The organism is Stenotrophomonas nitritireducens, from assembly GCF_001700965.1.
GTDB lineage: Bacteria > Pseudomonadota > Gammaproteobacteria > Xanthomonadales > Xanthomonadaceae > Stenotrophomonas > Stenotrophomonas nitritireducens_A.
The window spans coordinates 115,344-230,686 of sequence record NZ_CP016756.1; the positions used below are offsets into that span (position 1 = coordinate 115,344).

A 115,343-nucleotide genomic window follows, 5' to 3' on the forward strand; every position below is an offset into this window, starting at 1 on the left:
GGCGACTACACCTACCGCTCGGGGCTGGCTGCGGCTGAGAAGCTGCTGTCGCACCGGCGGCCGCCAACCGCCATCATCGCCAGCAACGACGACATGGGCGCAGCAGCCATCTCGGTAGCCCATCGACGTGGCCTGGATGTTCCCCGCGACCTGTCGGTGGTCGGCTTCGATGACAGCTCGGCCGCAACCACCGTGTGGCCGGAACTCACCACCATCCACCAGCCCATCGCCTCGATGGCGAACGCCGCCATCGACATCCTGCTGCGCAGCATCCGCCGCAAGGCCGACAGCGCGCCGGTATTGATGGACCACGTGGTGCCGCATCGTCTGGTGGCGCGCGACTCGGTTGCGGCGCCGCCCAAGCGGCGTTAACGCGCGGCGCATCAGCATGCCCGCGCCACTGTTGTGCCGCCCGCGCTGATGAGCGCAACGAGGGTGACGTTAGCCGCCACTCTCGTCAGCAGGGCGGCGGTGGTCACGCGCCGCATGCGACCGTGGTCTCCGCTTCGTTCAATGCGCCCAGCGCAACGCGGGACACCGACACCGTCATTGCGCCGGCGCTGCCCAGCGACCAGGGCCGGTCCAGCTTGCCGACATCCGCCCCGGCAGCCGCCAGGCACTTCAGCGGTACGCCGACACGCGTCCACTGGCCCACCGGCAGCTTCGCCAAAGTCGGCGCGATCGCGACACGTGCCGTGCATCCCGCGCCGCAGCCGACCGACAGCCATGCATCACCACGCGGCGCCGCATCAACACGCAGCGTGGTCAACAGCATCAGGTCGCCGTTGCTCTCTCGTTGCAGGTCCAGCGCGGTGTGGGACTGCAAGGCAACGATTGCCTCGCCCTTGCCGGACCACGCAAGGCGGCGACCGTCTTCCTGTGCCAGGTGATCTACCCCGGTGATCCTGAGCAGATCGCCGTCCAGCGCTTCGGGCACCTTGGTGACGGTCACGCCCTGCCCGCTCTTGTCTTCCATCCGCAGCGCGATGCCGGAGCCGGTGTCGCCGCGGGCGAAGAACACGCCTGCCGCGCCTTCCTCCCCGGTGACACCGGACACCTCGGGCAGCGCGGCCAGGTCGCCGTTGTCGGCATAGGTCAAACCGAAACCGAATGCGAACAGCGGGTCGTAATCCTTCTGGCCCACGTTGTTGGCGTATTGCGTGGCGGTACGCGGCCAGCTGAAGCTGAGCTTGCCCTTGAAGTCATGCTGCACGCTGCCGTCAGGCTTGCGCAGCAACACATCGGCGATACCGGCGCCTTCTGAACCCGGCAACCACGCCGCCACGAACGCGTCAGCTGCGTTGATCTCGCGGTTCACCCACAACGGGCGCCCGCTCAGGAACACCGCCACCACCGGAATGCCTTCGGCCTTGATGCGCTTGATCAACGCTAGGTCGGTTTCATCTCCCGGCTTGTACGCCAGGGTCGGCAGATCACCCTGGAACTCGGCGTAAGGATTCTCACCGAACACCACCACCGCGACATCGGGCTTCTGCGTGTACTTGCCGTCGACGGCAAGCACCGCATCACCACCGGCCGCCTTGGCCTGCTGCGCGATGCCTTCGTAGATGCTGTCCGCATTCGGGAAATCCTTGCGGGTGGTGCCGGTACCCTGCCAGTTGAGCGTCCAACCGCCGGCCTGCTTGCCGACATCGTTGGCGCCGTCGCCGGCCACCAGGATGCGTTGCTTCGGCGACAGTGGCAGCACCCCGCCCTGGTTCTTCAGCAGCACCAGCGATTCGCGCACGGCCTGCCGCGCAACCGCGCGGTGTTCCGGCGCACCGATCAGCGCGAACTGGCCGCCGACCGCACGCGACGATGGCTTGCCTGCTTCAAACAGGCCTAGCCGCATTTTCACCCGCAGGATGCGGCGCACGGCGTCGTCCAGCCGCTCCTGCGGGATCGTGCCGGCCTTGGCTGCAGCCAGCGTGGTCTCGTAGAAGCCCTTCCAGCTGTCCGAAGCCATGGCCATGTCCAGGCCGGCGTTGATGGTGGCCGGGCAATCGGTGGTGGTGCAGCCCTTGACTTGGCCGTGGCCGTTCCAGTCGCCAACCACAAAGCCGCCAAAGTGCATGCGGCCCTTCAGCACATCGGTCAGGTACGGCTTGTTGCCGTGCATCTTCTCGCCGTTGACGCTGTTGAACGAGGCCATCGCGGTCTGCGCACCAGCAGCGATCGCAGGCGGATAACCGGCGGCATGGATGCGCACCAGTTCGGCCTCGCTGATCCGGGTATCGCCCTGGTCCTTGCCATCGGTGGTGCCGCCATCACCCAGGAAGTGTTTTACCGAGGCGATGACGTGGCGGCCGTCGAGGAAGTCCGGCGTCCCCACTTTTCCCTGCAGGCCTTCCACCATCGCACCGGCATAGCTGGCAACCACGTCCGGTGATTCGGAATAGCCCTCGTAGGTGCGGCCCCAGCGGTCGTCCTGCGGCACCGCCACAGTGGGCGCGAACGTCCATTCCATGCCAGTAGCGCGGGTTTCCAGCGCGGTGATTTCACCAATGCGGTGCAGCAGCTGCGGGTTGCGTGCCGCGCCCAAGCCGATGTTGTGCGGGAACAGGGTGGCCCCGACGATGTTGCTCTGCCCGTGCACAGCGTCGATGCCGAACACCACCGGGATCGCCTTGCCACCCTGTGAGGTATCCATCGACGCCTCATAGAACGCGTCGGCCAGTGCCAACCATTCCGCAGGCGAGGCATCGTAGCGACCACCGGGGTCGGAGTTGCCCCCGGCCAGGATCGAACCAAGCCGGTATTTGCGCACGTCGTCCGGGGTCAGGCTGCCAATGTCGCCCTGTACCAGCTGGCCAACCTTTTCCTCGACCGTCATGGTGGCCATCAGATCGCTGATGCGTTTTTCAAGCGCTGCATCTTCGGCCAGCGGCCACGCAACCTGTGGCCAGGGATTGGCATCAGCGGAGGCGGGGGCAGCAGCGGAGGCAGCGGGCGCGTCCTCGCCCTTGCAGGCAACCAGGGCCAGCAGCATCGCGGCGAGCAGTACGCCGGTACGGGCACGGGTGGAATCGTGGTTTGTCATGGCGCTCATCCCTCCATCTGCTCCAGTTCCTTGCCCTTGGTTTCGTGCACGTACTTGAGTACGAAGAACACCGAAATGACGGCCGCCACCAGGTAGATGCTGTAGGTCGCCGCCAACCCGGTTGCCGCCAGCAGGATCGGGAATGTCACCGTCACGGCAAAGTTAGATGTCCATTGCGCCGCACCGGCCACGGCCAGTGCCGAACCACGGATCTGGTTGGGGAACATCTCGCCCAGCATCACCCACATCACCGGGCCCCAAGACAGGTTGAAGAACACCACGTAGGCATTGGCGGCCACCAGCGCCAGCGTGCCCATGCGGCCGGGCAATTGCAGATGGCCGTCGACCAGCGAGCCGCTCGCAAATGCGATCACCACCAGCGCCAAAGAAGCCGCCATGCCGGCCGAGCCCACCCACAGCAGCGGCTTGCGGCCGATGCGGTCAATCAGCAGCACGGTGACGATGCAGGCACCGATGCTGAGCGCACCGGACAGGACGTTGATCAGCAGTGCGTCGTTCTCCGAGAAGCCGACCGCCTGCCACAACACGGCCCCGTAATAGAACACCACATTTATGCCGACCAGCTGCTGGAAGGTGGCCAGGCCGATGCCGACCCAAACGATCGGGCGGATCTTTCCGGTAGCCTTGTTCTTCAGGTCGGAGAGCTGCGGACGGTGGTGATCGGTAGAGAGCGATGCGTCGATTTCCTCCAGCTTGGCCTGCGCACCGGTGGCACCGAACAGCCGGGTAAGCACGCGCAGCGCATCTTCCTTGCGGCGCTTGACCACCAGGTAGCGCGGGCTTTCCGGGATGGTCAGCAACAGCAGCAGGAACAGCAGCGATGGCACCGCCTGCATCCAGAACATCCAGCGCCACGCGGCGTGACCGCCCCACAAGGCCTCGGTGGAGGCGCCGGCCTTGGCGGCCAGCAGGTAATTGGACAGGAACGCGGCGGTGAGCCCGCTGATGATGGCGATCTGCTGGACCGTGGCGAGCCGGCCACGGTAGCGCGCGGGTGCGACCTCGGCGATATAGGCCGGCGAAATGACGCTGGCCGCGCCGACCGCAAAACCGCCCACCACCCGCGCAACGATGAACCAGGCCGACGACGCGGCCGCGCCGGCACCAATTGCCGACAGCAGGAACATGACCGCCGAGATGATCAGCACATTGCGCCGGCCCAGATTATCGGACAGCCGGCCGGCGCTGAACGCACCCACCGCGCAGCCGAGCAGCATCGAAGCGATCTCGAAGCCCTGCATCCACTCGCCGGACTTGAACGCCTGGTGCAGGCCATCCTGTGTGCCATTGATGACCCCGCTGTCGAATCCGAACAGGAATCCGCCAATCGTCGCTACTACGCTGATCAGTACGATCAGCCGGGTGTTCTCACCCCCGGTCGTTGCCTGGTTCATTACCGTCCCCTCCCCGTGCCTGCAATGTCGTTGCGATCCTGCTGCGCTCAGCGCAGCAGGTACTGGTTGAGCAGATTCTCGTACTTTTCCTGCTTGCCGCTGATCTGCGCCGGCTCACCGGCCTTGCCGGCCAGGTTGACCAGGTCGGCCAGGCTCAGTGCACCGTTCTCGAACTCGCGCCCGGCGCCACTGTCGAAGCTGGCGTAGCGCTGCTGGCGCCACTGCTCCAGCGGCGATTCGGTCAACAGCGCGTGCGCCACTTCCAGACCGCGTGCAAAGGCATCCATACCGCCGACGTGAGCAATGAACAAGTCCTCCATGTCGGTGGACTCGCGGCGTACCTTGGCGTCGAAGTTCAAGCCGCCTTCCAGCCCGCCCTGGCGCAGCACCACCAGCATCGCGCCGACGGTGTCATACAGGTCGGTCGGGAACTGGTCGGTGTCCCAGCCGTTCTGCGCGTTGCCGCGGTTGGCGTCGATGCTGCCGAGCAGGCCGCGATCGGCCGCAACCTGCAGATCGTGTTCAAACGTATGCCCGGACAGCGTGGCGTGGTTGGCCTCGATATTGAGCTTGAAGTCCTTTTCCAGGCCGTGTTGCTTGAGGAAGCCGGCAACGGTCGCGCTGTCGAAATCGTACTGGTGCTTCATCGGCTCCATCGGCTTGGGCTCGATCAGGAAGTTGCCCTTCAGGCCGATGCTGCGGCCGTAGTCGCGGGCCATCGTCAGGAAGCGGGCGAAGTGGTCCACCTCGCGCTTCATCTGGGTATTCACCAACGAGGCATAACCTTCGCGGCCGCCCCAGAACACATAGTGCTCACCGCCCAGCTCGACCGTGGCTTCCAGCGCAGCCTTCACCTGCACCGCCGCACGCGCCACCACCGCGAAATCGGGATTGGTGGAAGCACCATTCATGTAACGCGGATGCGAGAACAGGTTGGCCGTGCCCCACAGCAGCTTCATGCCGGTGGCGTCCTGGCGCGCCTTGGCCAGGCCAACCATGTGCTTGAGGTTCTTCTCGTACTGGCCGATGTCATCGGCGTCCGGTGCCAGATCGATATCGTGGAAGCACCAGTACGGCACGCCCAGCTTGGTGAAGAACTCGAATGCCGCATCCACCTTGGCTTCGGCGGTGGCCATCGGCGAACCGGCTTCCCACGGGAAATGACGCGTGCCCGGCCCGAACGGATCGTGGCCGGCGTTGCAGAAGGTGTGCCAGTAACAGACCGCGAAGCGCAGGTGTTCCTGCATGGTCTTGCCACCGATGATCTTGTTCGCGTCATAGACCTTGAACGCGAGCGGGTTGTCCGAACCGCGGCCCTCGAACGGGATGCGGCCGATGCCGGGGAAGTATTCCTTGGCGCCGATGAAGGGCTGCGTGCTCATGCTGCGTGTTCCTGTGGTTGTGCGAGGTGTCGCGGAGAGGGACATCAGCCGCGCTGCAGCGGCGTGATGGCGTCGAGGTGTCGCAGAAAACCTGCATAGGCCGTGGCATAGGCCTGGGTGCGGGCCGGATCAGGCAGTGCCGACAGCACCGGATCAACCGCGACATGGCGGTTTGCGATCTCGGCGATGGAGGCGCTGTCACCGCGCGAAAGACCCAGCGCCCACAGCGCCTGCAGTGCGGCGCCGAAGGCGGCGCCTTCGGACTGCGTTGGCACGTCGACCGGCAGGCCGAATACATCGGCCACCAGCTGTCGCCATGCGCCGCTGTTGCTGCCGCCGCCGGTCAGCACGATGCGCTCGAACCGCATGCCGGCGCGGACAAAGGCGTCATAGCCGTATTTCAGGCTGTAGGTGGCACCTTCCATGGCCGCGCGGTAGATGTGCGCGGGGGTCATGTTGGTGGTGTCCAGTCCGGCCAGTACGCCCTTGCCGAATGGCAGGTTGGGCGTGCGCTCGCCGTTGAGGAATGGCAGCATCACCAGGCCATCGGCACCGGGCGCGGTGCTGCGCAGATGGGCATCGCCATCGCGCGTGCTGAAGCCGAATGCCGCGGCCACCTGTTCGGTTGCCACGGTGCAGTTCATTGTGCAGATCAGGGGCAGCCAACCACCGGTGGACGAGCAGAACGCGGCCCATGCACCGTCAGGGTCAACCACCGGCGTGTCCGAATAGGCGAACAGCGTGCCCGATGTGCCCAGGCTCATGGCCAGCCGGCCCTGTTGCACGCAACCAGTGCCGATCGCCGCCATCATGTTGTCGCCGCCGCCCACAGCCACCTTCACCGTTGCCGGCAGGCCCAGCGCCGTTGCGGTGGCCGGATCGATATCGAACAGCTCCTCCGGCGCGGCAATCCGCGGCAGGCAGGCTGCCAGATCGCGCTGCGGATCGGTGGCCTGCAGCAGTTCCGCAGACCAGGTGCGGGTGCGCACATCCAGCCAGCCGGTGCCCGACGCGTCGCCGTATTCGCAGAAGCGCTGGCCGGTCAGCACGAAGTTCAGGTAGTCGTGCGGCAACAGGATGGTGGCCAATTGCGCGTACGCCTCGGGCCGATGCGTTTTGGTCCACGGCAGCTTGGAGGCGGTATAACCGGTGAGCACCGGATTGCCGGCCAAGGCGATGGTGCGCGCCACGCCGCCTACTGCGTCCATGATCTGCGTGCATTCCGCCGAGGTGCTGGTGTCGCACCACAATTTTGCCGGTGCAAGCACGTCACCTGCTGCATCCACCGGCACGAAGCCATGCTGCTGCCCCGATACCGCCATCGCTCCGATGCGCGCACGCACCGATGGCTCAAGCGCGCGGAAGCATTCATGCAACGCTGCCACCCAGTCGCCGGGCAGCTGTTCGCGGCTGCCGTCGGCAGCGCTGCTCATCTCCAGCGCGGTGCTGGTACTGGCAACAATGATGCGCCCGGCAGGGTCGTAGACCACCACCTTCAGACTTTGCGTACCCGCATCAATTCCGGCAACCAGATCCATCGAAACCGTCCCCGACTTGTTTAAAGTTAGCGCTACCATTTCATTTGGTAAAAAAAGGGAGGTCTATTACCGCTCCCTTTTTCCACGTCGCCGTTGCTGCTCGCCGTGTTGTCGCACTGTAACCAGACCCAACAAAAAAAGCGTGCTGCAACGCAAAACCAAAACACCCACAACTACCCACTGTTTACTGCAAGGTTGGCAGCGTTACGCCAAGGCCACCGATTGTGGCCATACATCCGGCGCGGCCTTGCAGTACTGCTCGATGAACGCGGCCTGCGACGGCATCTGCGCAGCGGCGTGCTGCACCGGTTGCCGGATCGTGTTCAACAGCGTGCGCATGTCGGCATCACCCAAGGCGCGCGCCAACGGGTGCGGACTTCCCGGCTGGATGCCCTGCCCCATCAGCACGCTGGTCCAGGAATCCACCCGGAACAATTCACCGGGGTCCTGCCAGGCATGCGCGCGCTCACGCCAGGCGCGCAGCCGCAGCTGCAACGACTCCGGCAGCGTCATCTCGCGGCAGGCTTTCCACATCGGCTCGTCGCGCTGGGTGGCGTGGTAATGCAGGATGATGAAGTCACGCACGTGCTCCATTTCCTGGCGGCTGACATCGTTGTACAGGTCCACCAACGACGCGCTCATGCCGTCGAAGGGAAACAGCTGGATAAGCCGCACCACCGCACTGATGGTCAGGTGGATGCTGGTCGACTCCAATGGCTCGATGAAGCCGCTGGCAAGACCCAGCGCCACCACGTTCTTGTTCCATGCCTTGAGCCGGCGCCCGCTGCGGAACGGCACCAGCCACGGATCGCGCAGCGGTGGTGCGCCCACATCGCGCAGCAGCTTGGCATGCGCCTCGTCATCGGACATGTGCTTGCCGGAGAACACCAGCCCACACCCAACCCGGTGCTGCAGGGCGATATGCCAACGCCAGCCGGCTTCGTGCGCGATGGCGCGCGTATACGGCACCGGCGGCCCGACTGCTTCGGTCTGCACGGCGACAGCGCGGTCACTGGGCAGCCATTCGTTCCAGTCCTCATAACCGGTATGCAGGGTCTGCTCGGTCAACAAGCCACGGAAGCCGGTGCAATCGATGAACAGATCGCCGTCGATGACCTGCCCGTCTTCCAGCACCAAGGCTTGAACCGAGCCATCATGCACATGCTGCCTGACCTCGCGGATCTTCCCTTCCACCCGCCGCAGGCCGTGGCCCTCGGCTTTGCGGCGCAGGAATTTTGCGTAGAGCCCGGCATCGAAATGGTAGGCGTAGCTGGCCTCGGGTTGGGTCTGCAGGGAAAACTGGTCACCGCGTGAAGCGACGCTTTCCAGACAGAAGTCACCCAGGTCCGATGGCATGCCACGACGCAGGCTGTCCAGCCAGAAATGGTGGAACGGGGTTGCCCAGGTACCCTTGCCGATGGTGCCGAACGGATGGAAGAAGCGTTCGCCGGGGCGGCGCCAGTTCTCGAACGAGATGGAGAGCTTGAAGGTGCCGGCGACCGCGCGCAGGAACTCCTGTTCGTCGATCTGCAGGAAGCGGTGGAAGGTACGGATCGGCGGCACGGTCGATTCGCCCACGCCCACGGTACCGATCTGTTCGGACTCGACCAGGGTTATCTCCAGCTGATCGCGGAACTGGTGGGCCAGCGCACAGCCAGCCAACCAGCCTGCAGTGCCGCCGCCGGCGATGACGACCTTGCGGACCCGGGCACCATCGTGTGTCTTTGCAGCGTCCAAAGTGCTTGCTCCCGTCAGCGGTTGAGTTGGCCCAGCAGCATGGCGCGCATGCGCCGCGCCTGTGTTTCGTCAAACGGTGCCAGGTCGCCACGGGCAGCTTCGGGCAGGTGCTGCCCTGCCCGCTCGCCAGGACCGAACACGTAGTACTCGAACATCTTCGCCCAGGCCTGCTTCTCCCGCTCGGGCAGGTCGCGCAGGGCCCACATCGCATGCTGCAACGCCGTCAGCGGTGAGGGCAGAAAGGCCGGCGTACCGCGCCACCAGTAATTCACCAGCACGTTGAACGGTGCCAGGCTGCGCACATGGTGCCACCACAGGCCGGGAATGAAGATGGCATCGCCGGGTTCAAGCACCGCAGTGTGGGCTGCGGCCAAGGCGTGGCGGAACCGCGGGTAACGTTCGAAATCCGGGTTGTCGAAATCGACCACGCTGACCACCTGTCCACCCGGAGTGGGGGCAAGCGGGCCGGGATAGAGATTGTCGATCTGCTCGGGCGGGAAAAGGGTGAACTGGCGACGCCCTACCGCACAGCAGGCCAGGTTGTCGGGAATGTCGTAATGACAGGAAGCAGTCACCCGATTGCCGATCCAGATGCTGGCCGAGGCGTTGATGCCCTGCCCGGCCAGGCCGGCATCATTGGCCTGCGCGAAACCGGGCAGCGCCCGCTCGATCAGCAGCGAGGCGACGTAATAGGTCGGCGGCTGCGCAACATCCAGGTTCTCCGAAATTTCATCCAGCACCTGGGTCAGCACGCCGCGCCGGACCTCGAAGTTCAACTGGGTGAAGTCGGCGTTGTAGAACGGGCGCCCTGCAATTTCAGGGGCGCCGTAGGAGTACGGCACCTGTACGCCGGCATCGAAGCGGCGCAGGTAGGCAAGCGCGTGTTGGGTGGACTCCAGCCCTGCCTGGACCAAGCCCCAGTCGCGCGCGATTCCCTTGAGCACCGTCGGCTGCCCCTCGTCCAACAGCGCCTGCATTGGTAGCGCATCGGGATCGAGGCCGTCCAGCGTTCGCATCGGCATGCCATCCAGCACGGTCAGTTCCTGGCGGTCGACAGGGCGGCATCCTGCAGGCGCAGCCTCCGCTGTTTCTCGGCGATCAGGCGGCGCATGTTGTGCAGCGAAGCCAGCATCAGGTAAGCGCCTTCCAGATAGCCGGCGCGGTTGAGTTCCAGCAGGTCGGCTGCCTCCAGCATGGCCAGGCGCTCGCGATCGATGCCGTGCAGACCATTGACGCTCACCCGATGCTGCGGTTCGATCTGCACATCAAGTTTGATCGGCTGTATCAGGCCCTTCGCATCAAGCATTGCAAACATTTCTGCACCAAAGGCACTGCCGTCGTGGATGCCACGCAGCACACCTGCGATGTGGTCGAGATAAGGGGTATTGCCACCTTGCGGCAGGAACACCTGCTCGCCGGCCGCCGTGTTCACGCGCGGATGGTCGAGGTCCACATGCATCACCGCTTCCTGGGTGAGCACGCCGTCGATCTGGTGCTCCTGGAAGCCGATCAGGAACGGGCCCTTTGCGGCCGCTCCCGGCAGATATGAGGCGTTCCAGCGGCCATCCTGCAGGAACAGGTTTTCGTGTTGCTCGAAGCCCAGCAGAACCACCGATTGCCACGCCGCGGTTGCGCCCTCCCTGCGCAGGAAGATCGGATATTCGCGCTGCAGCTCGGCGAATTCACTGGGATACGCCGGCACCATGCCGACCGCATCGCCGAACTCGGCACCAAAGCCGGTGGCTACCCGCAGGTCACGGTGGGCGATGTTGTTGAGCAGTTCGTAGCGGGCCATGCGGGTATCCACTCCAATCGGGTGCCATGCGCCGGCATGTTACCGCCGGCGAACGGTCCGTGTACGGGCACCTGTTGCACGAGGGTGCCTTGAAAAAAGTACCGCTGCTCGCGCAGCGGTACCATGGCGACTTGGGGAGGCCGTCTGTCGCCAAACTCAGAACTTGTAGCGGACACCCAGCATGTAGCGCGGGCTCTGGTCAGCCAGCTTCACGATCATCTGCGAGGTGCGTGAACGCCAACGCACGTCCTCACCGGTAAGGTTGATCGCTTCCAGGCCGAACGACCAATGGTCGTCGAGGGCGTAGTTGACGCTGAGATCCCACTGCGCGTACTCCTCCACGTAATAGGGATTGCGGCTTGCGCCCTGGTTGGCCAGGATCAGGTACTGGTCACGCCAGTTCCAGGCCAGGCGCACCGACCAGCCATACTTTTCATACATCAGCATGGCGTTGGCGGTATCGCTGAGGCCGGTCAGCGAGAACTGATCGATGCTCGGGTCGCCGCCGTTGTCGTAGCCCACGTCGCCACGCACGATGGTGTAGTTGGCAAGCACGCCAAACCCGGTGTTGCCGAAGAAGTACTGGCCGCCCAGTTCCCAGCCGTGCAGCTTGGACTGGTTCTGGTTGATCGGGCGATTGACATTGAACAGGTACAGCGGGTCATTGGCCTGACCATGCAGGTCGTAGGCCGCTTCGGTGGCAAGTACCTGTGCGTCGGTGCCGTTGTAGGCGCCAAGCCCGGCCGGGTTGTTGCGCAGCAGGGCCAGCGCGGTGAACAACGAGGTATCGTTGGCCGAGCACGCCGCCGCATTGGCTGCACCCACCTGCGCGGTACAGGCCGCACTGGTGAGGAAGGCCAGCGCCGCCTGTGCATCCGGTCCGGAGGTCGGGTCGGTCAGTCCGTACAGGTTCTCCTGCACGATGGTGTTGCCGATGAAGTTGTCGACCGACTTGTTCCAGTACGTCAACGACACATAGCTGGCGTCGGCGAAATACCATTCCACGCCCAGGTCGAGATTGTCCGATTCCAACGGCTTCAGGCTTGGGTTCTGCGCGTTGCCGCTGGCCCGCGAGGAAGGATCGATCAACACCGAGCCGAATGGCTGCTGTGCGCCCGGGCCGGCATAGAGATTGCCGTACGGTGCACGTGCAATGCTCTTGCCGAATGAAGCGCGGCCCTTGATCTCGTCGGTGAAATCAATGCTGAAGTCGAGGTTGGGCAGGATATAGCTGTACTTGGCCTTCTCGCTGAAAGGCTGCTGCTCGTCAGACAGAACGACGCGGAAATCGTTGTTGGACTGCCACTCGATCGATTCCGGGATGGCGATGACCGAGGTCGATACGACATCGGTGGTTTCATAGCGCACGCCCAGGCGGGTATTGGTACGCATGCTGCCCAACTGGCCGTCCAGTTCAACCTGGAAATAGGCGGCCTTGGTCTTCTCTTCCACCCGGTTGTCGGCGGCGCGCTGCGGGTTCACACCCAGGCCAACGCCGTACTGATTAGCCGCCCATTGTGCGAGCGTGCCGGCGTTGCCACGCCACGCCGACCAGCTGTTGGCGTTGTAGTCGTCGAACAAGCCGACGATGCTGACTGGCTGCAGCAGGTCCATCAGCCCACCGGCGACATCGCGGTCGACATTGGCAACGCCCCAGTCACCCAGCGTGGAATAGGCCTCGGCGGCCTGGATGCGGTGGGTGGAGGATTTGTTGCTGTCAACGCCGAACTGGAAGCGGCCTTGGTCGAAACTCCACTCGCCGTCCACCCGTGCCTGCTTGATCTCGCTGATCTGGGTCTGCGCGTTGACACGCAGCACCTGCGAACCGATTTCACCGGATACAAACCCCGGGTTGACCACGCCATTGGTGCCGGCAGCGGCATCGGCCGTGGTTGGGTACCAGGTCTGCGTACCGACCGGCAGGCCGTTGTTGAAATTCAGCTCCTGCACCCATGAGCCGCCGCAATGCGGGCCGGTGGTGCAGTTGTTGGTGCCGGCGATGCTCATGAAGATCGAGCCACCGCCGGTGAGCGGATCATTGGGCCGGCTTTCGTTCTTCGAGTTGTGCGCATCGAAGCTCAGCTTGAACCGGTCGCTGACGTCCCATACGCCGTTGAAGCCCAGCGAGCCCAGCTTGTACTTCTGCATGCTGCGCTGCTGCTCAAGACCGAAGTCCTTGGTGCCGGCGATCTCGCGGATGTAGACCGGCGTGGCGACTGCGCCACTGGTGTCGAACTCGACATTCGTATAGTTGCTGTTCTGCAACCACATGCCCTGCTCGCCACGGTTCTCGGTGATCTCATTGGTCGAATAGGTGTAGTCCAGGGTCAGGGTCAGGCTGTCCATCGGTGCGAACTGCAGCACCGCCTGGCCATTGACGCGCTCACGCTCGAACTCGGAGAACGCATAGCGCAGATCGTTCGGCCGCCCGTACAGCTGGCCGATCGCCGGGGCGTTGACCACGGTCGGGTTGCCCGGCATGGTGCCGGTCCACGGCTGCACGTTCCAGTAGTTCTCGGTAGCCTGCACGGAGCCACCCTTGCGCTTCTGCTGGCTCGCGCTGAGACTGACGCCGAAGGTCTTTTCCGGGTTGCTGTAGCTGAAGATACCGGACAGTTCCGGGGTGATGTCGTTGTCGAACGGCTGGCTCTGGTCGGAGACCATCTTGGCGCCGGCATTGGCGACGATGCCCTCATGGTCGAACGGACGCGCGGTCAGGATGTTGATGGTGGCGCCGATGCCGCCACTGGGAACCTGTGCCTGGCTGGTCTTGTAAACCTCGATGCCATTGATGGCCTCGGCGGCCAGCTGGGCAAAGTTGAACGCGCGGGTACCACCATCGACGCCGCCGATGGCCACCTGGCCCGATGCACCGAACGCATCGGCGCCCGGCATCTGCCGGCCGTTGAGCGTGACCATGTTGAACTGCGGGCCAAAGCCACGCGCGGTGACCTGTGCGCCTTCGCCATCACGACGTTCAATCGAGATGCCGGTGATGCGCTGCAGTGATTCGGCAAGGTTGGTATCGGGGAACTTGCCGATATCCTCGGCGCTGATCGCATCGACGACACCGGCCGAGTCGCGCTTGATGTCCATCGCCTGGCTGAGGCTGTTGCGGATGCCGGTTACCTGCACCGCGTCCAGCTGCGTGGCTTTCTGCTGGGCCTGTTCCTGCTGGGCAACGGGTGCCGGCGTCGGCGCCTCCTGCCCGAACGCGGGATTGATGACCAGAACACCCCCGACGAAGGTGAACATGGCCCTGGATTTGAACTTCGTCAACTTCCGGCTCATGAACCGATCCTCGGGTCTGGAGTACTACGAAAAGTGCAAGTGCTCATGAATGTCCTCTCTCTGACATACGGTCGAATGGATGTACCACCCCCTCCCAGGGGCACGCACGGGCGAGGCCCGTCTTCCAAACCGAACATCACGGTGCGACCAGGCACACCGTGTCTGAAACTTGTTCCAAGCGTGCCGGGTAGACCGCGTAGTGCATGAGGCGATCCGGCGACCCAACTCGCAGTGGCGTGGTGGTAGCGCTACCATCGCGTCGGAGCGCAGACTAATCACCGGTGTTCTTACTTGTCACCGTGCAGCGCAGCAAAGCGCCCCCGGCCTCATGTCCAGCGGTGGCAGACGGGTGCAAGAAGGGGATTGGAACGGGCTTCCGCGCGCGGCTCCGCGCAAGTAACAGGTGTTACACCTGTCGTAGGAATTGAATCAAATGGAACCATTTGCGTGAAGAAGATCAACAAGGCGGTACGTCGGAAAGGTGGGGCCATCACGATCAATGAAGTAGCTGCACACGCGGGCGTCTCGCCAATGACCGTATCGCGTGTGGTCAACGGCCATGCAAGCGTGCGCGAGGGCAATCGGGACCGGGTCATGCGCAGCGTGCACGAGCTGGGCTACCGGCCCAACCTTGCCGCCAGTGCATTGGCGACAGCGCAACACACCTGCATTGCCTTGATCTATACCAACCCCAGCTCCAGCTACCTGCGCGAGCTGCTGGTCGGTGCACTGCGCGGATCGACGCGGGCAGCAGCGCAGTTGATGATTGCAACCTGGGACGGGCTGGACACCAAGGCGCGCCGGGCAGCCGCGCGCCAGTTGTCCAACAGCGTGGCCGGGGTGATTCTGCCGCCACCGCTGTGTGAGTCGAAGGCCATCGTCGCCGAGTTCTCCCAGGCCGGCGTTCCGGTCGTCTCCATCGCATCGGGGCATTTCAGCGACAGCATTTCCTGTGTACGCATCGACGACCACCGCGCAAGCCACGACATGGTTTCGCACCTGATCGCACGCGGCCATACCCGCATCGGCTACATCAAGGGCGACCCCAACCAGACCGCCAGCGCGCACCGCTGGCAGGGCTACCGCGATGCCCTGGCCGAGGCCGGAATCGCCTACGACGACAAGCTGGTGCAGCCAGGCTACTTCACCTATCGCTCCGGGCTGGACGCCGCCGAACGCCTGCTGACGCAGCGCAATCCACCCAGCGCGATCTTCGCGAGCAATGACGACATGGCCTCCGCGGTGGTGTCGGTAGCGCATCGACGCGGCCTGGACGTACCGCGGGACCTGTCAGTGGTGGGCTTCGATGACACCTCCGCGGCAACCATGGTGTGGCCGGAACTGACCACCATCCACCAGCCCGTGGCCGCCATGGCGGATGCGGCCATCGACATCCTGATGCGCGACATCCGGCGCACGCAGTCGTCCGCACGCGTGATCGTCAACCATGTTCTGCCGCACCAGTTGATAAGCCGCTGGTCGGTAGCCGATAGGACCGACAGCAAGACAAAACGCAAGCCGAATCCCTGACCAGCCGGCACGCGTTTCCGGCTCAAGCGTGCGAAGGACTAGGCCTGCCCTGCCCGTCGCCCATGCCGGCCCGAAGCAACCAGGCACTGCATCGATGCAGCCTGCCAGCCCTTGCCTGCATGCTTTACGCGTTGCCAGCCGCGCACCTGCCACCTGCCACCTGCCGGGGTGATATTTCAGAGTTTGACGAAGCGCTGCAGCTTGCGCGCCAGCCAGCCGCTGAATACCAATGGCGCATCCAGCGCCGACACACAGATGCAGGGAACACCGGGCGCGGTAACCGGTTGGTGCTCGACATCCTCATCCAGATCCGCCACGTCTCCCGGCGCGAACATGCCCAGCGCATCGTTGTAGGAACCACGCAGAATCTGCGTCAGTTCGCTGCGGCCATGGCTGTGCATCGGCAGGCATTTGCCAGGCGCGATCTTCAGCATGATCAGTGATGGCATCTGTTCGGCACGGATGCAGTGCATGCCCGGGCCTATCCAGCTCCAGCGCAGCTTGCGCAGCGAGCTGCCGAAATACGGATGCAGCGCGACGGGCAGGTGATCCGGGTCGGCCTCGGGGCGTTCCCTGGGCAGCTGTCTTTTGATCGTTTCCACGCCGGGGCTCGCGTCCCCCGCCAACTGCGCCAGCATCGCCTCGCGCAGCTGGGTGCGACGCTGCTCCGCAGCGGCCGGGGCCGGCTGCGTCTGCTCCATCAATACCGAGCCAATCGCTTCGGCCTCGCGCAGTTGCGCCCTGCAGTGCGGGCATTGCTCAAGATGGACACCGGCGACGATGCTCAATGGCGACGGCAGCGCGCCTGCCGCGTAGCTCATCAGGGTGGATTCGTGCAGATGGTGATGCGGATTCATCGTGCGCCCCCCACCTTGAGCTGCAGCTGCAGAAACGCGCGCCGCAGATGCGATTTGACCGTGCCCAGTGGCATACCCAGGGCCTGGGCGATCTCGGCGTGGCTCTTGGCTTCGAAGTACGACATGCGCACCAGCCTGGCCTGTACGGCTGGCAGGTCATTGATGCGCTGGCGCAGGCGCGCCTGGTCGGCGTACTGCTCGGCACTGCTGCGTTCGAGCGGATCGTCGGCGGCCGCTTCTTCCACCGCTGCCTGCACCTGCATCCAGCTGCGCTCGCGGCGCACACGGTCAATATGCAGGTTGCGGCCGATCCGGTACAGCCAGGTGCTCAACGCACCCTGGGCGGGATTGAAGTCGGCCGCACGCAGCCAGAGCCGCAGCAGGCATTCCTGCGCCAGCTCTTCGGCGATCGATTCCGGGCACCCCAGTCCGCGCAGGTAGACGCACAGACGCGGCATGAAGTGATCGTAGATGCGCATGAAGCAATCGCGGTCACGCCGCAGCGCCACACCGTCCATGTCGCTGGCCCAGTTGGTCGGCTCACTGCTGGGCAGCTGGGAACTGGACACGATGCGTGCGGTATCGAATGCGGAAGTGAAATGGGCAGCGTCAGGGTACATCAGCGTTCGCGGCAGGCGGTGAAGGTCTGTCATCCGTTACGGACGAAGGCGGCGGTTGGATGCAGCAGTGGTCTGCATCCGTCTGCCGCCGCCGCACGTACAGGAATTGCCGCCCTTCTGGAAGCAAGCATATGCGTACGCTCTGGTTGCTGTTATGGCTGCCGCCCATGGCCGCTGCCAGCCCGTTGCTGCGCAATGAAGGGATTGCCACGACCGCACAGGGAGCGGTGAGCTACCGCGAGGTGCACTGGCAGCGCAGTGATGGCGAGGGTGCCCAGCGCTGGGTGCAATACCTGTGCCCGGACGGGCGCCCGTTCGCCAGAAAGCAGATGCCCGCCAGCGCGCAGCCAGCGGTGCGCGGCTACCAGCTGCAGGACCAGCGCAGCGGCCAGACGGCACAGGTACGCATCGCCGATGGCCGGGCCTGGATCGACTGGAAGGAGGACGCCGCGGCGCCACGCCGCAGCGGTCCGGTGGCGCTGCCGGCGGATGCTGTCGTCGATGCGGGTTTCGACGCTGCCGTGCGTCAACACTGGCAGACGCTGATGCGGGGTGAGCCGCTCAGCCTTCCGTTCCTGGTTCCCAGCCGCCAGCGCTTCTATCCGGTCAAGGTCCTGCACCGGGGCGCGGTGCGTTGGCAGGGCATCGCCGCCCAGTCCATCGAGGTCAGGCTGGACGCCTGGTACGGCGGCATAGCGCCGCGCTTGTCGCTGATCTATGCGGACAGCGACCGCCGACTGCTGCAGTTCCAGGGCACCAGCAACCTGCGCGATGCACGCGGAGATTATCCCACGGTGACGGTGCGCTTCAGCGAGCCCGCCTCGCCACGCTCGCTCGAGCAATGGCAGCAGGCCTGGAGCCAGTCGCTGGTCGCCAGCTGTTCCGTTACGCGCGAGTGAAGCCGCAATTCGATCACGGCGGGCGCATCCAACGGGCGCCCTGCTACGTACAGATCAACAAGCACCTCCCAGAGACACCACCATGACCGCCGCCGCGCCCCTGCCCCGCCCCCGAGCGCGCCTGATCCGCACGCTGCAGCGCTGGTTCGATACCGGCGCCGGCGAGCCCGCAACGATCGAGGCATCCGCCGGGATCGACTGGTTGCGCGCGGTCCCGTTCGTGCTGATGCACGTCGGCTGCCTTGCGGTGATATGGGTGGGCGTATCCACCACCGCGGTGCTCGTGGCTGCCGCGCTGTATGCCGTGCGGATGTTTGCGATCACTGCCTTCTATCACCGCTATTTTTCGCACCGCACCTTCGAGGCACCACGCGCCGTGCAGTTCATCTTTGCAGTGATCGGCGCCAGCAGCGTCCAGCGCGGCCCGTTGTGGTGGGCTGCACATCACCGCCACCACCATCGCCACGCTGACCAGCCGCAGGACCCGCATTCACCGCGGCAGGGCGGTTTCTGGCGCAGCCATCTGGGCTGGTTCCTGAGCAACGGTGCCTTTGCTACCGATCTGAAGCGCGTCCCCGATCTGGCCAAGTTCGCGGAACTGCGTTGGCTGGACCGTTTCGACACCGTCATTCCGCTGTTGCTGGCCGCCGGTCTGTATGGCCTCGGCGCCGTGCTGGAGCGCGTTGCTCCCGGCCTGCATACCTCGGGAATGCAGCTGTTGGTCTGGGGGTTCTTCATTTCCACCGTGCTGCTCTTCCATGCCACGGTCACCATCAACTCCCTCGCCCACCGGTTCGGCAGCCGCCGCTTCCAGACACGCGACGACAGCCGCAACAATTTCTGGCTGGCGCTGCTGACCTTTGGCGAGGGCTGGCACAACAACCACCATTTTTTTCCCGGCACGGTCCGCCAGGGCTTCCGCTGGTGGGAGCTGGACATGACCTGGTATGGCCTGCGCGCGATGGCCGCATTGGGGCTGGTGAAAGGCCTCAAGCCCATTCCGGAATGGGTGATGGCAAAGGCGGAGCACTGACATGCGCATCGCGATCATCGGCTCGGGCATCGCAGGTCTGGCCAGCGCCTGGTGGCTGGACGGGGAGCACCAGGTAACGTTGTTCGAAGCCAATGATTATCTTGGCGGCCATACACATACCCACGACGTCGAGGTGGACGCAGTCCGCATGGCCGTGGACACCGGCTTCATCGTGTTCAACGAGCTGCACTATCCGTTGCTGACTGCCTTGTTCGATGAACTCGGTGTGGCGTCCAAACCGACCACGATGAGTTTCTCCATGCACAGTGCGCGCAGCGGCGTGGAGTACAACGCCACCTCGCTCGACGGCCTGTTCTGCCAGCGGCGCAACCTGGTCTCGCCGCGGTTCTGGGGCATGCTTGCCGATCTGCGCCGGTTCTACCGCGACGCTCCCTCGCTGTTGTCTGAGCCAGAAGGCCCTTCACTGGGCCAATACCTGCGGCGCAAGCGCTACGGCGAAGCCTTCGTCGAGGAACACCTGCTGCCGATGGCCTCGGCGCTGTGGTCCTCGCCCACTGCGACAATCATGGACTTCCCGGCGCGCTATCTGGTCCAGTTCATGGCCAACCACCAGATGCTGCAGGCAACCGGCCGCGCACCCTGGCGCGTGGTGGAAGGTGGCTCGGCACGCTATGTGGAAGCGCTGCGCCGGCGCTGGCAGGTCGAAGAACGCCTGCGTTGCGCGGTCAACAAGGTCGAGCGGCTGGCCCACGGTGTGCGCGTGCACAGCGTCGCCGGCATCGAGGATTTCGACCAGGTGATCCTCGCCTGTCACAGTGACCAGGCCCTGGCCTTGCTGGCCGATGCCGATCGCAGCGAACGCGACGTGCTCGGCGCCATCCGTTATCAGCAGAACGAGGTGGTGCTGCATACCGATGCCACGCTGCTGCCGCGCAACCGCAAGGCGTGGGCGGCCTGGAACGCACACGTGCCCGATGACCGTACCGCACCGTGCACCGTCAGCTACTGCATGAACCTGCTGCAGGGCCTGCCAGGCGACACCCCGTTGATCGTCACCCTCAACCGCAGCGCTGCCATCGACCCGGCCAAAGTGCTGCGGCGGCTGCAGTACGCGCACCCGGTGCACGATGGCTCCGCCGTCCGCGCACAGCAGCGCTGGGGCGAACTGCAGGGCCGGCGCAACACCTGGTTTGCCGGCGCCTACTGGGGCTGGGGCTTCCATGAAGACGGCATCCGCAGCGCCAGGCGCGTGGTTGATGCGCTGCGCTGCCACACCCCGCATCGCGCCGAGCAGCGCCACTCCGAGGTGCTCGCATGAGTGCCAGCGCGCTCTACTTCGGGCAGGTGATCCACCGCCGCCATCTGCCGCAGCCGCATGCCTTCCGTTATCCGGTGGCGCAGCTGCTGCTCGATCTGGATGAACTGGACGAGGTGTTCGACGGGCGCTGGCTGTGGTCAGTGAACCGCCGCAACCTGGCCGAGTTCCGCCGCAGCGACTACTTCGGCGATCCGGCGCAGCCATTGGCCGACGCCGTGCGCGATCACGCTGCCCCGCTGCTCGGCTATCGCCCGGCAGGCCCCGTGCGGCTGCTGACGCACCTGCGCTTTGGTGGGCACGTCTTCAACCCGGTCAGCTTCTACTACTGCTACCAGGCCGATGGCACCACGCTGGACTGCATCGTGGCCGACATCACCAATACGCCGTGGAAGGAACGCCATGCCTACGTACTGTCGGTCGCCACTGCCGCGCATGAAGGCAATGCGCTGCGCTGGCAGTTCGACAAATGCTTCCACGTCTCCCCCTTCATGCCGATGAACTGCCGCTACGACTGGCGTTTCAACGCGCCGGCGCAGGACCTGCGTGTGCATATGCAGGTGTGGAAGGACGGCATACGCCAGTTCGACGCCACCCAGCAGATGCAGCGCCGCCCGCTTGATGGTGGCGGCCTGGCCCGTGTGCTGGCGCTGTATCCACTGATGACGGTGCAGGTAGCTGCTGCCATCCACTGGCAGGCATTGCGCCTGTGGCTGAAGGGCAACCCTGTCTACGACCATCCGTCCCCCGCAGAGAAAACCCGATGAACGAGATGAGCCCTTCGATCACCCTGCCCCGCCCAAGCGCGCTTGATCTGTTCCTGCGCCGGCGGCTGCTTGCGCAGCTGGCGCCGCTGCGTTCGGGACAGTTGCGCGTACGCGATGCCAGCGGCGAAGTGCTGCTGGGTGAGCCCGGTGCGCTGCAGGTCACGGTCACCATTGACAACCCGGCGTTCTATCGCAAGGTCGCCGCACAGGGCAGCGTGGGCGCCGGCGAGAGTTACATCCACGGTGACTGGCACTGCGACGACCTGGTTGCGCTGGTGCGCTTGCTGGTACGCAACCGCGAGCTGCTCGACGCGATGGAACATGGGCCGGCACGTGTCGGTGGCTGGCTGCTGCGTGGCTGGAACCGCCTGCGTCGCAACAGCCGCGAAGGCAGCCGGCGCAATATCGCCGCCCATTACGATCTGGGCAATGACTTCTTCGCACTGTTCCTGTCACCGGACCTGATGTATTCCTCGGCGCTGTTCAGCAGCGACGAAGACACGTTGGAGGCTGCGTCCACCCGCAAGCTGGACCGCATCTGCCAACAGCTGAACCTGCAGCCGCGCGACCGCGTGGTGGAAATCGGCACCGGTTGGGGTGGCTTTGCCCTGCACGCCGCCAGGCACTATGGCTGCCACGTCACCACCACCACCATCTCGGCAGAACAGCACGCACTGGCAACCCAGCGTGTCGCGGCCGCCGGGCTGCAGGACCGCATCACCTTGCTGATGCAGGACTACCGTGACCTGCAGGGGCAGTTCGACAAACTCGTTTCCATCGAGATGATCGAGGCTATCGGCGCTGAATACCTGGACGTCTACATGGCCACCCTGCAGCGCCTGCTGAAGCCCACCGGCGTCGCCCTGCTGCAGGCCATCACCATCGAGGATCACCGCTATGAACAGGCGCGGTCCAGCGTGGATTACATCAAGCGCTATGTGTTCCCGGGCAGCTTCATCCCCTCCATCAATGCGATCATCGCCGCCAAGACCCGCGCCAGCGACCTGCAGCTGATTGCCCAGCAGGACTTCGGCCACTCCTATGCGCTGACCCTGCGCGCCTGGCGCCGACGTTTCCTGGCGCAACTGCCCGCAGTACAGGCGCAGGGATTCAGCGCAGGCTTCTGCCGCTCCTGGGAGTTTTACCTCGCGTACTGCGAAGGCGGCTTCCTGGAGCGCTCCATCGGCGTCTCGCACCTGCTGCTGGCGCGCCCGGGTCATCGGCCAGACCACACTGCGATGGGCCGGAGCTGACATGCGCATGTGGGCCAACCTGCTCGGCAACCAACTGGTCTGGCTATGCGCCGTGGCCGGTGCCGGGCGCGGCTGGCAATGGCCGGCACTGCTGGCGGCAGCGCTCTATGTGGGCAGCCAGCTGGCCAGTTCGGCACAACCGCGCGTGGATCTGCGGCTGTTGGCGCTGGCCTTGGTCTGCGCTTGGCTGGTGGATGGGCTGGCAGCGGCCACCGGCAGCGTGCGCTATGCCGCCGCGCCGCTGGGTTGGGCACCACCGCCTTGGATAATGGCGCTGTGGGCGTCATTCGCGATGACCATCACCGGCTCGATGGCGTTTCTGCAACGCCACACTTTACTGCCTGCGCTGTTTGGTTTGCTGCTGGCGCCACTTGCGTATCTTTCCGCCGCGCGCGGTTTCGACGCGGTGCGGTTCACGCCGCCGGCATGGCACGGCGTGCTCCTGCTCAGCCTGTGCTGGGGATTCGCCCTGCCCTTGCTCTGCGGCGCGGCGCGGCGTTGGTCACGCACTGCAACCTTTCGCCCTGCGGGTGGAGTGACGCCATGAAAGATCTGATCTGGGTGCTGGCCGCTGCCGTCGTGCTGATGGGCTTGGGTTGGCTGTGGCAACGCCGGCGCCGCAATATCGGCATTGTCGATGTGCTGTGGGCCTTGGGCTTGGCCATGGCGGCGGTGTTGCTGGCGCTGCTGGGCGACGGCGCAGCGCTGCCACGTATCGCGCTGGGTGTGCTGGCGGGGCTGTGGGGCAGCCGGCTGGCGCTGCATCTGTGGCACAGGGTGCGCAGCGAGGAGGAAGACGGGCGCTACCGCTACCTGCGCGAGCACTGGCAGGGGCACCAGGGCAAGATATTCGGCTTCTTCATGGCACAGGCGATGCTGATCCTGCTGTTCGCGCTGCCCTTCATCGCGGTGGCGGTGAATCCGAACCCGCACATCCACGCCTGGCTTGCTGCCGCGGCAGCCGTGTGGCTGCTGAGCGTTGCCGGCGAATCCCTGGCCGACAGGCAACTGGCGCGTTTCCGCGCCGATCCGGCCAACCGTGGGCGCACCTGCCGCGACGGCTTGTGGCGTTACTCGCGACATCCGAATTACTTCTTTGAATGGCTGCACTGGTTCACCTACGTGCTGCTGGCGGTGGGTTCGCCACTGTGGTGGCTGGCCTGGGCCGGCCCCGTTCTGATGTACCTGTTTCTGCGTTATCTCAGCGGCATCCCCTTCACCGAGAAGCAGGCACTGCGCAGCCGTGGCGAGGACTACCGCGCCTACCAACGCAGTACGCCAATGTTTTTCCCCTGGTTCCCGCAGCCTTCCAAGGAGCACTCGCCATGACCGACAGCGCATCGCTGCACCCCACCACGGATGCCGAGACCGGCATGGTGGCCTGGGCCGAACGTGGGCTTGTGCCCGATGCCGTACTGCGTGCAGGTATCCGCCACTTGTGCACGCTGCGTTTGCAGGAGGAAACCGAAGGTGGCGTCGAGGCGCAGTCGGAACGTTTCAGCCAGCGCATCGCCGAGCTGTCCAGCAGCCCGCTGGCATTGCATGTGGATGCGGCCAACCGCCAGCACTACGAAGTGCCCGCCGGCTTCTTCCAGGCCTGCCTCGGCAAACAGCTCAAGTACAGCAGTTGCTACTTCCCCACCGGCGAGGAGAGCCTGGACCAGGCCGAAGAGGAAATGCTGACGCTCTATGCGCAACGTGCCGGGCTGGGCGATGGCCAGCATATCCTCGAGCTGGGCTGCGGCTGGGGCTCATTGACGCTGTGGATGGCCAAGCACTACCCGAACGCGCGGATCACCGCCGTATCCAATTCCCACAGCCAACGTGAGCACATTCTTGCCCAATGCGACGTGCGTGGCCTGCACAACGTCGAGGTCCTGACCTGCGATGTGAACCAGCTGGAATTCTCCGCGGCGCATTTCGACCGCTGCGTGTCGGTGGAGATGTTCGAACACGTACGCAACTACGAGCGCCTGCTGTCGCGCATCGCGCAGTGGCTGAAGCCTGACGGTGCGTTGTTCGTGCATATCTTCGCCCACCGGACGCAGATGTACCCGTTCGAGACCGAGGGCGGCGACAACTGGATGGGCCGCCACTTCTTCACCGGCGGGCTCATGCCGTCAGCGGACACCTTGCTGCATTTCCAGCGTGACCTGCACCTGCAAAAACGCTGGCTGCTGGACGGCAGGCACTACCAGCGCACCGCCAACCTCTGGCTGGCCAACCAGGATGCGGCGCGGGTGGAAGTAATGGCGGTGCTGGAGGCCACCTACGGGCAGGCTGACGCGAAGATCTGGTGGCAACGCTGGCGGATGTTCTGGATGGCCTGCGCGGAACTGTTCGGCTATGCGGATGGCCAGGAATGGCTGGTGGCGCACTATCTTTTCCGGCCCAAATGAGGTGCAGCATGCGCAGTATTCCCCTGCTTTCACTATTGGCCGTGGCCCTGTTCGGCAGCGGTTGCAGCACCACCGAAACGCGGCCGCTGCCGCGCCCCGATTCGGTCGACGTGCCCCGCTTCATGGGCGACTGGTATGTGATCGCACACATCCCGTCACGGCCTGAACGCAAGGCCTTCGATGCGGTGGAGCGTTACGCGCTGCGCCCGAATGGGCGCATCCAGACCACCTTCACTTACCGCAATGGCAGCTTCGATGCGGCGCAGAAGACAATGCATCCGATCGGCACGGTGGAGGCGCACGGTAGTGGTGCCATCTGGGGCATGCAGTTCATCTGGCCGATCAAGGCGGAGTACGTGATCGCCTGGCTGGATGACAACTACGCGCAGACCATTGTTGCGCGCAGCAAGCGGGATTACGTCTGGTACATGGCGCGCACCCCGCAGGTCAGCGAAGCCGACTATCGAAGTGCCGTTCAGCGCATCCAGGCAATGGGCTATGACGTGAGCAAACTGCGCCGCGTACCTCAGTCCAAGCGCACCTCGAACTAGCTTGCTGGCGGGCACTTATCGCCCACCAATGGGCTACAGCGCCGCACTGCCGGGCCCGGCATTTGGCGACTGCGCGCAGCCGGGCCGCAACCGTTCATCTACGAGCGACAGTCCATAAGCCGATGTGCTCCCACGGCCCGCGCGGGTGTTCGCTTTCAAAGCCAGATGGCCGGCGCGAATCAGGGCCAAACGCCAATCGCAGGCGTGTTGCCCGCCGTGGCTTCCCGGCACCCGCTGCGCGCCCAGCCTGAACCCTCGCCGCACTTAACGGCGAAAACCGGCCTGCGCCGCCCCTGGTGGCCGCAGATTGGCGCCAACCCCCTGATATCTGGGACAATTGCCCTCGGCCACGCGCTCCCGGCCTGCTACAGCATGGACCCGCATCGAGGCGGTCACCGCTCTGCTGTCCATCCACGGCTTGCCGCCGCTCTTTCCGGATTGTCATTTGAACACCATCGCCACACCTGTTGACCCTGCCCTGCCCCTGGCAGACCGCCTGCGCGAAGCGCTGGACCTGCTGGAGGCGATCGAGGCGGATCGCAGCATGCTCGACACCTTGTCCGAGGCTGACCGCGTGCGCCTGCACCAGGTCGTAGCCAAGGTTTTCCACCCCGAGCCCAAGGCCCGCCGGCAGATGCTGAAGAAGCAGGCCCGTGAGCGCCACCAGGAAAAGGTACGCAAGGCCGAGGCGTTGCTTGACCAGACCGGCATCCGCGCCCTGCGCCGCAAGCCGGTGTTCAGCACGCCGAACTACTTTCCGCCGCATGCCGCTGGTCTGCACGACGCGCACAACGGTGAAGGTGCAGCCGTAGTTGAAGAGCCCGTGCACTCGCCCGAACTGCGCCATTGCTACGTATGCAAGCAGAAGTTCACCCAGCTGCACCATTTCTATGACCAGATGTGCCCGGCCTGCGCCGATCTGAACTACATCAAGCGCACCGAGACGGCAGATCTGCACGGCCGCGTCGCCTTGCTGACCGGTGGCCGGGTCAAGATCGGCTACCAGGCCGGCCTGAAGCTGCTGCGTGCCGGTGCCGAGCTGATCGTCACCACGCGCTTCCCGCGCGACTCTGCGGCACGCTACGCCGAAGAGCCCGACTTCGCCGTGTGGGGCCACCGGCTGCAGGTATATGGGCTGGACCTGCGCCACACGCCCAGCGTGGAAGCCTTCTGCAGCGAGCTGTTGGCCACCCGCACGCGTTTGGATTTCATCATCAACAATGCCTGCCAGACGGTGCGCCGGCCGCCGCAGTTCTACGCACACATGATGGCCGGCGAAACCGCTGCCGTGCAGACCCTGCCCGAAACCATCCGCAAGCTGATCGGCAATTACGAAGGCCTGCGCAGTGCCGATCTGCTGCCAGTGACTGCAGCCGCTGCGTTGCCATCGCCTCAGGCTGTTGGCGCCGATGGGCTGACCCGCGCCGCCGAGTTGTCGCAGGTGCCGTTGTTGGCCGATGAACTGCTGGGCCAGCGTCATCTGTTCCCCGATGGGCGCCTGGACCAGGATCTGCAGCAGGTCGATCTGCGCGACAGCAATTCCTGGCGCCTGCGCATGGCCGAGGTGCCGTCGGTGGAGCTGCTGGAGACACAGCTGGTCAATGCCATCGCCCCCTTCATTATCAATGCGCGGCTGAAGCCGCTGATGCTGGCCACGCCCGAGCGCGACAAACACATCGTCAACGTGTCGGCAATGGAGGGCCAGTTCTACCGCAACTTCAAGACCACCCGCCATCCGCATACGAACATGGCCAAGGCCGCGCTGAACATGATGACGCGCACCTCCGCCGCCGATTACCAGAACGATGGCATCCATATGAACAGCGTGGATACCGGCTGGGTGACCGACGAGGATCCGGCAGGCCTGGCCGCCCGCAAGGTGCAGGAAGAACGCTTCCATCCGCCGTTGGACATCATCGACGGCGCCGCACGCATCGTTGACCCCATCATCCATGGCTTCAACACCGGCGAGCATGTGTGGGGGCAGTTCCTGAAGGACTACGCGCCCACCGATTGGTGAGGCCGAGGCGTTGGGCTGCATGTCCAGCGCCGTCACCTGCTGCGTGCTCGAATACCGTCAACGCATTGTCCCGCCCATAACGGGCAATGCGCTGGCCGCCATTGGCGCACAGGCACCTTGGCCAATACATACGCATGCAGTCGCTTGAGGACGCGCTTTTCACTGCACGTCGGCGAGGATGGAACCTGTCGGAGCCAACGGATCAATCGCAATGAAACGTCACTGCCGCCATTACACCCCGTTGTCCACCAAGGCGGCACTGCTTTGCATCAGTCTCGGCGCGGTTGCCACCTGGGCCATCCAGGCACTGTGAATGCGGGGCGTGCCTGGTGATTGCAGGCATGGGCCGAATGGCCGCAAGAGCAGGCTGCTGCGGCGCGCATGTGCAATTGGCCTGCCATCGAGCAACAGAAGTTCGCGCCAGAAATCCCACTGGATCCGCACGGCTCCATGGCCGCGTTGCAGGGTGGCTGGGTTGCGTATGCTGCCGCCCCTGAACAACCCTCGGGAACTCCGGATTCAGCGCCGCTCTCGCAGTTCCGCTGGTTTCAATTGCTGCCCAGGCGGGTGAATCCTTCCACTTCATCCAGCCACAAAAGCTGCACGCCCTTGCCCTGAATGTCGAGTGCGAGCTGGCCATTGGTCCCTTCTTCCTCATGTGGACCACGGAACTGCTGGATCGAAGGCCGTTCGACCACGGTGCCTTGCAGTAGGCGCCCATCGGTCATCCGCAGCTCAATCACCAGTTCGGCATCCAGTGCCGATTGCAGCAGCTTGAGCTGATTGATGCGCTCCTGCGAGGTATGAACACGCGGCGCTGTGCGGGCCATGGCTAGCTCCAATGCAGTGAATACAGCCAGACCGTAACTCCAGCGGCGCTAAGCACGCATAAACGCAACCGGCGACGGGACTGCAAAGTCTTCACGTGCAGGCGCGGCATCTCGACACGCTCTTATCGCGGGCTGGCGCAGATTTGCGGTTGCCGGCGGCAGCCACGTGTTGACCCTCCTTCGGCCGCCCACTGCGAGGTATTCGACAATGACCAGAGATCGCAAGGATCCGCCAGACCCCTCCGAGGTCCGCCAGACCCCGGAGCCCAGCCGGGAACGTGAGCAACGCAAGCAACACGAAAGCCAGAATCAGGACGAGGCATTGGAAGAAACCTTCCCGGCCAGTGACCCGGTGTCGCCCTTCATTCCAGCCAAAGCGCCGAAATAGGTCACTGCTTGGCGGAGATTCAAGCGATACGACGGACCTCCGGCGGCGCCCAGCGCCCATCCAGAATCTCCGGCTTGGGCCAGTAGGCACGCAGGTAAAGCGAGAAATCGGCAGCGTCCGGGACAGGCAACCAGTTACCCTCACGCTCCTTGCCGGGCGAAGCGGACTGTAGATGGATCACCAGCGTGCCATCGCTTTCCAGTTTCAAGGTCTTGTTCTTGGTCCCCAGCGAATAGCGCCGAAGCGGATTGGGCACGAAGAAGTGGTGCGCGTCATACAGCGTCAGCGACCAGAACCCATCAACGGGCGGTGTCTGCCCGGCCGCGAACCGCACCTCATAGCGGTGTGCGCCGTTCAAGCGCTGGCCTTCGCTGTCCAGGTCCTGATACAGGTACTTGGTCTCGCGGGCGGTATTGACCAGGATGTTCGAGCGGGCGACCGCCGTGCGGGCGAAATAGTCGGTGCCGAAGGCTGCGCCATTGTCCACCGTCGACCAATGCTGGCCGCGTGGCAGGCCCCAGTTGCGGAACTGCAGCAACGGGCCGATCACCTCGGCGTCGGCGCGGCTGACCGCGTCGATGGCGGCAGCCTTCAGTGACGGGGCCTGCTGTATTGCCGCCAGCAGCGCCATTGCCTGCGCATACAGTGCCTGCTCACCTGCAAGCGGCCGTGCGTCGGCCAGCACCGGCGGCAGCTGATCGAAGAAGGTCTGTGGCACCACCCATTGGGTCTCACCGCCGGCATCGTTGCTGCCGGGCTGCGCGAAGGACGGAAGGGTTCGCCAATCATGGCGCTTCATCGTTCCGTCGAACTGCGCAAGCGGATACAGGTCGATCTGTGCGATCACCTCCTGTACCGCGCGGCGGTCGTCATCGGTGTCATCCTGGAATACGCGCGGGACCACCATGCCGGTGTCACTGCCGGCGCGAAAGACTTGGCTCACTCCCGCCGGCACGTCGCCCTGCCAGTCCGGCCCAACCAGCAGATAGAAACCCGGCTTGGTCGCATACATCGCCCCGATGCGCGCAAAGCTGTCGGTACGGATATCCACTGCCTGGTAGACCCAGAAACGGCCACCGAAGTCCGGCACCTGCACGATCACCGGTGATCTATCCAGGGCAATGACACCGGCGCCATACACCACGTCCTGATTGGGACATGCCACCCAGCGTTGCTCGGGTTGTACATAGTCGTGCAGCATCGACAACGTGTTCAACGGCGCCAGTGGCAGCACGCCGTTCATCAGCCCCGGTCTCGGCGCCTTGTCGAACACCAACCGCCGGTTGTAGATATTCACCATTGGCCATGCCCAGAAGTAGACATGTGACGCGATCATGCGCACATAGGCCTCGGTGATGCGCATTGCGCCTGCTGCGTTGCCCGCAGCGGCGGGAGGAAGAACGCCGACCTTGTTCACGCTACATCTCCAGCTGCAATAGGGGCATTGAGCAGGCACCGATTGCCCGGCTTGAAGGCGGCGTTACCGACACGGCTGACAGCCGTGGTTCCACCTGCCGATCAGCCGTTGAATCCACGCGCTGCGGTGCCAGAGTACGATCGGCACGGCGTTCAACGAAACCGAAATTCAACGCATCACCCCGCGGTAAAACTACTGCCCGGCGCCAACCAGGGCGCGGAATCGAACGCATCCCTGGCTGCGCGGCAATCTACGCCGCGCGCATCACCCGCTGGCAATCCGCGCCGGCATTCAGGGAATGACCAGGCAACTGACGGTGACCACCACCGTGCCATTGTTGGCCGGCAAACTGGGAATGATCACCCCGGTTCCAAACAAGGCCGGGCGGCTCAGCGAGACCGGGCACGACGCCGCGCCCGTGGCGCTGCAGGTAGGCGGCGTGGTCGGGCTGAGGCAATCCAGCCGGCCGTTGGGTGTATCGCTGAGGATGGCGTTGCTGACATCGGCCGGGCCAAGGTTGCTGGCAGTCAGCGTGTAACTGATGGTGTCACCGATACGCACGCTGGCGCTGGGCGTGGTTTTGACCACTGACAGATCTGTCTGCGGCGCCGGATCGGTATCGGTAGCGGTGTTGTCGTTGGGCGTGGCATCGGTGTAGTTGCTTGGCGGGGTGATGGTGGCGGTATTAGTGAGCATGGGATGGCTCTGCGGGTAAGCCAACGGCACTGCCATGGTCAAGGTATAGGTGGCCTGGGCAACAGTCCGGGTGGTCTCGTCGAACTCCAGATCCAGCTGGTCATCGATGGCACCGCTGCCACTGCTTTGCCCGCACTCGCCCGCGCCCTGGGTTATCTGGCAGGTCCAGCTGGCGGTGGTGATTCCCGGCGGCAACGCATCCTGCACACGCAGGTTCTGCACGCCGATTGGGCCGCGGTTGCTGACCACGATGCTGTAGACCACGTTTGTCCCAGGCAGGTACGTATCGCTGGGAAGATCATTGGGGCCTTGTGCCGGGGTGTTGGTCTTGGTCACGCCAACATCCACCCCCAGCGTGATTTCAGCTGACGCGCAGTGGGCGCCATCGTTGCTGCCCACCACCGGCGAGCCGGACAAGCGTGTTCCCGCACCCGTGGTCAGGTCGAACTCATAGAAGCCGCCCGGGTCATTACGCGAGCCATACAAGGCGGTAGGCGTGCCGAACAATGCACCGACGTTGCCCAGCGTGCCGTTGGCGACCGGCAGCGTGGTGACCTGGCCGGTGCTCGGATTGATCCATGCAACCGTGCCGTTCTGGTTGACCGTGTACAGCCGCCCGTTTATCCATGCCATGTCCGCACCACTGACGGTGCCGCCAATCAGGTTGATGCGGGTTGCAGTGCCGGGCAGCGTGGTCAGGTCGATCCGATAGATCGCACTGACCACGTTTTGGGTCTTGACGTACAGAAACCCATCCGTACCGATCTCGCCTGCGTTGTAGCTGTTGTTTGCCGGCGGGCTGGTCGGCGCCGGCAGGCCACTGACGGCACCAAGCACCTCGGTGGAGCCGTCCGAGTGGATGCGCACCAGACTGGTCGTGCCGATGCGTATGCCATACAGGAAGTTGTCGGCTGGGCGGTAACCAACCGCGTTATACGGCACGCTGCCGGTACCCAGTGGCACGAGGGTGAACGGTACGGAGCTGGTATCGACCCGCGACAGCGTGGTGTTGTCCTGACCGCTCGGGGCCTGGCTGATGAACATGTCCGGGCTGCATTGGGCGAAAGGACCACCCAGTGCGAGCGTCCGCGGGCCACCCAGCCCCGAACGCAGGCCGCTGGGCGAAGATTGCAGGCCCGCATTTGCGCGCGGCGTGGCGCGATCAGCGGCGGTGCGTGTGCTGGTGTTGTCGGTGGCCGTGGTTGTCGGTGCGGTCGGCGCCGGCACACCGGCGTCGGCCTGCGCGCTGTCACTGTCGCGCACGCTCAGGCGTGGCGCGGTGCTGCCTTCCACCGGTTGCAACGCAGCCTCCAGCTCAAGCAATGGATGAAGGTCCGGATAGTCGGCGGGAACGGAGATCGTCAATTGATACCTCACGCTGCTGCCTGCAGGCAGATGGGCCATCGCATCGACTGCCCCACTGCCCTGCGCGGCGGGGCAGCGTGCGCCGCCATCGCCCAGGCATGTCCATTGCGCCCGGGTGATGCCAGCGGGCAGCTTGCTTTGCAGGCGCCCGCGGAATGTTGCGGGGCCGTTGTTGGCGGCGCGCAGTTGATAGGTGATGTCGCTCCCCGGCCGGTAGTGGTCATCGGCAAGATCGGCAGCGCCAAGCGCCGGGCTGTTGCTGATGGTCAGCAGCAGGCCACCGTCGCCCGTCTCGGCCCCTGCGCTGGTCTGCGCCTTTGCCGGCGACACCAACGCCAGCAACAACAGCCACAACGCCAACAACTGGCAAAGACGCAGCAGCAAAGGTGGGCGGGCATCGCCGGGCGGAAGCTGCTGCATACGGGTCATGGTCATGGCATCTGTCCTGGAGTGCGCCGTGCCGTCAATACATGCCGGTCATGTTGAGGAACCAGCCGCGATGGTCGTAATCGAAGTTGGTCAGGTCATCGCTGAACTCGGTGAAGTTGTAGCCCACGCCCAGACGGAAGTTGCGGGTGATATCGCGGTCCAACCCCACCAGGAACCCCTGCCGCGTGCCGCCGTCCGCCACATCCAGCCAACGGTATTCGGCCAGTGCATGCCATTGGCTGCGCAGTTCGTAACGCAGCTGCGCGGCAGCGAAATTGGTGGCCGAATCGAACCATGGCCCATACCCGCGCTGCATGCGCACGTCGCCGTCGCGGCGGGCCAGCTTCACCGCGTACTCCCAGTGCTGGTCCTGCTTGTACACGCCTTCCAGTGACAGCACCTGCGTGCGTTGATCGTACTCGGCACCACCCACCTGCCCCAGCGTGGCCAGGTCGTACAGGTAGGTGTAGCGGCCGAACAGGGCCCAGCGTGTACTGTTCCACGGACGCCAGGCAAAGCCCAGGTTGCTCTCCATGAAGCGTGCGTTGGCCAGCCGATCGTAGTCGTCATCGGTGTCGGAGTAGTTGATGCGTGCAGCAATGCGCCAGCTCTCGTTGATCTTCCAGGTCAGCCGGTTGGTGGTCACCCATTGGGTGCGATTCTCCGCGCCCTTGTCCCGCCGCCATTCGAGTTTGCTCTGCCAGTCGGCGGCCGGTGAGGTATGGCCGCCACTGATGCTCACCGCACGCCGGTCGACATCGGCGCCACCGGGCTTCTGCAGATCACCGCTCTGCAGGGTGAAGCCCATGTTCCAGCCCTGCGCCGGATAGAAATCCATGCCGTAGGTATGCGCCAGCCCGGACTGCTGCGGTTCCTTGATGAACTGGCTTTCGTTGAACATGTTGCTGCGCTCGGACAACCGCCAGCGCTGGCCCAGCGTCCAGCCATTCTGGCGGTTGGGTTCGAACAGCGATTCCTGGTCGGTGATATCGGTGGAATAGGTGTAGCCGGCATACAGGGAATGTTCTGGTGTGAGCCGGTATTCGCCACTGAGCAGTGCCGAGTTGCCACGATCACCGACGCTGCCCTCGGCGGTGACCGAGGACTGATCGCCGAACAGGTATTTGCCGCCGGCGACCAGCGCATTGTTGTCTTCGTACTGGCCGCCATCATCGTCCAGTGTGGCCTGCGCCAGACCATACAGGTTCAGGCTGGTGCCGAACTGGTGCGCATACTTGATCGCGCCCAGCACGCCAGTCGCGCTGCTCAGCAGGCGCTGCTCCTCGACCCGGCGGACCTCGCCACTGAGGGTGTCGTAGTCACCGATGCGCCATTCCAGGCTGGCCTGCGCCTGAGTCAGCGCCTGCCGGCCAATCTCGGCACGGCTGTAACGTGCGTACAGGCTGAGGTCGTTGGTCAGTTGCCCGAGCAGCTCCGCGCCATACTCGGTCACCGGCCGGTTGGTGTCGTAGCGGGCGGTGGAATAGCCGGCATCGGTATCGCGCCACCATGCGCCGGCACTCCAGTCCAGCGTGGTCCAGCCCAGCTCCTTGAAATTGGCACGGGCTTCGATTGAACGCGCATCGCCCTTGCGCTGGCCGAGCAGGCGGTTGCTCTGCACGAAGCTCATGCCGCCGTTGTCGGAATAGAACACCGGCGCGCCAAACGATTCGGTATGCGCGTACTCGGCCTTGAGGTAGGTGCCCTTGCCCGCCTGCAGGGTCAGGTCGGCGCCGCTGAGGGTGTAATCCTCACCGCTGCGGTTTTCCTTGACGTAGGTGACGCCAACGCCGAGGTGATCGCCCAGCCACTGCTTGGCACGTACGCCCGCGGTGATGTTGTCATCATCGAAATCACTGGGCACCCATTCGTAATCCACCACCAGGCGCTGCTCATAGCCGTCCAGTGGGCTGTCACGCGTGAGCGTGGGCACGTTCTCGCGGGTGATCTGCGCCAGCGGGCGGGTCAGCAGCAGGCGCCCCTGCAGCTCGTTGATCTGGTAATCCACGCCGCGTACCAGTGGCACCCGTTGCTCGACGCGGCCGGTTGCCGGGTCGCGGATCTCCAGCACCACGATGTCCGAACCCGGCAGGATGTCGGTATTGCGCAGGTAGTACAGGCTGCCACCGGTGCCGGCAAACTCATTGTGGCCCGGCGCGGTCTCAGCCTGCGAGCCAAAGCCGCGCAGTTCGGTGCGCGGGTCGCCCCAGGCATTGATCGCACGCGAGCGCCAACTCACCGCGGCGCCGTAGAGCGAACGCACGTACTGTGCATATTCGGTGCCGGTCAACCCGGTGGCGTAGTTGCCCCACAGTGCCTGGTTCTTGTCCCAGTCCACGCGGACGTAGAAACGCCCCATCGTGTCGACGTCGCGGTAGGTGCTGGAGTCGTCACCGTAGGTGGGGTAGTACAGGTCAGGGTCCAGCCGCCGGAAGATGTCCTGCGGCGTGGCGCTGGTGAATCCGTCAAACAGATGGCCCAGGTCCTGTTCGGTGGTGTCGGCCTGCGCGGTAATCAGGTACTTGGCGCGCGCCTTGGCCTTCAGATAAAAGGCCAGCCGCCCATCGCTGATGATGTCGTCGCGGTAGCGCCCATCCACGCTCAACGGCGCGGTCGAACGGCCGATGTCGTTCTGCGCGATGGTGACATCGGCCAAGCCGATGCCAAAGAAGTAGCTGCCGGATACATCCACTTCCAGCTGCTGGTGTTGAGCGACGGGAGTTGCACTGCCCTGCCCCGGCCCCTGCACGGCGATATCAAAACCATGGCGGCCGACAGGCATCAGAAATTCGGCCACGAACTTGCCTTCCAGATCGACCGGATACGGCTCGCCATTGATGCTCAGGCTGCGCCCCTGCGGCAGGTTGCGGCCCTGCAGGCGCACCCGCGAGCCGTACACCGGGATGTTCTGCTGGCGCAGGCCGTTGCGCGAGAACACATCATCCACCAGTCGCTGCTGCTGCGCCTGCTCCACGCTCAACGCGCTACCCAGGGCTTTTTCCGTTGTGTCGCGCAAGGCGCGGTTGCCGCGCTCCGCTTCTTCCGGCGTCACCAGTTGCAGGCGGCTGGGCATGGTCTCATCCCAGACCCCATCAGCAGCATAGGCACGCAGCACATACACCAGGTCATCCCCGGCACGGTAGCGATAGCTGGCCGGCAGCGCGCCATCCCATTCGGCCTGGGCCACCCCGGTGGGAGCAACCGCGACCGTTGCCAGCGGCTCGATCAGATCAATGTCGGCAGCGCGGTAAAGGCGCAGCTCCATGCGCTGGATGAAGGCGGGGTAGTTGCTGCGTATCGCAAACCGTACCGGTGCGACGATGCGCTGGCCGTCGTAAGCCACGAACGACGGGGCCGACACCGCCAGCTCCGGCTGCCCGAGATTGGGATCCTCGGTTGCCCAGACCACACCACCATCGGCCAACTGCACCGAGAAGCGGCCAACCGCGGTGGCCTGCCCGGGCAGTTCCCGGGCAACGGTGACGCGCCGGTCCGGCTGCAACGCTTCTATCGAGGAACGTGGGCTGGTCCCGGTGGTCACGGGTTGGTCATAGCTGCGCGTACGCAATTGGAACAGCAGTCCCTGGTCATTGCTGCAACGGGTTTCAGCACAGTCCAGACTGGGGTCTTCGGCAGCCGCTGGGGAAGCGGCGGGATTCGGAGCCTGCGCCGCGGCAACGCCACTGACCAGCAACCCGGCCAGCGTGCAATCGAGCAATCTGCGCTTCATGGCGTTCCCTCCTGCAGCGGCGCGTCCAGCGGGGCCTTGGGGTCGGATTCGGCCTGCACCCTGACCTTGGCGCGCAGCGCTGGCGGCAACTGCGCGGTGATCGCCTCCTGTACTGCACGGGCGCGGCGCAGCCCAAGCTTGACGTTGTAGTCATAACTGCCATGCACGTCGGTATGGCCGACGATGCCGACCTGGCCGCCACCATCGCGTTCCAGCGCCGCGGCCATCTGCTTGATCAGGGTGTTGAACTCCGGGCGGATGCTGGCTTTGTCGTTGTCGAACAGCACGGTGCCCAGCAGTGCCGCATCACTGGACCAGCCGGCCACCAGCGGCGCCTGCGGGCTGTCGTCGGTACGCACGTTGATCTGCACCTGCTGCAGCTCCTGTGCCTGCAGGCGCGAGGCCAGCGCGGTCCTGAGTGCGGTGGCGCGGGCGAATGCCAGCTCCGGCGGTTGCCCATCAGCACTGATCCGCACTTCACCGCGACGCCCGCGGATCTGTTCGGCAATGCGCTCCACCACGCTGTCAAAGCGCGCGGGGATCTCGGCACTGCCCGGGGCGAACAACACCTGGCCCAGTACAAGTTCAACCTGCTCCTCGCTGCCGGCGATGCGTCCAGGGGGAAGACGCACGCCCCAGTCGAAGCGCACCGGCACCCCGGGGGTGATGCGCCGCAGGAGCGGGTTGTCGGTGGTGAACACGGCGCCCGCCGGCAAGGTCACCGGGTCCACCTTGAGGATGAAGTTGCGCCCGCGTTCCCACGCGCCGCCGTTGACACCCACCAGGTGGTAGCGGCCGAACTGATCGGTTTCCATCAACAGTCCCTCGACCGATGCGATGCGCACGCCGGGGATGCCGCGCTCATCGACGCCGTCGTTGCTGACCACATACTCGACGGTGGTGCCGTCGGCCTCCTCGAATACCCGCCGCGTTACCTGTGGCTGGGCGGCACTCAACCCCTTGCGCGCGTCACCGGACAGTTCCATGCGGGTCTGCCCCGCCTGGTCCATGCGCAGGCTGAAACCTTCCGCACTGGTCAGCACGAAGTCGTCGCTGAAGCTGGGCGCGCGCAGGCGCTGGCGGATGACAACCTGGTGCCGTTCGGCTGGATCTGCATCGGACTGGCGTGCGGCGATCGCACCCAGCGCCAGGCCCTTCAGCAGCGGCACGCTTGCATCCTGCTGCGGCGTTTCCACGCCATCACGCAGCACCACCGTGCTGCCCGGCACGTACTCCGCCGCTGCAAAACCGCCCTGCACCTTCACCTTGCTAAGGTCTGCGCGGTCCTGCCAACCATCGCCGTCGCGATCGTCGAACACCGTACCGATGATCAGGCTTTCATCCAATAGCGGATCCGGGTTGAGCACGACCTCGGCGGTGGCGATGTTGGAAATGGGCGTATTGGCTGGCGACAAGGCCTGCGCCTGATTGACATGGGTACCCTGGCGCACGCCGGCGCCGACGCGCATCAGGTAGGCAACAGTTATCACGCCGCCAGCCGGCAGGTTGAGCCCGCCCAGGCGCACCGGCCCGGCACCACTGACCAGCAACGGGTCACCGCCGCTCTGCTGCAGCGAGCCGGCGACGAAACTGAAGCCCGGCGGGGTACTATCGACCACGCTGCCGTTGACCAGGTCGACCCCGCTGACGTTCTCGATCCGCAGCGTGTACAGCACCAGGTCGCCGATCTTCACTTCACGCACGCCGGCGGTCTTGGTGATGCGCAGCAGCGGGTCATCAACCGGGTGATGCGTATCGCAGTTGTCGCAGACCGGCGGCTGCGGCCCTCCACCGCTGGGAACCACGGTGTTGTTGACCACGCTGCCCGCCTGCTCATTGACGGTGGCGTCGTAGCTGAGGTTATGCACGCCCACGGCGGTACCTGCCGGCAACGTGCAGGTCACGGTGTTGCCGCTCTGGCTACACTGCGCCGGTAGCGCCGAGAGCGTCAGCCCGGCGTCGGCGGTATCCACCAGTACCAAGGGCTGGGTGGTGGGCGCATTGGCAACCACGGCGGTCAATGTGTAGCGCAGCACCTGGCCACGTTCGACCTGGGTGCCGCTGCTGGGGTCGGCGGACTTGCTTACATCGACAACCGGGGTCAGTACGGGGGTGTCGGTGCCGCAGTTGACGGTACAGCTGGGATTGTCACCGCCGCTGGCAAGCACGGCATTGCGTACCGAGCCGCTCGCCTCGTTGGTCACCACTGCCGTATAGGTCAGCGTGTAGACGCCGATGGCGGTCCCTGCCGGCAGCGTGCAGACCAGCGGACTGCCTGCGCTGCAGGTATAGCTGCCGGCATCGCCCATGGCACTGAACTGCAGCCCCGGCCCCGGTGTATCGGTGAGGGTCACCACATCGGTGGTCGGTGCCACGGTGATGGTCGTGGACAACGTGAACACAAGACTGTCGCCCGCGCGCACCTCGGTCTGGCCAGCGGGCAACAGGACGCTCTTTGCGTAGGCGACCACCGGCTCGGATAGAGGATTGTCGATCCGGCACACCGCGCAGCTGCCATCGCTGGGCACCACGCTGTTGTGTACCGCCGTGGTGGCGGCGGAATTCACCTTGACGCTGTAGCTGACGCTGTAGCTGCCGGCGGCGGTGCCGGCAGGCAACGTGCAGACCACCGGCGCGGCGGCGTTGCAGCTGAAGCTCCCAGCGGCGGTGACCGCGCTGAAATCAAGCCCGGGACCAAACGTATCGGTCAGTGTCAGTGGTGCGGTCAGCGCACCACCGCTGATCACCGAGGTGACGGTATAGACCAGCGTCTGCCCGCGCGCCACCGCGACACCCGCCCCCACATCGACACTCTTGCTGGTGGCGATCTCCACCAGCGGGTTGACCGTGTCACAGGTGGTGCAGGTGCCTTCGCTGGGCACCACGCTGTTGCCCACCGACGTGGTCGCATCCTGGCCAACCAGCGCCGTATAGCTGACCACGTACGTACCGGCCGTGGTACCAGTCGGCAAGCGGCACACCACCGGATTGCCAGTCGTGCAGGAGAACGCCCCGCTGGCGGTAATCGCGTTGAAGACAAGCCCCGCGCCCAGGGTGTCGGTCAAGGTGAACGGCTGGCTCAGCTCGCCATTGCCGCTGAGCACGGTGGTCACGGTATAGGTGAGCAGCTGGCCGCGCTGCACGGCGGTGCCGGAACCGACATCAACGGTCTTGCTGCTGCTGATCTGCAGCAGCGGGTTGTCCGTAGAGCAGTCGACACAGTCACCCTGGCTGGGCACCACGGTGTTGTTGACCGACGCCGTGGCGCTGGCCTGCACGACCGCCGTGTAGCTGACGCTGTAGATACCCGGCCCGGTTCCGGTGGGCAGCGTGCAGCGGATCGGGTTGTTGCCGGTGCAGCTGAAGCTGCCAGCACTGGTGATGCTGCCAAAGGCCAAGCCAGCGCTGAGCGTATCGGTCAACACCAGCTCACTGAGCAGGCTGCCGCTGCCGGAGATGTTCGTGGTCAGCGTATAGGTAATGGTGTCCCCGATCTGCACGCCGGTGCCGGTGCCGATGTCGGACGCTTTGCGGGTAAGCACGTCGACCAACGGGTCCAGCGTGCTGCAGGGGTCACAGGTGCCGGCACTGGCAACCACCGCATTGCGCACCGACACGGTTGCCGTTGGCGCTACCGTGGCCGAGTAACTGACATCGTAGGTGCCCGCCGGCGTTCCCGCTGGCAGGGTGCAGACCACCGGGTTGGCCGCATTGCAGGCGAACGCGCCAGCACGGGTGATCAGATTGAAGGTCAGCCCGCTGCCGATGGTATCGGTCAGCGTCAACGGCTGCGCCAGTGCGCCGCCGGTGATGGTGGTGGTCAGGGTATAGACCAAGGTGTCACCGATCGCCACCTGCGCGCCGTCGCCGACGTTGGAACTCTTGCGCGTGGCGATCTCGACCAGTGGATTGACCGTATTGCAATCGGTGCAGGTGCCGCTGCTGGGCACCACGGTATTGCTGACCTGGGTGACGGCACTGGCGTTGACGGTGGCGCTGTAGCTGACCGGATAAGTGCCGGCCGCGGTGCCCACCGGCAGCGTGCAGCGGACCGGATTGCCAGCTACACAGCTGAACGCACCCGCCGAGACAATGCTGCCAAACGTCAGCCCGCTGCTGAGCGTATCGGTCAGTACCAGCGGCGAGGTCAGGCTGCCGTTGCCGCTGACCTGGGTCGTCACGGTGTAGGTGATGGTCTGCCCGCGCTCCACAGCGGTACCTGCCCCCACATCGGAGCGCTTGGACGTCGCCACCGTCACCAACGGGTTGTTGGTGTTGCAGTCACTGCAGGTGCCATCGGAGGGCACCACCGTGTTGCTGACCTGGCTGACCGCAGCCTGCGTGACCACGGCGGTATAGGAGACGCTGTAGCTGCCCGCGGCGGTGCCCGATGGCAGCGTGCAGATCACCGGTGCGGCGTTGTTGCAACTGAAGCTGCCGGCACTGGTCACCGCGCCGAATGCCAGCCCCGCGCTGAAGGTGTCGGTAAGCGTGAGGGTGCGGCCCAAGGGGCCGCCACTGACCGTTGTGGTCAGCGTGTAGGTCAGCACCTGGCCGATGCTGACCGAGACGCCGCTGCCTATATCCGAACGTTTGACGGTATCAAGCGTGCCGACCAGCGGCGTCACTACGGTCGAGGTGTTGTTGCTGGGATCGGTATCGGTGACGCCGGGTGGTGTTGCGATCCTGGCGGTGTTGGACACCTGCGCAACCGCAAGTACGGGGAACAACCCCAGCAATGCCGAAAGCATGGCAATTCGCATTGCGCTGGCACATCGAAAGTAAGAGTGGCTGGACACGTGGACTGTTCCCTGGCTGGCCCGGTGGCCCTGCCCCGCCCACTGCCTGAGGCGATGGGTACGGCATCCACACGAGCGAGTAGTTACCGGCTTGCTTTCGAGTCATTGCACCCAATACGCACGGACCACCCCTCGACTCCGGGCCGTCAACGGAAAATGTAGAACGCCGCTTCAGGCGCGATCCAGCGTAGATACACCGCGAATGAACCAGTAAAACTACGAGACGTATTGCGTCATCGAATCAATCACGCGGCATGCCGCCGCACTGGTCGCAGCAGGCACCAGCGCCGATATACCAGCGCACGGCAATCGCGCGATCCCCGCGCACAAGCCGCATGCGCTTCGTGCCACCAGCTTCCGGCCTTGGCTGGGCGGCACCATCGCGAATACGAGAGAGGTCACACGCGCTGCATCCAGCGCGCATCTCGGCCCCTTGCCTTTTCAGTCCCGCGCCAGCTTGGCGGCGAATTTCTGTTCGATATCCTCATAGGCATCATCGGCCAGATCGAACACCACCTTCACCACCGTACCACCGCTGAACGGAAACTGTGGCTTGTACTCCTTGCTTACGGCGTCGCCACCGTCATAGCCCACGCACAGGCCCTCGCCGCACAGGATGTAGCGCCCGGTCTGGGTGCGGAAACGCGCACTGGCCATTGCTGCATCATCCAGATGCAGGGTCATCGTGCCGAACGCCTCGCCTTGTTTGCTGACGCTCTGCTTGGCGAACTCCACGCCTACCAGATGCCGGCCTTGACGCGGCGCGTCGCAGACCAGCTGCTGTTCCGGCGTGATACCAAGGAAGTTGTAAACGTAGTACAGCTTGCCGTCCTTGACGAACAACGAATAGCCCCCGAAACGTGAGCCCTGGGCGATGATCACGCCCTGGCTGTCAGGGCTGAATTCCACCTCGGCCAGCATCTTGAACGACACACCCAGGGTGCGCGCCGCTGCGGCCTCGGGAACCTCGGTGGTGTTCGGGTAATAGACATAACGGTCGCGCTGCGGCGCGTGGTATTCGGCGGCATGCATGGCGCGCACGCCCAGATCGATCAACGGCAGCACGTTGTTGCGGCTCGCTTCACTCAGCCACAGCTTCTTCAGCTGTTCCAGCCGGTCGGGGTGCTTGGCGGCCAGATCATGCGCCTCGGCACGATCGGTGTCGGTGTGGAACAGCTGCCAGGTGTCCTTGTCGAAATGCCCTTGATCGGAGGGAATCGGCGCGTGGTCGGTTGCGGCCTTCCAGCCCTCGCTCCAGATGCTGCGGGTGCCGGCCATCTCGTAATACTGGGTTTTCTTGGTGGTGGCAGCCTGCGCACTGTCGAAGCTGTACAGCATTGACACGCCAGCCAACGGCGCCTGCTTCACACCATCAACGAATTCGGGCATGGGCACGCCGCAGGCTTCAAGGATGGTCGGCACGATGTCGGTGCAATGGTGGTACTGGTGGCGCACCTCGCCCTTGGCGCGGATGCCCTTGGGCCAATGCACCACCAGCGGGTCGCAGGTGCCGCCGGCGTAGGAGGCATAGCGCTTGAACATGCGGTAAGGGGTGGAGAACGCCACCGCCCAGCCGGTCGGGTAATGGTTGTAGGTATCCGGCGAACCGAGTTTGTCGATCATCGCCAGGTTCGATTCGACATCGTCCGGATAGCCATTGAAGAACCGGTTCTCGTTGACCGAGCCACTCGGTGAGCCTTCGCCGGAGGCGCCGTTGTCGGCGCAGTAGAAGATCAGCGTGTTGTCCAGTTGGCCGGATTCCTCCAGGTAGTCGATCACCCGGCCGATCTGCACATCGGTGTACTCGGACATGGCGGCATAGACCTCGGCCATGCGGCTGAACAGGCGCTTCTCGTCGGCATTGAGCGTGTCCCAGGGGCGCACCCTGTCGTCGGCGGCGGCGCGGTCTGCCGGCATCGGGTTGATCGGGGTAAGCACGGTATCCGCCGGCAGGATGCCGCGCTCGATCATGCGTGCCAGCGCCCACTCGCGGTAGGCCTCGTAACCATCGTCGAACTGGCCGCGATACTTGTCGATATAGTCCTGCGGCGCGTGGTGCGGCGCGTGGTTCGCGCCCGGGCAATACCACATGTACCAAGGCTTGTCCGGATCACACTGAACGCTGTCACGGATGAACGATACTGCCTTGTCGGCGATGTCCTTGGAGAAGTGATAACCCTCTTCCGGCTGCGCAGGCTGGTCGACGAAATGGTTGTCTTCGATCAGTTCCGGGTACCACTGGTTGGTCTCGCCACCAATGAACCCGTAGAAACGGTCATAGCCAAGGCCCAGCGGCCAGCGCTTCTTCGATGCACTCATGCCGAACCCGTCGACCGGCACGTTGTGGTTCTTGCCGACCCAGAACGTGCTCCAGCCCGCGTCGCGGAGTATCGACGCCATGGTGCCATTTTCCAGCGGAATGTGGCCGGCATAACCGGGAAAGCCAGTAGCCGCCTCGGAGATGCAGCCAAATCCGTTGGCGTGGTGATTGCGGCCGGTGAGAAAACACGAACGGGTCGGTGAGCACACCGCCGTTGTATGCCATTGCGAGTAGATCAAACCGTTCTTTGCCAGCTTGTCCAGCGTTGGCATCTGGATACGGCCGCCATAAGGCGACCATGCTGCCTGGCCAGTGTCGTCGTACAGGATCACCAATACGTTGGGCGCTCCGGCCGGCGCGCGCTTGTCCAGAAATGCATCCCAATCCGCCTTGGAGTCACGGATATCCAGTTCAATGCGACCGCTGAACTTGCCTGGCATGAGGGTGCTCCTGAAGGGGAATTCGCCATCTAGGCGAGGGGGAAATCACCCATGCATTCTGTTGAAGCAGGTGAATTCCTTCCAGCCGGAAATCTGCTGGTACGCCCTAGGTAAAAATACCGGTGGCACGCATCACATCGGAATCAGCCGATGGCAGCGGTCACCGAGCGCTGCCGGAAACAACGTAGTTTTACCGGGGCTGCCTGCGAGTGTTTACGTATTGCCCTGCTTTTGCGCATGCCGAATCCTTGGCATTGACGTTGCACGCACCTCCCCTCCGCGCGGACCGGTGAAAATGAGCACACAGCCCTCCCCCGTTGTTGTTGCCGGTGTGCTTGCCGGCGTGATTTCGCTGCTTGCATTCAGCCCCGATGCGGGCGCGGTTGAAGGCGGGCTGGGCCGCTCGATCACCGGTCTTCAGGTCACCGACTACGCCGGTGTAGTCCCCCCCAAGCCTGGCTTGAACCTGGCCTTGGGCTACGTCCACTATTCCGGCCAGTTCGATGCCGACCGCGCGCTGCCCATCAGCGGCGTTGCCGCGCTTGGCATGGACGCGACGTTTGACCTGTACTCGCTCAGCGGACTCTATGTCTGGCCGGCGAAGAGCGGACGCTGGAATTTCGCCTCGCTGGTGACAGTCCCTTTCGCCAGTGTCGATCTCAGTGCAGACGTGTCTGCAGGCGCGTTCAACCGCAGGGTCAGCGACAGCTTCAAGGGTGACCTTTACGACATCAGCTTCTCCCCGGTGATCGCCGGCTACCATTTCGATGAAACCCACCATGTTGCGCTCTCGGTCTCGATATCCGCACCGGCGGGCAGCTACGACCCCAACCGATTGGCCAACCCCAGCCTCAACGCCTGGATATACACGCCCACCGTCGCTTATACGCAGCTGGCCAGCCAGGGCACAGTGGAATGGAGTACCGCCGCCGGTATCGACTTCTCCACCCGCAACGACGCCACCGACTACCGCAGTGGAGCAGTTTTCCATATCGACTCCCAGGTCATGAAACGCTGGGAGAACGGTTGGGGTCTGGGCGGCGTCGGCGGCTGGCTGCAGCAGGTCGGCGACGACAGCGGTGCACTGGCCGATCGCCTGGATGGCTTCCGAGGGCACTCACTGGCCGCGGGCGCGATCATCTCCTACCAGCACAAGCATGAGGACCTGAGCATGTCGGTGTCCCTGCGCTGGCTGCATGAGTTCGACGTGCGTCGCCGGCTCGAGGGTGATCCGCTGATGCTCAGTGGCTCCATTTCGTTCTAGATCACAGGCAACATCGACGAACACGGGGTCACTCCGACACCGCGGAAACGCTAGTGATCGCACTTCACTCGCGGCTCAGATGCAGCTGCAAACCTTCGGTGGTATTGCGAACCAACACCAGCTCGATATCCGGGTTGTGGCCGCGCACCTTGACCAGCACATCCTCGCCGTCATCGATCTCTGTCTTGTACGGCGAGCGTCCGTACTGACGGCGGAATGCATCGCGGATCAAATGCGCTGCGTGATTCTCGTGGGTGCCCGCAGGGATGGCCACCACCAGCCGCGTGGCTTCGGCACCTTCCGGCCTGAGCGAGAACTCGATCTCACCATCAACGTCGGCGGTGTGGTTCACCGCGATCCGCCATTTATTGGACGGCTCGGCGATGGCGGCCTGTGCCAGCATCGCCAACCCGCATCCCAATGTCAGCGATAGATGCCTGGGGGTGCACTGCATGGTCGGTCTCCTTGAGGGCTATTCGGGGAAGACCAGGGTGATGGTCAGACGAGCGGTCCAGCGGCTGGCCAGCGTTGGTCGTTCAACGTTGTAGTAATAGCCGCCGCCGACGCTGACCGGCCGCTTGCCGATGCGCAGCACCTTGGAGACGGACCCGCCCAACGGCACGGTCCAGCGATCACTGCTGTTCGCTTCCCAGTTGTAGGAGGACTCCGAGGACAGGGTGAACGACCAGCCATCACGCAAGGAACGCGAGAAGAAGGGCTGCATCGCGGTATTGCTGACATCTTCGCGGGCGTCATGGCCGCCGATCGACCATACATGGTTGAGCAACGCGCCCATCGTCCACTTTCCCCGCTTGTGCACCAGCACGAAGGCCGGCCCCAGCGAGTACTTGCCGGTACCCAGGCTGTCGTGGTTTGCCGTATCGAACATTGCCGCAAAACCGAAGCCCAGCTCGGTCGGGCTGTGTTCGCCGGGCTTTGTGGGAATGTAATAACCCTGCACGAACAGATCACCCAGGCCCTGCTGGTGCTGCGGAAACTCGTTCCACTGGTAAGGCAGGATAGGCCGCAGCAGAAATTTGCCGTGTTCTCCGACGAACGGAATGACCGGCTGTATCTTCAACTGCTGGTTGTGCTGGCCATTGCCGACATCGCCGAGGTAGTTGTACTGGAACGGCACCGATACCAGCGCCGCGCCCGGATCCGCCAGCTTCTGTGCCAGGTCGTCGGCGGAGTGCGTGGTTGGCGCCTGCGCCAAGGCCAGCGCCGGCATCAGTACCGCCGCCATCAATGCAGGAAAGCAGGTCTTCATGGTCGCTCCCGGATCAGCATCAAGCGCTTTATCGCAGTGCGCGCAGCCTGCCGCCAGCGCGTTTTTACCCGATCAAGGGCAGTAAATTTACCTGTCGGCAAACCGGTGTTGCGCCATCCGGTGTTGCGCCATGTTTGCGTCCAGATCGGCAGCGGCTGCCTGCAGCAATTGCAATGGCCGCCAATCGTCTATCACGGGGCTCGCCGGCAATCCCCCCTCCTGCCCTCAGCGCCAGGCGCTGCCCATCTGGATATAGAAGGTTTCGTCTTCCGGCCCCCACGCATAATCGATGCCGGCATACATGCCGAGTTGGCGGACCAGCAGGTAACGGAAGCCGCCGCCCTTGCTGACCCTGCTGCTGCCATCGCCAAAGCTGGTATGGCGGCCCCAGGTGCGGCCCGCCCCGACAAACCCGACCAATGCCCAACGTGGGCCCAGGTTCCAGCGCAGTTCGGTCTCCACCGTCGCCGCACGACTGTCCTGGTAACGCGCCGAGCCGATCCCGCGCATGTCGATGTACGGCAGGCGATAGAACGGCACCTGGCCATTGACCCAGCGCGCATCCGCGCGCAGGCCAAGCACGGTGCTCGCACCCAACGGCAGGTAGCCATAGGAATGCGCGCGATAACTCTGGAAGTCGGCGTCGCTGCCCAGCGCCTTGGCGTAGGCATTGCCCTCCACCATTGCCAGCCATCCGCGCGACGGCGTGAAAGGGTTGTCGCGGTTGTCGTACTCCAGCGATAGGCCCAGCCCGGAGGTCTTGCTGGCCAACTCCCTGTCACTGAAGAACTCACGGTCGCTGTCGGTCTTGAAGGACAGGTCCATGTCCATGTAGATCCAGGCCAGGCCCACATACAGATCGCGCTTGCCAAGCCGGTGGAACACCTGCTGGAACGAGGCGATGCCCTCGGTCGTGTAGCTGATCTGCCGGGGTGGCAGCAGTCGGTTGCCGGGGCTGTGGAAATCCAGGTTGATGGAGGCCTTGCCGACACCGCCGCGGTAACGCCAGCGGTCCTCGTCGAAGTGCAGCAGCGCACCCGCGCCGAACGCCTGGGTGCCGTTGGAGGTGCGCATCGCCATCGCGCCGTAGATGTCCGGGGATACCATTGCCGGCCGCTCACCGCTGTCGGCCGCTGCGGCGGGATGCGCATTGGGGCGGAAAAATGCCAGCGCGACGCCGCCACCATTGCCTACCGCCGGGTCGGTGATGATGATCGGCACCGGCAGGAAGCCACCTTTGCGTTCCAGCAGCCAGCGCGAAGCGTCGATTTTTCCATCCGTCGGGTCATGCAGCAGTTCCCAGAAACCGGGCTTTCTTGCGGAGTTGCCGGCGGCTGCGGGCGCCGTTGTGTTGGCTGCGCCGGCCATGCCGGCAAGCTCCTCGGCCATGGCAGGCGCGCCGATGGCGCCGCCGGCCAGAAGTAGCGTCAACATCCGCAACGGCGTGCGCTTGAACGTGGCCATCAGTGACGGAATCCACCATGCAGACGGCCGCCACCCAGCGCGGGCCGGAACCCACCCACCGGACGCGCACTGCCACCGCCGCTGCGCGGAAGAGTGACCTGGGTGGGCTGGCGGGCATTGATGCGCTCGTCACCCCGCTCTCGTGCGGTACGGTCGCGTTCCAGCGATTGCCGCGTCTGCCCGCTCAGGTTCTTCGAGGTGTCGGGCCGGGTGACCTGGCTCCAATCACCGTCATTGTAATGATAGACATGACCATCACGACCCGCGTAGATGTTGTCGTTTACATCCACCACTCCGCTGTGATGCAGCGCACCGGTGTCGGCGTTGTAATGGAAACCGCCCGCACCCCTGGCCTCATCACCTGCGCGGTCGTGGGTATCGAAGGCAGCACCACCTGCGGCCCCATGCGGCCCCGCCGCGATGCCGCCAGCCTCCTGCGTCACCCGTCCGCTGCGATCATTGATGACCGTACGCGCGCCGCCGGTTGCCGCGCGGCCGGTATAAGGATTCACTGCCGCCGCACCGCCACCTGCCACCACGCGCCCGGTCTGCGGGTTGTAGCGGATGCCTTGTGCTGCGGCGGTGGTGGTGCCGGTGTAGGCATTGGTATTGATGCCGGCCCGGCCAACGCCACGGCCGCCTGTCACCTCGTTGTAGAACCCACCGCGTGCCGCGCGGCCTACATTGCCGGTCCAAGGGTCGGCCCATGCCGCCGCGGTACCGCGCACCGCGGCGTTGCCCCAATGCCCGTAGACATTCCATGCGGCAGCGCCGCCACTCCACCAGCCCCACGCCGTAGCCGGCCCGTACCACGGCCCCCACCACGGGCTGTAGGGACCGTACCAACCATCGTACCAACCCCAGCCCCAGCCGAAGGTCCAGCCGACCCAGGCGTTCCAGCCGAAGTACACGCCCAGCCCATAGGTGAGCGGGCAGCCGTACCAGTAATTGCCTACCCAGGGCCTGCAGGGATAGGCAGTGCCGTAGACCACCACATCATCTGCCACCACCGTGCCGTAGTAGCCAGGCGTGTAGCCGACCTGGACCTCATCGTTGTCGTGCGAATAGACGCGTACGTAGGTGACGTAATGCAACGGCGAGCGGGTCGGAATGCTGTAGATGACCGGCGGCACCGAGGTGGCCACCGTCCACGGGCCGGTGGCTGTGCTCGCAGTGAACCAGATGCCCTTGTCCACCGCATAGAAATGGCTGGCATCCACCTGCAGCACCGGGGTTGCGGTGTTGCGCGCAAAGCGCAGGCGGGTGCCTTCAACCGGTGCAAAGCTGGGCTCGCCATCGTAGACAACGTCCAGATTGACGCTGCCACGTTGCACGCTTGCCGTCTGCGCAATGCTGTTGGCGATCAGTGCCTCGCGCGCCTCGGGGGTTCCGGCGATGGATGCCAGCACGCCACTCTTGGGGTGGTCGGGCGGGATCTTCGCAAAGGCGGCGGGCAACTGCCGCGAACCCACATACGACCAGGGGCCGTGGCTGCCCGGCGCAGTGAACCAGCGCCCGGACACCAGCACATACCAACGGTGCCCGTCCGCCGCGTCGACGAACACATCGGCGCCGGTATTGGTGACATAGCTGAGCGAGGTGCCATCGATGGCGGCAAACTGCGGCTCGCCCTGCACCGCTATCAGTTCAGCCGCACCACTGCGCACATAGACTGCAGGCCACTGCCCCGCATCGAGCAGGGCTTTCAGCGGTGCCGGCGGCTCGGCCATGGCATCCACCTGGCGGCTGTCCCCTGCCGTTTTGCCGGCCTGCAGCAAGCTGTTGTCCGGCGCCGTCTCCGCGCTCCATGGGCCAGCAAGCGTGGCAGCGCTGGCCCAACGTCCGCCCAGCGACAGGTAGTACCGGCCGTTGCGCTGCAGCAGCAGCGAACGGGTGTTGATGACCCGTTGTATGCCCGCTACGCCGGCAGGCTTCAGCACGGGCTTGCCATCAACCAGTATCAGCACCGCTGGTTCGGTGCTGAAGATGATTTCGGGCGGGTCATTGCGCACTGTCAATGAAGGCGTCGGCGCAGCGGCACCCGCAATGGCAAGTGCTGCTTCGAGCTGATCCAGCGACACGGTCAAGGTGGGCGTGGTCAGCAGTTGCCTGCGCGCCGCAGCAAGATAGGCCGGCTGCCGATCACTGGCGGTCGGAAAGTTGGCATTGCCGATCTGGATATCCGACAGCACCACGGCGCGGGCCTGTTTGTCCACCTGCGTATGGGCGCTGAAGTCCAGGCTGCCGTAGTCGGTCGTTGGCTGTTGTTTTCCGTCGCTGCCGGTATGGCTGCCAGTGGCAACCGACATGACCATGCGGCCACGCAATGTCTGGTCCTGCCAGGACAACAACTGCGGCTGGTGGAACGAGAAGTTGATGCCATCGGCCGTATAGGCCCGTGGGAAGGGCCGTGCATCCACGCTCTCGGTCGTGGCGCCTGCAGGTGACGGCGGCGGCTGGCTGCGCGCCTCGGCCTCACCGCCCAGCACTGCGATAAACAGCAGTAGCCAGCCTGCCACTGCGTTTCCACCACGCCATGCGCTGCTCATGGGCCACCCCGCTGCGGACATTCCGATACTGAAAGATAAAAACGGCGCGGACCTGGAACCGGCCATGGGCCAGTGGGAGAGGGCCAGGCCCGCGCCAACACACACGTGGTTGGCTCAAGGCGTTGCCGATCCCACCGGGAATGCGGCAAACATCTTGTTCAAGCCCGCCTCGACCGCTTCGTTGACCTTTTCCGGCGAGCTAGGCACCGTGCCGCTGGCCGTGCCCCGCCAGATCGCCTGCTGGGTGCGCGCATCGAACATGTCCAGCACCAGCGTACCCACGTCATAGGTATGTACGGTTGTCGTTGCCGAGCCCATGCCACCGCCGCCGGCCCAGCCGCCGCGCCAGCCCCAGCCGCCCAGGCCGGTGCCGGAGTAGAACGTGTCCAGGGTCTGCTTCTGCGAGGTGGCCACATGTGCGGCAAGCGCCACATCGCCGCTGCTCTGGCCCTGTGTCCAGCCCTTGGCGCGCAGCCGCGCATCGATGCCATCGACAATCCGCTGCTGCACCAGCGGCGCAACCCCGGATGGCTTCTGTGCCCAGTAGTAGGAATGGTAGGAGGAAAAGTTGGCATTGCTGGCCTGGTCGGTCTTGACGGTGGGCGTAGAAGTGCAGGCAGCAAGCGTCAAGCTGGCCAATGCCATGGCGAGGGTCTTCATTGCGGTTCTCCAGTCGGGGTAGTGGCGGCCTGCGATGGCAGACGGACGGAAAGCGATCAGCGCGGAGGATTGACGACGATGTACTGCACGTTGGTTCCGTAGTACTGCGGCTGGTACCAGGTACTGCCGCATTGCTGGTAGGCAACGCCATTGACCACCGTGGTCACGCAGCCGGGCTGCAGCGAGCTCACTATCGAGCCGATCACCGCGGAGGTGACCGCAACCCCGGCCGTGACCGCCGCAGCCGTTGCGAATGGGTGGTCATCCCAGTCGTTCCAGTGGTCGTGGTGATCGTCGTGCACGTCCACATCGACATTGACGTTGCGGTTGATGTCACGGTTGACGTTGCGATTGCGGTTGATGTTGGCAGAGCCGTTGCGGTTGAAGTCCTGCCGCGCCGCCGCACCGTTGGCGGGCCGGTTATGTGCCTGGCTGACGGCCGGGCGGTTGATGCTGGTCCGCGCGGTCGCCCGGGCACCACCCTGGTGCGCCGCCATGCCCGCGCCGCGTGCGGCCTGCACGTCCGCGACCGCCACTGCCGACACCAGCAACAGCAGGCCAGCCAACGGGCGTAGATATCGCCGTTCGATGAAAGCGTGCATGTTCATTTCTCCTCCGGCTGCACGGCCACCGCATCGACCGCCAGAATGCCGATCCGTGCAGCGCCTTGCGGCGGGGTGAAGGTGAAAGAGGCGGGAGTGATGGCGGCATGCGCATCCCATTTCAGGCGGGCGCTATAGGCAGGCAACGCGGGGTCATCGTGGCTGATGATGACGATCCTGCGAGGCAGATGATCACCCTGCCCGATCCACACCTGCCAATCCACGTCCGGTTGGCGGAACGCGTACTGATCCACCGGTGCACCGTCGATTGTCCCGGCGCCCACATGCATGGCCGAGGTGAGCGCGCTGCGCGCAGGCGAGCCGGCGCCCCATTGAAACAGATCCGCCAATGGCAGATCGATGCCGTAGTCGGTCCACAGTTTTCCCGCCAGCTCGCCCAGTGTCGCGTCGACGCCATCGACGCTGGCGTAGTACTTCAGGCGTGGCGAGTAGAGTGTCATCGTGCTGCCGTCATAGAACAGCTGGCGATGCGTCCTTGCGCTTTCCATGTCCACGAACAGCTGCCTGGGCGGCTTTACCTGGTACTTGACCTGGCTGTCGAGCTCGATCTTCTGGCCGCTGTCGAGCACCACTTCGGTGCTGGCCTCCGATGCAAGCGCGAACTGTTTCAATGCCCGCAGCGCCGCACCCATCTGATCCAGCGCCGCAACGGCATCGGCGTCAATCGCCGGGTTCTGTGGGGCCGGCGCCGCAGCGGCCTGCTTGGCTGCATCCGCCACCACCGGCAGCGCCGCCACAAGCAGCACCGCAACAGCGGCATTGCGCAATCGTGTGTTTGTGTTCATGCCTTGTGCTCCGGGTTACATGGCCCGATGCCGCGTAGCGGCTGTCGGGAAGGATGCTGGTCCGTCTGACGACGCTGCCGCACGCCCTAGCCTGTTTCCAGCGGCGGCTGCGCGCGCTGCCGCGCCTTGATCTCGGTGATGTCGCGTTCCAGGAAGTAATTCAGAAAGGTGCGGATCAAGGCCACCGCGCCCAACTGCGCGATTCCTTCCCAACTCGGAACGATCGACGACTCGATGACGTCCGCAGCCAGTTGGAAGGTCAAACCGGCAACCAGCCAGCGGCCATAATCCAGCCAGATCTGCCGCGCCCTGGCATGGCTGTCAGGCTTGATTACCTGCTGCACCACCCGCACGAATGCAACCGCCGTAGCGAAGCAGACAATCAGGGTCGCCATCACATCGATGATGTCCACCGCGGGTTCGGACACGAGCAGCAGCCATTGCCGGATCATGTCCGCGCCCTGCGTTCTTGTGACCGTGGCCGGCGCGGTTGCACGGCAGGCTATCCGCGCACCACGCAGCGGAACCCCAGGTGCGAGGTCGCCGTATCGATGCACTGCGCCATGCGCGCAGCCGGCCGATAGCGCCGGCAGTAGCTGGGCGCACACAGGTGCGAACCGCCTTTGGTAACCCGGCGCGGCACAACGATGGGGTTCAGCGGATCATGACTATGCTCGCGCCGCCCACCACGCGGGTTCTCGACGGCACAGCACGGCTTGCCTGGCACCTCGTGGTGGGCCGCGTACCAGTCGTCGGTCCATTCCCAGACGTTGCCGATCATGTCCAGCAGGCCGTAACCATTGGCCGGGAAGGCGCCTACCGGTGAGGTCCACTCATAACCGTCGTTCTTGTCATTGCGCCAGGGGAACTCACCCTGGAAGGTATTGGCCATGTAGTGTCCATCCGGGACGAGCTCGTCGCCCCAGGCGAACTCACCATCGACCCGCCCGCCCCGCGCAGCAAACTCCCACTCCGCTTCGCTGGGCAGGTGTTTGCCCGCCCATGCGGCATAGGCGGCGGCGTCCTCATGTGCGACGTGCACCACCGGATGCAGGTCCATGCCCTCGATGGAGCTGCCGGGGCCACGCGGGTGGCGCCAATCCGCGCCGGCGACGTAGTGCCACCACTGGTAGTGATCGGAATGATCGACCGGCCCCGGCGGCGGTACGAACACCACCGAAGACGGCACCAGCATTGCAGGATCGGCACCGGGGTAGTCCTCCGCCTTGGCCGGGCGTTCGGCCAGGGTGACGTGGCCGGTGGCCTCGACAAACCGCCGGAACTGGTAGTTGGTCACCGGGCTGGGATCGATGCGGAAGGGTGCCACCCGCACCTTGTGCGCAGGCCTTTCCTCCGGGTAATGATCGTCCGAGCCCATGACGAACACGCCACCGGGTATCGACACGGGAACTTCATTGGCTTGGCACATCTATGCTCTCCCTGCGGTTTTCGATGTTTGATCCGAAGCTGCTGCGGCGTGCTGCTGTCTGGATGGACTGCCAAGGCCCGACGAGCGCTGCTGCCAATCACGCCTTGGCCCGGCAACGGCGGCCGCTGGGCCAACCGGTCAGGCAAACGGCGCCACGTTGAACACCATGCTGACGATGGCGAACAAGCCAAGCAGCCATAGCAGGCCGGCGGTGATCAGGGTCGCGGACACCGGATAGGGACTTTCGCCATGCAACAAGCCCTCCTGCACCATCTGCTTGCGTTCGTGGCGCAGCGCTTTCATGAAATTGAGGTGGTAGATGATGCCCAGCGTCAGCGCGAAGATGCCGAGGCCAACCATCGCCACGCCGAAGTTGCGCGGCGCATCGGAGGCCATGCGTACCTCCGGCGCGTGCAGCAGTTTGCTGAATACCTGGAAGATGGTGAAGCCGAAGCTGATCAGCGATAACGCCGTGCGCATGATCGACATCAGCGTGCGATCTGCACTCATGCGCGTGCGCTGGAACGACATGCCGGTTCGCCGCATCGACATCTCGGTGCGGTCCCCGGACAGATCGGTGCGGTACTCGGACAGATCGGTACGGTGCTCGGACAACCCGGTGCGATGATTGGACAGGCCGGTGCGGTAAGCCGAATAGGCGACGGACGCCTGGTCGCTGTTGTCCTGGTTCACGTCCGGCACTGGCGGCACCGGTTGTGGCGCGCTGCGCTCGGGGCGCGCGTGCTGGCTGGTCGGCGGCGGTGTGTGGCTGTGGTGTTTCATCCGTGTGGTCCGCCAAGTTTGTGGGCTTTCCACCAGCTGGCGACGCGCGCAACCGGCCCGCGCAGCAGCAGGTAGGGAATGAACGCCAACGCTACCGCGATCACGAAGGTCTCCAACGGGTACTTGAAACCGCCATACACCTTGAACTGATAGATCACATCCATCGCCACGCCCAGCAGCAGCACCCGCGTCACTGCGGTGACGCCCTCGCGGAACGACTGGATGCGCTCGTGGTGCGGGGATGCCATCAAGCCCACCATGTACGGCGAGCGCCCAAGCTTGGCGTCCTTGATGCCATCGTGCAGCGCGGCGATGAAGGCCATCGTCGGCTGCAGGAAGAAGCGGAAGGTCATCGGCCCGTCGGTTCTTTCGAACAGATCACTGGCGAACCGATGCAGATACTCCAGGAAGCCATCCACGTGCCGGACTCCGTTGACTGAGTGGGCAGCATGGTCGTGGCCGCAGGCACGCACAATCACGATTACTACTGATGCAGCTCCAGTATTTTTACTGCAGGCCGCGCGGCCACCGATCACTAAGCTGGATGCACCGCGTCACAATGCCGCGAAGAGACCGCAGACAATGACATCCGACGACCTGTCGCTGATGCGTGGCGGCCTGATCTACCGCACCATGCACCTGCTTGGCCTGCTGCGCAGCCGGCTGGCACTGCCGCCGGTGATAGCCGCGCTGCTTGTGATCGTTGCGTACTTTCCCTTGGCGCTGGCTGCAGCCTGGCATGGCACCCTGTTGCCAGGCGAAGTGACAATGCCCCTGCTTGCCGACGCTTCGGTCTACGCCCGTTTTGTATTGGCGCTGCCGCTGCTGGTACTGGCCGCCCCGCCTGCCGACCGGCTGCTGCGCGCGGCCGTTCGCCAATTGAGCCGCGCCGGCTTGATTCCCGACAGTCAGCATGCAGCGTTCGACACGCTGGTCGCGCGTGCGCGTGCCCTGCGCGACTCGCACGTTCCGGAATGGCTGTGCCTGCTGGTCGCGTTGGCACCCACATTGCTGAGCCCGCCGGTGGTGACGGAGTTGAGCCATGTCAGCGGCTGGCATGCCAATGCCGACGGCAGCACGTCGGCGGCCGCGTGGTGGGCATGGTGGGTGTCGATGCCATTGCTTCGCCTGGTGGGACTGATGTGGTTGTGGCGCTTTCTTATCTGGACGCTGCTGTTGTGGCGGCTGAGCCGGCTCGACCTGGATCTGCGTCCGCCGCATCCTGATGGTTCGGGCGGGATTGGTTTTCTCGGCTTCGCGCAACAGCGCTTCTCTGCCCTGTCGCTGGCCGGCGGCATCGTGCTGGCAGGCAGCTGCATCAATCACTTCATCTATGCCGGGCAGACCTTGACCGACGTGCACTATCTGTTGGCGGCCTACATCGTCGGCTCGACGATGCTGCTGCTGGCGCCGCTCGTACTGCTGTCCCCGGCGCTGATACGCGCCAAACGCCACGCGCTGCTCAAGTACAGCGCGCTGGGCCATCGCGCGATCCGCAGCTTCGACCTGTACTGGAAGCGCGGCCAGCCCGATCCCGATGCACCTAGCCTGCTGGACAGCCCCCAGCCGTCGGCGCTGGCCGACTTCGGCTCGGTCTATTCCAGCCTTGCACGGATGTCGTTGGTGCCACTCTGCCGCGCCAATGTGCTGTGGATGCTGCTGTCCGCTGCGGTGCCGCTGCTGCCGCTGGTGTTTTTCGCCATGTCGGTGGACAGCCTGATCAGCAAGTTGGCCTCCATTCTCTTCTGAGCCCGCAACATCGCGCATCAATGCGGCTCGTCTGCCTGCCAGGCGCCCATCCGCTTGACGATGGATGCCGACATGAACGACCTGCCGGCAAGCACTTCGCGCACGCCCAGCAGCAGTTCCTCGCCGGCATCGGCCTTCAGCACATAGCCGCAGGGGCGGTGACGCATCGCCCGCTGCACCAGTGCGGGTTCGTCATGCACGGTGATGAAGACGACGTTGCGCACCACGCCTTCGGCCAGCAGCAACTCGGCCGCTGCCAGTCCATCCATCCCGGGCATGGTGATGTCGGTCACCACCACATGGGGTTTCAGCTCGCGCGCCATGGACAGCAGGGAGTGGCCGTCTTCCACCCAACCCACCACGTCGTATTCGGTGGCAAGCAGCATCTGCAGCGGCCGGGCAACCGCCATGCTGTCTTCTGCCAGCAGTACCCGAATCGGTTTCATTGCCATCACCGACGCAACCGTCGTCGCTGCGATGGTCGCCTGCGGCCGCCGCTGCCGCCACAGGAAATAAACCCGCTTGCCGCAAGTAAAACTACTTGCCCGACTCAGGCCGGCTGCTGCCCGTCCTCACGGAAGGCTTTGATCAGACCGAGTTGATGCGCCCGCCGTACCAGCTCCAGCGTTCCGTGCACGCCCATGAGCTGCATGATTGCGTACTTGTGCGACTCCACCGTGCGTACCGATACCCCCAGTTCGTAGGCGATCTGCTTGGAGCGCAGCCCCTATGCAACCCAATCAAGAATCCGCCGCTGCTTGTCGGTAAGCGTGTAGCGCTCGCCGCGCCCGGCCGACGTCAACGCCATCGCCGCCAGCCCGGCGGCCAGATACATCCGCCCGGCCAGCACTTCATCCATCGCGTGCAACAGCTCATCGCCAGCGGCGGCCTTCAGCACATAACCACCGGCGCCGGCGCGCAGCGCCTCGGTGACGATGGCACAGCTGTGGTGCATGGACAGGAATACGAACGGCGTGGTGTCGCCCTCGGCCCGCAGCTGGCGCATGACGTCTATCCCGGTCATGTCTTCCATGCTGATGTCGGTGACGATGATGTCCACCCCGCCTGCGCGGGCTATGCGCAGCAAGGCCTCGCCGGAAAGCACCAGCCGCACATCCTCGAAGCGGTCACGCAACAGGCGCACCACTCCCTCGCCCACCATAGCGTGATCATCGGCAACCACTACCCGCAGGCCCGGCCGGGCACCTTGCGCAGTCCATGTGTCCATGCGTTCACCTCCACCAGGCAGCAGAAAGCTGAAAGCGCCGAACAGAAGGCGCAACCTGCGTTATCTAGTCCGCCTTGTATTAAGACGGCGTGTAATCAGCGTGAATCTGTTCTCTATTTATAGAAATACGGGTGTCGCGCGGCCGCTCGCCAAACAGCTCGCGGTAGTCGCTCGCAAAGCGTCCCAGATGGGAGAACCCCGCACGCATTGCAATTTCGGTAACGCGTGCGCGCGGTTGGTCCAGCAACAGTTGCCGGGCCTGGTTCAGCCGCGCCACCTGATGCCAGCGTTTTGGGGTCATCCCGTAGACATCGCGGAACACCCGTTCCAGCTGGCGCTCGCTCATCGCCAGTGCCGAACCCAGCGCATGGCTGCTGAACTGCTGCGTGTCGTGGCAAAGCAGGAATGCTTCTGCCCGCCGCAGGAACCGCTCACGCTGCTCCAACCTGCCCCGCTGTCGGCTTGCCTCGTCCACACCCGCTGCGCGTTCCAGTGCATCGATGAAGGCATCCAGCAGCAACTGGCCGAGAAGGCCCGCGTCGTCCAGTGCGGTAGACACGCTCCATCGCGCCGCCTGGCGCAGTACAAACTGCACGCACATCCTCAATCTGGCGTTGCGATCGGCAGTACGCGGGCACAGCCGCCAGCCGCGCTGGGGCAACTCCAGCTCCCGCCGCAGGCGCGCATAGACAGCAGCCTGCAGCGCGTTGCGGGGAATGCGCAGCACCACCCATTGCCATAGCGGCGACACCGACCTCACCGCCAACTCGCGGTCTTCGGCAAACACCATCAACTGCCCTTCCTCCACCCGCCGGCCGTTGAGCCACATCGGCTCGTCGCAGCGCGTGGCCAGCGCCAACCCCATCATGTCCGGGGCAAACATGCCCTTGGCCAGCACCTGTTGGGTGTAAGTGCCGCGGTCGAGGCTGAAATCGGGAAAGACCAGCCGCTGCGCGCGCGCCCTGAAGTAGCCCGGCCCGAGCAGGCGCTGCTCGAAGCGCGCGTCCTTGACCACCCCGAGCAGTGCGTCCGGGTCGAATCCGTCTATGTCCAGACAGCCGTAGTGCATGCCGTGGGCAGCAAGAATCGTGGTGTCCATCGCTCACCTGTCGGAAAGTGGATAGCGGTTTGAATGCGTGGGGCCTTACAACAATGGGTGGTACGGGGGCGGGATCCGTGCTCCCACTGCCATTGGCGAGCACCGCCGGCTTCTCGGCAGCGGTCAGCTTGTGCGATGCAGCGGTGGCGCCACGTGAAGATGGAGCTGCTTGCATGGGTGTGCGTAGCATTTTCGTGCAGTTGTCGCAGATGGAGTCGCACCGCGCCACCACCCGCTTCGCGGGAATGGCAGGCGTGGCCGCGACCGCACAACTTGTATCCGTGGAACCGTGGATATCAACGCGCGGCGGACACACGTTGTGGTTGCCCGGGGCCGCCTTGATGTGCGCACTGTTGTGGCGCCCCTATGGCGAATGGCTGCCCTGCGTTGCCGGCTCGCTGCTGGGATGCGTCGGCATCCTCGCCCTTCGCGGAGCAACGGCAGCTGAGGCCACCGGCCTCATCCTCGGTCTGTTGCTGCTGGTCACCGCCGCAACCCTGCTGATCCGCCAGTTCGGCCTGCTGGATACGATGAAGGTGGACTTCCCACAGGTCATCATGTTCTGGGTGATCGCGGTGCTGGCGCTGCCACTGAGCAGTACCGGCTGGACGCTGCTGGTATTGCGCAGTACTCCGCTGCCCGACTTCGCCGGCAGCTGGCACAACCTGCTGCTTGCCAATGCTCTGCCCTACCTGCTGCTCGTGCCGACCTTCATCGGCTTGCTGCGCATGCACCGGCGTCGCCCCCAGCAGCGAACCCTGTCTGCGCCGCTGGCCTTCCTGTCACTGGCGCTGCTGCTGGTGTTGTGGACCGCGTGGATGTTGCCGTGGCCCTCGCCAATGGCCGAGCCGTTGTTGATGCTGGCCTCCACCCTGCTGATGGTATGGCTGCTGCTGGTGCTCGGGCCGGCCGGTGCGTTTCTGGCATTGTCGTGCTCCACGCTGCTGTGCATGGCCATCAGTGCCCACGGCTGGGGACCGCTGGCGCTGGGCGACGGCGAGCGCACCACCTTGGCCGTGCAGCTGTGGGCGTTTGGCGATGGCGTCACGCTGCTGCTGCTGAGCGTGCTGGTGGAGCAGCGCCAGAGCGCGCGCACGTCCCTGCAGGCGGCCAGCACGCGCTTGGCCGACGTGACCGCGCAGATGCTGAGGGTGCAGGAAGAGGAACGCACCCGCATCGCGCGTGATCTGCATGACGACATCAACCAGTCGCTGGCGGCAATCTCCATCCAGCTCAGTTCGCTGAAGCGGGCTGCGCCTGCGCTGGCCCGCGAGCAGATGGAGCAACTGCAGGAACAGGTGCTGGAGGTATCCAGCGATGTGCGCCGGCTGTCGCACGACCTGCACCCCAGCCTGCTGCGCTACACCAGCCTGTCCAGCGCCCTGCGCAGCCTGTGCGGCGGCGCCTGCAGGCACGCCAGTACACGCGTTCACTGCGACATCAATGACGAGGACATCCTCGATGAACAACAGAAGCTCAATCTGTTCCGCATCACCCAGGAGGCCATCCACAACGTCAACCAGCATGCGTACGCGCGCAATGTCTGGATACGCCTGCAGTTCGCCGGCGGCCAGGGCCTGCTGGAGATCGAGGACGACGGTGTCGGCATAGACCAGGACAGCCCGTTCATGCGCCGCGGCCTGGGCATGATCAGCATAGAGGAGCGCGCACGCCTGCTGGGCGGCAGCTCGCACCTGCAGCGGGCGGGCGACCGTGGCACCCTGCTGTCGATCGTGTTTCCCGCGCAACGCCCCACAACGAATGCGCCCTTCACCAGCGAATCTACCTAGCGCGGCCCAGTAGATTTACCGCAGCCGGCGGCGTATGCGCCTCGCACAATGTGGCCTTGGCCGTTGCGCCGAGGCTATGGCACGTGCTGGACCTCCTCATGCTCGCCCCCCTGTCCACGCACTGTGCGCCGACGCCGGCACGTGACCGCGTCACGCTGTGGCGCCACCTGCACCACGTCGCAACGGCATTGCTGCTGGTGCTGGGATTCTGCAATCCGGCCATGGCGCAGGACGCGGTTGCCGATACGGACAACCCGACAACCGGGCTGCAAACTGCGCCGCCATGCGTCGGCCTGGTGCTTGGCGGTGGCGGTGCACGCGGCGCGGCACACATAGGCGTGCTGCAGGTGATGGAGCGCGAACGCATCCCCGTATGCCAGATTGCCGGCACCAGCATGGGCGCCATTGTGGGTGGGCTGTACGCCAGCGGCTATACCACCGACGAGCTGCAGCGGCTGATAGAAACCCTGGATTGGGCCGACCTGTTCGTCGATGACGCGCCCCGTGTGGATCAACCGATGCGGCGCAAGGATGCCGATTTCCGCTATCTGCTTAATCTGGAAGTGGGCCTGCGCGACGGCAAGGTGGTGATGCCCGGCGGTTTGGTGCAGGGGCAGAAGCTGCTGCTGTTGTTGCGGCGGCTGACATTGTCCAGCTGGGACGTGGACGATTTCAGCAAACTGCCCATTCCGTTCCGCGCGGTGGCCGCCGATATCGGCACCGGCCAGCGGGTGGTGCTGCAAAGCGGTGACTTGGCGACGGCAATCCGCTCCAGCATGTCGGTGCCGGGCGCGTTCGCTCCGTTGCGGGTTGATGGCCGCCTGCTGGTCGACGGCGGCATGGTGGACAACGTGCCAATCGATGTCGTGCGCGACATGGGTGCGCAACCGCTTATCGTGGTCGACGTCAGCTCGCCACTGCATCCGGAAACCGCACTGACCAACCCGGTGGCCATCATGGACCAGATGATCGGCGCATTGATGATGGAAAAAACCCAGCGGCAGCTGGCCACACTCGGCGCCGACGATGTACTTATCCGCCCTGAACTCGGCGACCTGAGCGCCGCACAGTTCGATCGCGGCAAGGAGGCCATCGCCGCCGGCGTGGCGGCAGCCGAAGCCGCGTTGCCGCAGTTGCGCCGGCATGCCGTGGATCAGGCAAGTTACCTGGTCTACCGCGAACAACAACGCAAACGCAGCTTCGACCCAGGCTTGGTCAGCTTCCTGGAGGTGGTGCCGGCCCATTCCAGCGCAGCCACGCAGCGCGTGCAACGCACACTACAGGAGGAGGTCGGCAAGCCGCTGGATGTGCAGCAGCTGCAGCACGGGTTGGGCGTTGCCTACAGTGCCAACCGGTTCCAGCAGCTGGATTACCGGCTGGTCCAGCGTGACGGCCAACGCGGTTTGCAGATCGTGCCGACCGACCGGCCCTGGTCGGTGTTCGGCAAGTTCGGCTTCCAGCTCAGCGACAACTTTGCCGGCCGCAACAGCTACATGCTCTCCAGCGAGCTGACCGTCGCCGATATCAACCGCTGGGGCGCCGAGTGGCTGACGGTGCTGCATGCCGGCCACATCAGTGGGCTTTACTCGGAATTCCATCAGCCGCTTGGCGACGGCCTGTTCTACCTGCAGCCCGGCCTGCAGGCCGAGGCCGAAACCCTGCCGCTGTGGGCGGGCGACCAGCAGATAGCGGAGTACCGGATCAAACGACGCGGCCTAGGCGTGAGTCTTGGTTACACCCCGAGGCCCACCGTTGCGCTCAGCGCGGGTATCGTACGCGGCCGCGACAGCAGCGACGAACTGGTCGGCAATCCGTTCGACTTCCGCCGCGACAAACAGGACTTCGCCGCGCTGACCTTCAATGCCACCTGGGATTCGCTGGACAGCATCAACTTCCCCACCCAGGGCTGGCGCTTCAATGCCGACTACGAGATGTACCGGCCACAACTCGGAGCGGATGTGGAAGGCGACGTGGTGCGCCTGACCGCCGACTGGGCGCACGCCTGGGGCCGCTACCACCTGCTGCTCGGTGCGCACCTGAGCAGCGCGGTGGACGATGACCATTTTTTCCGTGCACAGAGCTTTCTCGGCGGCTTCCTGAACCTCTCCGGCTATGACGAGCGGGCATTGTTCGGCAACCAGAGTGCGCTGCTGAGGGCGGTGGTCTACCGGCGTACAGGCGATACCACGCGGCTGTTCTCTCTCCCGCTGTATCTGGGCGCAAGCCTGGAAACCGGCAATGTGTGGCTGACCCGTGCCGCCGTGGATGCGGACAACCTGGTACTGGCGGGCAGCGTGTTCGCCGGGGTTGAAACGCCCCTGGGCCCCATGTTCCTGGCCTACGGCTACAACGACGATGGGCAAGCCTCGTGGTACCTGACATTTGGTTCGCTGCTGCGGCCGATGGGCAGGTAGAGCTCTGCGGGAGGTGCACAGTGGCGCCGCTCGCTGCAGCGAAGGCCCGGGCCCGGCTGACGCGCGCTCATGGGCACTGCAACACGTAGTTTTACTGCCGGAATACGGGTTTTTTTTCGGATTCCCGGCGGCTACCTGGATTGTAGGCTGCGGTAGTCAACCCGGAGCCCTGCTATGGACGCGAAGAAGCCGAACATCCTCTTCATCATGGCCGACGACATCGGCTGGTTCAACGCAAGCTGTTACAACGACGGAATAATGGGATACCGCACACCCAACATTGACCGCATCGCCAAGGAGGGCGCCAAGTTCACCGACTTCTACGGTCAACAGAGCTGTACCGCAGGCCGCGCCGCATTCATCACCGGCCAGTCACCGATCCGTACCGGCCTGACCAAGGTCGGCATGCCCGGAGCCACGCTGGGGCTGGGCAGCGACGACCCGACCGTCGCCAACGTGCTGAAAAGCTACGGCTATGCCACCGGGCAGTTCGGCAAGAACCATCTGGGTGATCGCAACGAACACCTGCCCACCGTGCACGGGTTCGATGAGTTCTTCGGCAACCTCTACCACCTCAATGCCGAAGAAGAACCCGAGTACGAGAACTACCCGAAGGATCCTGCCTTCCGCAAACGTTTCGGCCCACGCGGCGTGCTCAAGTGCAAGGCAACGGACAAGGACGATGCGACTGTGGATGCGCAGTTCGGCAAGGTAGGCAAGCAGGTCATCGAGAACACCGGCCCACTTACCCGCAAGCGCATGGAAACCGTGGACGAGGAATTCCTCGGCGCCGCGCTTGATTTCATCGACCGCAACAACAGCGCCAAGAAACCGTGGTTCTGCTATTTCAACCCGACCCGCATGCACGTATTCACCCACCTCAAGCCCGCTTCCAAAGGCAAGACCGGGCTCGGTTTGTACCCGGATGGCATGGTGGAGCTGGACGGCTACGTCGGCGAATTGCTGAAGAAGCTCGATGATCTGGGCATCGCCGAGAACACCATGGTGGTATTCACCACCGACAACGGCGCCGAGGTGCTGTCCTGGCCGGATGGCGGCACAACCCCGTTCCGCGGTGAAAAGGACACCAACTGGGAAGGAGGCTGGCGCGTACCCTGCGTATGGAAGTGGCCGGGCGTGATCGAACCCGGGCGCGTCATCAACGACATCGCCTCGCTGCAGGACTTCATCCCCACCTTTGCTGCAGCCAACGATGATGTTGACCTGGTCGACAACCTGAAGAAGGGCCACACGCTGGGCGGGCAGAAATTCAAGGTGCACATGGATGGCGAGAACCTGCTGCCGTTCCTGCGCGGAAAAGACGCCGAATCGCCACGCAAGGCCTTCATCTACTGGAGCGACGATGGCGAGTGCATGGCCGTTCGCATGGGCCGCTACAAGGTGGTGTTTCTCGAGCAGACCGAGACCGGAATCGAGGTCTGGCGCACCCAGCTGCGCCCCATGCGGATCCCGAAGTTCTTCGACCTGCGTGCGGATCCGTTCGAACGTGGCGAGGAAAGCTTCAAATACAACGACTGGTTTGTTGAGCAGAATTTCCTGCTCTACTCCGCACCGCCGCTGCTGATGAAGTGGTTGGACAGCTTCAAGGAGTTCCCACCCAGGGCGAAGTCGGCAAGCTTTACCATCGACCAGGTCGTGGAATCGATGCTGCCCAAGTCCTGATCACGCCACCGGCACGACGAGCGGCTTTCCGCTGCCCAGCGCTATGCGCCCGGCCCGCACCGCTGCGCAGGCAGTTCATCCTGCCTGCGCAGGCTCAAAAAGGCGGCGCCATAGCATTTCACCAACGACGGTTGGAAGCGCGAACTGTCGGTGTGCGCCGATTCCCACAGCGCACCTGCGTGCGTTGAGGGGCTGGCACGCCTCCCCGCGCATGTCCTCAGCGCAAGAGAGCACCCATGAAAGAACATCCGTGGTTCTGGGTCGTCAGCCTGTTTGTAGTGCCACTGGTAGCCGCACTGGTGGTCAGCCTGGTGGTGCGCCACCGCGGCCTGTCCGCCAATGCGGTGCTGACCTGGTTCGTGCTGGTGTGCTGGTGTGCTGCGGTGGGAATCATCCTGTCGCAGGTCAGCTGAGGCAGGCGCTGCCCACGCATGGGTTGCCAGGAGATTCTGAACGGCAAGCCCGGACGCGCTTGCCAGCCCACGCAACGCCTGTTTCACGCATGCAGCCAGATGAGGTTTCGCCGTGCCGTGGGCGCCGACGACACCTCTCAATACCGGTAGTCAGCTGCCGCTGGGCAGACCCAACGCCAGCACCAAACCTGGTTTCTGCGAGGCAAACGTGCCGTAGAAAACCTGCCCATCGACCAACGTGATCGGTGCAACACGCAGTCCCGTGCGGGCCTTTGCTTCCGCGCTGATGGCCGGATCGGTCAGATCGCGCTCCTCGTACGCAATCCCCAACCTGTTGAGCCAGTCCTTCAGCATCCGGCAATCCGGACAGGTCGGCGTTGTGTAGAGAATTACCTGCGGATGGAATGTGCTTGTCAAGGTCGTGTCCTCGCTGTTGTTGTCCGGGTTTGTCCAGCCGGGATTGCCGGACCTGGCAGCACCCTCGCCCGGCGGTGGTTGCAATGAGCATGCGGATTACCACCATGACAAGGTCAAGCCAATCGCAGCATCGTCTTCAGCAACGGGCAAGCCAGCGCCTGCCCGGCGCACCGTCCCCATGCAGGCGAGAGTCCCCGACAACGCATTCCCTCGCTGGCTTCTGGATTGTCAGCAGGCAGGCGTCAACCATGCCGCGCTGGGAATCCAGTTCTCCGCGCGTCCTGCCGATGAAATTCTGCAGGAGCTGACCGAATACGTGCTGCCGCTATTTCCCTCGCACGCAGCACCCACATCGACCACACCGCGCTGGTAGCAATTGCCAGCATCGCGTGCCTGCCGCAGGCACGCGGTGCCGGGCCAGCCGAATCTCCTGCTCAGGCAGACAGGCTGGCGTTGTCGATCACGAAGCGGTACTTGACGTCGCCCTTGAGCATCCGCTCATAGGCGTCGTTGATCTCACTGGCAGTGATCAGTTCGATGTCCGCAACGATCTGGTGCTTTGCGCAGAAATCCAGCATCTCCTGGGTTTCCGGGATGCCGCCGATCATCGACCCGGCCAGGGTGCGGCGCTTGGTGATCATGTTGAACACATTCGGCGAGGGATGCGGGGTTGCCGGCGCGCCAACCAGCACCATCGCGCCGTCACGCTTGAGCAATGCCAGGAAGGCATCCAGATCATGCGGTGCGGCCACGGTATTGACGATCAGGTCGAAGCGCTTGCCCTGCTCAGCCATGGCTGCTGCATCACGCGACACCACCACCTCATCGGCGCCCAAGGCGAGCGCCGCGTCGCGCTTGGATTCGGAGGTGGTGAACGCAACGACGTGCGCGCCCATCGCGTGGGCCAGCTTTATGCCCATATGGCCCAAGCCACCGATGCCGACCACGCCCACTGTCTTGCCCGGGCCGGCATTCCAATGCCGCAATGGCGAATAGGTGGTGATGCCGGCACACAGCAGCGGTGCTACTGCGGCAAGCTGTTGCTCGGGATGCCCGATACGCAGCACGTAGCGCTCGTGCACCACGATTTCCTGCGAGTAGCCGCCCAGCGTCCAACCCGGCGCGTCTTCGGTTGCCCCGTTGTAGGTGCCAACCATGCCATCGCAATAGTTCTCCAGCCCGTCGTCGCAGTCCTCGCACTGCCTGCAGCTGTCGACGATGCAACCAATGCCGACCAGATCGCCAGGCTTGAAGCCGCTTACGTGAGCACCCACCGCCGCCACCTTGCCGACGATTTCATGGCCGGGGACGCAGGGGTACTGGGTGCCGGCCCACTCGGCACGCACCTGGTGCAGGTCCGAGTGGCAGACGCCGCAATAGGCGATATCGATCTGCACGTCGTGCGCGCCCGGCGTGCGGCGGGTGATATCCATCGACTCCAGCGGCTTGTCGGCGGCATGCGCGCCATAGGCTTTGACAGACATGGGAACTCCGGCGGTGATTGGGGAGGCGCCATTGTCCTCCTGTGCCAAGCTCTTGAAAAGTAATCAATACTTCTAGCCATTATTGGCTTTACTAATCAATACCGCGTGTCACACTGCGCCCATGGCACGCCGCAACCTCGATGATCTTCTGGCTTTTGTCCACGTTGCACGTGAGGGTAATTTCACCCGCGCAGGCGCGCTCCTCGGTGTTTCGCAATCCGCGCTCAGCCAGGCCATCAAGGCGCTGGAAGAACGCCTGCAGATCCGCCTGCTCACCCGCACCACGCGTGCGGTGTCGCCCACGCCGGCAGGAGAGCGTCTGCTGCAGGCCATCGGCAACCGGTTTGACGAAATAGAAGCCGAACTCGACGCGCTCAGCGAGATGCGCGACAAACCGGCCGGCAGCCTGCGCCTGACCTGCGGAGATCATCCGCTGCAGACCATCCTGCTGCCGAAGCTGTTGCCGCTGATGCACCGCTACCCGGACATCCGCATCGAGTTCGATGTCAGCTACGCGTTGCGCGACATCGTCGCCGACCGCTTCGATGCCGGTGTCCGCCTTGGCGAGAGCATCGACAAGGACATGATCGCGCTGCCGATCAGCCCCAAGGTGCGCATGGCGGCCGTTGCCTCGCCCGCCTATCTGGAACGCAACCCGGCGCCGAAGGTGCCTGCCGACCTGACCAGGCACAACTGCATCAACATCCGTTTCAGCAGTTCGGCCGGGCTGTACGTGTGGGAGTTTGAACGCAACGGGCGGCAGGTCAATGTGCGGGTTGAGAGCCAGGCGATATTCAACACCTCACCGCCAATAGTGCAGGCAGCACTGGACGGTCTGGGCATCAGCTTCCTGCCAGAAAGCGAGTTTGCGCCGCATATCGAACAAGGCAGGCTGGTTCGTGTACTGCAGAACTGGTGCCCGCCTTTCCCTGGCTACCACCTGTACTACCCCAGCCGCCGCCAGCATTCGGCGGCGTTCGCGCTGGTGGTGGAGGCGCTGCGGATCTGAGCTGCGCTGCATTGCTTGCGCAGCTGTAAGCAAAATTCCGCAAGGGGCATCGGCTGCAGTCACGCCATCGACCTTTCGCAACACCAAGACGCATACCGGGCCGCAGCGTGTCGATGCGGCCAGATTGCCTCAATCCAATCTGATCGGCGCGCGCAGCCTCGCGTTCAAGCGGTCCACCAGCCAGAGCAGGCCGCCACGCCAGAAGCCGTGAATGCGCGCCTGATGGCTGCGGTACAACATGACGTGGCTGAACTGGGCGAGTTGGCCGCGGATGATGCCGCCTTTGAAGATGCCGAACTTTCCCAATGAACCGAACGCGTCGTAGTCCGCCAGCGATACCAGGGCGCCGAAGTCGCGATAGACAAAATCGGGAGCCTCCTTGCCGCCCAAGCGCCGCTGCAGGGTGCGTACCAGGTACTGCGCCTGTTGATGCGCAACCTGTGCGGTAGGCGGCAAACCGCCCAGGCCATAGCCCTGATTGACGACGCTGCCATCGCGGGCATGCAGACGCGCCGGTTCGTCCTGGCCGCGCAGGGTCGCTTCCGGATGCAGGCAACTATACGTATGGCCAGACAGGCATTGCGTGCACCTGCCACAGAACTGGATGAGGCTGGCGACCACATGGTCACCCAGGTTGATCCCGGTAACGTGCGCGCCCTTTGCAACTACCACGCCAGCAACCTCATGCCCCAACACCACCGGCGGTGGCTGGCCAATACCGGCGGTGGCCAGGGTGAGGTCGCTGTGGCATAGCCCGGACGCTTTGACATCAATAAGCACTTCCCGGTCCAAAGGCTGTGCCAGCTCGAGTTCCTGCACGGCGAAGCCACCACCGATTGCGCTGACCACGGATGCTTTCATTGAACTACCTCCATCTGGAAACGTTTGTTCACGCAGGCACGTTGATCTATCAATGCGGTGGCACGCAGCAATGCAACCGAGGCCGCACACGCAGGAACAGCTTGCCTATTCACCGCAGGCAACTGGGGTACACGGTCGCAGCAACAGCGGTCTGCGACATTCCCTGCCAAGCAGGCAACCGCTATACGCTGCATGCACTGCCATCTCGCGGCGTACTGCGGATCGCCGGTAGTACCGCAACCGCAGCGCAGATGAGCGAGACCACGCCCATACCGGCGTAAAGGTGTGCAATCCACTCCGGAACACCCCTGCGACATCAGCCGACACAGCATCCCTCGCTACGCTGCGCGTGGTGACGACAACCACAGAACCTCGGCTTGAAGACTAGAGCGGTTGGTGGCGTTGCCGGTAGATGGATATCGGCAGATCCTTGCCTGATCCTGTCAGCGCGTCACGCCTGTGGCAGCTGCGCAGCCATTCAGTCCGCCATCGGGCCCCGCCTTGGCTGCAACACACTCTGGCGGATTTCCAGCGCATCGCGCGAGGGTGCGACGCCAAACATCCGCTTGTACTCGCGACTGAACTGGGATGGGCTCTCGTAACCCACCGCAAAAGCGATGCTTGCGGTGCTCTGTTGGCGGGCGGTCAATTGCCGGCGTGCTTCCTGCAAGCGCAGCCGCTTTTGATACTGCAACGGACTCATGCCGGTCACTGCCTTGAAGTGCCGGTGCAGGGACGACAGGCTCATGCCCACTTCCCTGGCCAGTACTTCAAGCCGCAGCGGTCGGGCGCAGTCGCGCCGGATCAGGCTGATGGCACTGCTTATCCTGGACAGGCGGCTGTCCGACAAGGCGAGCTGGCGCAGCATCGCCCCCTGCTCGCCGAGCAGCAGCCGGTAGAGGATCTCGCGCTCGAACAGCGGCGCGAGCATGCCGATGTCGACCGGCTCATTCAGCAGCCGCACCAGACGCGTCAGCGGATCAAGCAGATCCGCACCCAACACGCCCAATCCCATGCCGGCGGAGGGCGACAGATCGAGCAGCTGTTCGCCCATGTCCAACAGTACGGACGCCAGCATCACCGGCTCCAGGTTCAGTGCAAGCGCGAGGAATGGCTGCTCCGTACTGGCTTCGCACACCTCGCCGGTCAAGGGCAGGTCCACCGAGGTCAGGGCGTAACACTCGGCGGACAACTCGAAAGGCTCATCACCCAGTTGCATGCGCACGCGTCCCTGCGCCACCACCAGCAACCACGCTTCGTAGACAGACTCCGATGCGCCGCTGACGCTGTCCGCGCGGGCCAATGCCATCCGTGGAACAGCGGTCTGGGTGAAACCAGCAACGCTGTGCCGTGCAATGGCGTGCTGCAGGTCAATCAACGAAGTCATGCGCGGAGCTTAAACAGCACCGGCCCGAATGAAATGACCGCAATAAGCATTCGCCGCAACAGCCGCTCGTTTGCCGCAGATGGATGGCATCAGTATTTGGGAGATGCACGCACTGGACCCGCCAATCATCCTGACAGCGCCCGCCCAGGCCGGCCGCAATCGGCAAATGCACCGCAGGCAAGTTGGGTCAGCGGGATCAACATCACCGCGCTCGAAGCGCCACTTGCCCTTGGTGTAAGCAGACAGCATCGCCAGACCGGCCTACCTCTGATCGCGGCCAGGTACCCGCTCGTACTTTGTCGCAACGTCCCAGCGGGCCGGTGGAGCCGCCCGGCTGCATCAGCAACGCAGGTACCGCCACCGCTTCAACTCACTTCAACGCGGCCTTTCCCTTGCTGTGATGGCGGCGCACCAGCTCTTCCAGATAGATGTCCAGCGCTGCGCGCGCATCTTCCGAGGTTTCCTTGTGCTTCAGCGCCCAGCTCAGGCGGTCCATCAACACTGGATCGCGACAGTCGTCCAGAGTGCTCTCGTCCCACTGCCGCGCCTTGCGGTAACGCTTGGCCCGTTCGGCCTGCGACAAGGGCGTGGCGTAAAGGCGTGGCCTGCCCCTGCGTTTTGGCTCCACAGCATCCTGTTTTTCGCTGTCGCCCTGGTCCGCCATCGTCATTTCCTCGCCAATTAGCTGCCAATAATAAAGTGATACATCACTTTATGCTTGCCGATCCGGGGTTTGACGCTGAAGGTAGGGCGATCTTCCATGATCACCCAGCCATGACGCGTGTAAATGCACGGCCGCCATCACCCTTCCCCGTCTGGCTTGCTGGCGTCGCCACGGACGCAAAGAAGCGTTTCCCTGCGGCTCCTTCATTGCGGCAACCGTTGGCAGCGCTCCACGGGGCGTGGCTTGCGGCAACCCTGGTAGCCGCTGCACAAGCAAACCCACGCGGCGCGCATGCGTGTCCCGGATGTAAATCCGAGATCAGACCCGTCCTAGAAACGCGGCGCTCTGAATAAGACGCCAAGTGCTTACTTTGCTGGCAGTACACAAATAAAGTAATGGAAAGCGCGTACCTACCTTTCGTTTCCCCTCCTGCCCCACACGCTGCAGCGCCACAGCCTCCTCTCAACAGGCCTCTCCCGTTCAACAACTGAAGCCGATCCGCCATGAAGCCACTCACCCTTCGCGTCGTTCTCGCGGACGATCATTCCGCCGTGCGTGCCGGCCTTCAGTACGTCCTTACCTCAAGCGGCACGGTGTCGGTAATGGGCTCTGCTCGCAACTCGACCGAGTTGATGGATGTGCTTGCGCGGAACCCCTGCGACGTGCTGATCTCCGATTACTCGATGCCCGGCGGGCGCTACGGCGACGGCATTGCCCTTTTCAAGCTGATCAAGAAGCGCTATCCCTCGATCAAGATCGTGGTACTGACAATGCTGGAGAACCCCGGCATCGTGCATTCGCTGCTGAGCCTTGGCATCTCCTGCATCCTGAGCAAATCCGATTCGCTCAATCACCTGTTGCCGGCCGTGCACGGTGCATACGCCAACGGGCGCTACCTCTCCCCCACCATCACCGACATCGCCGGTGCGGTTACCTCCGGCAGCTCCGGCGTGCAGATGCTGACAACCCGCGAACTGGAAGTCATCCGCTTCTTTGTTTCGGGTTTGACCGTCAACGAAATCGCCGAGCGCCTGAGCCGCAGCAAGAAGACCATCAGCACCCAGAAAGGCGCGGCGATGCTGAAACTGGGGCTCAAGCGTGATGTGGACCTGCTGCGCTATGGCATCGAATCGGGCCTGGCCGACGCAGAGATGGGCCCCAGCGTCGCCCGGGCATGAAGCCCAACCAGTTATCGAAGCCTAGGCACCGTAATATCCCCCGATCGGAGCACCTACTTTTCCATCATTGGATTGCAGCCCGCCAATAACAACGCAGGATCAATCCGAACGGGAATGCCGCGGTAGGGACAGGAAAAATCCGCCTGATTGGGACGGGTCCTATGGCTGCACCTGTGCGCTTGACACACCATGAGCAAATTCCTTGTGCGGCGCCAACCTGGCGCTCGCATGCGTGCTTTGCTTATGAGCTGCGGCCGAGAACACACAGTGATGGACAAGAAAACCGCGGACGTCAGGCGACTGCTAATAGATTTCGCACGCCTCTCCACCATCCAGAAGAACCAGTTTCTGGAAACCCTCAATCTCTTCATGTATGCATCACCGCAGCGGCGGCGAAAAATCATGATGCAGTGGGAGTCGGGCAAGCTGGGGCTGGATATCGACTGACAGCATCCAACGTGGGACCGCGAGCTGGACGGCAGGGATTGCCGCCGCTCAGGTTCCGCCTGGGTCCGATGCTGCCGGCGCACCGCCTGATGAGGTAACCAGGCCGTTTTCCATCGCATAGCGCAGCAGATCAACATCCTTCTCGATGGAAAGTTTTTCCATCGCATTGGCCTTCTGCGTGCTGATGGTCTTCTTGCTGCGGTGCAGGCGCTCGGCAATTTCGTTGACGGTCAGGCCCGAGGCATACAGACGCACCACTTCGGACTCGCGGATACTCAGTACCCCCGCCGGATTGCGGCTGCGCCGGTTGAGCTCGATGCTCTGCACCACTTTCTCGATCGTGGGCGAATAGTACTTTCCCCCGCCATGCGCGGCGTGCACGGCCGGCACCAGATGGGTCAACGCATCCGACTTGCTGACAATGCACATGACGCCCTGGGTGAGAAGGGTGTGCAACACCGCTGGATTGTCCAGCATCGTCAGCACCACCAGCTTCACCTGCGGGTGCCGCCTGGCAATCATTCCAAAAAGTGCGATGCCATCGCCGAAATCGCCCGCCGGCATTGCATAGTCCGAGACAACCACGTCACAGGCGACCCCATTGAGCAGGGCCATCAACTCGGTGGAATCGGCCGCGGTGCCGACCAGCTCAATCGTGTCTACAGATGACAGCTCGTACTTGACCCCTGCAATCATGCCCGGGTGATCGTCAGCCAAAATCACCTTGATCTTGAAACCACTCATGGTGACGCTCTCCCTGGAGTGCAACGGCAACTGGCCAATCCCAGCCGAGGAAGCCCCCTGTGGCGTGCAGATTACTTCAGGACAGAATCCCTGTCACATCGGTCTTCGAGATAGCGCTCTGTAGGCCAAGGCAGCCACTGCAAGCCAACTTGCGCGAGCTGCCGCCCTTCCTTCGCCTCGCGGAGCCCAGCATCGGCACCTGCATCATGGCGTTGCGCTCACTGCGCCGGGCTGCCGATGCAGGTGGCCGCAACCTGCGCCAACGCACCGCCCTGGGGCCGCTGCGGTAGCGAATAGTCGACCCGGCAGATGGGGTTTCCGTCCTCTCCCTGGATCACGCTCAAAGTGCCGCTCTCCTGCAGGCCGCGCGCGAACACCCTGCCCGCCTGCCCTACCACGCCCACTTCCGCACCACTGTCGTCAACCACCGCAGCGCCGAAAGGAAGGTTGCCGCTGCCCGGCATTGTCAGTTGCAGCAATGCCGAGCGACCAAACGTGGTGTCGAACTTCAGCAACGGTGCCAGGCCGGCACGCGGCACCACATGCTGGCTGGTGGCCTTCAATTCCACGTCGGTGGACAGGCCCTTGGGGTCGATCTCAATCCGGTTGATCCGATAAGGCGACAAGTAGGGAATCGCCGCATAGCCGCGACGGTCGACCTTTACCCCCGCCGCATTCAGCACCTTTGCACCGCGCGCATCCGGCACGTGCACCAGACCGAATGTCTCGGATACCGGCTGCGAGAAGGTGATACCACCGCCATGGGCAATGATCGCCCCGCGCGCGCTCAACGACGCCTGCGTGCTCTGCGCGCCAACGCTGGCGCTGCCCGATAGCACCGCGACGCGGCCACGATAGCCCAGGTTCACGCTGCCGGAACGTTCGGCTGACTGGTCGCCACCCCACGCCGTACGCGCGGAGACCCCGTAGGAAAGCGCGCCATCAGCCCCGATGGCACCGATAAGGGTGCTTTGGAACTGACTGCGTCCGTCCTGCAGCTGCGCCACGTTTGCGGTTGCCGTGAGCGGCCGCACCTTGCCCAGCGAGAACGTTGCATTGGCGGAATAGTGCGTGGCCGGGCGATCGAAACCCGACTGCTGGCGACGTGCCGACAGGCTGTAGCCAACGCCGCGATAACTGGCGCTGTAACCCAGCGTATAGCTCAGGTCCGAACCGCTGCGGTTCCAGTAGTGGGCGAGCGACGCGGTGGCATTCAAACGTCCACCGCGCGCACCCAGCTTCTGCCCGACCGTGAGCGCAGCCCGGTTGCGCTGACGCTGGATGGAATCGAAGTCCCCGTCCGCAGGCAGTTCGCGCGCGGCAAGCGCCTCGTTCAGGGCGAGGAACCCGGAGGTGGAATAACGATGCCCGGCCAGGGTGATGTTGGTGCCGGTAGCTGGCAGCAAGCGGGCGTAACTGAGCCGATAGCTGGCACCGCTGTGGCTGCCGCGTCCGGGCAGGCGGGTGCTCGCATGGGTGACATCCGCGCCGATGGCACCCAGCGGTGTATTCAGGGCCACACCCGCCATGGCGGAACGATAGTCCTGGGCCAACGTGGTACCGACATAACCGGTGGCCAGGCTGGATATACCGCGCTGCCAGGTTGCCTGTGCAAAGGCGGGATCGCCTTTGAGCACCGTGCTGCGCGCGGTACCGGCAACAACGCTATAGCGTGAAACGCCGGCGCGCAGCGACTGCGGCACCGACGCGAACGGCACCGAGAACTGCTGCGTGCTGCCATCGGCTTCCTGCACGGTGACCTCCAGATCGCCGCCGTAGCCGGTGGCGTACAGATCATCAATCTGAAACTCGCCCGGTGCTACCGTCGACTCATGGACGATGATGCCGTTCTGGCGGATGGTGACACGTGCATTGGTATAGGCCACGCCGCTGACCACCGGCGCATAGCCGCGCAGCGATTCCGGCAGCATGCGGTCATCGCTTTCCAGGCGAATGCCACGGAAGCCTGTGCTGTCGAACAGCTCGCCGCTGGTGTAATCCTCGCCGATGGTCAGCTGCGCGCCCAGCGCGGCGACATCACGCTTTGCATAGGTGGCAATTGCCTGATACTGCCGCTCGCCGGTATCGCCGATTCTTGCGCTCGCGTCATGGCGCAAGCGCCAGCTGCCCATGTTGATGCCCATGTCCAGGCCAAGATACGCCTGCGAGCTACGCCCGGAACCGTTGTCGGCGGTGTAGCCATCAAGTGCGTAGTTGACGAATCCGGTAGATACACCGGCATCCCAGCTGTCGGGGTTCACATAGCCGCGCGGCGTGCGCAGCAAGGCAACCTGGGGAATGGACAGATCCAGACGCTGCGCCGCGAAGTCGAACACGTCCAGTGCGCCGTCAACAACGGCATCAATACCGACGCAGTCACTGTCGGCAGCCATTGTCTCCGGAACTTCCGCAGAGACTTGACTGAGGTCCGCGCCGGTGCGCCGGAGCAGATCAGATGTGATGCATGCCTGCACGCGCCCGGCCGCGCCTGCGCTGCGGAAGCTGACATCGGTACGACCAATGCGTTGGTCATTCACGTACAGATCAACCCGGTAATCGCCGGGAGGCGCGGAATCACCGCGTTCGAACCGCGATATATCGGCATTGCTGCCTGCGCTGCCGATCAGGAACGCGCTGTCGAATTCAACCTGCGGTGGGCCGCCGCCAGCGGAGGCAACCTCGGCGGCCGCAGAGACGCAGCTTGCCGACAGAATCACTCCCATCAACAGCACCAGCGGGCGCTGGCAAAGCCTGCGCGGGCTACGGGCCGACTGGAACGGCACAATTTTCATGGTGCTGTGCCTCCTGGGAATGACACCGGCACGCTCCACGCACGCAGTGCACGGGTCGCCAGCGAAAATAGTGGGTGTCGAAAAAAAGCTGGTGGCGTTCGTTGCAGGCCACCGCGGACAGACCGGCTTGTTGGCAAACGAACCGGCAGCGGCGCGCTTGGCAGGCTAGTTGCCGGGCTCGGTGAGCGTGCTGTTGCCGGCAACACCGCTGCCCCAGTCGTTGATCGCGCTGTAGTTCACGACCGCTGAAGTTGACGTACTGCCCTTGAAATCTGCCAGGCGGAAGCGCGTACTGGCACCCGGGAGCACATGTCCGGCGCCCGCATTGTGGCTCTGGCCACCAACGCTGAACGTCACGCTGCCGAAATTGACGATGTAGGCAGTGGGGTTATTGGCCACCAATGCGTACCCTTGCGCAGCATCGTCCCGGACCAGCGACCAACGCACACGTGCGGGCGCCTGCTCAGGCGAGCCCTCCAGGCCCGCAGGGCGGTACATCAGCTTGATGCGGGTGCGCAATGCGAGCTGCAGGCGGTTCTCGGCCTCATCAGTGGCCTTTGGCGGCACTTCCAGCACGTTCAACCAGTACAGCCGTTCAACCTTGGAGGCCGGCAACGGCCCAGTCTTCATCAACCGCAAGGTCTGGCCCTTGCCCGGATCGAGCCGGAACATCGCCGGGGTCAGCACAAACGGCACATCCACATCTTCCGGCGCCATGCCGGCATCGCCATCATCGAGCCAGGCCTGAACCAGGGCGGGCGTGACGCCGTCGTTGCTCAAGCTGATGCTGACTTCACTCTGCTTCTCGGGAAAAATCACCCGTGTGGTTCCAATCACAACCCCTGCATTCGCGCCGGCGCTCAGGCCCAGCATTGCAAGTGCAAGTGCGGTCAAACTGATACGAAAAGATTTTTTCATCGTTCCACCCATTCGAAAGAGTTGTTGATCACTGGTTGTTGATCACTATCGTTGCGGGCCACAGCCCGCCGGCAGCACACTTCTGGCAACTGCCGGCGGTTGCGACTTACTCGTAGCTCATCGTGTACTGGACGTGGCTGTTGGCTTCGCCTGCAGTGGCGCCGCCCAGCGACTGGTACTCGACGAAGTACTTCAAAATCATTACGCCCGGTCCAATCTCGACCCACTGGGAGTTCTGCGCAGCCGCTTCGGCACCGGCAAAAATCTTCTCCTGCTTGTCGTTGAGCAGGCTCAGCTCGACGTTCTCGGCGCCGTTGGCGGCAATGATCAGGTTGCCGTTCTGCGAGTTGACGCTTTCGCCCGCTTCAAAGAACGTGGAGACCCTGCCCGAGGTCGGATTGCACTCGGTAAGTTCAATGTTGAAACCGGTACGGCCCGCAGTGGAACCGGCATCGGCCAAGGTTGTGGTGCTCACCGGCGGCAGGTCCACCTGGAAACTGCTGGCACTGCCACCGCCGTTGATCTTGCAGGTGCTGGCGGTGATGTTTCCCAGGAACTGGATGGAACCATCCGAGGCATGCGCACGACCTGCGAAAGCGAGGGTGGTTGCGGCGACAGCGATGGCGGCGACTAGAGAGAGGTTCTTCATCGTTACTTTTCCTATGTCTGTGTATGAATTTACTGACGCGAAAAGAAGTAGAAATCTGATTGCTTTCCTTCGCCCTTCCCGCACGACAATCCTAGGATTAGTGTTCCCGATGCGTAATCGGACCAATCCTAAAACCAAGGAAAAATTCGCCATCCAGGCGTCCTCTTTCAGCGTGCGTCCAGCCATGCATCCGCCGCCGCCGCATTGCCGTACTGATATCGGCAGGTGCGGACGAGCACGATACTCCTGCGCGCCGGCTGCGTTCCCGTCTGCATCGCACGCCGCCCTCGAACAGAGGCGCAGCTGGCACGCACGCAATCTCCATTGCTTGTTCGCTCTACCTTTCCTCAATCATGGAAGGAGCAACTCGCACAGCAGCAGATCAACCGAAAGTTGCCCGGCCCAGGGATGCCTTTCCGACACCCACAGCAAACAGCCCCCGGCCAGAGGGCCGGAGGCTGTGGAAGCAACAATCACAAGGTGAGTCAGGCGGCGAAATCCGCCTGTTTGCCAATGCCGCAAGCCAACCCTGAATTCACGACGCAGATGACGGCGTCCCGATCGGAGCTGCTCTGCAATGTAGTTCACGTAGTCTGCCTTGGGCATCGCCCGCCCGTGCAGGTAACCCTGGGTGGTATGGCAACCAAGGCTGCGTACCATGTCCAGATCGCGGTAGGTCTCCACGCCTTCAACCACCACCGTCGCCACCATCTGCCGCGCCATCGCAATGGTGCTGGCCAGCAGGCAGCGCGCATGGGCGTGCTCACGCGCCTCCACCAGCATGCTGCGGTTGATCTTCAACTCATTGAACGGCACCTGCAGCAGCCGGTCCAGCGAGGAATCGCCGCTGCCAAAGTCATCAATGGCGCAATTGAAGCCACGCAGGCGCAGCTGCGTGACCGCACCGGCCAACGCCGGATTGCACAGCTCACCGCCGTCCTCGGTGATTTCAATCACCACCCGACCCGGGTCGACACCCGCATGGTAGGCGTGGTCGGCGACGCTCTGCGCCCAATGGACGCCGGCCGCCACCCGCGCCGGCACATTGACCGCCGTCAGCAGCGAAGAACCCGGACCTTCGGCAGCAATGCAGTCGAAAGCGCAGGACAGCATGTAGTCGGTGAACGGCTCAAGCAGGCCAGCACGCTCGAACGCCGGCAGGAACTGTGCAGGCGCCAATACCGAGCCATCCGGACGGTGCCAGCGCGCCAGCACCTCGGCGCCGCGCAGCAGCCCGGTAATGGCGCAGTGCTGGGGCTGGAAATACGCCTGGATCTGTTGCTCCAGCAAGGCACCGCGCAGCTCGTCGCTGGAGAACACCGGCTGGAATGGCATGGCCGCTGCGCCGCGGGCGTCGCCTACCGTGTCGGTCGAGGCAGCGACAATGTTCCTGATCTGCTCCGGCCTCAGTGGCTTGCGCACTGCAGCCACCACGTTCAGGCCGCGATGCGCCGCATAGGCGGACGCGGCATTCAAGATGCGACTGGGCTGGCTGCTCACCACCGCCAGACGGGTCGACTTGCAACGCTCCGCCAACAGGTCGATCACCTGCAGGCCCGTGAGGTCGACGATATCCAGGTCAAGAATGACCAGATCCCAGCGGCGCTCCCGCAGTGCCGTGACGGCGCGGTCGCCATCCAGGGCAGAAACGACTTCAGACACCCCTGATTGACGCAGCACTTTGGCCATCGGAAGATGCTGCAGTTCGTTACCGTCGACTACCAGCGCATTGTGGATCATCCGGGTATCCGGTTGGGGCGATGCAAATTTGGCAATAGCGTTCATGGGGGATGTCTCCACGCCAGGAGCGGCGGTAGCTGGGAAGGATGTGTTTTCGATGGGGTCATTGTTCCAGCGCAACGCCCACCGCTACATCAGCCAAGTCCGAATATTCATCCGGCACGCTTCGGACAAGGCCGTGACACAAGGTTTTCAGCGCAGCAACCGGCAGTAGCCGCTAATGAGTGAAATCTCAAATGGTCTCCGAAACGGGTACCGCAACAGGCGAAACAGGGCCCCAACCATCCGGTCGCGCGAATGCACTCAAACTGCTGAGCCGCCATCAGCGTGGCCTGCTCTATGGCGGCGGCATCATCACCACGCTGATCCTGGCCGCCGTCACTGCCGTGGTCATCCATTCGCAGATCCGCGACTACATCGCCGAACGCCACACCGACCAGACCAGCCGCCGCATCGCCCTGCAGTCCACGCTTGCCGTCCGCGAGGGCGCGCTGCGGATCACCACCGCGCAGGAGGAATACGCCTGGGAGTCGCGGCAGAACCCTGATCCGGATCTGCTGTACAGGTTTGCGGACAGCAAGGGCCGCATGACCCTGCAGCGCTCGGCGAATTCGCCGCACGTGCTGGTCGTTGCCGACCTGCAGGGCGGCCAAGCCGCCAGCTATGGGCCGTATCTCAAACTTGCCGACGAAGTCAGCCACCAGGCGGGCACCTTCGCCCGTGCGTTGAGCGCATCCATCTACTTCCATAACCCGGAGCAGACCTTCCTCGGCGCCGGCCCTCTGCCGGACGCCAACCTGCCCGCCGCGCTGGCACGCGAGGCCAATCCGGCGCTGATCCAGCGCCTGGTGCCCGACCAGGCCATGACCTTCAAGGCCAGCCGCACCGCTCCCGCACAGGCGGCTGGGCCAGCCTGGCTGCCGGTATCGGTGGATCCGCTCAGTGGCAAGCCCTCGCTGCATCTGCGCCAGGTCGCCAGCAGCGACGCCGGCCCATTCGCGGTATTCATCGCCTCCTACCCGCTGGAACTGGTCACCCCCCTGCTCGATGCCTCGCAGGTCGATGAGTTCTGGGTAATCGTCAATGCCGATGGCGAGTTGTTCCTTGGCAACAGCCAGCCCGGTGCCACAGCGCTGGCGCGGCTGCCAATCGCACGTTGGGCTGCTGCGGCGCCGCCGGGCAGCAAAGGCCGGTTTGAAAACAAGGATGGGCGGTTCGTCGCCACCGAAGTGATTTCAAGCGCCAATGCAGGTTGGCAGCTGATCCACACCTTCTCCTGGCGGACGATCCTCGCTGCGCTCTGGCCCACCCTGCTGGCCTACGTCGCGGCGATGCTGCTCGCGATCAGCATTGTCTGGGCCGCACTTCTGCTGATCGACAGAAAGGTATTCCGCCCCGGCTATGTGCGTTCAGAGCGGATCGTGGAAAGCGAGAACCTGAACCGGACGATGGTGGAAGCAGCGCCGTCCGGCCAGGCCCTGCTCTCCCTGGGCAGCGGGGAGGTATTGCTGAAGAACGCGGTGATGACGCGCTATGCACAGCGCCTGTCGGCTTCCGCAACACCGCTGCACCAGCATTTTCTGCAGGCGTTTCACCGCCACGGCGCTGGAACGATCGCCTCGCCCGGCATCGAACTGACGATCCAGACCGAAGACGAAGCGGAATGTTCACTGCTGGTCAGCATCGTCCCAAGCAAGTACCGCGGGGAGGATGTACTGCTGTGCAACTTCACCGACATCACCCTGCGCAAGAAGGTCGAACAGGAACTGCAGAACGCCCGCGCTGCCTCGGAAGCCGCCAACCAGGCCAAGTCGACCTTCCTGGCAATCATGAGTCACGAAATCCGCACGCCGATGAATGCGATCCTCGGCAATCTGGAGCTGCTGGAAAGGACCACACTGGACGACCCCCAGCGCAGCCGGCTGCATGCCGTCACCTCGTCTTCCGCCGCCTTGCTCAACATCATCAACGACATCCTGGACTTCTCCAAGGTGGAATCCGGGCAGATGACGGTCGAGTCCATCCCCGTCAATCTGAAGGAGATCGCCCAGCAGTCCATCGCGATGTTCTCGCCGATGGCGCACGCCAAAGGGCTGGCCATCGATCTCATCGTTGATGATTCCCTGCAGCCGCATTACCTGGGGGACCCCACCCGCCTGCGCCAGATCATGTTCAACCTGATCAGCAACGCCATCAAGTTCACCGAAACCGGCGACGTGCTGGTCGAGCTCTATCTGCAGGATGACGAAAATCCTGATTCGGCCCTGGTGCTTGGGGTAAGCGACACCGGCATCGGCATGACGGCGGAACAGTGCGATTCCCTGTTCAGCACCTTTTCCCAGGCCGATTCAACCATCGCCCGGCGGTATGGGGGCACCGGCCTTGGGCTTGCGCTGTGCAAGCGGCTGGCCGAGCTGATGGGCGGCAGCATCGAGGTCAGGAGCGAACCGGCCAAAGGCAGCACGTTCCTGGTGAACCTGCCGCTGCAACCTGCCAAGGGAGCAATGCCCGCCGATGTACCGATGGCCGTTGTTGTTCGGCCAGGTGCAGCACTGCATGTGCTGGTGGTCGACGATCACCCGGCCAACCGGAAACTCCTGCAGATGCAGCTGGAGACCCTGGGATGCAGCGCCGACACCTTCGAAGACTGCGGCGCGGCCATTGCCGCCTTCACCCATCAGCATTACGACCTGATCCTCACCGACCTCAACATGCCCGGCATGGACGGCTACACCTTCGCCAGTTGCCTGCGCAACCGCAAGGTGGCCACACCAATCATCGCGGTCACCGCACATATATCCGATCGCGACCGGCTGCGCAGCCAGGAGGCCGGCATCAACCGCATCCTGATCAAGCCGGTGTTGCTGGAGACCTTGCAGAACGCCTTGTCACAGATTTCAGACAAGGTGCTGGCAGCTGCCAGCGTGCACAGGCGCGTCGATATCGGCACCGGCCCGCTGCCAGACGAAGTACATGCGCCGCTGCTCGCGTCACTGGACGAGTCGCTCGTTGCCATAAGGCACGCACTGCAGCCTGCATTGATGGGCGCATCACCGACAATGACGCTGGACCAACGCGTCGACGTCATAGGCAAGCACCTTCACTCACTGCGTGGCGCTTTTGCGTTCATCCATGAGGCGGCCATCGCCGACAGATGCGCGGCAATGGAGGCAATGCTGGATCAAAAAAGCCTGGGCGAGCTGGAAGCGGCGCTCACCGAACTCGATACCCTGGCCCACGTCGCATTGACGCGCAGGCAGCAATGAGCTGCCGCTGTCAGCGAAAGCGGCTCATCACGCTCATGGGTAGCTGAGCGTGAAGGTCGCCCGTCCATTCGCAGTACCCGGTTCGATGACTGCCGCCGTCTGCAGGTAGCGTGCCGTCAGTGGAATGCGGAACAAGCCATTGCCGGCATGCCCGGCAGACCATTGATTGATAGCACCGACCGCAGAGGAATCCGGCCCGAATTTCAGCACCTCGCCGTCCTTGAGCACCTGGATGGCCACACCCTTGGCACTGGAAGCCGCGCTCAATGCCATCCTGTCGCTGCGGTTGAGGGGATTGCCCGCGTCGGTAATCGTTGCCGCAACCTGTACCAAGCCTGCGGCATGGCCCCCGCCGCACATCAGATCGATGGAGAACGGCCGTGCCGACGAGGAACTACCTACGCCGTCGAATGCACTGAGCTGAACATTGCCGAGAAACGCCTCAACGGCTGGCGTTGCCACCTTGCAGGTTGGTTTCTGTGGCGAGATGGTCACCGGGTTGCTCAAACGGATCGACCACAACTGGAAGCCGTCCGCTGCAGGAACCGTGGCTTTAACAATTTCTCCCTGCAGCGTGCCGGAGCCGGTGATGTCGCCGATCTTGATGATCTCCAGGCTCAGGTATTTCAGGTTGACGGGGTAGAAATCACGTCCGTAAATTGCCGAAGTCGGATAAAATTGACCCGTCGCGAACGCTGCACGCACGCCTATCCCGGCAATTCCGGTCGCATGGATGTTCTGGCCAACCTCGGCACCGGTGGTTACCTCCCATACGCCCAGGATTCCCTCGGGGGGTGTGTTCTGGCAGGTAATGGTGAGGGGCCGATGAAGCTCGAACCATCCGGAACGCGTTGCCAGGACCGTACCATCCGGCACATCAGGATTGATATGCACCGTGGAAAGGCCGCCAACATAGTTCACGGCAGGCTCGCCCGTAGTCGACTTGCAGGTGATTGCTGCCCAGGCACTGGATGGCAGCACCGTCATCGCCAGCACAGTGACGAGCAGAATGGAAAGCCAACCTCGGATTTTCATATCGAACCTGCTCCTTTCGGGGATCGTTCAGTTGCTGCCTGTGCGGCACATGGGCCCACAGGCGCAACAAAGAGAGCTCTCCGCTCGACAAAGACTGCGCGGGCCTGCACAACAGCCAGCAAGGACGGCGTGAACACCACTCAGGACATCATTGCCCAGAGCATCACTGCCTGACCCTGCTCGCCGAATACCTGCCTGCAAGGGCTGCGGATTCGTCCATGACCACGCAACAAAGCGTAGGCGGCGATCGCATCGGCCGACATAGGACAGGTCCCAAACGGTAGCGTTAAGGCTGCGCCCCGTCCGAGAACCGGCGTGAGTACAAGACGCCACTGGCCGGATTCATCTGGCAAAACCGCCACGCAAGCGATGACAGCGCGAATGCAGTAAAACTGCTCATCGGTCATCCCCAATGCGCGACCACGTCTGGCGCATGTGGCGTTGCCACGTCGCCTAACGGCAGGCCTGCTGGACGCGGTTGTCCCAGACACTGGACATGGCGAAGTCGCGCTTCAAACCGGCTTTGGCGTAGGCCTTGTCACGCGCCAACCGCACACGCTCACAGGCATCCTGCCGCCGCGGCGCCACCGCTTGCCGCCCCACCTTGCGCGGCGCCCTGATTCTGCTGCGATGCCCCTCGCGCAGTTGCTCACGCAACAGCTCAAGGCGTGCCAACGCGGCCGCGTCGACCGGCTCAGGCGTCGCGCGCCATCGTTTCAATTCGGTGCCTATGCAGGGATCGGACTGGTAGACGACGGCTTCGCCCGCCTCGCATTTGTAGACCGCTGGCCCGGCGGGCGCGGCCACGGCTGCAAGCAGCAGCAAACAGGAAAGCGTGTGCACACCGGATGCCTTGTTCAGCCCGCTCAGCCCCCACGCTGACAGGGTCACGGCAGCACCGCAGTCGTCGATCAGGAAGTTGTTTCGTCAGGCTTCGCCTTTCCGGCGGCGACCGGTGGAACCGGCGTCATCAGCCCAGTCTCATTGCATGAAGAAATTTCTTCACAAACTGCTTGCGGGAAAAAAGAAGGGCCGTTATGATTTCGTTCTCGGCAGCAACGCAACAACGCTTCACGGGGCCATAGCTCAGCTGGGAGAGCGCCTGCATGGCATGCAGGAGGTCAGCGGTTCGATCCCGCTTGGCTCCACCAAATCCGGACATTAGGCCGTCTGGATTGTCGACAATTTGATGAGTATAACGCGTCCCCATCGTCTAGAGGCCTAGGACATCACCCTTTCACGGTGGCGACCGGGGTTCGAATCCCCGTGGGGACGCCATTCATCAGGTACAAACGGACCCAGCCGTATCGGGTCTTTTTTTATCGAAGCGATCTTCCCAAGAGATTGCACGGAAGAATAAAAAGCTTCCAATTCGATAAAAAGCCGCTATAATGGCGGGCTAGCAACAACGTGGGGCCATAGCTCAGCTGGGAGAGCGCCTGCATGGCATGCAGGAGGTCAGCGGTTCGATCCCGCTTGGCTCCACCAATTCAGGCATTAGGCCGTCTGAATATACAACTTGAGATTCAAAGAATACGCGTCCCCATCGTCTAGAGGCCTAGGACATCACCCTTTCACGGTGGCGACCGGGGTTCGAATCCCCGTGGGGACGCCATTTTTTAGAAAGCTCCGAGAAATCGGAGCTTTTTTTTGCCTGTTGTTTGGAGCAGCCATGCCCTGCCCGCTCAACCCATACCAGGCGACCACTTATTCGGCCCGGTCCTTTCGCGGCCAATCAGATCGTTTCGAGCGCCTGACCGCTGACATCAACCTGCGGAAATACGGCTGGCATGCACAACACCTCCATGGCATTGCCAACCACATCGGCTGCCCGGCGTTGGCCACCGTTTTACTTTTGATGATTCCGGCGGACGAATAGTTCTGGGCGGGCGCGCAGTTGTCTCCTTGCTGGACGCAGCCAACGTCAGCAAGGCAGGACGAATGGATAAACCAGCGCACAGAACTGCCCAACCACCATCGACAGAAAGCCTGATGCGCCAACATACTTCCGCCGAGCTGCCATCCAGCAAGCTCAGGGGAAATTCGATGAACAAGAAAGCACTCGCCATCTTGCTGGCTGGAGCGCTGTTGTCCTTTGGCGGCACGACAATGCATGCCCGTCATCTGTTTGCCGAACGCCCGCCTGCACCCGATCCGTCCAGCGGCCAGGTAGTCGAGTTCAAGGTCAAAGGATCGGATCGCATTGTTTACATCACCCGGCGCGACAGAATTCAGCACTGGTCGATCCTGGGCCTGGGCATTGCGCTGTTCCTGCTGGGCGCCAAGTGCGGCGCGCTGCAACGAAGCCAGGATGCATAGCTGGGAACGCGGTCCATCGGCCACCACCTCGTGCGCGCCGCACGTCCCGCGAGAACAAGGGTGAGGTCAAAGGCGACAGGCGGGCGAATGGTCGGAGGCAATTGCGCGACTGAAGAAGTCCCTCATCGCTGGCACACATGGATGCATTGCCAGGAAAGCTTCTGCCGAGCATGGCTCGGCACTACACGCTGCACGATTTGATTCCAGGATCTGCATGCGTAGACCGCATGGGCAAGATTGCGGAAAGGCATGCCAAATTCCAGGCAAAGAAAAAGGCACCTAAGTGCCTGTTTTCTCTGGTGCCGAAGGGGGGACTCGAACCCCCACGCTTTTAAGGGCGGCGGATTTTGAATCCGCTGCGTCTACCGATTCCGCCACTTCGGCTGGCAGGAGCGGAATTATAGCGGAGCTTTCATCGCTTGGGCATACCTGGGCCGAAAATATTTGTGTAATGCCTGTTTCTGCGAGTGGCTATACTTCATCCGGGTTTGGTAAAGGGGCAAACGATGGGCTCACTCGAAGGTACGAGGGTGCTGGTCGTGGAGAACGACGAGTTGAACGCCATGCTGCTGCAGATGCAGCTGGAGATCGAAGGCATGCAGGTGGGCGGCGTCGCCGCCTCGGTCAGCGCTGCGCTGAAGATGATCGATGAGCTGCAGCCGCAGGTGGTGTTTCTCGACTATTGGCTGGCAAGCAATGAAAACAGCACCGCCGTTGCCGAATGCCTGAGGCAACGCGGCACGCCGTTCCTTGTTGCGACCGGGATGGATATCGATCAACTGCCTGACGTATTCGATGCGGGGGTAAAGCTCTCCAAGCCCTACACCAGCAGCGACCTGAGCCAGGCGCTGCAGCGCGCTCTTGCTCCGGCCTGAGCGAGCCGCCCGTATTCTGAATTTGTGGCAGCGGCGTCAGCCGCGAAGCAGATACATCATCGGGCCGTATGGCGCCCGGTAATTCAGCATTGTCTGCTTCGCGGCTTACGCCGCTCCTACACCCACACTGCTCTGACTCAGCTGCCGCGCTTGGCCCGTGCGAACGCATCGGCCAATGCACTATTGGCCGGTGCCGCAGCCGCTGCCGGTCGGCCGCCAGCATTGCCCGCACTACGCTGGCCGCGCTGATCCCTGTCGCGCCCGCCGCCAGCACCACGTCCCGGCCCTGCACCCCGCTCGTCACGCTCGGGCTTTTTCGCCGGTGCCGGCGCATCTTCCAGGCGCCGGGTCAGGGCAATGCGCTTGCGTGGCACATCCACTTCCAGCACCTTGACTTTGACGATATCGCCGGCCTTGACCACATCGCGCGGGTCTTTGACGAACGTATCGGACAACGCCGAGATATGGATCAGGCCATCCTGGTGCACGCCGATATCAACGAAGGCACCGAACGCGGCAACGTTGCTGACCACGCCTTCCAGGATCATGCCTTCGCGCAGGTCCTTGATGTCCTCGACGCCCTCGGCGAAGCGCGCGGCCTTGAACTCAGGGCGCGGGTCGCGGCCGGGCTTTTCCATTTCCTTGAGAATGTCGCGTACGGTGGGCACGCCGAACTTGTCATCGGTGAACTGCTCGGCTTTCAGGGTGCGCAGGTAGCTGCCATCGCCGAGCAATGCCTTGATCGGCCGCGCCGCCGCCGCAACGATACGCTCCACCACCGGGTAGGCTTCCGGATGCACCGCTGATGCGTCCAATGGCTCATCACCATCGGCGATGCGCAGGAAGCCGGCGCATTGCTCGAAGGTCTTTTCGCCAAGGCGCGACACCTTGAGCAGATCCTTGCGGCGCTTGAACGGGCCGTTTTCGTCGCGGTGACGGACGATGTTCTCGGCCACCGTGGATGACAGGCCGGACACGCGCGTCAACAGCGCCGCCGATGCGGTGTTCACGAATACGCCCACCGCGTTGACGCAATCCTCCACGCGTGCGTCGAGCGCCTTGGCCAGGCGGAACTGATCCACGTCATGCTGGTACTGGCCCACGCCAATGGCCTTGGGCTCGATCTTGACCAGTTCGGCCAGCGGATCCTGCAACCGGCGTGCGATGGAGACCGCGCCGCGCAGCGAGACATCCAGCGACGGAAACTCCTTGGCGGCGAACTCCGAAGCCGAGTACACCGAGGCACCGGCCTCGCTGACCACAACCTTCTGCAGTTTGGGATTGGCACAGGCGGCGATGGCCTCGCCTGCCAGTTTGTCGGTTTCGCGGCTGGCGGTGCCGTTGCCGATCGCGATCAGTTCCACGTTGTGCTTGATGCACAGCTGCTTGATCGTCTGCAGCGACTGCTCCCATTGCCGGCGGGGCTCATGCGGATACACCGTATCGGTGGCCAGCAGCTTGCCGGTGGCATCGACCACGGCAATCTTGCAGCCGGTGCGGATGCCTGGATCCAGCCCCAGCACGGCCTTCGGGCCAGCGGGTGCGGCCAGCATCAGGTCCTTGAGGTTGTCGCCGAACACCGCGATCGCCTCGGCTTCAGCCTTCTCGCGGGCCTGGTTGAACAGGTCCAGCAATAGATGCATATGCAGCTTGGCGCGCCAGGTCAGCCGGCACGCATCCAGCAACCAGCGATCGGCCGGGCGGTCCTTGTTGGCAATGCCGGCACTGCGCGCGACCCGGCCTTCTGCGTATTGATGGCCGGCTTCCGCATCAGTGCCCGGGTCCAGCTCCAGGAACAGGAACTCTTCACGACGCGCTCGGAACAGAGCCAGCAAGCGGTGCGAGGGAATCCTGGCCAGCGACTCGGCATGGTCGAAGTAATCGCGGTATTTGGCGCCCTCCGCTTCCTTGCCCTCGGCAATGCGGGCGCGGATGACGCCGTTGTCGGCCAACCAGCTGCGCAGTTCGCCGACCAAGGCAGCGTCCTCGCCCCAGCGCTCCATCAGGATTGCGCGTGCACCTTCCAATGCCGCCTTGGTATCGGCAACACCCTTGTCGGCATCAACGAAACCAGCCGCGAAGACCTGCGGGTCCAGCATGGGATCGTTGAGCAGGCCGTCGGCCAAGGGTTCCAGACCTGCCTCGCGCGCAATCTGCGCACGCGTGCGGCGTTTGGGCTTGTAAGGCAGGTAAAGATCTTCCAGCCGCGATTTGGTATCAGCGGCCATGATCTCGGCACGCAGCCCGTCATTGAGCTTGCCCTGCTCTTCAATACTGGCCAGCACCGTACTGCGGCGGTCTTCCAGCTCGCGCAGGTAGCTGAGCCGGGTTTCAAGATTACGCAACTGGGTGTCGTCCAGGCCGCCGGTCACTTCCTTGCGGTAGCGGGCAATGAACGGGACGCTGGCGCCTTCATCCAGCAATGCGATGGCGGCCTTGGCCTGGGCGGACTGTGCGCCGATCTCGTCGGCGATTGTCTGCGCGATCTGCTGCGCGAGCTTGATGTCTTGCATTGCCGGTGCGGTAGCCACGGTGACGGGAGCTGCCATTCTGGCAATGCGCGGGGCTGGGGGAAAGCCGTTGACAGCACGCGCCGGACCTGTCGCCCGACGCGTGCGCCTGAATACTCAGGCCAGGTGTTGGTTCAGCCGCTGGCTGGCGATATCCTCACGCAGGTCTTCCAGCACCATGACGCGCATCGGCACCCTGCCGCTCACGCTCATCATCCGCTCGACGTAAATTTCCGGGCCATGCTCGGTATCTGCGCGGGTTTTGCTGAAGCCGTAGGGCAACACACCCTTATCGCCATCCTTGCTGCCACCGATATAAAGAACAATTGCCATGGTGGGTCGTACTCCTGTTGGATCTGTAACAGGCGCAACGATACGCGGGCACACGTTACAGAGCTGTACACAAAAGGTTGGCGTTTGATGTCAGTGTTCAGCACACCGCCATCACAACCTTTTCAGTTGCGTGTAGGCCACCAACCACGGCCCTGCATCGCGTAGCGATCCGCTGCGCGCTCGAACGGATTGCGCACGCTCACACCACCGCACAACAGGTACACCGGCAGAAACAGCGGCCCCAATACGAGATATTGAAAGACATGCGCACGCTCGTGGTCCCCCAGCCGCACGCGCGGATGCTCGCAGCGCCCGGCGCGGTGTTCGTAGGTCATGCACAGGCCGTCCAGATCGTCGCCGGTATGCAGGATCACCATGCCGAACGTGATTGCGCCGCCCGGCCCCCACGGCCAGCGCCTGAATACCAGCGCGCATTCACTGCTGCTCCACTGCGCGCGCGCGCCGGCAAAGTACCCCAGTCCACCGGCAATCAATCCGATCAAGGTATTGGGCGAGGTCCACACACCGCCAACGATGCGCAGCCACAGTGGCGGCATTGCCAGCTGCATCAGCGGGCGGCCCGCAACACCCATCGGTCGCACGTGCGCTGCATCAGCCTGCCGGCGCGCGCAGGCGTCGCAGCTGCTGCAGGAACCAGGCCGAGGCGTCCTGCTCGGGCACGCCCGCACAGGCAACCCGATAGGCCTTGCCACTCATGCTGCTGCGGCTGGCGGCACGGTCGATGAACTGCTCGCTGCTGTCGACCATGTCGCGCTTGAGCAGATAGTCGTACTTGCGTTGCAGGTGGGCACGCGCAGCCGGCGCTTCATACCAGCTGCCGTTGCGCTGGAAGCGGCAACCCGAGCTTTCCAGCGCCTGCATCAAGCCGGTGATCTCGCGCTGGGTTGCGGCACCGGGTGCGGCGCTGGCCGGTACTGCAATGGCAGCCAGTGCACCCGCGAGCAACAGATTGCAGAGTTTTCTCATGCGCGTTCGCTCAACCAGTCATTGATGGCGCCGGGCACCTCGCGCTGCGCGCGGCCGGAAACATAGATGCCGATATGGCCGCCACGGAACCCCAGCTCGGTGTAGTCCGCGCTGCCCACCTGCCCCTGCATCGCGCGCGATGCAGCCGGCGGCACCAGATGATCCTGTTCGGCATAGATGTTCAGGATCGGCATGCGCAGCTGTGCCAGGTCCACCGGCTCCTCGCCAATGCGGATGCTGCCCTGCATCAGCCCATTGTGCTGATAGAACTGTTTGACGAACTGGCGGAACGCCTCGCCGGCAAGGTCGGGCGAATCGAAGATCCACTTCTCCATGCGCAGGAAATCTTCCAGCGCCTGCTTGTCGTCGAGGATGTCCATCAAGCCAACGTATTTCTGCACGTTCAAACGGAATGGCTTGAGCATCAGGTAACTGGCATTCATCAGATCGGCCGGGATGTTGCCCAGCGTATCGACGAACAGATCGACGTCCACATGTCGTGCCCACTGCGACAACATGTTGTCGGCGGTATGGAAATCCACCGGCGTGACCATCGTGATCAGGTTCTGCACCTTGTGTGGACGCAGTGCGCTGTAGCACAGCGCGAACACGCCTCCCTGGCAGATGCCAAGCAGGTTTACCGGCGCACCGTTGCGCTGCGCGCGCAGGTGATCGACCGCACCGTCGACATAGCGCAGCAGATAGTCTTCCAGGGTCAGGAAGCGCTCTGAACGGTCCGGGTAGCCCCAGTCCAGCACATACACGTCCTGACCCAAGGCCAACAGCTTCTGCACCAGCGAACGGCCATCCTGCAGGTCCACCATGTACGGCCGGTTGACCAGCGCGTAGACGATCAGCAACGGCGGTTGCCCGGCCTTGGCGTTGTCGCTGACAAAGCGGTACAGCTTGACCTTGCCATCGCTCCACACTTCCTGGCGCTCGGTGACGCCGTAATCCACGTCCTCCACGCCGGGCAGCAGCTTCAGGCCATCAACCAGCTTGCGCTGCCATTGCAGGGTTTCCTGCAGCAGATCATCGTTGCCAAACCCGAGCGGACCTTTCATTTCGCTCTCCGGCCACGCGCCGAAGCGGGTTTTGCGGCGGCCTTGTTCCTGATGACTGGCTTCTTGACGGCCGGCTTCTTGACGCCTGGCTTTCCGGTCGCGGCCGTTGTACCCGCAGGCTTGCGTGCGGCCGCCTTGGCGGCATTCTTTGCGGCAGCCTTCGCTGGCGCTGTGGCAGCAGCTGCCTCCGCGCGTTTGGCAGCGCCAGCGCGCTTTGTCGGCGCACGTTCCACAGCGCTGGCCGCTGCGGGCGCAGGCTGCTGGGCCATGGCAATCAGCCGCCGCACCTGCCGCTCCAACTCGGCAATCCGCTTGTGCGCGGCATCCATTTCAGTTCGGGTAGGCATGCCCATGGCATCGCAGGCACGCTCCAGCTCGCTCTGCGAGGCGGCGCGCAAACGCATCTGGGCGTTAGCCAACTCGCCATATATGCGCTGGAAGTCGTCGGACAGCGCCACCTTGGCATAGGCCTCTTCGGCCGCGTCGATCCACAGGTCGAACATCGCCCGCGCGCTGGTCAACTGGCTGCCCGGCACCTCATGCTCGGCCAGCTTGGCTTCGAAACGCTTGAATGCGTCGTCCAGCACCCCACGGATCGTATCCACATAGGCTTCGGCGCGCGCCTGGTATGCCTGCTGGGTTTTCAACAAGGCCTGCCAGCGCGCCTGATGCTCACGGCCCGGGCCGAATGCTGGAGCGTTCAACCAATCGCCACCGCCAAAACCACTCTGCGCGGCCTTGGCGAACTCGCGAAGCCAAGGCTGATCGTTCAATGCATTGCCGCCACGCGCTGCGCCCAGCATCCACTGCAACAGCTCATCGCCCTGCCCGGCCTGCACCGCCTCGCGCCACGCCGCAGCCACTTCCGCCGCTGTGGTGTCACGGCCGGCAAAGCGAGCGGCAACCTGCTGCATCATGCCCAGCCAATCGCCTGCCTGGTGCTGGAAACGGGCACCCAGCGCCTGGACTTCGGGCGGGGTGTCGGTGCTGACCAGGCGGGTCCACTGGGCGATGCTTTCACGCCAGGGAAAATCGGCGCCTGCCGCCGCGCCCGGGCCCTGCATGGCCTGTGACCACGCCTCCCAGTAGCCGCGCATGCTGGCTTCAAAATCCGCGTTGTCGTTGTTGCCTGCCGCCGCCATTGCTCTACTCCCCGAATACCCGGCGATGATAGCAATGCGGCCGGCCTGCCGGCGTCAGGGCTTGGGAATGCGCAGGGTCTTGCTGATCATCAGCGAGCCGGACAGCGCAAACAGCAGCACCAGCGGATGCAACTGCCACGGGCCCAGCTGCCAGCTGCCACCCCACAACGCCGGGCCAATCGCATTGAAATGGGCCGCCAGCGCCAGCACGATCACCAGCGCCAGGCTGGTGGGAATTGGCGTGCCCTCGAAGTACGGCACCTTGTCCGATTCGCCGGCGATCTCTTCGGCGGTGACGTTGTAGCGGGCCAGGCGGCTGACGCCGCAGCAGACGAAATAGCTCAATATCAGCCAGTCCCAGCCGCCCTGCATGCCACAGGCATAGGCCAGCGCGGCCGGCGCCACGCCAAAGGAGATGATGTCGGCCAGCGAATCCAGCTCGCGCCCCAGCGTGGAGGAGGACTGCCGCCAGCGCGCTACCCGCCCGTCCAGCGCGTCGAAGATGAAGGCCAGTGGAATCAGCGCCATGCCGAACATCAGAAAGCCGCGCTGGCCGTCCTGCAGGAAGCGCATTGCCGCGAACACCGCGCCGGTGCCGCAGAACGCGTTGCCGAGGGTGAACCAATCCGCAAGCTGGAACTCACGGAGCATCGAGAAATGGCGTTTCATGGGAACTCACGGTGCGTTGACCAGCACAGGGTACCGCGCGCACCTGAATCGTGGACAGTACAGGCGCCTGTCGGCCCGCACAGGCTGCGGGCTGCGCCTGCAGCAACAGGATGCGTGCGGCGCCATTCGTCGGCCGAACACCTGTGCGTCCAACGGATGCCACGGCAGGCGCATTAAGCGCCGCCCGATGGCTGGCGTTACAGCCGGGTATAGCTCCACGACTGCATCCGTCCGTCGCGGTAAGGCATCACACCATGGAACGGGCGCGGGTCCTGGTCGAACACCAGCGGCAGGAAATGCCGGTCGCCTTCCCATAGCGGCAGCGAGTCGAGCTGATCCACAGCCACCCATTCCAGCGTGCCTTCCCGGTTCACTTCCATCGGCGTGCCGGTGTAGTCGTCGATGACGAAGATGAAGGCGAACCAGTCCTCGCCGTTCTTGCCGAAGCCCGGCCAGCTGATGCTGCCGCGCAGGCGGGTGGTGCCGCACTCGATGCCGGCCTCTTCGCGGATCTCGCGATGCATGCAGGCGAGAATGTCCTCGTCGGTTTCCATCTTGCCGCCCAGCCCGTTGTACTTGCCCAGGTGCATGTCGCCGGGGCGGGTGTTGCGGTGGATCATCAAGGCCTTGCTGCCGTCGGCGGACAAGACATAGCCGAGCGTGGCCATAATCGGGGTGTACGGCATAGCGACAACCGGAACCAGAGGGGCGTGCAGTATGACCGATGCGCGGCGCGCGCCTCAGCCTGGCAACACGTCCATGCGCCGCATCGGCACCACGGTGTCGTCCACTCGCCGCAGCGTGGCTACGCTGTGGCCGCGTTCGGCCAGGTAGTCCAGCCACTTGCCGAGGAAGGTATTCATGCGCATGCGATGGCTGATCAGGGCCTCCGGTGGCGGATACATGCCCATCACGTCCTGCCAGCGCCTGCCCACATAGCAATGTGTGGTTTCGGCCTGGCGTGCGTCGCGGTACAGGCGCACATACGCCGAAGGATCGGGCTCACCGGTGACAGGGTCACACAGGTCATAGGTCAAGCGCAGCTCCACCGTGTAACGGTGGCATTCGATCACGTCCAAGCGCAGGTCCAGGCCATCGCCGATGCTGGACAGGTGGCTGCCCACATGCAGCCGGTCCGGCGCGAACAGGCGCATCAGGTGGTCATGGTTTTCCGCATACAAGCCCATCAGCCAGCTCAGCCGGCTGAGCCTGGGGATGCGATCAATGCGGGAAAGTGCGCCTGCCATTGCCTGATCGTACACGCCGGGGCGTGTCGGGCGCAGCAACGACGATCAGCAGCGCCCGGTTGTGGTGCCGAGCCATGCTCGGCAGGGGCTCTACCAATGACCCAAAAAAATGGTGTAGGAGCGGCGTAAGCCGCGAAGCCTGCGTCAATCAAGCCGCCGGACCAGCTGCAATTCCAGAGAACCATCAGCTTCGCGGCTTATGCCGCTTCCACACCGCAAATCCAAGGCCAATCTGGGTTTACCTGTAGAGCCTCTGCCGAGCATGGCTCGGCACTACCGATGACCTAAAGACCCGAAGACGTTGTGGGAGCGGCATAAGCCGCGACGCCTGCATCAATCAAGCCGCTGGACCAGCTGCAATTTCAGAGAACCATCAGCTTCGCGGCTTATGCCGCGCCCACAAGGCAAATCCGAGGTCAATCTGGGTTTACCGGTAACGCCTTCGCCGAGCATGGCTCGGCACTACCGGTGATCCAAGGACCTGAAGAAGTGCAGTGACCCTGGCTCAGAACATCTCGCGCTGCAGGCTCAAGGTGCTCAGCACCTTGCTTGAGATCTCCTCGATCGAGGTATGCGTGGTGCTCAGCGTTGGAATGCGCTCCATGCGGAACATGGTTTCAGCCGCAGTGACTTCACGCTTGCAGGTCTCGAAGCTGGCGTAGCGCGAATTCGGGCGGCGCTCCTGGCGGATCTGCTGCAGGCGTTCCGGGTCGATGGTCAGGCCGAACAACTTGTTGCGATACGGGCGCAGACGCGCCGGCAGGCGGTCCTGTTCCAGATCCTCCTCGGTCAACGGGTAGTTGGCCGCGCGGATGCCGTAATGCAGCGCCAGATAAATGCAGGTCGGGGTCTTGCCGGCGCGCGACACTGCCACCAGCACCACATCGGCCTCGTCGTAGTTCACGGCGATGCCGTCGTCGTGGCTCAGCGCGAAATTCATCGCATTGATGCGCCGGTGATAGGTATCGAAGTCGACCATGCCGTGCGCCTGGCCCACCTTGGAGTGCCGGGCGGAGCTGAGTTCCTGCTCCAATGGCCCGATGAATGGGGCAAAGACATCCAGCACCAGCGCCCCGCTCTCCTCCAGGATCAGCCCCAGGCTGGAATCCACGCAGGAGCTGACCACGATGGGGCGCACCTGATAGCGCTCGCCAGCAGCCCGGATGCGCGCCGCCGCCTCGTGCGCCTTGTCCCTATCGTCCACGAACGACATGCGATCGGTAACGAAACTGAAGCCATTGAACTGGGTCAACAAGCTGTGGCCCACGGTCTCGGCGGTAATGCCGGTGCCATCGGAAACATAGAAAACCGGCCGGATTGCCGTCATGAGAACTCCCTTCGGAATGTGATCCTGACCACGGGTCAAGCGTGATGGCCTAGCCTGTCCCGGAAAAGACAAGCACAAGACAAAGTATTGTCACAAGCTTGTGCGGCTTCGGTGTGCACTGCATCATATTGGCTTCTTCCTACGGACGTGGCCATCCCAAGCCCGCCACGGGCGATGGCCTCAACGGAGCATCGCGCTTGAACGAGAATATCCTGTGGTTGCATGAGCTGCGCTTGGCTGATCTGGCCCGCGTAGGTGGCAAAAACTCCTCGCTCGGGGAGATGATCGGCAATCTTGCCGGTCTAGGGGTGTCCGTCCCCGGTGGTTATGCAACCACCTCCGAGGCGTTCAAGGACTTTATTGCCCATAACGACCTGTCCAAGCGCATTTTCGACAAGCTGGCCACGCTGGACGTGGAAGATGTCGCCGCCCTGACCGTTGCCGGCAAGGAAATCCGCAACTGGGTCATCGATGCCCCGCTGCAGCCGCAGCTGGACCAGGACATCCGCGCCGCTTACGAAAAGCTGAGCGCAGAGAACGGTGGCGGCGATATCGCCGTGGCCGTGCGCTCCTCGGCCACCGCCGAAGATCTGCCGGATGCCTCGTTCGCCGGCCAGCAGGAAACCTTCCTCAATGTCACCGGTGCCGACGACGTCGTGCACAAGGTCAAGGAAGTGTTTGCCTCGCTGTACAACGACCGCGCCATCGCCTACCGCGTGCACCACGGCTTCAAGCATGAAGACGTGTTCCTGTCCGCCGGCGTGCAGCTGATGGTGCGTTCGGGCGTTGGTTCCTCCGGCGTGCTGTTCACCCTGGACACCGAGTCCGGCTTCCGCGACGTGGTGTTTGTCACCTCCTCGGTCGGTCTGGGCGAAATGGTGGTACAGGGCGCGGTGAATCCTGACGAGTTCTACGTCTACAAGCCGAGCCTGCATGCCGGCAAGCCGGCCATCCTGCGCCGTTCGCTGGGCTCCAAGGCCATCCGCATGGTCTATTCGGACGTCCCGGGCGAGCGCGTCAAGATCGAAGACACGCCGGTCGATATCCGCAACACCTTCTCGATCAGCGATGAGGACGTGCAGGAACTGTCCAAGCAGGCGCTGGTCATCGAAAAGCATTACGGCCGCCCGATGGATATCGAGTGGGCCAAGGACGGCGTCAGCGGCAAGCTGTTCATCGTCCAGGCGCGCCCGGAAACCGTGAAGTCCCGCGCCAAGGCCACCCAGATCGAGCGTTATGCGCTGCAGGAAAAGGGTGAAGTCATCGCCGAAGGGCGCGCCGTTGGCGCCAAGATCGGCGCCGGCGTGGCCCGCGTGGTCAAGTCGCTGGACGACATGGCCCGCGTGCAGCCGGGCGACGTGCTGATCGCCGACATGACCGACCCCGATTGGGAGCCGGTGATGAAGCGCGCTTCGGCCATCGTCACCAACCGTGGCGGCCGCACCTGCCATGCCGCGATCATCGCGCGTGAGTTGGGCGTACCGGCCGTGGTCGGCTCGGGCAACGCGACCCAGCTGATCCAGGACGGCCAGGAAGTGACCGTCAGCTGCGCCGAAGGCGACACCGGCTTCATCTATGCCGGCAAGCTGGCCTTCGACCGTACCACCACCGATCTTGGCAACATGCCGCCGGCACCGCTGAAGATCATGATGAACGTGGCCAACCCGGAACGTGCCTTCGACTTCGGCCAGCTGCCGAACGCCGGCATCGGCCTGGCCCGCCTGGAAATGATCATTGCCAGCCACATCGGCATCCACCCGAACGCGCTGCTGGAATACGACCGCCAGGACGCTGCCACCAAAAAGAAGATCGACGAGAAAATCGCCGGCTACAAGGATCCGGTGAGCTTCTATGTGGACCGTCTTGCCGAAGGCATCGCCACCCTGACCGCCTCGGTCGCACCGAACCCGGTGATCGTGCGCCTGTCGGACTTCAAGTCCAACGAGTACGCCAACCTGATCGGCGGCAGCAACTACGAGCCGCACGAAGAGAACCCGATGATCGGCTTCCGCGGCGCCAGCCGTTACGTCGACCCGAGCTTCTCCAAGGCCTTCGCACTGGAATGCCAGGCCGTGTTGCGCGTGCGCAACGAAATGGGCCTGGAGAACCTGTGGGTGATGATCCCGTTCGTTCGCACCCTGGAAGAAGGCCGCAAGGTCGTCGAGGTGCTGGCTGCCAACGGCCTGAAGCAGGGCGAAAACGGCCTGAAGATCATCATGATGTGCGAGGTTCCGTCCAACGCACTGCTGGCCGATGAGTTCCTGGAAATCTTCGACGGCTTCTCGATCGGCTCCAACGACCTGACCCAGCTGACCCTGGGCCTGGACCGCGATTCCTCGATCGTCGCGCACCTGTTCGACGAGCGGAACCCGGCAGTCAAGAAGCTGCTGTCGATGGCGATCAAGAGCGCCCGCGCCAAGGGCAAGTACGTCGGTATCTGCGGCCAGGGCCCGTCCGATCACCCGGATCTGGCCGAATGGCTGATGCAGGAAGGGATCGAGTCGGTGTCGCTGAACCCGGACACCGTGGTCGACACCTGGCTGCGCCTGGCCAAGCTGAAAGCCAATAGCTGATCCAGCTGTTGATGCATGAAAACAAAACCCCGCCAAGGCGGGGTTTTGTTTGTCTGTGGCCCTGAAGCGATGTTGCCTGCCTTTGTGGGAGCGGCGTCAGCCGCGAAGCTGGCGGAGCCGAAAGGCCCCAAAAGCCAACCCCTCCCCGACCCTCCCCTTGGCTGCGCCAAAGGGAGGGGGCTGAGCTGTAGGAGCGGCGTAAGCCGCGAAGCCGACACTGCCGGAAGGGCCCTAAAAGCCAACCCCTCCCCAACCCTCCCCTTGGCTGCGCCAAAGGGAGGGGGCTGAGTTGTAGGAGCGGCGTAAGCCGCGAAGTCACAGCTCAGTCAGGTCGCGGGCATAGCGGGGATTTCAGCAATATCTGCTTCGCGGCTGACGCCGCTCCTACAAACAAGCGGCGCTCCTACAAACAAGCGCCACTCCCACAAACAGCGGCAGGCCGCTCACGCCAGCTCCACTGCCGCAGCCACCACATCAGCATCACCCGGCAGCACCAGCAGCGCTGCACCGGCCAGCGGCGTGTAAGTATCCACACCGGTTACCCGGCGCAGCGGCACCTGCGCATGCCCAGCCTCGACCAGCGCGGTGATCACGCCCTCGCCCACGCCGGCGCTGTGGCGACCTTCGTCGAGCACGATGATGCGCTTGGCGCCCTTGGCCTGTGCAGCGATATAGCTGGCATTGAGCGGCACCAGCCAGCGCAGGTCCACCACCCGCACCTTCCAGCCATGCTGCTGCTCGATGGTCTTGGCCGCGCGCAGCGCCATCGGCACGCCATTGCCGTAACTGATGATCAGCAGGTCGTCATTGCCCTCGCCGTAGACCCGGCCTTCGCCCAGTACCAGCGCCTGATCCGGCGCCGGATACGGGAACAGCCACTGGCCATCACCGGGCGCGTAGAGATCCTTGGTCATGTACAGAGCGATCGGCTCAAGGAACACGCTGACCCGTCCATCCACCTTGGCCAAAGCGGCAAGCGTGCGCAGCATCGCCGCAGCGTCATCGCCACGCGACGGGCAGCCGACCACCAGCCCGGGAATATCGCGGATGGCGGTGATCGAGTTGTCATTGTGGAAGTGCCCGCCAAAGCCCTTCTGGTATCCCAGCCCGGCGATGCGGATCAGCATCGGGTTGCGGTACTGGTCGTTGGAGAAGAACTGCAGCGAGCAGGCTTCGCCGCGCACTTGGTCAATGGCGTTGTGCAGGTAAGCCAGGTACTGGATTTCGGGCAACGGCAACATGCCCATGTTGGCGAAGCCCTGGGCCATGCCCAGGATCATGGTTTCATCGAGCAGGGTATTGAACACCCGGCGCGGACCGAAGGCCTTCTGCAGGCCCTTGGTCACCGTGTACACGCCGCCCTTCTGCGCCACGTCCTCGCCGAACAACAAGGTCTCCGGGTACTTGGCGAACAGATCATGCAATGCCTGGTTGATCTGCACCGCCAGATGCCTGGCCGGCTGATTCTCGGGCAGGCCAGCCTCGCTGCCGAATACCTGCAGACGGCGCTCGGCGTAATCCGCACGGGTCGCCTCGGCCTGCACCTTGTCCGGCGTATACGGCGCCAGCGGTGCGATGACATCCTGCAATTCAGTCAATCGCGGGCGCCGGTCTGCATCCTCGGCGGCGGCGAAGCAGCGCTGGCGGGTGTGCTCGTACAAGGCCAGCACCTCGGCGGTGTCCATCAGGCCCGACTCGATCGCGATCTGCGCCGAGCGCAGCAGCGGATCACCCGCTTCAACCGCGCACAGCTCCTCCAGTGCCCGCCACTCGATCTCGAAATCGGTACCGGCATGGCCCATCAGGCGCGTGGTGCGCAGGTGCAGGAAGGTCGGTCGGCGCGTGCGGCGGCAATGCTCCACCGCCTTCTGCACGTCGGCATAGCCCGTGGCCAGATCCAGACCGTCGGCCTGGAAGTAGTCCAGCCCCGGCCGCTGCCGGAAGCTTTCACCTATCCAGCCCGCAGGCGTTTTGACCGAAATACCGATGCCATTGTCCTCGCAGACGAACAGCACCGGCGCCGGCAGCTTCTGGAAGCTGCTCCAGGCCGCGGCGTTGAAGGCGGTCTGCGCGGTGGCGTGGTTGGCCGAGGCATCGCCGAAGGAACAGATGGTGATGCTGTCATCGGGAATCGGCAGGCCCTGCCCCAACCGCTTGCCGGCCTCGATGGCCATTGCCGTGCCCAGCGCCTTGGGCAGGTGCGAGGCGATGGTCGAGGTCTGCGGCAGCACCCACAACGGCTTGCTGCCCCATACCTTATGGCGGCCGCCGCTGGCCGGATCATCCTTGCTGGCCGCGAACGACAGCGCCGAATCCATCACCGGGTCCATGCCCGGCAACTTGCGGAAACGCTCGGCCATGAAACCGCCCGAACGGTAGTGCAGGAAGGCCGGATCGGTGTGCCGCGCAGCCCGCGCCACCATCGCGTTGCCCTCGTGGCCGGAGGAGCCAATCGTGTAGAAGACCTTGTTCTGTACGCGCAGCACGCGCGCCATCAAATCCAGATGACGGCTGACCAGCTGTGACTCGAACAGTTCACGGAAGCCCTGCGCATCCAGTGCACTACCGGGCAGGACGGGTGCCGCCGGCTGCGGTCCCTGGTCCGGGCCCGGCGCCAGCGCGCTCACGAATTCGATGAAATTGGTGTCGCAGATCTCGGCGCGGTTCAGGCCCTTCATACGGGCCGGGATGGGATTCGGTACACGAGCAAACATGCAGACAGGCTCCACAGCAAACAAGTGATGGGACGGAATCAGGCGTCAAGCAAGGGTGGTCACGCGGCGAGTATCGGCAGGAAGCCGGGCTGGGCCTGCACCGCCTGCAGCCAACGCTGAATGGCCGGATACGGTGACAGACCGATGCCGCCGTCTTCGGCGACAACCGTATAGGCAAACAAGGCGATATCGGCCACACCGTAATCAGGGCCGGTGAACCACGGCGCGCCCTGCAGGTGACGTTCCATCACCGCCAGCGCGGCGTGGCCGCGTTCGCGCAGCCGTGGCAGCTCATCGCGGCGCGCCGAATCAGCAGGCGTCCAGATGCTGATGAAGCGGGCGACGGCAATATAGGGCTCGTGGCTGTATTGCTCGAAGAACATCCAGGACAGCGCCTGCGCCCGCTGCCAGCCATCGGCCGGCAGGAATGGTGTGCCTTCGGCAAGCCAGAACAGGATGGCATTGGATTCGGTCAGCACCCGGCCATCGGCACGCTGCACCGCCGGCACCTTGCCGTTGGGATTGAGCGCGAGAAATTCCGGGGTGCGGGTCTGGCCCTGCGCACTGTTCACCTCGATCCAGTCGTAGCGCGTGCCCAACTGCTCCAGCAGCAACCTGACTTTATGGCAGTTGCCCGACGAGGACATGCCATACATCCGCAACCCGTTACCCGTGACACTCACCGATACGCTCCCCGCTGCCGACTGGCAGGCGACAGCGTCCATCTGAACGGATCACGGGGGCTTCGGTAAAGCTGCGACCGCAGCAAAACCCTGCCGTCAGCGGCGCGCGTTCCACGCCTGTCGCGATTGCCCCCAGACATCCACGGCGATATCGGCCGGCGCCGGCAACCGCGCCTAGCGCAGCAGGCTCGAACCCAGCTTGCGCGCCACCGCCACCGAGTTGGTATTGGCCGGCTCGATGGTGTGGATCACCTCCTGCCAACCCAGCGTATCGAAGGCCCAGTCAATGCTCGCCCGCGCCGCCTCAGGCGCATAGCCGCGGCCCCAGAATTCGGACGCGATACTCCAGCCAACTTCGGTGCCCGGCCAACCATGCGGCTGCCAGGGCCCGACCCGGCCAATCCAGCGGCCGCTGCTTTTTTCGATCACCGAGAACATCGAATAACCGAGCAGCTGCCAACTACCGGTCAGCGCCGCCAGGCTGCGCCACGCCACCGATGGCACCTGCACCCCACCCAGATGCTGCATGGTCAACGGATCGGCACAGAACGCGGCGAAGGCGTCGAAGTCCTCGGCAGCCGGCGGCCGCAGCAGCAGGCGTTCGGTTTCCAGTTGAAGATCAAAAATGCTCATCGGCACTCCAATGAAACAGGATCACGAAGACGCCGAGCTTGCGCTGAGCCGCCGAAAGGGTCAAACCCGCGACCGGCCGTAACCCGGGCGAGCGTTGCGCCTAACTGGGCCAACCTGCTGGCCCTTGTTTGTGGGAGCGGCATAAGCCGCGAAGCTGATATTGCCTGCTCCGTACCGAGTCACCTGCCGCGCTTGATGGGATGTGTGCTTCGCGGCTTACGCCGCTCCTACAAACAACAAATCCGCCGCCAGCCTTGTAGCCCGGGTAAGCGCAGCGCACCCGGGAGTTTGGCCGATCAAGGCACCTCCCAACCGGGGAGCAAGAAACGCCCGCGCGTTGCGTCTTTGACCCGCAGTCCCAAGTACAAACCCCGGGTGCGCTGCGCTTGCCCGGGCTACCTGGTAACCACACAACGCAAAAGGCCGGCTTGCGCCGGCCTTCGTTGCGATCAATCAGCCGCGTGGCTTACTGGCGGTTGTCCGCCGGGGCCATTGCTGCGGTCTGGGTCACCAGTTGGCCATTGATCACCGGCAGGCGATCGCTGGCCGGCTTGTCCTGCATGCGCACGGTCTTTTCAGCACCGTCGTACCGGTAGGTCACGTCGTAACCGATGGTCTGGTTGGCGTTGCCCAGCGATACGCGCTCACCCGGGCGGCTGTCCATGCGCATCGTGCCGGTGCTGCCATCGGGCTTGCGATAGGTGACGTTGTAGCCGGTAATGCGGCTGGACTCGGCCGTGCGCTGCTCGGTGTGGCACTGGCGCTCGGTGCGGTTGACCACACGGCCACCGACATGACGCTTGTCGACCTGGTTGCCGATCACACCGCCGGCCACGGCACCAGCGGCGGTTGCCGCCTTCTTGCCATTGCCGCCGCCGACCTGGTTGCCGAGCAGGCCACCGATCAGGGCACCGGCAACGGTGCCGCCAACATTGCCATCACGCTCGGGCAGACGTTCCTGCACCACCACGTCCTCACAGACTTCATGCGGAGTGCTGGTGGTGGAGCTTTCGCGGATCGGGTCGCTACCGGTTACGGTGCCGTAGAGGCGCTCCTTCTGCGTTACCGGCGCGACCTTGAGTACGTCGGCATACTGCAACTGCGGCTCGCCAGGGTTGTCCACCTTGCCGGTGAGCGCGGCGTCGTCCACCTGCGGACTGGTATCCAGCATGGGGCGTGCGCTCCCGGCCAGCGGCGCAGAGCTGCCGTCGCCGCGGCCCTGCATGAAGGCTGCGGTGGCAATGCCACCTACCAGCAACGCGCCGGCGGCAACCAAAACGGTCGTGGTTGTGCTCTTCATGATCTGTCTCCGTGCGGCTGGCCGCGTTTGTCTTGGGTGAATTCCAGCACGAGTTAGCTGAACAGAGGCCAGTATTTCTGTCGGCGGCCTATCGAAATCATTCAACTCGTCGCAATATTCGGCCTGCTGGTCCTGATGTTACCGGGCCGGCTGGTTCCCTCTCCATCTGGATATGCCATGTCGAGCATGATGTTGTCGCCGTTTCTGGAATGGGCCCGCAAGCTGCGCTACCCCACTCTGTTCAAGCTGACCGGTGCGCTGTTCGTCATCAGCATGCTGCTGCCCGACCCGATTCCGTTTGTCGATGAGATCCTGTTTGGCCTCAGCACCTTGCTGCTTGCCAACTGGAAGCGGCGCAAGGACCCGGCCGAGCCGCCGATCCTGCCGGGCAAGCGCTGAGCCGTGCTGCTGGTCGACAGCCATTGCCACCTGGATGCCGCGGAGTTCGACAGTGATCGCGAGGCGGTGATCAGCCGCGCAGGCGCTGCAGGCGTTGGCATGCAGATCGTACCGGCGGTGACCGCGGCCAGCTGGCCCAAATTGCGCGACGTCTGCAAGACGGCGCCAGGCCTGCATGCGGCGTACGGGCTGCACCCGATGTTCCTGCTCGAACATCACCCCGAGCACCTGCAACAACTGCGCGACTGGGTGGAGCGCGAGGCGCCCTGCGCCATCGGCGAATGCGGGCTGGACTTCTTCGTCGACAATCTCGACCCCGCCGAACAGCGCCTGTATTTCCAGGGCCAGCTTGAACTGGCCCGCGACCTGCAACTGCCTTTGATCGTGCATGCCCGGCGCGCGCTGGACGAGGTCATCCAACGGATCCGCCGGGTTGGCAAGCTCAGTGGCGTGGTGCACAGCTTCTCCGGCAGCCCCGAGCAGGCCCGGCAACTGTGGGACCTGGGCTTCATGATCGGGCTGGGTGGCCCCATCACCTACCCGCGTGCCAACCGGCTGCGCGGCCTGGTGAGCAAGATGCCGCTGGAGTTTCTGCTGTTGGAAACCGATGCCCCGGACCAGCCCGATGCCGGCATCCGTGGCCAGCGCAACGAGCCGGCGCGACTGCGACAGATTCTTGAAACCGTCGCCGAGCTGCGCAAACAACCTGCCGCCGATATAGCGGCGCAGACCACGACCAATGCGAAGCGGCTCTTCAAGCTCCAGTAGTGCCGCCCGCCATTTGTAGGAGCGGCGTCAGCCGCGAAGCTGGTAATGGCCGAGCCACCAACACGTCGATAGCAACCGCATGCCGGGATTGCACGCCCATATCTGCCCGGACCGATAACCGGCTTCGCGGCTCACGCCGCTCCTACAATCCCGCATGCTTTTATGCGCGCTTCTTCAGCAGCATCTCCAACGCCTTGCCCATCGCCACAATGCAAGGCAGCTGTTCAAGCTGCTGTAGCGCCGTTGTGGGAGCGGCGTCAGCCGCGAAGCTCGTACTGGCCGAGCCACCCACACATCCATAGCAACCGCACGCTGGGATTGCATGCTTATACCTGCCCCGGCAGATAGCCAGCTTCGCGGCTGACGCCGCTCCTACAAGCCCGCATGCTTTTATGCGCGCTTCTTCAGCAGCATCTCCAACGCCTTGCCCACCGCCACGAACGCGAATGCGCCGGTGATGTGCGTAGCGGCGCCCAGCCCGCCGCCGCAGTCCAGCTTCAATGCCTCGTCCGGACCCAGGTTTGGCCGCAGGCCGCAGACGCTGCCATCGGCCTGCGGGTACTTCACGTTTTCCAGCGAATAGATCGCCGGCACGCCGAAGTAACGCTGCGCGTTCTTCGGGAAATTGAAATCACTGCGCAGCTTCTTGCGGATCAACGCCATCATCGCGTCGTGCTCGGTACGCGACACATCACGCACCCGCACCAGGGTCGGGTCGGTGCGCCCGCCAGCAGCGCCTACGGTGATCAGCGGCAGCTTGCGGCGGCGGCACCAGGCGATGGTTTCCACCTTCACCCGGAAGCTGTCGCAGGCGTCGATCACCAGGTCGAAACCGCGGTCCAGCAACTCGGCCATGTTGGCGGTGGTCAGGAAGGATTCCACCGCCTCGACCTGCACATCCGGGTTGATCGCCCGGCAACGCTCGGCCATGGCCAGCGCCTTGTTTCGCCCGTACTGCCCGGCCATCGCCGGCAGCTGGCGGTTGGTATTGGAAACACAGATGTCATCGGCGTCGATAAGGCAGAGCTGGCCGACGGCCGAACGCACCAATGCCTCCACCACCCACGAGCCAACCCCGCCCATGCCGACCACGGCGACCTTGCAACCGCTCAGGTGGGCGATGCTACCTGCCCCGTAAAGCCGGTCGATGCCGGCAAAGCGCTCACGCAATTCTTCTTTCATCGGCGCATTTTACGCCCTGGCCCCGCTTCGCCGCGAGCCGGCGACCTCCGTGCTGGCCGGTTGTCCGGCACCATGACGCGGTCATCGCCTGCGCCCCTGCATAATGGCGCCAGTCGCATCCCCAGCCCTGCAGCCCGGAGCCAACGCAATGTCCGATCCCGCACCCGTTCGCAAACCCTCTACCGCCTCGCGCTATCTGTTTGTCCTGATCGCCGGCCTGCTGATCGGCGTGATTGCCACGGTGATGGGAATGCGCGCCATCCAGGCCCGCCAGGACCATTTCCCCGGCAGCCTGATGACGGTGATGGCCAAGCAGGCGCAACTGCTCGCCGACAGCCAGAAGCAGAACCGCTGCAGCGTCGCCGACACCACGCCGCGACTGCAGACCCTGCGCGCCCTGGCAAACGATCTGGAAACCGCCTTTCCCGGGTTGCGCGATGACCAGCGCTTCCAGCAGCACGCCAGTCGCTTCCGCGCGACCTTGAACGACGCACTGGCCAAGCCGCCGGCAGATTGCGCCACCCTGGCTGCTGCGGTGCAAAAAATAGGCAGCGACTGCAAGTCGTGCCATCAGGATTTCAAGTAAGTAAGCAGTGCTTCAACTACGTAAGCGCGTTCTTCACATGTGATTGGCCCTCCATTCACATGTAAAACCGCACGATCTTCGCCGCAGGTCACGCACGTGTACCCAATTCCCATTTGGCAAGGAGAGACACCATGAAGATCCAACTGATCGCTGCAGGCGCGATTGCCAGCTTGGCCCTGGCGGGCTGTGCCACGTCGCCCGGTTACGGCGGCAGCTACAACAATGGTGGCAGCTACGGCAGCAACAACGGCAACTACAACCAGAACCGTTGCACCGATTGCGGCATCGTCACCCGCATCGACACTGTCGCCTCCGGCCGCACGGCGCCCAGCGCCACCGGCGCGATCCTCGGCGGCATCGTTGGTGCCGTGGCCGGCCATGAGATCTCCGACAAGACCGGCGGCAGCAAGGGCAACCAGAACATCGCCTCCGTGGCAGGTGCCGTTGGTGGTGCCTTGGCCGGCAACAAGATCCAGCAGAACGTCACCGGCAACTCGTACGACATCCAGGTGCGCATGGACGATGGCCGCGTGATCGTGGTCAACCAGAAGGACCTGGGCGGCATCCGCGAGAACACCTACGTGCGCGTGGTAAATGGTCGCGTGGTGATCCGCTGAGCCGGCCGCATCATGGTTGAAAAAAGGCCCGCTTGCGCGGGCCTTTTTTTGGCTGGACTGCCGGCCGGTTCAGACCGGTTGTACGGCGTCAGCCTGCAGGCCCTTCTGGCCCTGCACGACGGTGAAGGTGACCTGCTGGCCTTCCTTCAGACTTTTGAAGCCCTGGGTCTGGATGGCGCGGAAGTGTACGAACACGTCCTCACCATTCTCACGGCTGATGAAGCCGAAGCCCTTGGCGTCGTTGAACCACTTGACGGTACCGGTTTCGCGATCAGACATCTCGACTAACTCCCTGTAACTCTCTCGTTTGATGGTTACGCCCGGTAAGGCGGCTGGTTGCAAGGAGGAAGCGAGGTGCAACGATGTAGCAAATCCTTCGATCTACCCATCAGGCCACGATTCACGGTGACCTTGCCAAGCTCAGCGGCTGCAAGTTAACTCGGGCCAAATCAAATTGCAACACCGCGCAACACGTTAAAGTCAACCCCTATTGGACCCCCTTCAGAGTAAACATGGACTATTCATTCATCTTCTATCTGGTTGGCGCCCTGCTGGTGGTTGTCGGCATAGCCGGCATCATCCTGCCCGCGCTGCCGGGGGTTCCACTGGTTTTCGCCGGCCTGCTGCTGGCCGCGTGGGGGGAAGGCTTCAACCGGGTCGGCTGGGTACCGCTGGTGGTGCTGGGGGTGCTCACGGTCATTTCGGTCATCGTCGACGTGATCTCCACCATCGCCGGCGCCAAGAAGGTGGGCGCCAGCAAGCTGGCCCTGATCGGATCGGCCATCGGCACCGTCGCGGGCCTGTTCTTCATGCCCATCGGCCTGTTCGTGGGGCCATTCATCGGCGCGCTGGGCGGCGAATACCTGCACGGCCGCCAGCTGGGCCAGGCCACCAAGGTCGGCTTCGGCACCTGGCTGGGCATCGTCCTGGGGGTGGCACTGAAGCTTGGCCTGGCGGTCGCCATGATCGGCGTGTTCGCCCTGGCATGGTTCTTCTGAAGGCGTCTTGACTCCCTCTGGACAGGCGAATCACCGACAATCCCCACCTTGCCACTGATGCCGATCGGCGACACCGCCTGATCGGCTCGGCCCGGCCACCCCACCGCGACCGGATGGAACCCATGCACAGCCCCGCCCTTTCACCTGCCCTGCTGCTGATCCTGAGCGGTGCCAGCGCCTCCGCCCTTGCCCAGGAATCGTTGACCACCCCGGCCTCGCCGCAGGCCTGTTTCGCGCTGGAGACCGACGCCACCCGCCTGGCTTGTTATGACAATGCGCTCGGCCGCAATGCGCCGGACACCCGCGCCGCCGATGCCGCTGCCGCCGCGGCGCTGCAGGCGCGCAAGGAGGCCAAAGCCGCAGCCAAGGAGCTGGATGAGCCCCTGCCGCGTCGCAACGAACTGTTCGCCCATGACGAGCTGGCCTCGGCCGCCGCCAATGCCGGCCGTGGCTCACTGCTGGACAGCCGCTGGGAGCTGGCCAAGGACTCCAAGCTGGGCCTGTACCAGCTGCGCGCCTACAAGCCGGTCTACCTGCTGCCGGCGTTCTGGAGCAGCAAGCCGAATGAGATGCCGCATTCGCCCAACCCGAACAACACGGTCACCGAGTCCGAACAACTGGACAGCACCGAGCTGAAGTTCCAGCTCAGCTTCAAGACCAAGGTGGCCGAGAACCTGTTTGGCGACAACGGCGACATCTGGGTCGGCTATACCCAGAGTTCGCGCTGGCAGGCCTACAACAGCGAGCTGTCGCGCCCCTTCCGCGAGACCAATTACGAGCCGGAAGTGATGCTGACCTTCCGCAACGGCTATTCGCTGTTCGGCTGGAATGGCCGCATGACCGGCATCAGCCTCAACCACCAGTCCAACGGCCGCAGCGATCCGCTCTCGCGCAGCTGGAACCGGGTGGTGATGAATGTTGGCCTGGATCGCGACAACTGGGCCATCATGCTGCGCCCCTGGTACCGCATCCCGGAAGGGCGCCGCGACGACAACAACCCGGACATCCAGGATTACATGGGGCGCGGCGACGCCACCCTGGTCTACAACCGCAATGGCCACGAACTGGCCATCACCGGCCGCCACTCGCTGCGCAGCGGCGACCGCGCGCACGGCTCGGTACAGGTGGACTACGGCTTCCCGATCAACAACCTGCTGCGCGGCCACGTGCAGGTGTTTGATGGCTATGGCGAAAGCATGATCGACTACAACCACCGCGCCACCTACATCGGTCTTGGCGTGTCGCTGTTGGAGTGGTTCTAAGCCATGCGGGCCACCATCTGGCACAACAACCGCTGTTCCAATTCGCGCGGCGCCCTGGCTTTGCTGCAGGAGGCAGGCGTCGAGGTGGAGGTGATCAACTACCTCGACACGCCGCCCTCGCCGCCCCAACTGCGCGAGCTGCTCGGCGAGATGGGCATGCCTGCGCGCGATCTGCTGCGCAGCAAGGAAGCCGCTTATTCGGAACTGGGCCTGGCCAGCAAGCTCGATGACGAGGCGGCGCTGATCCAGGCGATGAGCCAGCACCCTGCGTTGATCAACCGCCCCATCGTGCGTACCACCAAGGGCACGGCATTATGCCGGCCGCCGGAAACCGTGCTCGGCCTGATCAGCTGAAAAACATCGGCCCAGGGACGCAGCGCACGGCTGCGCCCCGCTGCCTCACTGCTTTGCGGCGAGAGCCTGCATGATCGCGTCGTAGAGTTCCTCGAAACTCTTCTGCGGCTGGAACAACTCGCCGTTGATGAAGAACGCAGGTGTGCCGGTGACCCCACTGCGCACGCCGCTTTCGATGTCACGCTGGATGCGTAGCAGGTTGTGGTTGTCATCCATCGCCGCCGCCAGATCCTGCTCGGACAGGCCCAGTTCGCGCATCAGTTCGCGATACACCACCTCGCCCAGCTGCTGCTGGCTGCGGAACAGCGCATCGTGCGCCTCCCAGAACTTGCCGTGGGCGCCGGCGTACTCGGCCGTGATGGCCGCCGGCAACGCCTGCGGGTGCGCCTGCACCAGCGGGAAGTTGCGGAACACCAGGCACAGCTGCTCGCCGAAACGTTGCTGCAGGCGCTTGACCAGCGAGAACGCCTCGCCGCAATAAGGGCATTGGTAATCGGCGTATTCCACCAACACGACAGGCGCGTCAAGGCGACCCTGGATGTGGTCATCCGCACTTACCGGAACACTCAATCCGCTCATCCATCCACTCCAGACGATTGCTGGCATGCCGGCCCAAGCCGAACGCTTGCCCACTGGCTGCGAGGCTAACCCGGCGCCTGCCCAACCGGCGTGAAGTGGGCGACCGGCAACGCGCCGGCCTACTTCCCCCGTTCAGCAGAGACAGGCAGAATCGGCCCGTCCAAGACAGGAAGTCCGCAATGGCCCGTGCCCGCCGCTCGTTTTTTGCCTATGGCTCTGCACTGCTCGGGGTACTGAGCCTGTTGGCGGTCGCCTGCTTCCACTTTCCCGAGCTGCTGACCAGCCGCGAATTCCGCGCGGTCTACAACGAACAGTTTGCCCGCCACCTGTTGCTGGTCGGACTGGCCGCCGCCTTCATCATGGGCACCCTGGCGATCCTGCGTGACCGCAACAAGCGCATCGCCACCGTTGGCGTGGGCAGTGCGACGCTGGCGGTACTGCTCGGTGGCAGCAACGTGCAGTTCGATGCCATCGGGCAGACACCTTATTCACTGGGCCTGGACTGGTTCGTGCTGTCGCTGTTCTTTTCGGCCTTGGTCTTCGTGCCGCTGGAGCGCTACCTCGGCAAGCGCGAGCTGTCGCCGCTGCGCCCCGGCTGGCGTACCGACGTGGCGTATTTCTTCATGAGCCATGTGCTGGTGCAGTTCATCCTGATCCTGGTTACCGCCTCCACCTCGACCATCGCCGGGCTGGCCGCCTTCCCTGCGTTGAAACAGGCCATCCAGTCGCTGCCGGTGTGGGCACAGTTCCTGATCGCGGTGTTCGTGGCGGACATGGCCCAGGCCCTGCTGCATCGCACCTATCACAACGTTCCCTGGCTCTGGCGCTTCCACGCCGTGCACCATTCCAGCCGGCACATGGACTGGCTGGCCGGCTCACGCGTGCATTTCGTCGAGATCGTGCTGACCCGCAGTGCGGTGCTGCTGCCCTTGCTGATACTGGGGTTTTCCACGCCGGCGGTAAACGCCTATGTGATCCTGGTCGGCCTGCAGGCGGTCCTGGCCCACGCCAATCTGGGCATCCGCTTTGGCTGGCTTGAATACCTGCTGGTGCTGCCGCGCTATCACCACTGGCATCATGCGCGGCAACATGAGTACATCGACGTCAACTACGCCATCCACCTGCCCTTGGTGGACATGTTGATGGGCACCTTCAAGCTGCCGCGCGACCAGGCGCAGTGGCCGCAGGAATACGGCGTCATGAAGCTGGAAACCGTACCGAACGGCATCGTCAAACAGCACCTGATGCCGTTCCAGGGCGGGCGCAAGTTCGAGGATCATGTGGACTGAACCCCGGGCGCTGCAGCAGTTGCAGGAGCGAGGCAAGCCGTGAAGCCACGCTTGCCTGCGCACTCCCGCTACACAGCCTCACCACCAGTCGTTGATTCCCTCACGCCGATAGACCTCGGCAAACGCAGGCCGCGCCTTCATCCGTGCGGCGTGTGCCGCCAGCACCGGCCAGCTGTCGGTCGGACGCGGCATGTTGCGGCTCCAGCGCATCAACATGGTCAGCATGAAGTCCACCACCGACAGCTGCTCGCCGAGCATGTAGGGCCCGTGCGCGGCGAGGTGGTCGGCCACCCGCTGCCACGCCGTTTCCAGCTGCACGCGGGCACGCTGCTTGACCTCGGCCTCGCTTGCCGGGCCGGCCGGTTCATCCGGATAGAACCAGCTGCGATACGCCGGCATCAGGGTGTACACACAGAAGCAGATCCAGCGGTAGTAATCGCCGCGCTCACGGCTGCCCGGTGCCGGCGCGAAGCCCGCCTGCGGATACAGGTCGGCCAACTGCATGGCAATGGCAGCAGACTCTGTCAGCACCTGGCCATCGATGATCAACGCCGGCACACGACCGGCAGGATTGATCGCGAGGAACTCGGGCGACTTCTGCTCACTGCGTTCGAAATCCAACTGCCGCAATTCGTGCTCGACGCCGAGTTCAATCAACAACCAATGCACAACCAATGAAGCGGTACTTTGCGATCCGTACAGAACAACTGACATGCGCTGATTTCCCGGCGGGTGAAGCGGCATTCTAACCGCGCGCCGTTTCCGCGGCGGGGAGACAGGACAACGGGAGAACAGGCAGCGCCGAGCCATGCTCGGCAGGAGCCGTATCGACCAAGCTGCAGGATTTACGAAAGCAATGAAGGCGGCGAAGCAACAGCTACAGCCGAAAGCACCCCTCCCCAACCCTCCCCTTGGCTACGCCAAAGGGAGGGAGCAAAAGCAGGTAGTGCCGAGCCATGGTCGGCAGGGCCGTATCGACTAAGCTGCAGGATTTACGAAAGCAATGAAGGCGCTGAAGCGATAGCTGCAGCCGAAAGCACCCCTCCCCAACCCTCCCCTTGGCTACGCCAAAGGGAGGGAGCACAAGCAGGTAGTGCCGAGCCGTGCTCGGCAGGGCCGTATAGACCGCGCTGCAGGCGCCGCAGGCTCTGCTCTACGCAGCAGCGACTCGAATTGCCCGGATTCAATTGCAGCTGGCCATGCAGCTGTTCAGACGTTCACCGCATACCGACGCGGCCGAGCGGTTCTGGCAGAACGCCTGTGAGGTCTGGCAGGCCCCGCGGAGCTCAGGGTTGCTGATCTTGTCGCACTGGTTGTTTCTGTTGGCCTCACCGCAGTCGCCGTAGTTGCCAGGGGTGGCCGTGCAGCGCTGGTAGGTGGTCTGGCAATAGCTCACGCAGGCAGCTGGATCGTTGCGTGGCGGCTCACTCCAACCACCTCCGCTGGAACAGCCCGTCATCGCCAGCAGTACAGCTGCCAAGCCCGCCCACATCCGTGTATGCATGTCCGCCATCCCGAAATTAAAACAGCCCGAGCATACGCCCGGGCTGTCTGATTGCCATCCCTCGTCGAGGAACGCGCTGGCTTATTCCACAATCACCGGAATCTTGCCGATGCGTGCCTGCCATTCGCGCGGACCAGTCTTGTGGACCGACTCACCGGTGGAATCGACCGCCACGGTCACCGGCATGTCCTGCACGGTGAACTCGTAGATCGCTTCCATGCCCAGGTCGGCAAAACCAACCACCTTGGATGCCTTGATCGCCTTGGACACCAGATACGCCGAACCACCCACGGCCATCAGGTAGGCTGACTTGTTGTCACGGATGGCTTCGATCGCCGCCGGACCCCGTTCGGCCTTGCCGACCATGCCCAACAGACCGGTCTGCTCCAGGATCTGGCGGGTGAACTTGTCCATGCGGGTGGCCGTGGTCGGGCCGGCCGGGCCCACCACTTCGTCACGTACCGGATCGACCGGGCCGACGTAGTAGATGAAGCGACCCTTCAGATCGACCGGCAGCTGCTCGCCCTTGTTGAGCATGTCGACCATGCGCTTGTGCGCGGCGTCACGACCGGTCAGCAGCTTGCCGTTGAGCAGCAGGGTCTGGCCCGGCTTCCAATTGGCCACTTCTTCCGGGGTGATGTTGTCCAGGTCGACGCGGGTGCCCTTGGAGGCGTCGTAGGTGATCTGCGGCCAGTCTTCCAGCGACGGTGGGTCCAGCATCACCGGGCCGCTGCCGTCCAGGGTGAAGTGAGCGTGGCGGGTGGCGGCACAGTTCGGGATCATCGCCACCGGCAGGTTGGCGGCGTGGGTCGGGAAATCCTTGACCTTGATGTCCAGTACCGTGGTCAGGCCGCCCAGGCCCTGGGCGCCGATGCCCAGCGCGTTGACCTTTTCGTACAGTTCCAGGCGCAGCTCTTCGGCACGGTTGGAGGCGCCGCGTGCCTGCAGATCGGTGATGTCGATCGGCTCCATCAGCGATTCCTTGGCCAGCAGCATCGCCTTCTCGGCGGTGCCACCGATGCCGATGCCGAGCATGCCCGGCGGGCACCAGCCAGCGCCCATGGTCGGCACGGTCTTGAGCACCCAGTCGACGATGGAATCGGAGGGGTTGAGCATGGCGAACTTGCTCTTGGCCTCGGAACCACCACCCTTGGCGGCGACGATCACGTCGACTGTATTGCCCGGCACAACCTTGACGTTGACCACGCCCGGAGTGTTGTCCTTGGTATTGGTACGCTTGCCGGCCGGGTCGGCAAGCACCGAGGCGCGCAGCTTGTTGTCCGGGTAGGCGTAGGCGCGGCGGATGCCCTCATTGGCCATGTCCTCGACACCCATGGTGGCGTCGTCCCACCGCACATTCATGCCGATCTCCAGGAACACGGTGACGATGCCGGTGTCCTGGCAGATCGGCCGGTGGCCTTCGGCGCACATGCGCGAGTTGATCAGGATCTGGGCGATGGCCTCTTTGGCCGCCGGCGACTCTTCGCGCTCGTAGGCGGCGGAGAGATTCTTGATGTAGTCGGCCGGGTGGTAGTACGAGATGTACTGCAGCGCGTCGGCGACGGACTGGATGAGGTCTTCCTGCTTGATCGATGTCACGGGCTTGCTCGCTTGCTGAAGGCTGGCGGGGGTTCAGCCACCCATTTTACGCCTTGGGGCGCTGCAGCGCTGCCCGCCCTTGGTTGTAGGAGCGGCGTCAGCCGCGAAGCCGGGTATCTGTCCTTCCACCAGCTTCGCGGCTGACGCCGCTCCTACAACAGCTGGGTATTGTTCGGGCAAAGTGGGGCTGTCACACCCGCCTGCCCTGCGCCGTCCAGC

General features: G+C 63.9%; 99 protein-coding genes, 5 tRNA genes and 1 pseudogene (1 of these 105 only partly in view). 40 read left to right on the forward strand and 65 right to left on the reverse strand.

Going from position 1 to position 115,343, the window contains the following annotated elements; genetic code table 11:
• Positions 1 to 372, forward strand: partial view of a LacI family DNA-binding transcriptional regulator gene (locus BCV67_RS00515; RefSeq protein ID WP_062165915.1) — the final stretch only. The gene continues 687 nt to the left of window position 1, outside the view; 372 of the gene's 1,059 nt are visible here — the last part of the coding sequence; its start codon lies beyond the left edge, outside the window; it ends in the stop codon at positions 370 to 372.
• Between the two features lie 103 nt (positions 373 to 475).
• Here the strand turns inward: BCV67_RS00515 and BCV67_RS00520 are convergent, their stop codons facing one another.
• The 8 genes from BCV67_RS00520 to BCV67_RS00555 all read right to left on the reverse strand — a co-directional run bounded on the left by BCV67_RS00520 (position 476) and on the right by BCV67_RS00555 (position 14,198).
• Entirely contained in the window at positions 476 to 3,040 is a 2,565-nt protein-coding gene (locus BCV67_RS00520) for a glycoside hydrolase family 3 protein (RefSeq protein ID WP_062171291.1), read from the reverse strand.
• 5 nt (positions 3,041 to 3,045) lie between these two features.
• The gene (locus BCV67_RS00525; protein ID WP_062165916.1) at positions 3,046 to 4,455 is read right to left on the reverse strand and encodes a sugar porter family MFS transporter; all 1,410 of its coding nucleotides are present in this window, start codon (positions 4,453 to 4,455) and stop codon (positions 3,046 to 3,048) included.
• Between the two features lie 47 nt (positions 4,456 to 4,502).
• Positions 4,503 to 5,837, reverse strand: coding sequence for a xylose isomerase (gene xylA / locus BCV67_RS00530; protein ID WP_062165918.1), 1,335 nt, complete (start codon positions 5,835 to 5,837; stop codon positions 4,503 to 4,505).
• Positions 5,838 to 5,881: 44 nt separating this feature from the next.
• Positions 5,882 to 7,375 (reverse strand): xylulokinase, encoded by a 1,494-nt coding sequence (gene xylB / locus BCV67_RS00535; RefSeq protein ID WP_062165920.1) that lies wholly within the window; start codon positions 7,373 to 7,375, stop codon positions 5,882 to 5,884.
• A 204-nt stretch (positions 7,376 to 7,579) separates the two neighbouring features.
• Positions 7,580 to 9,112, reverse strand: coding sequence for a tryptophan halogenase family protein (locus tag BCV67_RS00540; protein ID WP_062165922.1), 1,533 nt, complete (start codon positions 9,110 to 9,112; stop codon positions 7,580 to 7,582).
• Positions 9,113 to 9,126: 14 nt separating this feature from the next.
• Entirely contained in the window at positions 9,127 to 10,128 is a 1,002-nt protein-coding gene (locus tag BCV67_RS00545; protein WP_156455704.1) for a cupin-like domain-containing protein, read from the reverse strand.
• Positions 10,129 to 10,148: 20 nt separating this feature from the next.
• Complete coding sequence (locus tag BCV67_RS00550) at positions 10,149 to 10,907, reverse strand: SapC family protein (protein WP_062165927.1); 759 nt, start codon at positions 10,905 to 10,907, stop codon at positions 10,149 to 10,151.
• A gap of 156 nt (positions 10,908 to 11,063) precedes the next feature.
• Positions 11,064 to 14,198: a TonB-dependent receptor gene (locus BCV67_RS00555; protein WP_062165929.1), complete on the reverse strand. Its 3,135-nt coding sequence runs from the start codon at positions 14,196 to 14,198 to the stop codon at positions 11,064 to 11,066.
• Positions 14,199 to 14,645: 447 nt separating this feature from the next.
• Between BCV67_RS00555 and BCV67_RS00560 the strand changes: the two genes are divergently transcribed.
• Positions 14,646 to 15,728, forward strand: a complete 1,083-nt coding sequence (locus BCV67_RS00560; protein ID WP_062165931.1) for a LacI family DNA-binding transcriptional regulator — start codon at positions 14,646 to 14,648, stop codon at positions 15,726 to 15,728.
• A gap of 176 nt (positions 15,729 to 15,904) precedes the next feature.
• Here the strand turns inward: BCV67_RS00560 and BCV67_RS00565 are convergent, their stop codons facing one another.
• Positions 15,905 to 16,585, reverse strand: coding sequence for a ChrR family anti-sigma-E factor (locus BCV67_RS00565; protein ID WP_062165933.1), 681 nt, complete (start codon positions 16,583 to 16,585; stop codon positions 15,905 to 15,907).
• Positions 16,582 to 17,205, reverse strand: coding sequence for a sigma-70 family RNA polymerase sigma factor (locus BCV67_RS00570; protein ID WP_062165935.1), 624 nt, complete (start codon positions 17,203 to 17,205; stop codon positions 16,582 to 16,584). The genes BCV67_RS00565 and BCV67_RS00570 overlap by 4 nt, the downstream gene beginning before the upstream one ends.
• A 131-nt stretch (positions 17,206 to 17,336) precedes the next feature.
• Between BCV67_RS00570 and BCV67_RS00575 the strand changes: the two genes are divergently transcribed.
• The 10 genes from BCV67_RS00575 (at position 17,337) to BCV67_RS00620 (ending at position 27,403) form a co-directional block, all read left to right on the forward strand.
• Positions 17,337 to 18,104 carry a hypothetical protein gene (locus BCV67_RS00575; RefSeq protein WP_062165938.1) on the forward strand — a complete coding sequence of 256 codons (768 nt, stop codon included), beginning with the start codon at positions 17,337 to 17,339 and terminating at the stop codon, positions 18,102 to 18,104.
• Between the two features lie 82 nt (positions 18,105 to 18,186).
• Positions 18,187 to 19,137 carry an acyl-CoA desaturase gene (locus BCV67_RS00580; protein WP_062165940.1) on the forward strand — a complete coding sequence of 317 codons (951 nt, stop codon included), beginning with the start codon at positions 18,187 to 18,189 and terminating at the stop codon, positions 19,135 to 19,137.
• A gap of 1 nt (position 19,138) precedes the next feature.
• Complete coding sequence (locus BCV67_RS00585; RefSeq protein ID WP_062165942.1) at positions 19,139 to 20,416, forward strand: NAD(P)/FAD-dependent oxidoreductase; 1,278 nt, start codon at positions 19,139 to 19,141, stop codon at positions 20,414 to 20,416.
• On the forward strand, positions 20,413 to 21,180 hold the full coding sequence (locus BCV67_RS00590; protein WP_062165944.1) for a DUF1365 domain-containing protein: 768 nt from the start codon (positions 20,413 to 20,415) through the stop codon (positions 21,178 to 21,180). The genes BCV67_RS00585 and BCV67_RS00590 overlap by 4 nt, the downstream gene beginning before the upstream one ends.
• Positions 21,177 to 22,433 (forward strand): SAM-dependent methyltransferase, encoded by a 1,257-nt coding sequence (locus tag BCV67_RS00595; RefSeq protein ID WP_062165946.1) that lies wholly within the window; start codon positions 21,177 to 21,179, stop codon positions 22,431 to 22,433. The genes BCV67_RS00590 and BCV67_RS00595 overlap by 4 nt, the downstream gene beginning before the upstream one ends.
• A gap of 1 nt (position 22,434) precedes the next feature.
• Complete coding sequence (locus BCV67_RS00600) at positions 22,435 to 22,980, forward strand: DUF2878 domain-containing protein (RefSeq protein WP_062165948.1); 546 nt, start codon at positions 22,435 to 22,437, stop codon at positions 22,978 to 22,980.
• On the forward strand, positions 22,977 to 23,762 hold the full coding sequence (locus BCV67_RS00605) for a DUF1295 domain-containing protein (protein WP_062165950.1): 786 nt from the start codon (positions 22,977 to 22,979) through the stop codon (positions 23,760 to 23,762). Before BCV67_RS00600 ends, BCV67_RS00605 begins: the two co-directional genes overlap by 4 nt.
• The gene (locus tag BCV67_RS00610; protein WP_062165952.1) at positions 23,759 to 24,832 is read left to right on the forward strand and encodes an SAM-dependent methyltransferase; all 1,074 of its coding nucleotides are present in this window, start codon (positions 23,759 to 23,761) and stop codon (positions 24,830 to 24,832) included. Before BCV67_RS00605 ends, BCV67_RS00610 begins: the two co-directional genes overlap by 4 nt.
• A gap of 8 nt (positions 24,833 to 24,840) precedes the next feature.
• The gene (locus BCV67_RS00615; protein WP_062165954.1) at positions 24,841 to 25,383 is read left to right on the forward strand and encodes a lipocalin family protein; all 543 of its coding nucleotides are present in this window, start codon (positions 24,841 to 24,843) and stop codon (positions 25,381 to 25,383) included.
• Between the two features lie 445 nt (positions 25,384 to 25,828).
• Positions 25,829 to 27,403: an SDR family NAD(P)-dependent oxidoreductase gene (locus tag BCV67_RS00620; RefSeq protein ID WP_062165956.1), complete on the forward strand. Its 1,575-nt coding sequence runs from the start codon at positions 25,829 to 25,831 to the stop codon at positions 27,401 to 27,403.
• A gap of 548 nt (positions 27,404 to 27,951) precedes the next feature.
• On the opposite strand, the gene BCV67_RS00625 is transcribed toward BCV67_RS00620, so the two are convergent.
• A complete protein-coding gene (locus BCV67_RS00625) occupies positions 27,952 to 28,233 on the reverse strand; it encodes a DUF3247 family protein (RefSeq protein ID WP_062165960.1) in 282 nt (93 codons plus the stop codon).
• 208 nt (positions 28,234 to 28,441) lie between these two features.
• Between BCV67_RS00625 and BCV67_RS19380 the strand changes: the two genes are divergently transcribed.
• The gene (locus tag BCV67_RS19380) at positions 28,442 to 28,621 is read left to right on the forward strand and encodes a hypothetical protein (protein ID WP_082746438.1); all 180 of its coding nucleotides are present in this window, start codon (positions 28,442 to 28,444) and stop codon (positions 28,619 to 28,621) included.
• Between the two features lie 19 nt (positions 28,622 to 28,640).
• On the opposite strand, the gene BCV67_RS00630 is transcribed toward BCV67_RS19380, so the two are convergent.
• The 5 genes from BCV67_RS00630 to BCV67_RS00650 all read right to left on the reverse strand — a co-directional run bounded on the left by BCV67_RS00630 (position 28,641) and on the right by BCV67_RS00650 (position 43,817).
• Positions 28,641 to 30,038: a DUF1254 domain-containing protein gene (locus tag BCV67_RS00630; RefSeq protein ID WP_197430051.1), complete on the reverse strand. Its 1,398-nt coding sequence runs from the start codon at positions 30,036 to 30,038 to the stop codon at positions 28,641 to 28,643.
• 291 nt (positions 30,039 to 30,329) lie between these two features.
• Entirely contained in the window at positions 30,330 to 32,534 is a 2,205-nt protein-coding gene (locus BCV67_RS00635; RefSeq protein WP_062165963.1) for a DUF6923 family protein, read from the reverse strand.
• 28 nt (positions 32,535 to 32,562) lie between these two features.
• Positions 32,563 to 36,258: a hypothetical protein gene (locus BCV67_RS00640; protein WP_062165965.1), complete on the reverse strand. Its 3,696-nt coding sequence runs from the start codon at positions 36,256 to 36,258 to the stop codon at positions 32,563 to 32,565.
• Entirely contained in the window at positions 36,255 to 41,009 is a 4,755-nt protein-coding gene (locus BCV67_RS00645; protein ID WP_062165967.1) for an OmpA family protein, read from the reverse strand. The genes BCV67_RS00640 and BCV67_RS00645 overlap by 4 nt, the downstream gene beginning before the upstream one ends.
• 489 nt (positions 41,010 to 41,498) lie before the next feature.
• On the reverse strand, positions 41,499 to 43,817 hold the full coding sequence (locus tag BCV67_RS00650) for an arylsulfatase (protein ID WP_062165969.1): 2,319 nt from the start codon (positions 43,815 to 43,817) through the stop codon (positions 41,499 to 41,501).
• A 295-nt stretch (positions 43,818 to 44,112) separates the two neighbouring features.
• Here BCV67_RS00650 and BCV67_RS00655 point away from each other — a divergent pair, with 295 nt between their 5' ends.
• Positions 44,113 to 45,081: a SphA family protein gene (locus tag BCV67_RS00655; protein WP_065867998.1), complete on the forward strand. Its 969-nt coding sequence runs from the start codon at positions 44,113 to 44,115 to the stop codon at positions 45,079 to 45,081.
• A 64-nt stretch (positions 45,082 to 45,145) separates the two neighbouring features.
• Here the strand turns inward: BCV67_RS00655 and BCV67_RS00660 are convergent, their stop codons facing one another.
• The 11 genes from BCV67_RS00660 to BCV67_RS00710 form a co-directional block, all read right to left on the reverse strand.
• Entirely contained in the window at positions 45,146 to 45,535 is a 390-nt protein-coding gene (locus tag BCV67_RS00660; RefSeq protein WP_156455705.1) for a hypothetical protein, read from the reverse strand.
• Between the two features lie 18 nt (positions 45,536 to 45,553).
• Positions 45,554 to 46,351: a hypothetical protein gene (locus tag BCV67_RS00665; protein WP_062165975.1), complete on the reverse strand. Its 798-nt coding sequence runs from the start codon at positions 46,349 to 46,351 to the stop codon at positions 45,554 to 45,556.
• A 225-nt stretch (positions 46,352 to 46,576) separates the two neighbouring features.
• The gene (locus BCV67_RS00670) at positions 46,577 to 47,815 is read right to left on the reverse strand and encodes a BamA/TamA family outer membrane protein (protein WP_062165977.1); all 1,239 of its coding nucleotides are present in this window, start codon (positions 47,813 to 47,815) and stop codon (positions 46,577 to 46,579) included.
• Positions 47,815 to 50,364: a hypothetical protein gene (locus tag BCV67_RS00675; RefSeq protein ID WP_062165979.1), complete on the reverse strand. Its 2,550-nt coding sequence runs from the start codon at positions 50,362 to 50,364 to the stop codon at positions 47,815 to 47,817. The genes BCV67_RS00670 and BCV67_RS00675 overlap by 1 nt, the downstream gene beginning before the upstream one ends.
• Before the next feature lie 114 nt (positions 50,365 to 50,478).
• Complete coding sequence (locus tag BCV67_RS00680; protein ID WP_062165981.1) at positions 50,479 to 51,024, reverse strand: DUF4136 domain-containing protein; 546 nt, start codon at positions 51,022 to 51,024, stop codon at positions 50,479 to 50,481.
• A 56-nt stretch (positions 51,025 to 51,080) separates the two neighbouring features.
• A complete protein-coding gene (locus BCV67_RS00685; protein ID WP_197430124.1) occupies positions 51,081 to 51,632 on the reverse strand; it encodes a hypothetical protein in 552 nt (183 codons plus the stop codon).
• The gene (locus BCV67_RS00690) at positions 51,629 to 52,432 is read right to left on the reverse strand and encodes a DUF2092 domain-containing protein (RefSeq protein ID WP_065867999.1); all 804 of its coding nucleotides are present in this window, start codon (positions 52,430 to 52,432) and stop codon (positions 51,629 to 51,631) included. Before BCV67_RS00690 ends, BCV67_RS00685 begins: the two co-directional genes overlap by 4 nt.
• Positions 52,433 to 52,518: 86 nt before the next feature.
• Positions 52,519 to 52,884, reverse strand: a complete 366-nt coding sequence (locus BCV67_RS00695) for a DUF1622 domain-containing protein (RefSeq protein ID WP_062165984.1) — start codon at positions 52,882 to 52,884, stop codon at positions 52,519 to 52,521.
• Between the two features lie 50 nt (positions 52,885 to 52,934).
• Positions 52,935 to 53,861, reverse strand: coding sequence for a formylglycine-generating enzyme family protein (locus tag BCV67_RS00700; protein WP_062165986.1), 927 nt, complete (start codon positions 53,859 to 53,861; stop codon positions 52,935 to 52,937).
• 138 nt (positions 53,862 to 53,999) lie between these two features.
• Complete coding sequence (locus tag BCV67_RS20455; protein ID WP_062165988.1) at positions 54,000 to 54,644, reverse strand: YidH family protein; 645 nt, start codon at positions 54,642 to 54,644, stop codon at positions 54,000 to 54,002.
• A complete protein-coding gene (locus BCV67_RS00710) occupies positions 54,641 to 55,063 on the reverse strand; it encodes a hypothetical protein (RefSeq protein ID WP_082746440.1) in 423 nt (140 codons plus the stop codon). The genes BCV67_RS20455 and BCV67_RS00710 overlap by 4 nt, the downstream gene beginning before the upstream one ends.
• Before the next feature lie 163 nt (positions 55,064 to 55,226).
• Here BCV67_RS00710 and BCV67_RS00715 point away from each other — a divergent pair, with 163 nt between their 5' ends.
• Positions 55,227 to 56,393: a hypothetical protein gene (locus BCV67_RS00715; protein ID WP_062165990.1), complete on the forward strand. Its 1,167-nt coding sequence runs from the start codon at positions 55,227 to 55,229 to the stop codon at positions 56,391 to 56,393.
• A 17-nt stretch (positions 56,394 to 56,410) separates the two neighbouring features.
• On the opposite strand, the gene BCV67_RS00720 is transcribed toward BCV67_RS00715, so the two are convergent.
• From BCV67_RS00720 to BCV67_RS20615, 4 genes are all read right to left on the reverse strand, one after another.
• A complete protein-coding gene (locus BCV67_RS00720) occupies positions 56,411 to 56,839 on the reverse strand; it encodes a response regulator (RefSeq protein WP_062165992.1) in 429 nt (142 codons plus the stop codon).
• 104 nt (positions 56,840 to 56,943) lie between these two features.
• A complete protein-coding gene (locus BCV67_RS20640; RefSeq protein WP_082746442.1) occupies positions 56,944 to 57,117 on the reverse strand; it encodes a LuxR C-terminal-related transcriptional regulator in 174 nt (57 codons plus the stop codon).
• 3 nt (positions 57,118 to 57,120) lie between these two features.
• A complete protein-coding gene (locus tag BCV67_RS00725) occupies positions 57,121 to 57,621 on the reverse strand; it encodes a response regulator (RefSeq protein WP_156455706.1) in 501 nt (166 codons plus the stop codon).
• Positions 57,622 to 57,700: 79 nt separating this feature from the next.
• Positions 57,701 to 58,720, reverse strand: coding sequence for a helix-turn-helix domain-containing protein (locus tag BCV67_RS20615; RefSeq protein WP_062165996.1), 1,020 nt, complete (start codon positions 58,718 to 58,720; stop codon positions 57,701 to 57,703).
• 173 nt (positions 58,721 to 58,893) lie between these two features.
• Here BCV67_RS20615 and BCV67_RS00735 point away from each other — a divergent pair, with 173 nt between their 5' ends.
• The 4 genes from BCV67_RS00735 (at position 58,894) to BCV67_RS19880 (ending at position 65,020) form a co-directional block, all read left to right on the forward strand.
• Positions 58,894 to 60,510 carry a sensor histidine kinase gene (locus BCV67_RS00735; protein ID WP_062165998.1) on the forward strand — a complete coding sequence of 539 codons (1,617 nt, stop codon included), beginning with the start codon at positions 58,894 to 58,896 and terminating at the stop codon, positions 60,508 to 60,510.
• A 98-nt stretch (positions 60,511 to 60,608) separates the two neighbouring features.
• Positions 60,609 to 62,924 carry a patatin-like phospholipase family protein gene (locus BCV67_RS00740; protein WP_062166000.1) on the forward strand — a complete coding sequence of 772 codons (2,316 nt, stop codon included), beginning with the start codon at positions 60,609 to 60,611 and terminating at the stop codon, positions 62,922 to 62,924.
• Positions 62,925 to 63,098: 174 nt separating this feature from the next.
• Complete coding sequence (locus BCV67_RS00745) at positions 63,099 to 64,607, forward strand: arylsulfatase (RefSeq protein ID WP_062166002.1); 1,509 nt, start codon at positions 63,099 to 63,101, stop codon at positions 64,605 to 64,607.
• A 236-nt stretch (positions 64,608 to 64,843) separates the two neighbouring features.
• On the forward strand, positions 64,844 to 65,020 hold the full coding sequence (locus tag BCV67_RS19880; RefSeq protein WP_156455707.1) for a hypothetical protein: 177 nt from the start codon (positions 64,844 to 64,846) through the stop codon (positions 65,018 to 65,020).
• Positions 65,021 to 65,170: 150 nt separating this feature from the next.
• On the opposite strand, the gene BCV67_RS20645 is transcribed toward BCV67_RS19880, so the two are convergent.
• A complete protein-coding gene (locus tag BCV67_RS20645) occupies positions 65,171 to 65,521 on the reverse strand; it encodes a glutaredoxin family protein (protein WP_428999491.1) in 351 nt (116 codons plus the stop codon).
• Here BCV67_RS20645 and BCV67_RS20465 point away from each other — a divergent pair.
• Entirely contained in the window at positions 65,427 to 65,810 is a 384-nt protein-coding gene (locus tag BCV67_RS20465; protein WP_231732430.1) for a hypothetical protein, read from the forward strand. The two genes, BCV67_RS20645 and BCV67_RS20465, sit on opposite strands and share 95 nt — an antisense overlap.
• A gap of 61 nt (positions 65,811 to 65,871) precedes the next feature.
• Here BCV67_RS20465 and BCV67_RS00755 read toward each other — a convergent pair whose 3' ends face one another.
• Entirely contained in the window at positions 65,872 to 66,921 is a 1,050-nt protein-coding gene (locus BCV67_RS00755) for an NAD(P)-dependent alcohol dehydrogenase (protein WP_062166004.1), read from the reverse strand.
• Between the two features lie 121 nt (positions 66,922 to 67,042).
• Here BCV67_RS00755 and BCV67_RS00760 point away from each other — a divergent pair, with 121 nt between their 5' ends.
• Positions 67,043 to 67,930 carry a LysR family transcriptional regulator gene (locus BCV67_RS00760; RefSeq protein WP_062166006.1) on the forward strand — a complete coding sequence of 296 codons (888 nt, stop codon included), beginning with the start codon at positions 67,043 to 67,045 and terminating at the stop codon, positions 67,928 to 67,930.
• A gap of 129 nt (positions 67,931 to 68,059) precedes the next feature.
• Here the strand turns inward: BCV67_RS00760 and BCV67_RS20395 are convergent, their stop codons facing one another.
• The 3 genes from BCV67_RS20395 to BCV67_RS00775 form a co-directional block, all read right to left on the reverse strand.
• Positions 68,060 to 68,791: an alcohol dehydrogenase catalytic domain-containing protein gene (locus BCV67_RS20395; RefSeq protein WP_062166008.1), complete on the reverse strand. Its 732-nt coding sequence runs from the start codon at positions 68,789 to 68,791 to the stop codon at positions 68,060 to 68,062.
• Between the two features lie 478 nt (positions 68,792 to 69,269).
• Entirely contained in the window at positions 69,270 to 70,178 is a 909-nt protein-coding gene (locus BCV67_RS00770; RefSeq protein WP_062166010.1) for an AraC family transcriptional regulator, read from the reverse strand.
• Between the two features lie 370 nt (positions 70,179 to 70,548).
• Entirely contained in the window at positions 70,549 to 70,842 is a 294-nt protein-coding gene (locus BCV67_RS00775) for a hypothetical protein (protein ID WP_156455708.1), read from the reverse strand.
• A gap of 503 nt (positions 70,843 to 71,345) precedes the next feature.
• Here BCV67_RS00775 and BCV67_RS00780 point away from each other — a divergent pair.
• Complete coding sequence (locus BCV67_RS00780; RefSeq protein WP_062166015.1) at positions 71,346 to 72,020, forward strand: response regulator transcription factor; 675 nt, start codon at positions 71,346 to 71,348, stop codon at positions 72,018 to 72,020.
• A gap of 270 nt (positions 72,021 to 72,290) precedes the next feature.
• Positions 72,291 to 72,467, forward strand: coding sequence for a hypothetical protein (locus tag BCV67_RS00785; protein WP_156455709.1), 177 nt, complete (start codon positions 72,291 to 72,293; stop codon positions 72,465 to 72,467).
• Between the two features lie 48 nt (positions 72,468 to 72,515).
• Here BCV67_RS00785 and BCV67_RS00790 read toward each other — a convergent pair whose 3' ends face one another.
• The 5 genes from BCV67_RS00790 to BCV67_RS00810 form a co-directional block, all read right to left on the reverse strand.
• Positions 72,516 to 73,211, reverse strand: coding sequence for a response regulator transcription factor (locus BCV67_RS00790; RefSeq protein WP_062166019.1), 696 nt, complete (start codon positions 73,209 to 73,211; stop codon positions 72,516 to 72,518).
• Between the two features lie 218 nt (positions 73,212 to 73,429).
• Positions 73,430 to 76,003 (reverse strand): fimbria/pilus outer membrane usher protein, encoded by a 2,574-nt coding sequence (locus tag BCV67_RS00795; protein ID WP_062166021.1) that lies wholly within the window; start codon positions 76,001 to 76,003, stop codon positions 73,430 to 73,432.
• A 165-nt stretch (positions 76,004 to 76,168) separates the two neighbouring features.
• Positions 76,169 to 76,921 (reverse strand): fimbrial biogenesis chaperone, encoded by a 753-nt coding sequence (locus BCV67_RS00800; RefSeq protein ID WP_062166023.1) that lies wholly within the window; start codon positions 76,919 to 76,921, stop codon positions 76,169 to 76,171.
• A 106-nt stretch (positions 76,922 to 77,027) separates the two neighbouring features.
• On the reverse strand, positions 77,028 to 77,570 hold the full coding sequence (locus BCV67_RS00805) for a fimbrial protein (protein ID WP_062166024.1): 543 nt from the start codon (positions 77,568 to 77,570) through the stop codon (positions 77,028 to 77,030).
• Between the two features lie 351 nt (positions 77,571 to 77,921).
• Entirely contained in the window at positions 77,922 to 79,430 is a 1,509-nt protein-coding gene (locus tag BCV67_RS00810) for an EAL domain-containing response regulator (protein ID WP_156455710.1), read from the reverse strand.
• A 116-nt stretch (positions 79,431 to 79,546) separates the two neighbouring features.
• On the opposite strand from BCV67_RS00810, the gene BCV67_RS00815 reads away from it, so the two are divergent.
• Positions 79,547 to 82,576, forward strand: coding sequence for an ATP-binding protein (locus BCV67_RS00815; RefSeq protein WP_062166028.1), 3,030 nt, complete (start codon positions 79,547 to 79,549; stop codon positions 82,574 to 82,576).
• Between the two features lie 33 nt (positions 82,577 to 82,609).
• Here the strand turns inward: BCV67_RS00815 and BCV67_RS00820 are convergent, their stop codons facing one another.
• The 3 genes from BCV67_RS00820 to BCV67_RS00830 all read right to left on the reverse strand — a co-directional run bounded on the left by BCV67_RS00820 (position 82,610) and on the right by BCV67_RS00830 (position 84,502).
• A complete protein-coding gene (locus BCV67_RS00820; RefSeq protein ID WP_082746445.1) occupies positions 82,610 to 83,611 on the reverse strand; it encodes a fimbrial protein in 1,002 nt (333 codons plus the stop codon).
• Between the two features lie 140 nt (positions 83,612 to 83,751).
• Positions 83,752 to 84,018, reverse strand: a complete 267-nt coding sequence (locus BCV67_RS00825; RefSeq protein ID WP_065868000.1) for a hypothetical protein — start codon at positions 84,016 to 84,018, stop codon at positions 83,752 to 83,754.
• A gap of 46 nt (positions 84,019 to 84,064) precedes the next feature.
• A complete protein-coding gene (locus BCV67_RS00830) occupies positions 84,065 to 84,502 on the reverse strand; it encodes a hypothetical protein (protein ID WP_156455711.1) in 438 nt (145 codons plus the stop codon).
• 184 nt (positions 84,503 to 84,686) lie between these two features.
• Here BCV67_RS00830 and BCV67_RS00835 point away from each other — a divergent pair.
• The 6 genes from BCV67_RS00835 to BCV67_RS00855 all read left to right on the forward strand — a co-directional run bounded on the left by BCV67_RS00835 (position 84,687) and on the right by BCV67_RS00855 (position 85,930).
• Positions 84,687 to 84,762, forward strand: a tRNA-Ala gene (locus BCV67_RS00835).
• Between the two features lie 51 nt (positions 84,763 to 84,813).
• Positions 84,814 to 84,889, forward strand: a tRNA-Glu gene (locus BCV67_RS00840).
• 134 nt (positions 84,890 to 85,023) lie between these two features.
• Positions 85,024 to 85,099: transfer RNA gene (locus BCV67_RS00845), tRNA-Ala, on the forward strand.
• Between the two features lie 51 nt (positions 85,100 to 85,150).
• Positions 85,151 to 85,226 (forward strand) — tRNA-Glu (locus tag BCV67_RS00850).
• A 57-nt stretch (positions 85,227 to 85,283) separates the two neighbouring features.
• Positions 85,284 to 85,490 (forward strand): hypothetical protein, encoded by a 207-nt coding sequence (locus tag BCV67_RS19895; RefSeq protein ID WP_156455712.1) that lies wholly within the window; start codon positions 85,284 to 85,286, stop codon positions 85,488 to 85,490.
• Positions 85,491 to 85,516: 26 nt separating this feature from the next.
• Positions 85,517 to 85,930, forward strand: a complete 414-nt coding sequence (locus BCV67_RS00855; protein ID WP_156455713.1) for a hypothetical protein — start codon at positions 85,517 to 85,519, stop codon at positions 85,928 to 85,930.
• A 297-nt stretch (positions 85,931 to 86,227) separates the two neighbouring features.
• Here the strand turns inward: BCV67_RS00855 and BCV67_RS00860 are convergent.
• Positions 86,228 to 86,314: transfer RNA gene (locus BCV67_RS00860), tRNA-Leu, on the reverse strand.
• A 122-nt stretch (positions 86,315 to 86,436) separates the two neighbouring features.
• Here BCV67_RS00860 and BCV67_RS00865 point away from each other — a divergent pair.
• Positions 86,437 to 86,805 carry a response regulator gene (locus tag BCV67_RS00865; protein WP_062166036.1) on the forward strand — a complete coding sequence of 123 codons (369 nt, stop codon included), beginning with the start codon at positions 86,437 to 86,439 and terminating at the stop codon, positions 86,803 to 86,805.
• 137 nt (positions 86,806 to 86,942) lie between these two features.
• Here the strand turns inward: BCV67_RS00865 and BCV67_RS00870 are convergent, their stop codons facing one another.
• The 10 genes from BCV67_RS00870 to ppsR form a co-directional block, all read right to left on the reverse strand.
• A complete protein-coding gene (locus BCV67_RS00870; RefSeq protein ID WP_062171300.1) occupies positions 86,943 to 89,318 on the reverse strand; it encodes a Tex family protein in 2,376 nt (791 codons plus the stop codon).
• A 114-nt stretch (positions 89,319 to 89,432) separates the two neighbouring features.
• Positions 89,433 to 89,648, reverse strand: coding sequence for a hypothetical protein (locus BCV67_RS00875; RefSeq protein ID WP_062166038.1), 216 nt, complete (start codon positions 89,646 to 89,648; stop codon positions 89,433 to 89,435).
• A gap of 122 nt (positions 89,649 to 89,770) precedes the next feature.
• Positions 89,771 to 90,241, reverse strand: coding sequence for a hypothetical protein (locus tag BCV67_RS00880; protein WP_428999492.1), 471 nt, complete (start codon positions 90,239 to 90,241; stop codon positions 89,771 to 89,773).
• Positions 90,242 to 90,260: 19 nt separating this feature from the next.
• On the reverse strand, positions 90,261 to 90,635 hold the full coding sequence (locus tag BCV67_RS00885) for a DUF5329 domain-containing protein (RefSeq protein ID WP_062166040.1): 375 nt from the start codon (positions 90,633 to 90,635) through the stop codon (positions 90,261 to 90,263).
• Entirely contained in the window at positions 90,632 to 91,699 is a 1,068-nt protein-coding gene (gene phaC / locus BCV67_RS00890; RefSeq protein WP_062166042.1) for a class III poly(R)-hydroxyalkanoic acid synthase subunit PhaC, read from the reverse strand. The genes BCV67_RS00885 and phaC overlap by 4 nt, the downstream gene beginning before the upstream one ends.
• Positions 91,696 to 92,841, reverse strand: a complete 1,146-nt coding sequence (gene phaE, locus BCV67_RS00895; RefSeq protein ID WP_062166044.1) for a class III poly(R)-hydroxyalkanoic acid synthase subunit PhaE — start codon at positions 92,839 to 92,841, stop codon at positions 91,696 to 91,698. Before phaE ends, phaC begins: the two co-directional genes overlap by 4 nt.
• A gap of 54 nt (positions 92,842 to 92,895) precedes the next feature.
• On the reverse strand, positions 92,896 to 93,510 hold the full coding sequence (locus BCV67_RS00900) for a CDP-alcohol phosphatidyltransferase family protein (RefSeq protein ID WP_057628346.1): 615 nt from the start codon (positions 93,508 to 93,510) through the stop codon (positions 92,896 to 92,898).
• 197 nt (positions 93,511 to 93,707) lie between these two features.
• The gene (locus tag BCV67_RS00905; protein ID WP_062166045.1) at positions 93,708 to 94,196 is read right to left on the reverse strand and encodes an NUDIX hydrolase; all 489 of its coding nucleotides are present in this window, start codon (positions 94,194 to 94,196) and stop codon (positions 93,708 to 93,710) included.
• Between the two features lie 54 nt (positions 94,197 to 94,250).
• Entirely contained in the window at positions 94,251 to 94,757 is a 507-nt protein-coding gene (locus BCV67_RS00910) for a DUF1249 domain-containing protein (protein WP_062166047.1), read from the reverse strand.
• Positions 94,758 to 95,262: 505 nt separating this feature from the next.
• Positions 95,263 to 96,084, reverse strand: coding sequence for a posphoenolpyruvate synthetase regulatory kinase/phosphorylase PpsR (gene ppsR, locus BCV67_RS00915; RefSeq protein ID WP_062166049.1), 822 nt, complete (start codon positions 96,082 to 96,084; stop codon positions 95,263 to 95,265).
• 197 nt (positions 96,085 to 96,281) lie between these two features.
• On the opposite strand from ppsR, the gene ppsA reads away from it, so the two are divergent.
• Positions 96,282 to 98,657, forward strand: coding sequence for a phosphoenolpyruvate synthase (gene ppsA / locus BCV67_RS00920; protein ID WP_062166051.1), 2,376 nt, complete (start codon positions 96,282 to 96,284; stop codon positions 98,655 to 98,657).
• Positions 98,658 to 99,100: 443 nt separating this feature from the next.
• On the opposite strand, the gene BCV67_RS00925 is transcribed toward ppsA, so the two are convergent.
• The 4 genes and pseudogenes from BCV67_RS00925 to BCV67_RS00940 all read right to left on the reverse strand — a co-directional run bounded on the left by BCV67_RS00925 (position 99,101) and on the right by BCV67_RS00940 (position 103,987).
• The gene (locus BCV67_RS00925) at positions 99,101 to 101,371 is read right to left on the reverse strand and encodes a thiamine pyrophosphate-dependent enzyme (protein ID WP_062166053.1); all 2,271 of its coding nucleotides are present in this window, start codon (positions 101,369 to 101,371) and stop codon (positions 99,101 to 99,103) included.
• Between the two features lie 59 nt (positions 101,372 to 101,430).
• Entirely contained in the window at positions 101,431 to 102,054 is a 624-nt protein-coding gene (locus BCV67_RS00930) for a glutathione S-transferase family protein (protein ID WP_428999493.1), read from the reverse strand.
• Positions 102,055 to 102,150: 96 nt separating this feature from the next.
• A pseudogene (locus BCV67_RS00935) lies at positions 102,151 to 102,687 on the reverse strand (GNAT family N-acetyltransferase).
• Between the two features lie 466 nt (positions 102,688 to 103,153).
• Positions 103,154 to 103,987, reverse strand: coding sequence for a glycine zipper 2TM domain-containing protein (locus BCV67_RS00940; RefSeq protein ID WP_062166055.1), 834 nt, complete (start codon positions 103,985 to 103,987; stop codon positions 103,154 to 103,156).
• A 177-nt stretch (positions 103,988 to 104,164) separates the two neighbouring features.
• Here BCV67_RS00940 and BCV67_RS00945 point away from each other — a divergent pair, with 177 nt between their 5' ends.
• Together BCV67_RS00945 and BCV67_RS00950 are read left to right on the forward strand one after the other, a co-directional pair.
• Complete coding sequence (locus BCV67_RS00945) at positions 104,165 to 104,386, forward strand: DUF6116 family protein (RefSeq protein ID WP_062166057.1); 222 nt, start codon at positions 104,165 to 104,167, stop codon at positions 104,384 to 104,386.
• Between the two features lie 3 nt (positions 104,387 to 104,389).
• Positions 104,390 to 105,154, forward strand: a complete 765-nt coding sequence (locus BCV67_RS00950) for a TatD family hydrolase (protein WP_062166059.1) — start codon at positions 104,390 to 104,392, stop codon at positions 105,152 to 105,154.
• 390 nt (positions 105,155 to 105,544) lie between these two features.
• Here the strand turns inward: BCV67_RS00950 and BCV67_RS00955 are convergent, their stop codons facing one another.
• Entirely contained in the window at positions 105,545 to 106,336 is a 792-nt protein-coding gene (locus BCV67_RS00955) for a tRNA threonylcarbamoyladenosine dehydratase (RefSeq protein ID WP_062166061.1), read from the reverse strand.
• A gap of 148 nt (positions 106,337 to 106,484) precedes the next feature.
• Between BCV67_RS00955 and BCV67_RS00960 the strand changes: the two genes are divergently transcribed.
• The gene (locus BCV67_RS00960; protein ID WP_062166063.1) at positions 106,485 to 106,922 is read left to right on the forward strand and encodes a cytochrome c; all 438 of its coding nucleotides are present in this window, start codon (positions 106,485 to 106,487) and stop codon (positions 106,920 to 106,922) included.
• 131 nt (positions 106,923 to 107,053) lie between these two features.
• Positions 107,054 to 107,539 carry a glycine zipper 2TM domain-containing protein gene (locus BCV67_RS00965; RefSeq protein WP_062166065.1) on the forward strand — a complete coding sequence of 162 codons (486 nt, stop codon included), beginning with the start codon at positions 107,054 to 107,056 and terminating at the stop codon, positions 107,537 to 107,539.
• 69 nt (positions 107,540 to 107,608) lie between these two features.
• On the opposite strand, the gene BCV67_RS00970 is transcribed toward BCV67_RS00965, so the two are convergent.
• Positions 107,609 to 107,818, reverse strand: coding sequence for a cold-shock protein (locus BCV67_RS00970; RefSeq protein WP_054658958.1), 210 nt, complete (start codon positions 107,816 to 107,818; stop codon positions 107,609 to 107,611).
• Positions 107,819 to 108,051: 233 nt separating this feature from the next.
• Here BCV67_RS00970 and BCV67_RS00975 point away from each other — a divergent pair, with 233 nt between their 5' ends.
• From BCV67_RS00975 to arsC, 3 genes are all read left to right on the forward strand, one after another.
• On the forward strand, positions 108,052 to 108,537 hold the full coding sequence (locus BCV67_RS00975; protein WP_062166067.1) for a DUF456 domain-containing protein: 486 nt from the start codon (positions 108,052 to 108,054) through the stop codon (positions 108,535 to 108,537).
• A 122-nt stretch (positions 108,538 to 108,659) separates the two neighbouring features.
• Positions 108,660 to 109,799, forward strand: coding sequence for a phospholipase A (locus BCV67_RS00980; protein ID WP_062166069.1), 1,140 nt, complete (start codon positions 108,660 to 108,662; stop codon positions 109,797 to 109,799).
• Positions 109,800 to 109,802: 3 nt separating this feature from the next.
• The gene (gene arsC / locus BCV67_RS00985) at positions 109,803 to 110,153 is read left to right on the forward strand and encodes an arsenate reductase (glutaredoxin) (RefSeq protein ID WP_062166071.1); all 351 of its coding nucleotides are present in this window, start codon (positions 109,803 to 109,805) and stop codon (positions 110,151 to 110,153) included.
• Between the two features lie 45 nt (positions 110,154 to 110,198).
• Here arsC and BCV67_RS00990 read toward each other — a convergent pair whose 3' ends face one another.
• Positions 110,199 to 110,732: a DsbA family protein gene (locus BCV67_RS00990; RefSeq protein ID WP_062166074.1), complete on the reverse strand. Its 534-nt coding sequence runs from the start codon at positions 110,730 to 110,732 to the stop codon at positions 110,199 to 110,201.
• Positions 110,733 to 110,911: 179 nt separating this feature from the next.
• Between BCV67_RS00990 and BCV67_RS00995 the strand changes: the two genes are divergently transcribed.
• Entirely contained in the window at positions 110,912 to 112,021 is a 1,110-nt protein-coding gene (locus tag BCV67_RS00995) for a sterol desaturase family protein (protein WP_062166075.1), read from the forward strand.
• A gap of 78 nt (positions 112,022 to 112,099) precedes the next feature.
• Here the strand turns inward: BCV67_RS00995 and BCV67_RS01000 are convergent, their stop codons facing one another.
• From BCV67_RS01000 to BCV67_RS01010, 3 genes are all read right to left on the reverse strand, one after another.
• Positions 112,100 to 112,735, reverse strand: coding sequence for a glutathione S-transferase family protein (locus tag BCV67_RS01000; RefSeq protein WP_062166077.1), 636 nt, complete (start codon positions 112,733 to 112,735; stop codon positions 112,100 to 112,102).
• Between the two features lie 469 nt (positions 112,736 to 113,204).
• A complete protein-coding gene (locus BCV67_RS01005; protein WP_156455714.1) occupies positions 113,205 to 113,525 on the reverse strand; it encodes a hypothetical protein in 321 nt (106 codons plus the stop codon).
• Between the two features lie 81 nt (positions 113,526 to 113,606).
• Positions 113,607 to 115,124 carry a fumarate hydratase gene (locus BCV67_RS01010; protein WP_057628325.1) on the reverse strand — a complete coding sequence of 506 codons (1,518 nt, stop codon included), beginning with the start codon at positions 115,122 to 115,124 and terminating at the stop codon, positions 113,607 to 113,609.
• Positions 115,125 to 115,343: the final 219 nt, after the last annotated feature.

Bases quoted from the DNA above. Each gene is read 5' to 3' on its own strand.
- BCV67_RS00520 (WP_062171291.1), bottom strand. From the start codon at position 3,040: ATGACAAACCACGATTCCACCCGTGCCCGTACCGGCGTACTGCTCGCC.
- BCV67_RS00525 (WP_062165916.1), bottom strand. From the start codon at position 4,455: ATGAACCAGGCAACGACCGGGGGTGAGAACACCCGGCTGATCGTACTG.
- xylA (WP_062165918.1), bottom strand. From the start codon at position 5,837: ATGAGCACGCAGCCCTTCATCGGCGCCAAGGAATACTTCCCCGGCATC.
- xylB (WP_062165920.1), bottom strand. From the start codon at position 7,375: ATGGATCTGGTTGCCGGAATTGATGCGGGTACGCAAAGTCTGAAGGTG.
- BCV67_RS00545 (WP_156455704.1), bottom strand. From the start codon at position 10,128: ATGCGAACGCTGGACGGCCTCGATCCCGATGCGCTACCAATGCAGGCG.
- BCV67_RS00550 (WP_062165927.1), bottom strand. From the start codon at position 10,907: ATGGCCCGCTACGAACTGCTCAACAACATCGCCCACCGTGACCTGCGG.
- BCV67_RS00555 (WP_062165929.1), bottom strand. From the start codon at position 14,198: ATGAGCCGGAAGTTGACGAAGTTCAAATCCAGGGCCATGTTCACCTTC.
- BCV67_RS00565 (WP_062165933.1), bottom strand. From the start codon at position 16,585: ATGAATCCGCATCACCATCTGCACGAATCCACCCTGATGAGCTACGCG.
- BCV67_RS00570 (WP_062165935.1), bottom strand. From the start codon at position 17,205: ATGTACCCTGACGCTGCCCATTTCACTTCCGCATTCGATACCGCACGC.
- BCV67_RS00575 (WP_062165938.1), top strand. From the start codon at position 17,337: ATGCGTACGCTCTGGTTGCTGTTATGGCTGCCGCCCATGGCCGCTGCC.
- BCV67_RS00580 (WP_062165940.1), top strand. From the start codon at position 18,187: ATGACCGCCGCCGCGCCCCTGCCCCGCCCCCGAGCGCGCCTGATCCGC.
- BCV67_RS00585 (WP_062165942.1), top strand. From the start codon at position 19,139: ATGCGCATCGCGATCATCGGCTCGGGCATCGCAGGTCTGGCCAGCGCC.
- BCV67_RS00590 (WP_062165944.1), top strand. From the start codon at position 20,413: ATGAGTGCCAGCGCGCTCTACTTCGGGCAGGTGATCCACCGCCGCCAT.
- BCV67_RS00595 (WP_062165946.1), top strand. From the start codon at position 21,177: ATGAACGAGATGAGCCCTTCGATCACCCTGCCCCGCCCAAGCGCGCTT.
- BCV67_RS00600 (WP_062165948.1), top strand. From the start codon at position 22,435: ATGCGCATGTGGGCCAACCTGCTCGGCAACCAACTGGTCTGGCTATGC.
- BCV67_RS00605 (WP_062165950.1), top strand. From the start codon at position 22,977: ATGAAAGATCTGATCTGGGTGCTGGCCGCTGCCGTCGTGCTGATGGGC.
- BCV67_RS00610 (WP_062165952.1), top strand. From the start codon at position 23,759: ATGACCGACAGCGCATCGCTGCACCCCACCACGGATGCCGAGACCGGC.
- BCV67_RS00615 (WP_062165954.1), top strand. From the start codon at position 24,841: ATGCGCAGTATTCCCCTGCTTTCACTATTGGCCGTGGCCCTGTTCGGC.
- BCV67_RS00625 (WP_062165960.1), bottom strand. From the start codon at position 28,233: ATGGCCCGCACAGCGCCGCGTGTTCATACCTCGCAGGAGCGCATCAAT.
- BCV67_RS19380 (WP_082746438.1), top strand. From the start codon at position 28,442: ATGACCAGAGATCGCAAGGATCCGCCAGACCCCTCCGAGGTCCGCCAG.
- BCV67_RS00635 (WP_062165963.1), bottom strand. From the start codon at position 32,534: ATGACCATGACCCGTATGCAGCAGCTTCCGCCCGGCGATGCCCGCCCA.
- BCV67_RS00640 (WP_062165965.1), bottom strand. From the start codon at position 36,258: ATGAAGCGCAGATTGCTCGATTGCACGCTGGCCGGGTTGCTGGTCAGT.
- BCV67_RS00645 (WP_062165967.1), bottom strand. From the start codon at position 41,009: ATGCTTTCGGCATTGCTGGGGTTGTTCCCCGTACTTGCGGTTGCGCAG.
- BCV67_RS00650 (WP_062165969.1), bottom strand. From the start codon at position 43,817: ATGCCAGGCAAGTTCAGCGGTCGCATTGAACTGGATATCCGTGACTCC.
- BCV67_RS00655 (WP_065867998.1), top strand. From the start codon at position 44,113: ATGAGCACACAGCCCTCCCCCGTTGTTGTTGCCGGTGTGCTTGCCGGC.
- BCV67_RS00660 (WP_156455705.1), bottom strand. From the start codon at position 45,535: ATGCAGTGCACCCCCAGGCATCTATCGCTGACATTGGGATGCGGGTTG.
- BCV67_RS00665 (WP_062165975.1), bottom strand. From the start codon at position 46,351: ATGAAGACCTGCTTTCCTGCATTGATGGCGGCGGTACTGATGCCGGCG.
- BCV67_RS00670 (WP_062165977.1), bottom strand. From the start codon at position 47,815: ATGGCCACGTTCAAGCGCACGCCGTTGCGGATGTTGACGCTACTTCTG.
- BCV67_RS00675 (WP_062165979.1), bottom strand. From the start codon at position 50,364: ATGAGCAGCGCATGGCGTGGTGGAAACGCAGTGGCAGGCTGGCTACTG.
- BCV67_RS00680 (WP_062165981.1), bottom strand. From the start codon at position 51,024: ATGAAGACCCTCGCCATGGCATTGGCCAGCTTGACGCTTGCTGCCTGC.
- BCV67_RS00685 (WP_197430124.1), bottom strand. From the start codon at position 51,632: ATGAACATGCACGCTTTCATCGAACGGCGATATCTACGCCCGTTGGCT.
- BCV67_RS00690 (WP_065867999.1), bottom strand. From the start codon at position 52,432: ATGAACACAAACACACGATTGCGCAATGCCGCTGTTGCGGTGCTGCTT.
- BCV67_RS00695 (WP_062165984.1), bottom strand. From the start codon at position 52,884: ATGATCCGGCAATGGCTGCTGCTCGTGTCCGAACCCGCGGTGGACATC.
- BCV67_RS00700 (WP_062165986.1), bottom strand. From the start codon at position 53,861: ATGTGCCAAGCCAATGAAGTTCCCGTGTCGATACCCGGTGGCGTGTTC.
- BCV67_RS20455 (WP_062165988.1), bottom strand. From the start codon at position 54,644: ATGAAACACCACAGCCACACACCGCCGCCGACCAGCCAGCACGCGCGC.
- BCV67_RS00715 (WP_062165990.1), top strand. From the start codon at position 55,227: ATGACATCCGACGACCTGTCGCTGATGCGTGGCGGCCTGATCTACCGC.
- BCV67_RS00720 (WP_062165992.1), bottom strand. From the start codon at position 56,839: ATGAAACCGATTCGGGTACTGCTGGCAGAAGACAGCATGGCGGTTGCC.
- BCV67_RS00725 (WP_156455706.1), bottom strand. From the start codon at position 57,621: ATGGACACATGGACTGCGCAAGGTGCCCGGCCGGGCCTGCGGGTAGTG.
- BCV67_RS20615 (WP_062165996.1), bottom strand. From the start codon at position 58,720: ATGGACACCACGATTCTTGCTGCCCACGGCATGCACTACGGCTGTCTG.
- BCV67_RS00735 (WP_062165998.1), top strand. From the start codon at position 58,894: ATGGGTGTGCGTAGCATTTTCGTGCAGTTGTCGCAGATGGAGTCGCAC.
- BCV67_RS00740 (WP_062166000.1), top strand. From the start codon at position 60,609: ATGCTCGCCCCCCTGTCCACGCACTGTGCGCCGACGCCGGCACGTGAC.
- BCV67_RS00745 (WP_062166002.1), top strand. From the start codon at position 63,099: ATGGACGCGAAGAAGCCGAACATCCTCTTCATCATGGCCGACGACATC.
- BCV67_RS19880 (WP_156455707.1), top strand. From the start codon at position 64,844: ATGAAAGAACATCCGTGGTTCTGGGTCGTCAGCCTGTTTGTAGTGCCA.
- BCV67_RS00755 (WP_062166004.1), bottom strand. From the start codon at position 66,921: ATGTCTGTCAAAGCCTATGGCGCGCATGCCGCCGACAAGCCGCTGGAG.
- BCV67_RS00760 (WP_062166006.1), top strand. From the start codon at position 67,043: ATGGCACGCCGCAACCTCGATGATCTTCTGGCTTTTGTCCACGTTGCA.
- BCV67_RS20395 (WP_062166008.1), bottom strand. From the start codon at position 68,791: ATGAAAGCATCCGTGGTCAGCGCAATCGGTGGTGGCTTCGCCGTGCAG.
- BCV67_RS00770 (WP_062166010.1), bottom strand. From the start codon at position 70,178: ATGACTTCGTTGATTGACCTGCAGCACGCCATTGCACGGCACAGCGTT.
- BCV67_RS00775 (WP_156455708.1), bottom strand. From the start codon at position 70,842: ATGGCGGACCAGGGCGACAGCGAAAAACAGGATGCTGTGGAGCCAAAA.
- BCV67_RS00780 (WP_062166015.1), top strand. From the start codon at position 71,346: ATGAAGCCACTCACCCTTCGCGTCGTTCTCGCGGACGATCATTCCGCC.
- BCV67_RS00785 (WP_156455709.1), top strand. From the start codon at position 72,291: ATGGACAAGAAAACCGCGGACGTCAGGCGACTGCTAATAGATTTCGCA.
- BCV67_RS00790 (WP_062166019.1), bottom strand. From the start codon at position 73,211: ATGAGTGGTTTCAAGATCAAGGTGATTTTGGCTGACGATCACCCGGGC.
- BCV67_RS00795 (WP_062166021.1), bottom strand. From the start codon at position 76,003: ATGAAAATTGTGCCGTTCCAGTCGGCCCGTAGCCCGCGCAGGCTTTGC.
- BCV67_RS00800 (WP_062166023.1), bottom strand. From the start codon at position 76,921: ATGAAAAAATCTTTTCGTATCAGTTTGACCGCACTTGCACTTGCAATG.
- BCV67_RS00805 (WP_062166024.1), bottom strand. From the start codon at position 77,570: ATGAAGAACCTCTCTCTAGTCGCCGCCATCGCTGTCGCCGCAACCACC.
- BCV67_RS00815 (WP_062166028.1), top strand. From the start codon at position 79,547: ATGGTCTCCGAAACGGGTACCGCAACAGGCGAAACAGGGCCCCAACCA.
- BCV67_RS00820 (WP_082746445.1), bottom strand. From the start codon at position 83,611: ATGAAAATCCGAGGTTGGCTTTCCATTCTGCTCGTCACTGTGCTGGCG.
- BCV67_RS00825 (WP_065868000.1), bottom strand. From the start codon at position 84,018: ATGACCGATGAGCAGTTTTACTGCATTCGCGCTGTCATCGCTTGCGTG.
- BCV67_RS19895 (WP_156455712.1), top strand. From the start codon at position 85,284: ATGCCCTGCCCGCTCAACCCATACCAGGCGACCACTTATTCGGCCCGG.
- BCV67_RS00865 (WP_062166036.1), top strand. From the start codon at position 86,437: ATGGGCTCACTCGAAGGTACGAGGGTGCTGGTCGTGGAGAACGACGAG.
- BCV67_RS00870 (WP_062171300.1), bottom strand. From the start codon at position 89,318: ATGCAAGACATCAAGCTCGCGCAGCAGATCGCGCAGACAATCGCCGAC.
- BCV67_RS00875 (WP_062166038.1), bottom strand. From the start codon at position 89,648: ATGGCAATTGTTCTTTATATCGGTGGCAGCAAGGATGGCGATAAGGGT.
- BCV67_RS00880 (WP_428999492.1), bottom strand. From the start codon at position 90,241: ATGGGTGTTGCGGGCCGCCCGCTGATGCAGCTGGCAATGCCGCCACTG.
- BCV67_RS00885 (WP_062166040.1), bottom strand. From the start codon at position 90,635: ATGAGAAAACTCTGCAATCTGTTGCTCGCGGGTGCACTGGCTGCCATT.
- phaC (WP_062166042.1), bottom strand. From the start codon at position 91,699: ATGAAAGGTCCGCTCGGGTTTGGCAACGATGATCTGCTGCAGGAAACC.
- phaE (WP_062166044.1), bottom strand. From the start codon at position 92,841: ATGGCGGCGGCAGGCAACAACGACAACGCGGATTTTGAAGCCAGCATG.
- BCV67_RS00900 (WP_057628346.1), bottom strand. From the start codon at position 93,510: ATGAAACGCCATTTCTCGATGCTCCGTGAGTTCCAGCTTGCGGATTGG.
- BCV67_RS00905 (WP_062166045.1), bottom strand. From the start codon at position 94,196: ATGCCGTACACCCCGATTATGGCCACGCTCGGCTATGTCTTGTCCGCC.
- BCV67_RS00910 (WP_062166047.1), bottom strand. From the start codon at position 94,757: ATGGCAGGCGCACTTTCCCGCATTGATCGCATCCCCAGGCTCAGCCGG.
- ppsR (WP_062166049.1), bottom strand. From the start codon at position 96,084: ATGACGGCAATCCGGCCGGTTTTCTATGTTTCCGATGGCACCGGCATT.
- BCV67_RS00925 (WP_062166053.1), bottom strand. From the start codon at position 101,371: ATGTTTGCTCGTGTACCGAATCCCATCCCGGCCCGTATGAAGGGCCTG.
- BCV67_RS00940 (WP_062166055.1), bottom strand. From the start codon at position 103,987: ATGAAGAGCACAACCACGACCGTTTTGGTTGCCGCCGGCGCGTTGCTG.
- BCV67_RS00945 (WP_062166057.1), top strand. From the start codon at position 104,165: ATGTCGAGCATGATGTTGTCGCCGTTTCTGGAATGGGCCCGCAAGCTG.
- BCV67_RS00955 (WP_062166061.1), bottom strand. From the start codon at position 106,336: ATGAAAGAAGAATTGCGTGAGCGCTTTGCCGGCATCGACCGGCTTTAC.
- BCV67_RS00960 (WP_062166063.1), top strand. From the start codon at position 106,485: ATGTCCGATCCCGCACCCGTTCGCAAACCCTCTACCGCCTCGCGCTAT.
- BCV67_RS00965 (WP_062166065.1), top strand. From the start codon at position 107,054: ATGAAGATCCAACTGATCGCTGCAGGCGCGATTGCCAGCTTGGCCCTG.
- BCV67_RS00970 (WP_054658958.1), bottom strand. From the start codon at position 107,818: ATGTCTGATCGCGAAACCGGTACCGTCAAGTGGTTCAACGACGCCAAG.
- BCV67_RS00975 (WP_062166067.1), top strand. From the start codon at position 108,052: ATGGACTATTCATTCATCTTCTATCTGGTTGGCGCCCTGCTGGTGGTT.
- BCV67_RS00980 (WP_062166069.1), top strand. From the start codon at position 108,660: ATGCACAGCCCCGCCCTTTCACCTGCCCTGCTGCTGATCCTGAGCGGT.
- arsC (WP_062166071.1), top strand. From the start codon at position 109,803: ATGCGGGCCACCATCTGGCACAACAACCGCTGTTCCAATTCGCGCGGC.
- BCV67_RS00990 (WP_062166074.1), bottom strand. From the start codon at position 110,732: ATGAGCGGATTGAGTGTTCCGGTAAGTGCGGATGACCACATCCAGGGT.
- BCV67_RS00995 (WP_062166075.1), top strand. From the start codon at position 110,912: ATGGCCCGTGCCCGCCGCTCGTTTTTTGCCTATGGCTCTGCACTGCTC.
- BCV67_RS01000 (WP_062166077.1), bottom strand. From the start codon at position 112,735: ATGTCAGTTGTTCTGTACGGATCGCAAAGTACCGCTTCATTGGTTGTG.
- BCV67_RS01005 (WP_156455714.1), bottom strand. From the start codon at position 113,525: ATGCATACACGGATGTGGGCGGGCTTGGCAGCTGTACTGCTGGCGATG.